The sequence below is a fragment of the Streptomyces sp. NPDC002776 genome (assembly GCF_053592195.1).
This window is the reverse complement of record NZ_JBSFVG010000004.1, coordinates 183747-269602: the sequence shown is the minus strand read 5'-3', so window position 1 is coordinate 269602 and position 85856 is coordinate 183747. Positions and strand designations below refer to the sequence as shown.

The window sequence follows — 85856 nt, the reverse complement described above, 5'->3', positions numbered from 1 at the left end:
CTGCGCCCCGGCCGGGGGCCAGCGCCTCCAGCAGCACGGCAAGCACGGCGTCACCCCCGGCATGCACCCCCGGTGGCGAGGCGGGGGCACGTGGTCGCCCGCGGCATGCGCCCTCGGCGAGGGGGCATGGCGGCGGTTGCCTGCGCCCCCAATCGGGGCCAGGCCGTCGGGCGCCGCCGGCGCCTCCGGCAGCGGGGCGAGCACGGCGTCGCCCGCGGGATGCACCCCGGGCGGCGGGGCGGGGGCACGTAGCCGCCCGCGGCATGCACACCGGCGAGGGGTGCGGCCTGCGCCCCCGGCCGGGGCCAGGCCGTCGTATGCCGCCAGCGCCTCCGGTAGCGGGGTGAGCACCGCCGTGCACTCCCGGCGGCGGGGCGGGGCGCCTGGTTGCTCCCGGCGAGGGGCTCGTCGGCGGCTGCGGTCTGTGGTGCCGGCGCGCTGCCACCTCTGCGGTCGCAGTCGTGGCTTCGGTCGCGGAGTTGCCGGGCATACCTGCGCGGACGTCCCCGGCTTCGGGTTCCACGGTGGCCGGGATGTGTTCAGTCCGTGGCCATGTCTTCCGGGGAGGAGTGGGCCAGGGACGCCAAGGTGGCCAGGGCTGAGGTGAGGGTTTCCAGGTGGGGCGTGGCCAGGCCCAGGCGGATGGCGTTCGGGGCGTGGGCGTCGCCCACCGTGAAGGCCGCGGCGGGCGGGACGCCGATGCCGTAGCGCGCGGCCGCCGCCACGAAGGTGTCGGCGCGCCAGGGGCGGGGCAGCCGCCACCAGCAGTGATAGGAGCGGGAATCCGTGCGCAGGGAGAACCCGGCCAGCTGCCGGGCCGCGAGTTCCTGGCGCGCCGCGGCGTCCTTCTGCTTGGCCCGCACGAGCCGCCGTACGACCCCCTCGCGCTGCCACCGGGCGGCAGCCTCCAGGTTGAAGTGCTGGGCGGTCCAGCCGCCGGAGCGCAGCGCCGCGGCGAGGTCGCCGAGCAGGGGCGCGGGGGCCACCGTGAAACCGAGCGAGAGGCCGGGAGCGATCCGTTTGGAGAGGCTGTCGACGAGGACCGTCCGCTCGGGCACCAGGGCGGCCAGCGGGGGCAGTTCGTCGCGCAGGAAGGCCCAGATGGTGTCCTCGATCAGCGGGAGGTCCAGCCGCCGGAGCAGCTCGGCAAGCTCTTCCGCGCGGGGGGCGGGCATGGTGAGGGACAGGGGGTTGTGGAGGACGGGCTGGGCGTACACGGCATGCAGGGGGCCCGCCCGGTGGGCCTCCGCCACCGCTTCCGGGATCAGCCCGTCGTCGTCCATGGCCAGCGGGACGAGCGTGATGCCGAGCCGGCCCGCGATGGCCTTGACCACGGGGTAGGTCAGCTCCTCGACGCCGAGACGCGCCCCGGGCGGGACCAGGGCCGCGAAGACCGCGCAGAGCGCCTGACGGCCGTTCCCGGCGAACAGCACCCGCGCGGGATCGGGGCGCCAGCCGCCCCGGGTGAGCAGATCGGCGGCCGCCTCGCGCACCGCGGGATCACCGGCCGGGCCCGCCGGGCGCAGGGCGTGGTGGAAGGCGTCGGTGCGCAGCAGGCCCTCCAGGCCGGCCGCGAGGAGAGCGGACTGCTCGGGTACGACCGGGTAGTTGAACTCCAGGTCGATCCGGCTGCCGGCGGGTTCCCCGAGGGCGGGCGGGTCGGTGGGCGCGGCGGCGCGGACGAAGGTGCCGCGGCCGACCTCGCCGACGGTCAGTCCACGCCGGCCGAGTTCCTGGTAGACGCGGGTGGCGGTGGAGTTGGCGATGCCGTACCGGCGGGCGAAGGCGCGCTGCGGGGGGAGCCGGTCGCCCGGCTTGAGGGCGCCGGACCTGATCTCGGCGGCCACCTGGTCGGCGACGCTCCGGTAGTCCCGCACGATCACTCATCCCCTGACGTCATGGGCCCACCCAACCACAGGATTGCACCGAGGGCAATATCGCCATTGCGCCGAAGCAATCCCGCTTCCTATGCTCGGTGCATTGCCTTTGCGGCCTGCGAACGGGGAGTTGTCATGGTCGATGCGAGCGGAGTCCTCGGCGTGTTCGTCGTGGCCCTCGGCATGGTGCTCACGCCGGGACCGAACATGCTCTACCTCGTCTCCCGCAGCATCACCCAGGGCAGACGGGCCGGAGTGATCTCCCTCGGCGGAGTCGCCGTCGGCTTCCTCGTCTATCTGACCGCCGCGAACCTCGGCCTCTCGGTCGTCTTCCTCGCGGTGCCCCAGCTGTACGTCGCCGTGAAGCTGGCCGGCGCCTGCTACCTCGGCTGGCTCGCCTGGAGCGCGCTGAAGCCGGGCGGAATCTCGGTGTTCGCACCGAAGGACATACCGCCGGACTCGCCGCGCCGGCTGTTCACGATGGGTCTGGTGACGAACCTGCTCAACCCGAAGATCGCCATCATGTACCTGTCCCTGATCCCCCAGTTCATCGACCTGGAGGCCGGTCATGTACTGCTCCAGGGCCTGCTGCTGGGCTCGGTGCAGATCGTGGTCGCCGTCACGGTCAACCTCTCCATCGTGCTGGCGGCCGGGACCATCGCCGTGTTCCTGGCCCGGCGCCCCGGCTGGCTGAGGGCGCAGCGCTATGTGATGGGCACGGTGCTCGGAGGACTCGCGGTGTCCCTCGCCGTCGACACCTCCGGCCCCGCGAAGGCGAGCTGACGGCGACACAGCGCCTCCGCCCACCCCCTAATACGGGAATGAGGGTCCGCCATCGGCGCTGTGGAGGGGGGCGCGCCGATGGCGGAGAGGCTGCCGGCCGCGGCGCGGCGGAAGGGTGGGTCAGCGTTCGCAGCCAGCAGCGAGGCCGACACCGCACCGTGGTGACTCTCCGACAGCTCGCGTGTTGGACGAGCGGGGGTCGGGGCGGGTTCCCGGCTGCGCCCGGATTCCGGGAAGTTGGGGTGGCGGAGCCGGACGGGGCGGATGCGGCGGCCGGGCGGGGCGGACGGCGGGCGGTGCCCGGGTTAATGTGCACTCCCTTGACTGGCAGAAACTTCCCGGATATTGGTGACTCCTCGGAAGTTTCTTTCAGCGGAACCCCGCTGAAACTGCTTCAGCGGATCACCTCCGGAAGGAGCGCACGTTGCCCTCCAGACGCACCGTCCTCGCCGCCACCGCGGGAGTCACCGCCACGCTCGCCCTGGGCGGGACGGCTCACGCGGACGACAAGAAGCTCCGCTCCCTCATCTCCCGTATGACCCTTGAGGAGAAGGTCGGCCAGCTCTTCGTGATGCGGGTCTACGGCCACTCCGCCACCGCCCCCGACCAGGCCGACATCGACGCCAACCTCAAGGAGATCGGCGTCCGCACGGCCGCCGAGCTGATCGCCAGGTACCGCGTCGGCGGCATCATCTACTTCGCCTGGGCGCACAACACCCGCGATCCGCACCAGATCGCCGACCTGTCCAACGGCATCCAGAAGGCGTCCCTGGAACTCCCGCGCGGGCTGCCCGTCCTGGTCTCCACCGACCAGGAGCACGGCATAGTCGCCCGCGTGGGCAAGCCCGCCACCCTCTTCCCGGGCGCGATGGCCATCGGCGCGAGCGGCTCGCGCGCCGACGCCCGCACCCTCGGCCGGATCGCCGGGAAGGAACTGCGCGCCCTGGGCATCCGGCAGGACTACGCGCCCGTCGCCGACGTGAACGTCAACCCGGCCAACCCGGTCATCGGCGTGCGCTCCTTCGGCTCGGACCCGGCCGCGGTGTCCCGGCTGGTCGCCGCCGAGGTCGCCGGGTTCCAGCGCTCCTCGGTCGCGGCGACCGCCAAGCACTTCCCCGGGCACGGCGACACCGCCGTCGACAGCCACTACGGCTTCCCGGTCATCACCCACACCCGCGCGCAGTGGGACGAGCTGGACGCGCCCCCGTTCCGCGCCGCGATCGAGGCGGGCATCGACTCGATCATGACCGCGCACATCATGGTCCCGGCGCTCGACGACTCCGGCGACCCGGCCACCCTCTCCCGCCCGATCCTCACCGGCATCCTGCGCGAGGAGCTGGGCTACGACGGGGTCGTGGTCACCGACTCGCTGGGCATGGAGGGCGTCCGCACGAAGTACGGCGACGACCGGGTCCCGGTGCTGGCGCTGAAGGCGGGCGTGGACCAGCTCCTCAACCCGCCGAATCTGGACGTCGCCTGGAACGCCGTACTGACGGCGGTGCGGGACGGGGAGCTGACCGAGGAGCGGCTGGACGAGTCGATCCTGCGGGTGCTGCGGCTGAAGGTGAAGCTGGGGCTCTTCGGCGACCCGTACGTCGGTCATCGTGCCGTGGACCGCACGGTCGGGATCCCGGCCCACCTGGCGACGGCCGACCGCATCGCCGACCGGACGACGACCCTGCTGGTGAACGAGGGCGGCCTGCTGCCGCTCTCCCCGGCCGACGTGCCGAAGCTGCTGGTGGTCGGCGCCGACCCGGCGTCCCCGTCCGGCACCACGGGCCCGCCGACGGGCGTCCTCGCCACCGCGCTGACCGAGCTGGGCTTCACGGCGACCCCGCTGTCCACCGGCACCGCCCCGTCGGCCACCACCATCGCGCGTGCGGTGGCGGCGGCCGGGGAGGCGGACGCGATCGTGGTGGGGACGTACAACGTGACGGCGACGAGCGCGCAGAAGACGCTGGTGGCCCAGTTGCTGGCGACGGGTAAGCCGGTGGTGGCGGTGGCGATCCGCAACCCGTACGACGTGGCGCACCTGCCCGCCGTGCGCGGGTACCTGGCCTCCTACTCCTGGACCGATGTCGAACTGCGGGCGGCCGCCCGGGTGATCGCGGGTGCGGTGGCGCCCAGTGGCCGCCTTCCGGTACCGGTGCAGCGAGCGGACGATCCGGCCCGGGTGCTGTATCCGGTAGGGCACGGGCTGTCGTATCCGGCGTAGCGCCGGTACGTCCGGGCCCCGGCGGCTGACCCCCAACGGGCCCAAAGCCACCCCTGCGTCTGGCGTGCGCCCGCTGCGGCGGGCCACGCTGGACCCGGGGGAACCGGGGGGAGCGCGATGCGTGGGAGACGTGCCGTGGGGGCCGCGTTGCTGGTGGCGGTGTGGGTGACGGGCTGCCAGTCGGAGGGAGGGCAGGCCCGGCTCGACGAACCGGCGACACCGTCACCGACGCAGACCCGCCCCTCGGGCTACGGCACGGTGTTCCTCGGGGCCGACGAGTGCAGTTCCTTCGGCACGACCAGCTTCACCGAGGTGCCGTGCGGCGGGGAGCGGGCGGCGGCCCGGGTGACGGCCCGCCACGACGGCACGGTGGGCGACGGCCCGCCGTGCCCCGCCACCACGGACTTCGTCCTGCACATCAGCGAGCAGAGCCCCTCGGACGAGGACGGCGACGGCGCGGTCCCCCAGGGCTACGCCTGCATGCGCAACCTCGCCCCACCGCACCCCGGCGACCCGGGCGGCGGAGGCGGCCCCCGCACGATCGTCGGCGACTGCGTCTACGACTCCGGCGGCCACCAGGTCCGCGAGACGTCCTGCGACGGCAAGGGCGGGGAAAAGCCCGGGTACAAGGTCGTGCAGGCGGCGGCGAAACGCACCGAGTGCCCGCCGTCGACGGCCCTGTACGTCCAGTTGGGCGGCGACCGTCGGGTGGGCTGCGCCCGGCCGCTGTGAGCGGGTGACACCGACGGCGGGCCGCCCAGGGGCAGCCCGCCGTCAGTGCGACGCCAGGAAGGGACCGTTACGGACGCAGTGTCCGCTCCACCCCCCGCTTGTCCAGCTTCGCGTCGAACTTCGCCAGCGGCTTCGCCGTCGACGGGTTCGACTGGACCGAGGCGGAGGCGACGCCCGCCCACTCCAGGATCTTCGCCGTCGCCAGGGCCTTCTCCGAGTCCACCAGGCCCGCTACCCGTGCGCCGTGGTTGGCGCCGGGGGCGGTGAAGACGTACGAGTCACGCGCGCCCTTGCCGAGGCGGAACGGCTCCGCGCCCCACGGGTCGTTCTCGCCGTAGACGAAGAGCATCTGCCGGGCGTTGGTGCGGACCCAGCTGTCCACGTCCCGCATGGCCCACGGCTGGAACCGCATCTCGATGTCCCGCGGCACGAAGTACCGGGGCGGCAGGTACCCGTAGCGGATGTACTTGCGCTCGATGTGCGGGAACCCGATCGTGGGGGCGCCGAGTTGGGTGCCCGCCTGGTAGTAGTACGGCGTGTAGGGCTCCAGGCCCTGGTCGGTGTAGAAGGAGAAGCCCGCGATGGTGTCGATGGAGGTCCAGATCTCCTCGTCCGTCGCGTTCTTCGCGTCCGCCGGGATCGTGTCGCAGTCCGAGAGCAGGCTGTACTGCCAGAAGCCCCAGACGTAGTCGAGGACGGTCGCCTCGTACGCCTTGTCCAGGCTGCCCACCGTGTTGAACGTGTAGCCGTTCTCGGCCGCGTACGCCGCGTACCGCTGCTCCAGCGGCTCCCGGCGCACCAGGGCCTCGCGCTGCACGCCGTTCAGGCGGTCCCGGCACTCCTCGGTGCCGACGTTCGCGAAGAACTCGTCGTAGGCCGAGTCCTCCCGGTTCACCACGTCGTTGGGGGCGACGTAGGCGACGACGGCGTCCATGTCACGCGGGTAGAAGCGCTCGTAGTACGTGGCGGTCATGCCGCCCTTCGAGCCGCCCGTCGACAGCCACTTCTTGGTGTAGAGCGGCTTCAGCGCCTTGAAGATGCGGTGCTGGTCGGTCGCCGCCTGCCAGATGTCCAGCTTCGTCCAGTCGGCCGGGGCCGGCCGGGACGGCGTGAAGTAGCGGTACTCCATGGAGATCTGGTTGCCGTCCACGATCTGCGTCGGCTCGCGCCGGCTCGGGGTCGTGGAGACGTTGTAGCCGCCGGTGTAGAAGACCGTCGGCCGGCTGACGTCCTTGTGCAGCACGGTGATCCGCTGCTGGAACGTGCCCTTGGACGGGTTCCGGTGGTCGACCGGCTGGGTGTAGTGGAGCACGAAGAAGCGGTAGCCGGTGTACGGCTTCTCCTCGACCAGACTCATGCCCGGAATCCCGAGCAGCCGGTCCTTGATGTCGGTGGCCTCCGGCTGGGCGGCGGTGGCCGACCCCGCCGTGCTCAACGTGCCTATGAGCACCGTGAGCGCCAGCAGCCATCTGAGCGCCTTGCGCATGCACCCTCCCCTGTGAGTCAGATGTGCGCCCGGAAGCTATCGGAGCAACTGACGATCACACCAGAGGAGTTACCGACAAACCCGGTTCCGGGATGCATCGGTTCAGCAAAGTATCCAGCCGGAACTGACCGATCCACCGCCCACCCGGCCGGTCACCTGCACACAGCGCTGGCCCGCGTAGACGGAGACCGTGCGCGTCTTGCGCCGGTGTTTGCCCTGGTACTTCACCGGGTTGTGGCCGCGCGCCCGCACACTGACCGCCATCGTCCGCTTCGGCCCGGGGTTCCTGGCGAGGGTGAAGGCGCACACCGTGCCGCCGCTTCGGTAGACCTGCACCGAACCCGTGGCGAACGGCACCGTCCGGACCTTGCGCCCCGGGCACGACGTCCCGGCGGCCTGCGCCTCGCCCGGCGCCGCGACGGCCAGCAGCCCGGACGCGGTCAGCACGGCCAGCGCGGCCCCCGCCCGTCGGCGTATCGCACCACTGTCCACAGTGTCGTCCTCCCCGTACCCCGGCGATGAGCGTACTGGTGTACGGACGCCGGGCGTACGCCGAACGGTTGCGCGACGACCGTCACGCGAGCTCCGCGCCGACCGGCTCACCGACGAAAGTGCGCCACAGTGCGGCGTACCGTCCGCCGAGCGCCAGCAGCTCGTCGTGGGTGCCGTCCTCCGCGACCCGGCCGTCGGCCATCACCACGACCCGGTCCGCGCGGGCGGCCGTAGTCAGCCGGTGGGCGACCACCAGGGTGGTACGGCGTCCCGCCAACCGGTCCGTCGCCTGGTTGACCTGGGCCTCGCTGGCCAGGTCCAGAGCGGCCGTCGCCTCGTCGAGGAGCAGGATGTCGGGGTCGACGAGTTCGGCGCGGGCGAGGGCGATCAGCTGGCGCTGGCCGGCCGAGAGGTTGCGGCCGCGCTCGGCGACCTCATGGAGGTACCCACCGTCCAGGGTGGCGATCATCTCGTGGGCGCCCACCGCCCGGGCCGCGGCCTCGACCTCGGCGTCGGTGGCGTCGGGGCGGCCGTAGGCGATGGCGTCGCGGACGGTGCCCTGGAAGAGGTACGCCTCCTGCGGGACCACGCCGAGCCGGTGCCGGTACGCCGTCATGTCCAGGGCGCGCAGATCCGTGCCGTCGACGGTGACCCGGCCGCCGGTCGGGTCGTAGAAGCGGGCGACCAGCTTGACCAGGGTGGACTTGCCGGCGCCGGTCTCGCCGACGAAGGCGACGGTCTGGCCGGCCGGGATGCGCAGGTCGACGTCGGACAGGGCCTGCGCGGCACCGTCGGAGGAGTCGTAGGCGAAGCACACGCCCTCGAAGGCGATCTCGCCGCGCAGGGAACGCACGTCGAGCGGTTCGCCGGCGGACTTCGTGGAGGTCGGCTCCCGCAGCAGCTCCTGGATGCGGCCCAGCGAGACGGTGGCCTGCTGGTAGCCGTCGAAGACCTGGGAGAGCTGCTGGACCGGGGCGAAGAACAGGTCGATGTAGAGCAGGTACGCCACCAGCGCCCCGGTCGTCAGCGTGGCGTCGTCGATCCGGCCCCCGCCCACGATCAGCACCGCCGCCACGGCCACCGACGACAGGAACTGCACGAAGGGGAAGTAGACCGAGATCAGCCACTGACCCCGGACACGGGCCTGCCGGTAGCTGTCGCTGCGCTCGGCGAACCGCGCGCCGCCGTCCCGCTCGCGCCGGAACGCCTGCACGATCCGGAGCCCGGACACCGACTCCTGGAGGTCTGCGTTGACCGCCGACACCCGCTCCCGGGCCAGTTCGTACGCCTTCACGCTCGCCCGGCGGAAGAAGAAGGTGGCGACGATCAGCGGCGGCAGCGTCGCGAAGACGAGCAGCGCCAGCTCCAGGTCGATCACCAGCAGGGCGACCATGATGCCGAAGAAGGTGACGACCGAGACGAACGCGGTGACCAGACCGGTCTGCAGGAACGTCGACAGGGCGTCGACGTCCGTCGTCATCCGGGTCATGATCCGGCCGGTCAGCTCGCGTTCGTAGTAGTCGAGTCCGAGCCGCTGCAGCTGGGCGAAGATCTTCAGGCGCAGGGCGTACAGCACCCGCTCACCGGTGCGCCCGGTCATCAGGGTCTCCCCCACCTGCGCCGTCCACTGCACGGTCACCGCGAGCAGCGCGAGCAGGGAGGCCACCCAGACCGCGCCGAGGGCGGCCTCGGAGACCCCGCTGTCGATGCCGTGCCGGATCAGGACCGGGAGCAGCAGCCCGCTGCCCGCGTCGACGGCGACCAGGGCGAGGCTGGCCAGCAGGGGCGGGCCGAAGCCGCGCAGCAGGCGCCGCAGGCCGTAGGACTCCTCCGGGGTGACCGCGCGGGCCTCGTCGATGTCCGGGACGTCCTTGGCCGGAGGCAGCGCCTCGACCTCGGCGAGGAGTTCCGGGGTGGCCGGGGCGCCGTCCGTCGCGTGGTCGCGCGGGGTGCGCTCGCCCGCCCACAGCCGGGGGGTGATGCCGCGCTCGGCGTCGAACTCGGCGTCCAGCTCGGCCCGGACGGAGGTGTCCTCCTCCTGGAGGCCGGCGGGCGGGGTGTGGCCCGGGGAGACGCCGCCCAGCTCGTCGGGGTCGGTGAGCAGGCGCCGGTACAGGGCCGAGCGCTCCTGGAGCTCCTCGTGGGTGCCGAGGTCGGCGAGCCGGCCGTCGTCGAGGACGGCGATGCGGTCGGCGAGGTTCAGGGTGGAGCGGCGGTGCGCGATCAGCAGGGTGGTGCGGCCCTCCATGACCTGGGCCAGCGCCTCGTGGATCTCGTGTTCCACGCGGGCGTCCACGGCGGAGGTGGCGTCGTCGAGGACCAGCAGGCGGGGGTCGGTGAGGATCGCGCGGGCGAGGGCGACGCGCTGGCGCTGGCCGCCGGAGAGGGTCAGGCCGTGCTCGCCGACCTTGGTGTCGTAGCCCTCGGGCAGCTCGGTGATGAAGCGGTCCGCCTGGGCGGCGCGGGCGGCCTGCTCGATCTGCTCCTGGGTGGCGTCGGGGCGGCCGTAGGCGATGTTGTCGCGGACGGTGTCGGAGAAGAGGAAGGAGTCCTCGGGGACCAGGCCGATCGCGGCCCGGAGCGAGTCCAGGGTGAGTTCGCGGACGTCGTGGCCGCCGATGAGGACGGCGCCGTGGGTGACGTCGTAGAAGCGCGGCAGGAGCAGCGAGACGGTGGACTTGCCGGAGCCGGAGGAGCCGACGACGGCGAGGGTCTCGCCGGGGCGGATCCGGAAGCTGAGGCCGTCGAGCACCCTGCGGCCGTCCTCGTAGCCGAAGGAGACGTCGTCGAACTCGACCGTCGCCGGGGCGTCGGCCGGTAGCTCCTTGGTGCCGTCCCGCATGGACGGCTCGGTGTCGATCAGTTCGAGCACCCGCTCGGTACCGGCGCGGGCCTGCTGGCCGAAGGTGAGGACCATGGCGAGCATGCGGACCGGGCCTACGAGCTGGGCGAGGTAGGCCGAGAAGGCGACGAACGTGCCGAGGGTGATGTGTCCGCGTACGGCGAGCCAGCCGCCGAGGGCGAGCATGGCGACCTGGCCGAGGGCGGGGACGGCCTGGAGCGCCGGGGTGTACTTCGCGTTGAACCGGATGGTGCGCAGCCGCCCGGCGAACAGCCGCCGGCTGACCTCCCGGAGCTTGCCGGTCTCCTGCTCCTCCTGCCCGAAGCCCTTGACCACGCGGACCCCGCTGACGGCGCCGTCGACGACGCCCGCGACGGCCGCCGCCTGGGCCTGGGCGTACCAGGTGGCGGGGTGCAGCTTGCTGCGGCTGCGCCGGGCGATCCACCACAGGGCGGGAGCCACGGCGAGCGCGACGGCGGTGAGCGGCAGGGACAGCCAGGCCATCACGATCAGCGAGACGAAGAACAGGGCGAAGTTCCCGATCGTCATCGGGAGCATGAAGAGCAGGCCCTGGATCAGCTGGAGGTCGCTGGTCGCCCGTCCGACGACCTGCCCGGTGGACAGCTCGTCCTGCCGCCGCCCGTCGAGGCGGGTGATGGTCCCGAACATCGCGGTGCGCAGATCGTGCTGGACGTCGAGGGCGAGGCGGCCGCCGTAGTAGCGGCGGATGTAGGTGAACACGTAGACGAGGACGGCCGCGCCGATCAGCAGCCCCGCCCACGTCGCCATGGAGCGGCTCTTGTCGCCGATCACGTCATCGATGATCACCTTGGTGATCAACGGCACGAGCGCCATGACGGCCATGCCGAGCAGGGAGGACCCGAGGGCGAGGACGACGTCCTTCGGATAGCGCCAGGCATACCCCCACAGTCTCCGCGCCCATCCCTGCCCCACTGTCACGCCCGGCTTCCCCGTCTGATCGTCCACGACAAGCCCCAACGTGTTCCGCCCCGGATTTCATCCCGGGATGAGCATCGGCACGCGGGCTCACCGCAGCAGGCGCTGTTCCTTCGCCACTGCCACCGCGCCCGCTCGGGTGTCCACGCCGAGTTTGTCGTAGATGCGGCCCAGGTGGGTCTTGACCGTGGCCTCGCTGATGAACAGGGCCTTGGCGATCTCGCGGTTGCCGAGGCCCTGGGAGAGCCTGCCGAGGATCTCGCGCTCGCGGTCGGTCAGGGTGGGGCGCGGGTTGCGGAGGTTGGCCATGACCCGGCCCGCGACCGGCGCGGAGAGCGTGGTGCGCCCTTGCGCGGCGGCGTGGATCGCGGCGAAGAGCTCGTCCGGCCGCTCGGCCTTCAGCAGGTAGCCGGTGGCGCCCGCCTCGATGGCGCGGGTGATGTCGGCGTCGGTGTCGTACGTGGTGAGCACCAGCACGTGCGGGCCGCCGCCCGGCGCCGAGGTGAGCCGGCGGGTGACCTCCACGCCGTCGATCCCGGCTCCGAGCTGGAGGTCCATCAGCACCACGTCCGGGTCGAGCCGCGCGGCCAGCGCCAGCGCCTCCTCGCCGGTACCGGCCTCCCCGACGACCTCGATGCCGGAGGCGCTGTCGAGGAGGGCGAGCAGTCCGGCGCGCACGACGGCGTGGTCGTCGCAGAGCAGGATGCGTACGGTCATCGGGGGTTCTCCAGGGGGATCGCGGCGGACAGGACCGTGCCCTCGCCGGGCGCCGACTCCACGGCCAGGGTGCCGCCGAGCCCGCGGACCCGGGCCCGGATCGCGGGCAGGCCGTGGCCGCGCCCGCCGGAGGGGGCGTCCGGGAGCGCCGCCGCGTCGAAGCCGTGGCCGTCGTCGGCGACGTCCAGGACGGCCTGGTCGTCGAGGAGGGTGAGGGTGAGCGCGGCGGCGGACGCCCCGGAGTGCTCCCGTACGTTCGCCAGGGCGCCCTGCGCGATCCGCAGCAGCGCCGACTGGATCCGGTCGGGCAGCTCCGGCGCGCGGCCCCCGTCGTCGACGTGGACGCGGACGGTGAGCCGGTCGCCGGACTCCCGGGCGGCCAGCGTCCGCAGCGCCTCGCCGAGTCCGCCGCCGCGCGCCAGGTCGGCGGGGGCGAGGTCGTGCACGAAGCGGCGGGCCTCGGCGAGGTTGTGCTCGGCGACGGACTCGGCGGTACGGACGTGCGCGCGGGCCTTCCCGGGGTCCGACTCCCAGACCCGGTCGGCGGCCTGCAGCAGCATCTGCTGGCTGGACAGGCCCTGGGCGAGGGTGTCGTGGATCTCCATGGCGAGCCGCTGGCGCTCGGCGAGGGTGCCCTCGCGGCGCTCGGTGGCGGCCAGTTCCCGGCGGGTGCGGACCAGGTCGTCGATCAGCGCGCGCTGCCGGGCCGCCTGCCGGCGCAGCTGCACGAAGATCGCGGTGGCGAAACCGGCGACGGCCGCCGGGCCGACCACCAGGTCGAGGTCGAAACGGGGGGCGAGCTGCAGCTGGGCGACGATCACGAACCCGGTGAGCACGGCGACCAGGACGTACGCGGCGCCGGGCGGAAGGTGGCGCAGGGCGACGTAGAAGAGGGGGACGGCGACCCAGGCGCAGCTCGGCGCGAGGGCGACCAGGACCATCCATACGGCGACCACGGCACCGAGCCACAGCAGGCGGGGCGGGGTGGGCCGGGCGACCACCCGGCCCGGCCGGTCGCCGAACCGCCCCATGACGTACAGCACCGCCAGCACCGCGGCCAGCGCGATCACCCAGGGGGCGCGGGGCTCGCCGCCGTGCCGCTGGAGGTAGCGGGCCATAGCGGTGCCCAGGAGGAGGAAGAAGGTGGCGTGCATGACGGCGGCGAGCCACTGGGCGTCGGGGTCGCCCGGGACCGCGCTCCCGTCCTCCTGCCGTGCTGGCCGCATGCCGCCGGACCGCCTTCCCGCTGTGCTCCCGCTGTGAACCGGACCTCGCGAACCGGACCTCGCGAACCGGACCTCGTGAACTGGACAAACACCTCCAGTGTCCCCCGCACCGCCGCACCCGGGGTCAACCGTTCGGATGACCCCGGCGTCAGCCGTCCCGCTCCCCGTGAGCAGCCGGAACGCCGACGGATGTGCCCCGGATCCGGGCCCAGGCTGGATACCGCAAGCACCCATCGCCCTCCCCGTCGATCCCAGGAGTTGCCGAGCCATGCAGAAGTTCTCCCGTCGTGCCCGTGTCGCCACCGGCGGCGCCGTCCTCGCCGCCATCGCCGTCGGTACCTTCGGTGCCGTCTCCGCCAACGCCTCCGCGCCCCAGGCCACGCAGGCCCGGCCCGCCACGGTGAAGTCCTCGGACACCTTCACCTCCACTCACCTGTCGGTCTCGGCGGCGACCGAAGCGGCCGAGGCCGTGCTGGACGCCGCGATGAAGGAGAACCAGCGGGTGTCCGTCGCGGTGGTCGACCGCAACGGCAACACCCTGGTCACCCTGCGCGGCGACGGCGCGGGCCCGCAGTCGTACGAGTCGGCGGTGAAGAAGGCGTTCACCTCGGTGTCCTGGAACGCGCCCACCTCCGAGCTGGCGAAGCGGCTGGAGACCACGCCCAACCTCAAGGACATCCCCGGCACCCTGTTCCTCGGCGGCGGTGTCCCGGTGACCGCGAACAACGCGCCGATCGCGGGTATCGGTGTCGCGGGCGCGCCCTCCGGCGACCTGGACGAGAAGTTCGCCCGCGCCGGCGTCGCCGCCCTGGACTGAGCGCCCCTTCCGGGTACCGCTGTGAAACGCCTGCTGCCGGCCGCGCTGGCCGCCGCCCTGCTCACCGGATGCGCGGCGGCGCGGGACGGTTCTCCGCCCACCGCCCCGACACATGCCGAGACCGCCGCGCCCGCCCCGACGCGTCCCGGGGCCGCCACCCCCGCCACCCTCGCCGCGGCCGGGCTCCTGGTAGCCGACTTCGGCGCCGACACCGTCACCTTCGTCGACCCGGACCGGGGCCCCACCGGCTCCGTGCGGGTGGGCACCGCCCCCTACGGACTGGCCGTGGGGGCGGACGGGCGGGCCTGGGTCGCCACGGCGGAAGGGGTCGCGGTCGTCGACACCCGGACCCGTGAGCGCCCGGCGCTGATCCGGTACGCGACGCGGGGCCTCGGCGCCCCGGCCCACGGCGAGTACCGCGGCGGCGGCATGGGCATCGCCCTGGCCCTCGACGGCGAGCACGTCTACGTCGGTGTCAACGTGCCGGACGGCGACGGGGTGCTGGAGGTCATCGACACCCGCACCCTGAAGGTCACCGGCACCGCGGACACCGGCCGCCGCCCCTTCGACGTCGACGTCTCCCCGGACGGACGGCACGTCTACGCCACCGGCCACGACTCCTTCGACGTCACCGTCGTCGACACGGCCACGCTGCACACGCGCCGCGTCGAGGTCGCGCCCTACGGCACGGAAGGCGGCCTCGGCTCCTGGCTCAAGCCGCACTACGCGGCCGTACGGCCGTCCGACGGCAGGCTGTTGCTGCCCTTCGAGGGCGAGAAGCTGGTCGTGCTCGACCCGGTCAGCGGCCGCTCGACGGTTCAGCGGATGACCGCCCGCACCCATCAGCACGGGGCCGCCGTCACCGCCGACGGGACGCTGCTCGTCGTGGGCACGGGCACGGTGGGCGGGGACGGCCGCGGGCCCTCCCTGACCGTCCGGCGGCCGGACGGCCGGGAGCAGGTCATCCCGCTCGACGGCCCCCACGAGGACGTCGTGGCCGACGGCCGCACGGCCTACGTCACCGGCGGCTTCACCCGCGACGGCTACTGGAACGGCCTCACCGTCATGGACCTCGACACGGGAGACACCCGCCGACTGGCCGCCGGGAACAGGCCGTTGGGGATCGCCGTACTGCCGGGCTAGACGCGCACCCGCAGGAAGTAGAACCGGGTCGTCTGGGCCGGGTTCTGGTTGTCGTCGCTGGCCAGCAGGACCTTCAGCGCGCCGCCCTTCGCGCGGCCCGTGACCGTCATGGCCTCGATGTTGTCGAGCAGCGGATTGGGCTGCGGCTGCTTCGCCGTGGCGCCGAGGTCGGGGCAGGCGGCGAGGTCGGCCAGCAGCGTCTTCCTGATCAGCCGTACGCCGTCCTGGCCGGTGAGGTTCTCGGTGCCGGAGGTGTCGCTGGCCCGGCGCGGGTCGGCGAGGTAGAGGCGGACGGTGTTGCCGACGCCGGCGGTGAAGCCGCGCTCCAGGACCAGGAGCCGGCCGTCGGACAGCGCGGTGACCTCCGGAACGCCGAGGCCGGTGTCGGCGCGGTAGCCGTACTGGGCGGCGAGCACGTAGGCGCCCTGGTGCCGGTCCCAGGTCTGGAAGCGGACGAGGCCGGCCGAGTCGCCGGACAGGGCGTACTCCATGGACGCGAGCAGGCCGCCACGGAACCGGGTCAGGCCCTCGAACGTGCCGTTGGGCACGGCCCGCCCGGCCGGGGCGACCCGGAGCGCGTCCGGCACCGGGAGCCGGTCCAGGATCGTTCCGTCGGCGGCGTGGCGCCGGACGGCCGGTTCCCCCTCGGTGCTGATCAGCCGCGTGCCGTCGCGGTCCACCACCAGGCCCTCGGAGTCCAGGGCGGCGCCGTTCTCGTCGGCGAGCGGGACGACCGAGCGCGGCGCGAGCGTCCTCGCGTCCAGGGAGAACAGCGCGGAACGGTCGGACACGGCCGCGAGCGAACCGTCCCGGTCCACCGCGAGCGCGGAGAAGTTGCCCACGTACGTGCCCTGGTACGCCGTCTTGTCGAGCGCGTCGGAGAAGCGGTCGACGGAGACGTACGGCGAACAGGCGTGGTGCTGCGGGCCGGCCGCGGAGGAGGGGCCGGCGGCGGTCAGACAAGTGGCCGCCGCCAGGGCCGCGGTGGCGGTGGAGAGTACGGTTCGCATGCGCATGGCCGTCACCGTAGGGCGGGCCGGTGAAGGGCGGGAGACCGCCAGGAGTCAACTCGCGGCCAGATCGCGGTGGATGACCTTGGCGACGCCCTGGATGGTGGTGATGCCGTAGTTCATCGTGCTGTTGCCGTGGGTCAGCACCGTGATCATGTAGTCGCGGCCGCCGCCCTTGAAGGTGCCGACGCTGTGCACCCGCCAGCCGTGCGTGGCCCGCTGGAGCCAGCCGTTCTTGACGTGCACGATGACGTCGGAGGGTGCTCCGTAGGGGGTGCCCCAGCGCTGGGACGCGATCACGTCGCCCATCAGCTTGCGGACGTACCAGCGGGAGTCGTCGGTGAGCACGGCGTTCTTCGCGGTGAGCAGCTTCATCAGCTTCTGCTCGTCGGTGACGGTGATCTGGGTCAGGCCCCAGTAGCCGTTGGCGCCTGGTTTGGTCTGGGTCATGCCCGCCGCGGCGAGGAAGTTCTTCACCTTGGTGACGCCGAGCTGCTTCCACAGGGTGGTGGTGGAGGCGTTGTCCGACTTGGTGATCATGGCGGTGGCGAGGGACTTCTCCCGGCTGGTGAGGGCCCGGCCGGTCTTCTGCGCGTCCCACAGCAGGGTGGTGAGGACGGTGACCTTGACGACGCTGGCGGAGTCGTAGGCCGTGCCGGCGCGCAGGGTGCAGGTGGTCTGGGTGGACCGGTCGTACAGCCCGACGGCGATGGTGCCCTTACGGGTCGCCAGCGCGGCGGTGATGTCCTTCTTCAGCTTCTCGGCGAGCCCGGCCTTGGCGGACGTGCAGCCGACGGCGGGCGGGGTCGCGGCGGTCGCGGGGGTGACGGCGGCCACACACGCGACGAGCGCCCCGCCCGCCACCCATCCGGCACGTCTGGATATGGGACGAGTCATGCCCTGGTGACTCACGAACCCGCGGGAATGGTTGTAGGCGTTGGGCAATGGTTGTACGAACCGTTACCTGCCCCTCGATTCCGCGCACCCGCAACCGCCGGGGCCCTGGGCGTCGTCCACCGGTTCGGGGGTGGACGACGGTGTTCAGGGAGCTGCCGGAACCGAGAGAGCTGATGGTGTCCCGCACGTTCTGGCTGCTGTGCGGCGTGGGGGCCCAACTGCTCTGCGCCCTCGGCGCGTTCTGGCACGCCTGGCAGCACGGCGCTCCCCTCGGGACCTGGCTCGTGGCCCTGGCCGCCTGCGGTGCCTGCCAGGCGGTCGCGGTGGCGGCGGTGCTGTGGCCCGGCGCGGAGGCGGGCTCGCGCGAGATCACCCAGGGGCACGAGAGCGTGACCGTGGCCGTCCTGTGCCTGATGTGGATCGTCGGCGTGTTCCCCGCCGGGGCGGTGCTGATGTGGACCGGCCACGACAGCGACGGCAACGAGGTCCAGGCCGTGTTCCTGGGCGGCACCGCCTTCATGCTGACGTCGATCGCGGGCCTGATCATCGCAACGGCCGTCGCGGACCGGGTGCGCCCGAGCGGTGCGGCCGACGACGCGCCCGGCGTGTCCGGCCTGCCCGACATCGGCGACGGCGGCGGGGACTGAGGGGCCGCGTCACCGGCCGGGGCGACCGCGCGGATTGACTCGCGTAGACACGCCCCGGTTTGCCGTTTCAGGTCACCTGATGGACACGCGACGTCCATTTACACCGCCGCATGTCCATGTCACTCTCCCAGTGCCGCCTCCGTTCAACCCGCGTAGATGGGACTCCCCCTCATGCTGGCGACACACATACGCCGCTGGAAGCCGTTGGCCCTCGCCATCGCTACCGTCCTGGTCGGACTCAGCGCCCCCGCCCTCACCGCGACCCCCGCCGCGGCCACGACCACCGCTTACGACAGCACGTACTACAAGAACGCCGTCGGCAAGTCGGGTACGAGCCTCAAGAGCGCGCTGCACACCATCATCAGCCCTCAGACGAAGCTGTCGTACTCCGCCGTCTGGGAGGCGCTGAAGGTCACCGACCAGGACCCGGGCAACAGCAACAACGTGAAGCTGCTGTACTCGGGCATCTCCCGCAGCAAGTCGCTCAACGGCGGCAGCACCGGCAACTGGAACCGCGAGCACGTGTGGGCGCAGTCCCACGGCGACTTCGGCACCTCCGCCGGCCCCGGCACCGACCTGCACCATCTGCGCCCCGAGGACGTGCAGGTCAACAGCATCCGCGGCAACAAGGACTTCGACAACGGCGGCAGCGGCTTCACCAACTCCGGCGGCAGCCTGACCGACTCCAACTCCTTCGAGCCCCGCGACGCCGTCAAGGGCGACGTGGCCCGCATGATCCTCTACATGGCCGTCCGCTACGAGGGCACCGACAGCTGGCCCGACCTGGAGCCCAACGACACCGTCACCAACGGCAGCGTGCCGTACCACGGCCGCCTCTCGGTCCTGAAGGCCTGGAACGACGAGGACCCGCCGGACGCCTTCGAGGAGCGCCGCAACCAGCTCATCTACACCAACTACCAGGGCAACCGGAACCCGTTCATCGACCACCCGGAGTGGGTCGAGGCGATCTGGTAGGTCACCCTCCGAGGTGCGTGGGCGCGAACATGCGCAGCACCGCCGGGAGTACGACCACCGAAGGACCGGGCGCGGAGAGCGCCTTGGCCAGGTCCGCCTCCAGCGTCTCCGGGGTGGTCCGCACCCCGGGGACGCCGAAGGACTCGGCCAGCGCCACATAGTCCGGGCGGGTCAGCTCGGTCGCCGTGGGCCGGCCGAACGCGTCCGTCATGTACTCGCGCAGGATGCCGTAACCGCCGTCGTCGACGATCAGCCAGGTGACGTTCAGGTCGTACTGGCGGGCCGTAGCCAGCTCCGCGATGGAGTACAGCGCCCCGCCGTCGCCCGAGACGGCGAGGACCGGGTGGGTCGGGTCGGCCGCCGCAGCGCCCAGCGCCGCCGGGAAGCCGTAGCCGAGGCCGCCGGCGCCCTGGGCGGAGTGCATCCGGTTCGGGCCCTTGGCGTCGAAGGCCGACCAGGCCCAGTACGCCAGGATCGTCATGTCCCAGAAGGACGGCGAGTCGGCGGGCAGGGCGTTGCGGACGGACGCCAGCACCTGCTGTTCCAGGGTGAGTTCCTGGGCGGCGATGCGCTCGCCGACCTTGGCGAGCAGCGCCCGCACCCGGTCCGGCGCCGAGGGGTCGGTGCGCTCCGACACCGTCTCCAGCAGCGCCTGCAGCGCGAGCCGGGCGTCGGCGTGGATGCCGAGCGCCGGATGGTTGGACTCCAGCTTGCCGAGGTCCGCCTCGATCTGGACGACCCGGCCCCGCGGCTTGAACGTGTGGTAGTTCGAGGAGAGTTCACCCAGTCCCGAGCCGACCACCAGCAGGACGTCCGCGTCCTCCAGGAAGTCCGTCGTGTACCGGTCCTCGATCCAGGACTGCAGGGACAGCGGATGCGTCCAGGGGAAGGCGCCCTTGCCGCCGGGCGTGGTGACCACTGGGGCCTGCAACACCTCCGCCAGCCGCCGCAGCTTGCCGCTCGCGTCCGCCCGTACCACTCCCCCGCCCGCGATGATCGCCGGCCGGGCCGCCTTCGACAGCAAGTCGGCCGCCACCGCCGTCAGTTCGGGCCGCGGCGGCAGCTCCTCGGGGAAGGCGTCGCCGCCCGTCACCACCGGGATCGCCGTCTCGGCGAGCAGCACGTCCTGCGGGATCTCCACCCATACCGGCCCGTGCGGGGCGGTCAGCGCCGACTTCCAGGCCGCCTCGACGGCGGACGCGATCTGCGACTGGGTGCGCACGGTGTGCACGGACTTCACGACGCCCCGGAACGAGGCCGCCTGGTCGGGGAGTTCGTGCAGATAGCCGTGGCGTCCGCCGCCCAGGCCCGCGGTGGGGACCTGGCTGCTGATCGCCAGCACCGGCGCCGAGGCGGCCGCCGCCTCCTGGAGAGCCGCCAGCGAGGTCAGCGCGCCGGGGCCGGTCGACAGCAGCAGCGGCGCCGCCTCCCCGGTGATCCGGCCGTAGGCGTCGGCCGCGAACCCGGCGTTGTTCTCCACGCGCAGGCCCACATAGCGCAGGTCCGAGCGGCTCAGCGCGTCGAACATGCCGAGCGCGTGCTGGCCGGGGAGGCCGAAGACGGTGGTCGCACCGAGCGCGGCCAGCGTCTCCACGACCAGGTCTCCGCCGTTGCGTCCGGGGGGAGGGTTCAGCGCGGCCTCCGTCTGGGCGGCGGTGGGGCGGAGCACCAGGTCGTGGTCGTGAGTCACTTCGCGCGGGCCTCTGCAATCTGGCGGGACATGATGGTGGTCAGTTCGTACGCCGTGTGGGACGCGGCCACCGACGTGATCTCGGCGTGATCGTACGCGGGCGCCACCTCGACGACGTCCGCCGAGACGAGGTGGCAGGAGGCGAGTCCGCGCAGGATCTCCAGCAGCTCGCGGGAGGTCATGCCGCCCGCCTCGGGGGTGCCGGTGCCGGGCGCGTGCGCCGGGTCCAGGCAGTCGATGTCGATGGAGATGTACAGCGGGCGGTCGCCGATGCGCTGGCGCAGCTGGTCGGCGATCTCGTCGGCGCCCCGGCGGTAGACGTCGGCGGAGGTGACGATGCCGAAGCCCATCTTCTCGTCGTCGGTGAGGTCCTGCTTGCCGTACAGCGGACCGCGGGTGCCGACGTGCGAGAGGGCCGAGGTGTCGAGGATGCCCTCCTCCACCGCGCGCCGGAACGGCGTGCCGTGCGTGTACTCGGCGCCGAAGTAGGTGTCCCAGGTGTCGAGGTGGGCGTCGAAGTGGAGCAGGGCGACGGGCCCGTGCTTCTTGGCGACGGACCGCAGCAGCGGCAGCGCGATGGTGTGGTCGCCGCCCAGGGTCATCAGCCGGGCGCCGGTGCCGAGCAGGTCGTCGGCGGCGGCCTCGACCGTCTCGACGGCCTCGTTGATGTTGAACGGGTTCACCGCGATGTCGCCGCCGTCGGCGACCTGGGCCAGCGCGAACGGGGACGCGTCCTGCGCGGGGTTGTAGGGCCGCAGCAGCCGGGACGCCTCGCGGATGGCGTTGCCGCCGAAGCGGGCGCCGGGCCGGTAGGAGACACCCGAGTCGAAGGGCACGCCGATCACGGCGACGTCGGCGGTGCCGACCTCGTCCAGGCGCGGCAGCCGCGCGAAGGTAGCGGGTCCGGCGTAGCGCGGGATGCGCGAGGAGTCGACGGGGCCGCGGGGCGTCTCGTTGCTGCTCATGGGGAACTGCCTTCTTTCCTACGCTTCGTCGCGTATGTGCATGTGTCTACGACTCTACTGGTGAGCCGGGACGGGTTCGGACACGAGTTCGGGATCCCGGCCGGCGAGGCGCTCGCGCCAGGCGGCGAGGACGGCCGCGTCGGTGGGCTTCGTCATCAAGGAGACGGCGAGGTAGGCCGCGAGGGAAGACAGCAGGCCGTAATAGACGGGTTCATTGGCCAGGATGCCGTGGGTCGCCATCAGGCCGACGACCGCGACTCCGCCGACGATCACCGAGGCGAGGGCGCCCTGTGCGGTGCCGCGCTTCCACAGCAGCCCGCCGAGGATCGGCACGAGCAGTCCGCCGACGAGGAGGTTGTAGGCGACGGTCAGCGCCTCGACGACGTTGTTCAGCACGATGGCCGTGGCGATCACCGCGACACCCATGATCAGGATGAAGGCGCGGTTGCCCCGGACCTCGTCGTGCTCCTCGGCGGATCCCTTCGCCAGGCCCCGCAGCCGGGACCAGATGTCGTTGTTGGCGACGGTGGCGCAGGCGATGAGGGCGCCGGAGGACGTGGACATCACGGCGGCCAGGGCGGCGGCCAGCACCAGGCCCCGTACGCCCATGGGCAGCTCGTCCTTGACGATGGTGGCGAAGGCGTCGTCGGCGTTGGCCAGGTTCGGGTAGAGCACCTTGGCGGCGGTGCCGATGACGGCGCCGGCGAGGGCGTAGACGAGGCAGTAGGTACCGGCGACCGTGCCGCCCCACCGGGCGGTCCGGTCGCTGCGGGCGGTGAAGACGCGCTGCCAGATGTCCTGCCCGATGAGCATGCCGAACGTGTAGATGAGCACGTACGTGAAGATCGTCTCGCCGCCGATGCCCAGCGGGTCGAAGTACTCGGTGGGCAGCTGGGCCTTCATCTCGGAGAACCCGCCCGCCTTGACGACGGCGATCGGGAGGAGCAACAGCAGGACACCGATGGTCTTGACGACGAACTGCACCATGTCGGTGAGGGTGATCGACCACATGCCGCCGAGCGTGGAGTAGGCGACGACGATCGAGCCGCCGAGGACGATCGCGAGGGTGCGGTTCATGTCGAAGAGCACGTCGAAGATCGTGGCGTAGGCGATCGTCGAGGTGACGGCGAGCATGAGGGTGTACGCCCACATGACGACACCGGAGATGACCCCGGCCCGGCCGCCGTAGCGCAGGTCGAGCATCTCGGAGACGGTGTAGACCTTCAGCCGGGCGATCCGGGCGGAGAAGAAGACGGAGAGGGCGAGCAGCCCGAGGCCGATGGTGAAGACCATCCAGGCGCCGGAGAGCCCGTACTGGTAGCCCAGGCCGACCCCGCCGATGGTGGACGCGCCGCCGAGGACGATGGCGGCCATGGTCCCGGAGTACATGGCCGGGCCGAGCCGGCGCCCGGCGACCAGGAACTCGCTCTTGGACTTGGCGCGGCGCATGCCCCACCAGCCCATGGCCAGCATGCCGGCCAGATAGACGACGATCACTGTGTAGTCGACGGCCATGGTGGGGCCTCCTTCGCACAATCCCGGTGGCGTGTCGTGCAGATACGTGGGGGTGGGGACGTCGGCAGCGGCTCGCGGGGACATCCGCCCGTACCCGCGGCTGCCGGTCGGGACCGACATTAGGTGGCCGGAAAGCGACTGCGAAGTGTACGTTTCATCCATTGCGGCCGTACGGAGTGGAGGGAACGCACACCATGCCGGACCCGTCCGTCCCTCCCACCCCGGCGGTGCCCCTGTCGGCGCTGCTGGCCCGCGAGGACCTGGGGCTGCGGCAGATCGCGGGGCCGACGGATCCGGACATCGTGATCCACTGGGCGCACACCTCGGAGATGGCGGACCCGTACCCGTATCTGCTGGGCGGGGAGCTGCTGCTCACGGCGGGCGTCCACATCCCCGAGGCGGCGGGCTCGGGCACGTACTTCGACGACTACGTCTCACGGATCGTGGCGGCGGGCGGCACCGCCCTCGGCTTCGGCCTGGCGCCGGTCCACGACACGGTGCCGCGCGCCCTGGTGGCGGCCTGCGAGTCCTACGGCCTGCCGCTCCTGGAGGTCCCGCCCCGGACGACGTTCTCCGGCGTGGCACGGGCGGTCTGGCAGCTCATGGCCCAGGCCCGGCTGGCCGAACTGCGCCGGGTGACGGAGGCGCAGCAGAGCCTGGCCGCGGCGGCGTCCCGCCCGGACCCGGTGCGCGCGGTACTGCGGCAGCTGGCCCAGCGGGTGGGGGGCTGGGCGGCCCTGTACGGCCCCGAGGGCACCCTGATCGCGTCGGCGGGCCGCGGTGCGGGGGCGGAGGCGGAAGGGGCGCTGGCGGATCTGGCGGAGGTGGTACGCCCCCGGAACCCGGCCCCGACGGACTCGGCCCCCGCTGCGGACGGCCGAGCCCCATCCGGCGCAGCCGCAGCCGGCCGAGCCGCAGGGGCCCCGCCCCACGAGCGCACCCAAGCGACACCCACGACCGCCGGTGCAGCCGCAGCAAGCCGCGCCCCGGGGACACCGCCCCGCGAGCACGGCCACCCGGCACCCACCTCCGCCACGCCTACCCGCAGCAGTGCCGCTCCTGCCGCCGCAACCCCGGGCGGTCGTGCCGCGGCCCCGCCCCGCGAGCGCGGCCAAGCGACCCCCACCCCCACCTCCACCGCAGCCCCGGTCAGCCCTGCCACCGGGACACCGCCCCGCGAGCACGGGCAAACCGCGCCCGCCCCCACCCCAGGCAGCCGCGCCCCCGGGGCGGCGCCCCGCGAGCACGGGCGAGCGGCCCCCACCTCCGCCACCCCCACCCACAGCGCTCCCACCCCCTCCGCCACAGCCCCAGGCAGCCGCACCCCCGGCGCAATCCCCCGCGAGCACGGGCAACCGGCGCCCACCTCCGCCACACCCACCCACAGCACTCCGGCCCCCTCCGCCGCAACCCCGCCCGGCCGTGCCACCGTCGCGGCGCCTGCCCCCACCTCCGCCACCGACACCGTCGCCGGAACCCGCCTCGCCGCCTACGCGCTGGCGCCCTCCCACGGCTTCGTCCTCGGTGTGGCCGCCCCCCGGAGGGACCCCGCCGACCACACCATCGCCTCCGTCGCCGCCGTCCTCCTCTCCCTGCTCACCGGGGAGCAGCAGAGCGGCACCGGAGCGGCCCGTACCTCCGCGCTCGTGCGGCTCCTCCTCGGCGCCGCCCCCGAGGCCGTCGCCCCCCTCCTGGGCACCGCCCCCTGGCTCGTGGTGCACGCCCGCCCGGACTCCCCCGCCGCTCCCGACCCGGTGGCCGCCTCCGCGCTCGGCGCCGCCCTCGGCTCGCCCCTCGTCGACCTCGCCGGGGATGTCGTACGCGTCCTCGTCCCCGCCGCTCGCGAACCGGCTCCCCAGCCCGGCTGGACCCTCGGCGTCAGCGACCCGGCCGCCCCCGCCGAGTGGCCCGCCGCGGACACCCGGGCCGCCCGCGCGCTCGCCCGCGCCCGCGCCACCCGCGCCCCGCTGGTCCGCCACGGCGCCCGCCCCGGTCTCGCCGATCTCGTGCCGCCCGACGAGGCCGCGGCCCACGCCCGTGCCCTCCTCGCACCGATCGCGCACCCGCCGGCGCTCGTCGACACGCTCCGCACCTGGCTCTCGCTGCACGGAAGTTGGGACCGGACCGCGGTCGCCCTCGCCGTGCACCGCAACACCGTCCGCCAGCGCATCGCCCGCTGCGCGGCCCTGCTCGGCACCGACCTCGACGACCCGGACGTGCGCATGGAGCTGTGGTTCGCGCTGCGGCAGTGACCCGCGTCCCAGCGTCCGGGACACCCGGCGCGTCCACAGGGGTCTGCCCCACAATGGGACACATGCCGATACCCGGGACACCCAGCCGCGCCGAGCTCGTCGAACACCTCGTCAGAACCCGTATCGCGGGCGACGTAGCCACTCCCCGCGAGAACAACCTCTCCCATTACCGCAAGCTCGCGAACGGCGACCGCAACTTCTGGCTCGGCCTGGAGCTGGGTGACCGCTGGACCGACGAGCAGGACGTGCTCGCGGTGATGGCGGAGCGGGTCGGGGTGAACGACGACCCCGAGTACCGGTACGGCCAGGACACCATCGACCCCGACCTGACGGTCGCCGGGCTGGAGCGGATGGCGGGCCGGCTGCGCAAGGCGGCCGACGGCGGCCAGCGGGTGCTGTTCGCCACCGGCCACCCCGGCGGCCTGCTCGACGTGCACCGCGCCACCGCCGCCGCCCTGCGCACGGCCGGCTGCGACATCGTGGTGATCCCCGACGGGCTCCGGACGGACGAGGGGTACGTCATGCAGTTCGCGGACGTGGCGATGCTGGAGCACGGCGCCACGCTGTGGCACACCCACTCCGGAGAGCCGATGAAGGCCATCCTCACGGCCCTGGAGCGGCACGGCAGCGCGCTGCCCGACCTGGTCGTCGCCGACCACGGCTGGGCGGGGTACGCGGGACAGCACGGCGTCGACTCGGTCGGTTACGCCGACTCCAACGACCCGGCCCTCTTCCTCGCCGAGTCGGAGGGCACCGTCCAGGTGACGGTGCCCCTCGACGACCATGTGGTCAGCCCCCGCTACTACGACCCGATGACGGCGTACCTGCTGGCGGAGGCAGGACTGGCGTAGGGCTCGGGTCCGGGAGGGGCGGTCAGGTCCGGGGGGCGCGGACCACGCCCTCCTGGATGACCGAGACGGCCAGGCGGCCGTCCTGGGTGTAGATACGGGCCTGACCCAGGCCGCGGCCGCCGGAGGCCGACGGGGAGTGCTGGTCGTACAGCAGCCACTCGTCGGCGCGGAACGGCCGGTGGAACCACATCGCGTGGTCCAGCGAGGCCCCGACCACATCGCCGACGGCCCAGCCGCCCCGGCCGTGCGCGAGCAGGACCGAGTCCAGCAGCGTCATGTCGGAGACGTACGTGGCGAGGACGACGTGCATCAGGGGGTCGTCGACCTCGCTGTCGAGCTTGCCGTTGGTGCGGAACCAGACCTGGGAGTGCGGTTCGCGCGGCTCGCCGAACCGCCCGAAGGGGGGCTCGTCGACGTAGCGCACGTCCACGGCGGCGCGGGCCTCCAGGAACTTCTCCAGGATCCCGCGGTCGAGATGGCCGTAGCCCCGCAGCCGCTCCTCGGAGGTGGGGAGCGTGGCGGGGTCGGGGGCGGCGGGCATCGGGGCCTGGTGCTCGAAGCCCTGCTCCGGGCGCTGGAAGGACGCGGACAGGGCGAAGATCGGCTGCCCGTGCTGGACGGCGACCACCCGGCGGGCCGTGAAGGACCGGCCGTCGTTCATGCGGTCGACGGTGTAGACGATGGGTGCGCCGGGGTCGCCGATGCGCAGGAAGTACGCGTGCAGGGAGTGGGCGAGCCGGTCCTCGGGGACCGTCCGCCCGGCGGCGACGAGCGCCTGGGCCGCGACCTGCCCGCCGAACACGCGCGGGACGACGGCGGACCGGGACTGGCCGCGGAAGATGTCCTCCTCGATCTGCTCCAGGTCGAGCAGATCGAGGAGATCCTGTAGTGCCTGGCTCATGTGAAGGTTGTACCGGCCGGTAATGTCCGGGACCTTACAGACCCATGTCCTTCGCGATGATCGTCTTCATGATCTCGCTGGTGCCGCCGTAGATCCGGTTGACCCGGTTGTCCGCGTACAGGCGGGCGATCGGGTACTCGTTCATGAAGCCGTAGCCGCCGTGCAGCTGGAGGCAGCGGTCGATGACGCGGTGCGCGACCTCGGTGCAGAACAGCTTGGCGCTGGCGGCCTCGGCCGCGGTCAGCTCACCGGCGTCCAGCGCCTCCAGGGCGCGGTCGGCGACGGCCTCGGCCGCGTCCACCTCGGCCTTGCAGGCGGCCAGCTCGAACTTGGTGTTCTGGAACGCGGCGACCGGCTTGCCGAAGACGGTGCGCTCGGTGACGTACTGCTGAGCGAACCGGACGGCGGCCTTGGCCTGCGCGTAGGCGCCGTAGGCGATGCCCCAGCGCTCGGAGGGGAGGTTGCTGCCGAGGTAGGAGAAGCCCCGGTTCTCCTCGCCCATCAGGTCCTCGGCCGGCACCTTCACGTCGACGAACGCCAGCTCGGCGGTGTCGGAGGTGCGCAGGCCCAGCTTGTCGAGCTTGCGGCCGATGGAGTAGCCCTCGGACTTGGTGTCCACGGCGAACAGGGAGATGCCGTAGCGGCGGTCCTCGGCGGTGGGCGCGGCGGTGCGGGCGCAGACGATCACGCGGTCGGCGTGGACGCCGCCGGTGATGAAGGTCTTGGAGCCGTTGAGGACGTAGTGGGTGCCGTCCTCGGAGAGCTTTGCGGTGGTCTTCATGCCCGCGAGGTCGGAGCCGGTGCCCGGCTCGGTCATCGCCAGCGCCCACATCTCCTCGCCGGAGACGAACTTGGGCAGGTAGCGCTTCTTCTGCTCGTCGGTGGCGAGCGACTTGATGTACGGCAGGGCGAGCAGTACGTGCACCCCGGAGCCGCCGAACTGGACGCCCGCGCGGGCGGTCTCCTCGTAGAGGACGGCCTCGAACTTGTGGGTGTCCAGACCCGCGCCGCCGAACTCCTCGGGCACGTTGATGCCGAAGACGCCCAGCTCGCCGAGCTGGTAGTAGAAGTCGCGGGGCGCCTGGCCCGCCGCGAACCACTCGTCGTACACCGGTACGACCTCGGCCTCGATGAAGGCGCGGATGGTCTCCCGGAACGCCTCGTGATCCTCGTTGAACACCGTACGGCGCACGGCCGCCACCTCCACCTGTGTCTAAGCGCTTGCTCACCTACCGTACCGGCGAGTATGAACACCCGTCCAGAGGAGCGGCCCCGTAACGCTCGTCACGCCTGTCCGCCCGCCGCGCCGAACGCCCCCCGCGCCATCCGGTGCAGCAGCCCGGCCGTCACCCCGCGCCCCGGCAGCGCGCCGGGCCGCCCCAGGTGCGGCGTGGAGTTCAGCAGGCCGAAGACCGAGTGGACGGCCGAGCGGGCGGTGGGCTCGGTGAGCGCCGGGTAGACCTTGCGGACCACGTCCACCCACAGCTCGACGTACTGGCGCTGGAGCTGGCGGACCAGCTTGCGGTCGCTGTCGCGCAGGCGGTCCAGCTCGCGGTCGTGCAGGGTGATCAGGGGACGGTCGTCGAGCGCGAAGTCGATGTGGCCCTCGATGAGGGAGTCCAGGATCTCGTCGGGACCCCCGCCGTCGGCCTCCGCCAGGCGCCGCCTGGCCCCGGTCAGCAGCTGACCGCTGATGCCCACCAGCAGCTCCGCGAGCATCGCGTCCTTGCCCGCGAAGTGCCGGTAGAGGCCGGGGCCGCTGATGCCGACGGCAGCGCCTATCTCGTCGACCCCCACGCCGTGGAAGCCGCGTTCGGCGAACAGCCGCGCGGCCTCCTTGAGGATCTGCTCACGCCGGGTGGGTGCGTCGGTTCTGGTGGCCATGCGCCAATTCTAGACAGGGAGGTTAGCGGTCGTTAACCTGAAGGAAATGCGTTAACGCTCATTAACAAGGTGAGGGGACCGCAGGATGCACGAGGCACCCGAGCTGACGAGTGCGGCAGATCCCGCGTCGGAGGCCTGGAAGGCCAATGAGGAGGCGCAGCTCGCGCTGGTGGAGGAGCTGCGCGCCAAGCTCGCCGCCGCCCGCCTGGGCGGTGGGGAGAAGGCGCGCGCCCGGCACACCGCGCGCGGCAAGCTGCTGCCCCGGGACCGGGTGGACACCCTGCTCGACCCGGGCTCGCCCTTCCTGGAGCTGGCGCCCCTCGCGGCCGACGGCATGTACGACGGACTAGCCCCGGCGGCGGGGGTGATCGCCGGGATCGGCCGGGTCAGCGGGCGCGAGTGCGTGATCGTCGCCAATGACGCCACCGTCAAGGGCGGCACCTACTACCCGATGACGGTGAAGAAGCATCTGCGGGCGCAGGAGGTGGCCCTGGAGAACCGGCTGCCCTGTCTGTATCTCGTCGACTCCGGCGGCGCCTTCCTGCCCATGCAGGACGAGGTCTTCCCCGACCGCGACCACTTCGGGCGGATCTTCTACAACCAGGCCCGGATGTCCGGCGCGGGCATCCCGCAGATCGCGGCCGTCCTCGGCTCCTGCACGGCGGGCGGGGCGTACGTCCCCGCGATGAGCGACGAGGCCGTCATCGTCCGCAACCAGGGCACGATCTTCCTCGGCGGCCCCCCGCTGGTGAAGGCCGCCACCGGTGAGGTCGTCACCGCCGAGGAGCTCGGCGGCGGCGAGGTGCACGCGCGGGTGTCGGGCGTGACCGACCATCTCGCGGAGGACGACGCGCACGCCCTGCGGATCGTCCGGAACATCGTCGGCACCCTCCCCGCGCGCGGGGCGCTCCCCTGGCAGGTGCGGCCGGCCGCCGAACCCAAGGTCGACCCCTACGGCCTGTACGGCGCGGTGCCCGCGGACCCCCGCACGCCCTACGACGTCCGCGAGATCATCGCGCGCGTGGTCGACGGCTCCCGGTTCGCGGAGTTCAAGTCCGAGTTCGGGCAGACCCTGGTCACCGGCTTCGCCCGGATCCACGGCCACCCGGTCGGCATCGTCGCCAACAACGGCATCCTGTTCTCCGAGTCCGCCCAGAAGGGCGCCCACTTCGTCGAGCTGTGCGACCAGCGCGGGATCCCGCTGGTGTTCCTGCAGAACATCTCCGGGTTCATGGTCGGCAGGGACTACGAGGCGGGCGGTATCGCCAAGCACGGCGCCAAGATGGTGACGGCGGTGGCGACGACCCGCGTGCCGAAGCTGACGGTCGTGGTGGGCGGTTCCTACGGCGCCGGGAACTACTCCATGTGCGGCCGGGCCTACTCGCCCCGCTTCCTGTGGATGTGGCCGGGCGCCAAGATCTCCGTCATGGGCGGCGAGCAGGCGTCCTCGGTCCTCGCCACCGTCAAGCGCGACCAGCTGGAGGGGCGCGGCGAGCAGTGGCCGGCCGAGGAGGAAGAGGCGTTCAAGGCGCCGATCCGCGCCCAGTACGAGCGTCAGGGCAACGCCTACTACGCCACGGCCCGCCTCTGGGACGACGGAGTGATCGACCCGCTGGAGACCCGGCAGGTGCTGGGCCTGGCACTGACGGCCTGCGCCAACGCGCCCCTGGGTGACCCCCAGTTCGGCGTCTTCCGGATGTGAGGGGCATTTACCGATGACCATGTTCGACACAGTCCTCGTGGCCAACCGGGGCGAGATCGCGGTCCGCGTCATCCGCACCCTGCGCACCCTGGGCGTCCGCTCGGTCGCCGTCTTCTCCGACGCCGACGCCGACGCGCGGCACGTCCGGGAGGCCGACACGGCGGTCCGCATCGGACCGGCCCCGGCGACCCGGAGCTATCTGTCCGCGGAGCGCATCCTCGACGCCGCCGCCCGCACCGGCGCCCAGGCCGTCCACCCCGGCTACGGCTTCCTCGCCGAGAACGCCGACTTCGCCCGCGCGTGCGCCGCGGCGGGCCTGGTCTTCATCGGGCCGCCGGCCGAGGCGATCGCCCTGATGGGCGACAAGATCCGCGCCAAGGAGACCGTGCAGGCGGCCGGGGTCCCCGTCGTCCCCGGCGGACGCGACCCCGAACTGGCGCGGGCCGCCCGGGAGCTGGGCGCTCCGGTGCTGCTGAAGCCGAGCGCGGGCGGCGGCGGCAAAGGCATGCGGCTGGTGCGGGACCTGTCGGTGCTGGAGGAGGAGATCGCGGCGGCCCGGCGCGAGGCCGCGGCCTCCTTCGGCGACGACACGCTCCTGGTCGAGCGGTGGATCGACCGGCCCCGGCACATCGAGATCCAGGTGCTGGCGGACGGCCACGGCCAGGTCGTCCACCTCGGCGAGCGCGAGTGCTCCCTCCAGCGGCGCCACCAGAAGATCATCGAGGAGGCGCCGAGCGTCCTGCTGGACGAGGAGACCCGGGCGGCGATGGGCGAGGCGGCCGTCCAGGCGGCCCGCTCCTGCGGCTACCGGGGCGCGGGCACGGTGGAGTTCATCGTCCCCGGCGGCGACCCCTCGGCGTACTGCTTCATGGAGATGAACACCCGCCTCCAGGTGGAGCACCCGGTCACCGAGCTGATCACCGGCATCGACCTGGTGGAGTGGCAGCTGCGGGTCGCGGCCGGGGAGAGGCTCGCCTTCACCCAGGACGACATCACGCTCACCGGCCATGCGGTCGAGGCCCGTCTCTGCGCCGAGGACCCCGCGCGCGGGTTCCTCCCCTCGGGCGGCACCGTGCTGCGCCTGCGCGAGCCGCAGGGCGACGGCGTGCGCACGGACTCCGGGCTCACCGAGGGCACCGAGGTCGGCAGCCTGTACGACCCGATGCTGTCCAAGGTCATCGCCTACGGCCCCGACCGCGCGACCGCGCTGCGCAAACTGCGGGCGGCTCTCGCGGAGACCGTGACGCTGGGCGTGCAGACCAACGCCGGGTTCCTGCGGCGGCTGCTGGCCCATCCGGCGGTGGTGGCCGGTGAGCTGGACACCGGTCTGGTCGAGCGGGAGGTCGACGGGCTGGTCCCGGCCGACGTGCCCGAGGAGGTGTACGAGGCGGCGGCCGCCGTACGCCTGGAGGCGCTGCGGCCCGGGGGCGAGGGGTGGACGGACCCCTTCTCGGTGCCGAGCGGCTGGCGCCTCGGCGGTACACCCAAGCCCCTCGCCTTCCCCCTGCGGATGGCCGGTGGCGACCCTGTCGAATACGTCCCGCGAGGCACCCACACCGTCACCGGCGACCGGGTCTCGGTCACCCTCGACGGCGTCCGGCACACCTTCCACCGCGCCGCCGACTGGATCGGCCGGGACGGCGACGCCTGGCACGTGCGCGACCACGACCCGGTCGCCGCGTCCCTGACCCGCGCCGCCCACTCCGGCGCCGACTCGCTCACCGCGCCCATGCCCGGCACGGTCACGGTGGTGAAGGTCGCCGTCGGGGACGAGGTGAGCGCCGGTCAGAGCCTGCTGGTGGTGGAGGCGATGAAGATGGAGCACGTCATCGCCGCCCCGCACGCCGGCACGGTCGCCGAGCTCGACGTCTCGCCCGGCACCACGGTCGCCATGGACCAGGTGCTGGCCGTGATCGCACCGCACGAGGAGGCGGCTGAGTGACCCTCCCCATGGCGGTCCCCGAACCCGGCCTGCCCACCCGGGTCCGCATCCACGAGGTCGGCGCCCGGGACGGACTGCAGAACGAGAAGGCGACCGTTCCCACCGACGTGAAGGCGGAGTTCATCCGGCGTCTCGCCGACGCGGGCCTCACCACCATCGAGGCCACCAGCTTCGTCCACCCCAAGTGGGTGCCCCAACTCGCCGACGCGGAGGACCTGTTCCCCCGGGTGAGCCACCTCCCGGTGGACCTCCCGGTCCTGGTCCCCAATGAGCACGGACTGGACCGCGCCCTGGCCCTCGGAGCCCGGCGCGTCGCCGTCTTCGCCAGCGCCACCGAGTCGTTCGCGAAGGCCAACCTCAACCGCACGGTCGACGAGGCCCTGGCGATGTTCGAGCCGGTCGTCGCGCGCGCGAAGGCCGAGGGCGTGCAGGTGCGCGGCTATCTCTCCATGTGCTTCGGCGACCCGTGGGAGGGCCCGGTCCCCGTCGCGCGGGTGGTCGAGGTCTGCCAGGCCCTCCTCGGCATGGGCTGCGACGAACTGAGCCTGGGCGACACGATCGGCGTGGCCACACCCGGTCACGTCCGGGCCCTGCTGACCGAACTCACCGGGCGCGGCACGCCCGTGGACCGGCTCGCCGTCCACTTCCACGACACCTACGGCCAGGCCCTCGCCAACACCTACGCCGCCCTCCAGCACGGCGTCACCACCGTCGACGCCTCCGCCGGTGGCCTCGGCGGCTGCCCCTACGCGAAGTCCGCCACCGGAAACCTCGCCACCGAAGACCTCGTGTGGATGCTGCACGGCCTCGGCATCGACACCGGGGTCGACCTCGGCCGTCTCGTCGCCACAAGCGAGTGGATGGCCGGCCGACTGGGCCGCCCCAGCCCGTCCCGCACCGTACGAGCCCTCTCCCACAAGGAGTGACCCCGATGGACCACAAGCTCTCCCCCGAGCTGGAAGAACTGCGGCGCACGGTCGCGGAGTTCGCGCACGACGTCGTGGCGCCGAAGATCGGCGACCTGTACGAACGCCATGAGTTCCCGTACGAGATCGTGCGCGAGATGGGCCGCATGGGCCTGTTCGGCCTGCCGTTCCCCGAGGAGTACGGCGGCATGGGCGGGGACTACCTCGCGCTGGGCATCGCCCTGGAGGAGCTGGCCCGCGTCGACTCCTCGGTGGCCATCACCCTGGAGGCGGGCGTCTCGCTGGGCGCGATGCCGATCCATCTGTTCGGCACCGAGGAGCAGAAGCGCCAGTGGCTGCCCCGGCTGTGCTCGGGCGAGATGCTCGGCGCCTTCGGGCTGACCGAGCCGGACGGCGGCACCGACGCGGGCGCGACCCGGACGACGGCCCAGCTGGACCCGGAGACGGACGAGTGGGTGATCAACGGCACGAAGTGCTTCATCACCAACTCCGGTACGGACATCACCGGTCTGGTCACCGTCACGGCGGTCACCGACCGCGGGCCGGCGGACGGCGCCCCGCTGATCTCGTCGATCATCGTCCCCTCGGGCACCCCGGGCTTCACGGTGGCCCCCGCGTACTCCAAGGTCGGCTGGAACGCCTCCGACACCCGTGAGCTGTCCTTCGCCGACGTCCGCGTCCCGCGGGCCAATCTGCTGGGCACCCAGGGCCGCGGCTACGCCCAGTTCCTGCGCATCCTCGACGAGGGCCGGGTGGCGATCGCGGCGCTGGCGACGGGCCTGGCCCAGGGCTGCGTGGACGAGTCGGTGCGGTACGCCAAGGAGCGGCACGCCTTCGGCCGTCCGATCGGCGCCAACCAGGCGATCCAGTTCAAGCTCGCGGACATGGAGATGCGGGCGCACACGGCCCGGCTGGCCTGGCGGGACGCGGCGAGCCGGCTGGTCGCGGGTGAGCCGTTCAAGAAGGAGGCGGCGCTGGCCAAGCTCTACTCCTCCACGATCGCGGTGGACAACGCCCGCGACGCCACCCAGATCCACGGCGGTTACGGCTTCATGAACGAGTACCCGGTGGCCCGGATGTGGCGCGACTCCAAGATCCTGGAGATCGGCGAGGGCACGAGTGAGGTCCAGCGGATGCTGATCGCCCGGGAACTGGGCCTGCCGAGCTGACAACGGCCTTCGCCGGCGCCCGAGTTGGGTCCCTGAGCGGCTCACCGGTGGGGCGCTGCGGGGGCCCACCTCTGGACAATTGATGAGGTTAGGCTAACCTACCTTCGAATTGTCCGGCGAAGATCGCCCCGTTCGAAAGCAGCGTACCCATGTCCCACGCCAGCGCCACCCACCTCACCCGCCGTGGCATCCTCGCCGCGGGCGGCGCCCTCGGCCTCGGTGCCGTGCTCGCGGCCTGCGGCGACGACGACACCAAAAGCGGTGGCTCTGACCAGGAGACGGCCGCCGCGAAGTCCGGCCCGTGGTCCTTCAAGGACGACCGCGGCACGACCGTCAAGCTCGACAAGGTGCCGGTGAACATGGTCGCGTTCACCGGTGTCGCCGCCGCCCTCTTCGACTACGGCATCCAGGTCAAGGGCGTCTTCGGCCCGACCACCACCTCGGACGGCAAGCCCGACGTCCAAGCCGGCGACCTCGACGTCAGCAAGGTCACCGTGCTCGGCAACGAGTGGGGCAAGCTCAACATCGAGAAGTACGCGGCCCTCTCCCCCGAGGTCCTCATCACCACGACGTTCGACGACGCCGGCACCCTGTGGTCGGTGCCCGTCGAGTCCGCGGACAAGATCGCCAAGCTCGCCCCGAGCGTCGCGATCTCCGTCTTCGACCGCCAGCTCACCGAGCCGCTGCAGCGCATGTGGGAGCTGGCCGAGTCGCTGGGCGCGGACATGAAGTCCACCGAGATCGCCGAGTCGAAGAAGAAGTTCGAGACCGCCGCGGCCCGGCTGCGCGCCGCCGCCAAGGCCAAGCCCGAGATCAAGGTGATGGCCGGCTCCGCCGCGGAGAGCATCTTCTACGTCTCCGGCACCAACTTCTCCATCGACCTGGAGTACTTCAAGTCCCTCGGCGTGAACTTCGTCGAGCCCTCGGAGAAGGCGAAGGCCGAGAGCGCCGGCTGGTACGAGGCGCTCAGCTGGGAGAACGTCGACAAGTACGACGCCGACATCATCCTGATGGACGACCGCACCTCCACCATCCAGCCCGCGGACATCACCGAGGCGACCTGGAAGAAGCTGCCCGCCGTCAAGGCCGGCCAGGTCATCCCGCGCTCGCCGGAGCCGATCCTGTCGTACGACAAGTGCACGCCGCTGCTCGACAACCTGGCCGAGGCCATCGAGAACGCGAAGAAGGTCAGCTGACCTCGCGGAAGGTCGCCCCCTGACGCTCACCCAGGAGCCTCCATGAGCACGGCCGTAGCCGTCGATTTCCGTTTCTTCTCCCTTCAGGTCGTACGGACTCGGCGGCTCGGTCCGTCTCTGGTCCGGGTGACGTTCGGCGGACCGGAGCTGAGCGACTTCCGCTCCGACGGCCGCGACCAGTCGCTGTCGCTGTTCCTGCCGCACCCGGGGCAGGAAGAGCCGGTCGTCCCCGTCGAGCTCGGCGACGGATGGTGGCAGGGCTGGCGCGACCTGCCGGACGACGTACGGGCCGTGATGCGCTCGTACACCCTGCGCGAGCTGCGGCGGGACCCGGACGAGATCGACATCGACTTCGTGCTGCACGAGCCCGCCGGGCCCGCCTCCCGGTGGGCCTCGCGGGCCGCCGCCGGGGACCGCGTCCTGCTCATCGGGCCCGCCGTCGCCGACAACCGGGCCATCCGGTTCCGGCCGCCCGCGGACACCGGCCTCATGGTGGTGTGGGGCGACGAGACCGCCGTACCGGCCGTCTGCGCCATCGTCGAGTCGCTGCCGGTCGGCACCCGGGCCCGGGTCTGGCTGGAGGTGCGGCACGCCGGGGACATCCAGGAGCTGGAGACCCAGGCGGACGCCGAGATCGTCTGGCTGGTCCGGCAGGACCGGGGCGCCGAGGGCTCCCCCATGGCCCTCGACGCCCTGCGCGGGACCGAACTCCCGGACGCCGAGCGCCCGTACGTCTGGATCGCGGGCGAGTCGGGGTGTGTGAAGGCGCTGCGCCGTCACTTCGTCCAGGAGCGCGGCATCGACCGGCGCCGGGTCACCTTCGTCGGCTACTGGCGGCACGGCCTGACGGAGGAGCAGCTGCGGGAGCTGGGCGAGTGATGCGACGGAAGTGACCACCGTCACGGAAGGGGTCGGGTTCCGGCCGCCTGACGCACGATGAAATTAGGTTAGGCTTACCTAAGTTGATCGACCTTCTCATCCCCTCCCCACTCCCCTTCGCCTCGTCCCGCACGGACTTCCCCTCGGAGGACCCCCCATGCGCTCGCACCTGCTCAATGACACGACCGCGGAGCAGTACCGCAGCTCCGTGACCGAAGGAATCGAGCGGGTGGCCGCCAAAATCGCCGCCACCGAACGTCCGTTCACCGGCGTCACGGTCGACGCCCTCGCCCCCACCATCGACGCGATCGACCTCGACAAGCCGCTGCTCGACACCGCGGCGGCCCTCGACGAGCTGGAGGACGTCTACCTCCGCGACGCGGTCTACTTCCACCACCCGCGCTATCTCGCCCACCTCAACTGCCCGGTCGTCATCCCGGCGGTGCTCGGCGAGGCGATCCTGTCCGCGGTCAACTCCTCCCTGGACACCTGGGACCAGTCGGCCGGCGGCACCCTGATCGAGCGCAAGCTCATCGACTGGACGACCGCCCGGATCGGCCTCGGCCCGGCCGCCGACGGCGTGTTCACCTCCGGCGGCACCCAGTCCAACCTCCAGGCGCTGCTGCTGGCCCGCGAGGAGGCCAAGGCCGAGTCCCTCGACACCCTGCGCATCTTCGCCTCCGAGGTCAGCCACTTCAGCGTCAAGAAGTCGGCCAAACTCCTCGGCCTCAGCGCTGACTCGGTGGTCTCCGTCCCCGTCGACCACGACAAGCGCATGCAGACCGTCGCCCTCGCCCGCGAGCTGGAGCGCTGCAAGCGGGACGGCCTGGTCCCGATGGCCGTCGTCGCCACCGCCGGCACCACCGACTTCGGCTCCATCGACCCGCTGCCCGAGATCGCCGAGCTGTGCGAGCAGTACGGCACCTGGATGCACGTGGACGCCGCCTACGGCTGCGGACTGCTCGCCTCCGTGAAGTACCGGGACCGGATCGACGGCATCGAGCGCGCCGACTCCGTCACCGTCGACTACCACAAGTCCTTCTTCCAGCCGGTGAGTTCGTCCGCCGTCCTGGTACGGGACGCGGCCACCCTGCGCCACGCCACCTACCACGCGGAGTACCTCAACCCGCGCCGGATGGTGCAGGAACGTATCCCCAACCAGGTCGACAAGTCCCTCCAGACCACCCGCCGCTTCGACGCGCTGAAGCTGTGGATGACCCTGCGCGTGATGGGCGCCGACGGCATCGGCCAGCTCTTCGACGAGGTCGTCGACCTGACCGCCGAGGGCTGGAAACTGCTGGCCGCCGACCCGCGCTTCGACGTCGTGGTCGAACCCAGCCTGTCCACCCTGGTGTTCCGGTACATCCCGGCCGCGGTGACCGACCCGGCCGAGATCGACCGCGCCAACCTCTACGCCCGCAAGGCCCTGTTCGCCTCCGGTGCCGCCGTCGTCGCGGGCACCAAGGTCGGCGGCCGCCACTACCTGAAGTTCACCCTGCTCAACCCCGAGACCACGACGGATGACATCGCCGCCGTCCTCGACCTGATCGCCGGCCACGCCGAGCAGTACCTGGGAGAGTCCCTTGACCGCGCTTCCTGAACCCACGCACACGACCTACGACTTCGTGGGCATCGGGCTCGGCCCCTTCAACCTCGGCCTGGCCTGTCTCACCGAGCCCATCGACGAACTCGACGGTGTCTTCCTGGAGTCCAAGCCCGACTTCGAGTGGCACGCGGGCATGTTCCTGGACGGCGCCCACCTGCAGACCCCGTTCATGTCGGACCTGGTCACCCTCGCCGACCCGACCTCGCCGTACTCCTTCCTCAACTACCTGAAGGAGAAAGGCCGGCTGTACTCGTTCTACATCCGGGAGAACTTCTACCCGCTGCGGGTCGAGTACGACGACTACTGCCGCTGGGCCGCGAACAAGCTGAGCAGCGTCCGCTTCTCCACGACGGTCGCCGAGGTGACGTACGAGGACGAGCTCTACGTCGTGCGGACCACCGCCGGGGACACCTACCGCGCCCGGCACCTCGTCCTGGGCACCGGCACCTCCCCGCACTACCCGGAGGCCGTGCGCGGCCTCGGCGGCGACTTCTTCCACAACTCCCGCTACGTGCAGAACAAGGCGGAGCTGCAGAAGAAGGAGTCGATCACGATCGTCGGCTCCGGCCAGTCCGCCGCCGAGATCTACTACGACCTCCTCACCGAGATCGACGTGCACGGCTACCGGCTGAACTGGGTGACCCGCTCCCCGCGCTTCTTCCCGCTGGAGTACACCAAGCTCACGCTGGAGATGACCTCGCCGGAGTACATCGACTACTACCGCGCGCTGCCGGAGGCCACCCGCTACCGCCTCACCGCCCAGCAGAAGGGCCTGTTCAAGGGCATCGACGGCGATCTCATCAACGAGATCTTCGATCTGCTGTACCAGAAGAACCTCGGCGGCCCGGTGCCCACCCGGCTGCTCACCAACTCCTCGCTGGAAGCGGCCCGTTACGAGAACGGCACCTACACGCTCTCCTTCCACCAGCAGGAGCAGGAGAAGGACTACGAGCTGCAGACGCAGGGCCTGGTGCTGGCCACCGGCTACGCGTACACCGAGCCGGAGTTCCTGAAGCCGGTGAGCGACCGCCTCGTGCGCGACGCGCGGGGCAACTTCGACGTCGCCCGCAACTACGCCATCGATGTGACGGGCCGGGGTGTGTTCCTCCAGAACGCCGGTGTGCACACCCACAGCATCACCAGCCCCGACCTGGGGATGGGCGCCTACCGCAACAGCTTCATCATCAGTGAGCTGCTCGGCAGCGAGTACTACCCGGTCGAGAAGACCATCGCGTTCCAGGAGTTTGCCGTATGACCTTCACCTTCCGCACGCTCGACCCCCTCAAGGACGCCGAGCTGCTGCACCGCTGGGTCACGCACCCCAAGGCCGCCTTCTGGATGATGCAGGACGCGAAACTGGAGGACGTCGAGCGCGCCTACATGGAGATCGCCGCCGACGAGCACCACCACGCCCTGCTGGGCCTGAAGGACGGCGAACCCGCCTTCCTGATGGAGAAGTACGACCCGGCCCACCGCGAACTGGTCGGCCTGTACGCGCCGTTGCCGGGCGACGTCGGCATGCACTTCCTGACGCCCCCCACCGACACCCCCGTGCACGGCTTCACCCGCTCCGTCATCACCGCCGTCATGGCGCACCTCTTCGAGGACCCGGCGGTCCAGCGGGTCGTGGTCGAGCCGGACATCGCCAACAAGGCCGTCCACGCGCTCAACGAGGCCGTCGGGTTCGTGCCCTCCCACGAGATCCAGAAGCCGGAGAAGAAGGCGCTGCTGAGCTTCTGCACCCGGGAGCAGTTCCTGCTCGCCACGGGGGTGGCCGCATGACCCTCGCCGACTCCGTGGCCCACCTCTCCCCCGAACGCTGGGAGCGGGCCAACCGCCTCCTCGTCCGCAAGGCACTCGCCGAGTTCGCGCACGAGCGGCTGATCACGCCCGAGGCCACCGCCGACGGCGGCTTCGAGGTCCGCAGCGACGACGGTCTGACCCGGTACCGGTTCACCGCCGTCCGCCGCGCCCTGGACCACTGGCAGGTCGACGCCGACTCGATCTCCCGGCACCGGGACGGCGCCGAACTGCCGCTGGCCGCGCTGGACTTCTTCATCGAACTGAAGCAGGCCCTCGGCCTGAGCGACGCCATCCTGCCGGTCTACCTGGAGGAGATCTCCTCCACCCTCTCCGGCATCTGCTTCAAGCTCACCAAGCCGCAGGTCCCGGCCGCCGAACTCGTCCGGAGCGGCTTCCAGGCCATCGAGACCGGGATGACCGAGGGCCACCCCTGCTTCGTCGCCAACAACGGCCGGCTCGGCTTCGGCATCCACGAGTACCTGTCGTACGCCCCCGAGACCGCGAGCCCGGTCCGGCTGGTCTGGCTGGCGGCGCACCGGTCGCGGGCCGCGTTCACGGCCGGCGTCGGCCTGGAGTACGAATCCTTCATCCGGGACGAGCTGGGCGAGCACACCGTCGAGCGGTTCCACGGCATCCTGCGCGAGCAGGACCTGGACCCCGCCGACTACTTCCTCATCCCCGTCCACCCCTGGCAGTGGTGGAACAAGCTGACGGTCACCTTCGCCGCCGAGGTCGCCCGGGGGCACCTGGTGTGCCTGGGCGAGGGCGACGACGAGTACCTGGCCCAGCAGTCCATCCGGACCTTCTTCAACACCTCCAGCCCCGAGAAGCACTATGTGAAGACGGCCCTGTCCGTCATCAACATGGGCTTCATGCGCGGCCTGTCGGCGGCGTACATGGAGGCGACCCCGGCCATCAACGACTGGCTCGCCCAGCTCATCGAGAACGACCCGGTGCTCAAGGAGACGGGCCTGACGATCATCCGCGAGCGCGCGGCGGTCGGCTACCGGCACCTGGAGTACGAGGCGGCGACGGACCGCTACTCGCCGTACCGCAAGATGCTGGCCGCGCTGTGGCGGGAGAGCCCGGTCCCCTCCCTCCGGGACGGCGAGACGCTGGCCACCATGGCCTCCCTCGTCCACGTCGACCACGAGGGCACGTCCTTCGCGACCGCCCTGATCGAGCAGTCCGGGCTGGCGCCGACGGAGTGGCTGCGCCGCTACCTGACGGCGTACTTCACCCCGCTGCTGCACAGCTTCTACGCCTACGACCTCGTCTTCATGCCGCACGGCGAGAACGTGATCCTGGTCCTGAAGGACGGTGTCGTCCAGCGCGCGATCTACAAGGACATCGCCGAGGAGATCGCGGTCATGGACCCGGACGCGGTGCTGCCGCCGACGGTGGAGCGGCTGCGCGTGGACGTCCCCGAGGACACGAAACTGCTGTCGATCTTCACGGACGTCTTCGACTGCTACTTCCGCTTCCTCGCCGCGAACCTCGCCACCGAGGGCGTCCTCACGGAGGACGACTTCTGGCGCACGGTCGCGGAGGTCACACGCGCGTACCAGGCGACGGTGCCGGAACTGGCGGACAAGTTCCGCCAGTACGACATGTTCGCCCCGGAGTTCGCCCTCTCCTGCCTCAACCGCCTCCAGCTCCGCAACAACCAGCAGATGGTGGACCTGTCGGACCCAGCAGGCGCCCTGCAACTGATCGGCACGCTACGGAACCCCCTGGCAGAGTTCTGACATAGCCAGACGGGGGCCCGGGAGACGGTCCTCCTGGGCCCCCGTCAAAACGAACTCCGCAAGGGGCGCGGGGCTGTATCAATTTGCGGCTCCGCCGCGTGGGCGCGATCAACCCCCACCGCCCCGCAGCCAACTCACAACCAAGGCACCTGAGGAGACCGGTAGAAGGAAATCCCCATCGCCTCCCACCGAGGAGCCTGCGCAGCAAGCCGAACCTTGTACGCGTCCCAGTCGTGCGATGCCACCGAAGACCACCCCAACTCGGCCACCCCGACGACCCGCGGGAACGCCATGTACTCGATGTCCTCGGACGTCCGCAGCGTCTCGCTCCACAACGGCGCCTCAACCCCCCGCACCGCCGACTCGGGCACCCCCGCCAGATAGGTCCCGGGATCCCAGTCGTAGGACCGCCGCACCTCGACGTACCCCGCCCAGGACAGCCCCAGCGGAGTCCTCTCGTCGTACTTCATGTCGAGGTAGATCCGGTCGGCCGGCGAGAGGATCAGCTCCGTCCCGCCCCGCGCCGCCGCGGCGACCTGCTCCTTCTCCTGCGCACTGGTGCCGTCGAGCCCCCAGTACTGAGCGAGCGCCCCCTTCGCGGGCGAGGCCCCGGTCAGCTGATGCCAGCCGATGACCGTCTTGCCGTACTTGGCGACGACGGGCTGCACCCGGTCCATGAACTTCACGTAGTCGGCGTGCGGCGTGGAGTGCGCCTCGTCCCCGCCGATGTGCAGATAGCGGCCCGGCGTGATCGCGGCGAGCTCCCGGATCACATCGTCCACGAAGTCGTACGTGAGCTCCTTGCCGACGCACAGCGAGCTGAAGCCGACCTCGATGCCGGTGTAGAGCGGGGGCGCGACCCCGTCGCAGTTCAGCTCGGCGTACGAGGCCAGCGCCGCGTTGGTGTGGCCCGGCATGTCGATCTCGGGGACCACCTCCAGGTGCCGGGAGGCGGCGTAGCGGACGATCTCCCGGTAGTCGTCCTGGGTGTAGTAGCCCCCGGGGCCCCCGCCGACCTGCGTGGAGCCGCCGTACGTCGCGAGCCGCGGCCAGGAGTCGATGGCGATCCGCCAGCCCTGGTCGTCGCTCAGGTGAAGGTGCAGCTTGTTGAACTTGTACAGCGCCAACTGGTCGACGTACCGCTTGACCTGGTCGACGGAGAAGAAGTGCCGGGAGACATCGAGCATCGCGCCGCGCCAGCCGTAGCGCGGGGTGTCCTTGATCGTGCCGCCCGCGACCAGCCAGGGGCCGGGCTGCGCGGAGTCCTTCTCCACGGCGGCCGGGAGGAGCTGGCGCAGGGTCTGGACGCCGTGGAAGAGCCCGGCGGGCCTGGCGGCCGTGATGACGACACCTCGGCGGTCGCTGTCGAGGCGGTAGCCCTCCGCGCCGAACGACCCCTTGGCGAGCCGCAGTCGGATGCCGCCGCCGTGGGTGGTGACCGGCAGGCGGTAGCCGGTGGAGGGCCGCAGGAGGTCCGCGAGGTACTCCCCGACCCGGCGCACCTCGCGCGAGTCGTCGACCCGGATCCGGGTGCCGTCGGTGATGCGGTACGGGGAACCGCCCGGCGCGACGGAGGCCGGGGCGGGCACGACCCGGTCGAGCGGGATCGCGGCCGGACCCGGCCCCGGGGGCACCGCGCCGGTGGCGGAGACGCCGGCCGCGGCGACGAGCAGCAGCGAGCCGAGAAGGCGGAGCGTTCTGTGGCGCTGTCTCACAGTCGGTCCCTTCGGTGAGCTCCGATAGGTACAGACCACTCTCTCGCGAGACCGGTGAAACAATCACCCCCATGGCGGAAATCATCCAGAAGGACGGCACCTGGGTCTTCGACGGGGACGCGCTGCGGCTGACGCCCGGCCGGGACAAGAACGTCAGCCTTTTCCGCAAGACCCTCGGCGAACTCGTCGTCCCGCTGGGGGCGTTGGCGGGCATCTCGTTCGAGCAGGGCAAGAAGGCGGGGCGGCTCCGACTGCGGCTGCGCGACGGCGCCGACCCGCTGCTGCTCGCCTCGGGCGGCCGGCTCACCGAGCCGCACGACCCCTATCAGCTGATCGTGGAGTCCGACCGCTACGGCGTCGCCGAGTACTTCACGGACGAGGTGCGCAACGCCCTGCTGCTGGACCAGGTGCCGCCCGACCCGGTGGACGCCTACCTGCTGCCGGGCCCGTCGGTGCCGCTCTCCGTCTCCGCCGGCGACGGCACCGCCAGCTTCGACGGCGAGCGGATCCGGCTGGAGTGGAACTGGAAGACGGAGGACGCCAAGGCCGCCGCGGGGGCCCGCGTCATCGGCCTCACCGACGTCACCGCCGTCGAGTGGCATCCCGCGGTGGGCCTGGAGAACGGCCACCTCCGCTTCACCGTGCGCAACGCCCCGACCAAGGCCCCGCCGAAGTACGACCCCAACGCCGTGGAGCTGTGGGGCTTCAAGAAGGACCCGCTGATGGCCCTGGTCGCGGCGGCCGTCCAGGCCCGGCTCCCGCACCCGGCGGCCGCGGACGTACGCCGGCCGGACCCGGAGGACACCCGCACCCCGCTGCCGGCCGCCGCCGAGGACGACCATGACGCGCTGCTGCGACGGCTGCGCGCACTCGGCGAGCTGCACCGCACGGGCGTCCTGACGGACGAGGAGTTCGCCCTGGCGAAACAGGCGATTCTGAAACGAATGTGACACCTTTCCACAGCCCACTGACATGCCCGTGCCCGAAATCGGGCAGGTTTCTTGCGAAAGGGCGATCGGTACCCCAGGATCTACCGGGTGCACGACGAACTTGTTGATCATCTGACGCGGTCCACGCCCCTCAGCCGGGGCGAGGCGCTGCGGGTGATCCAGGACGTGCTCGCCTACTTCGACGAGACGACCGAGGAGTACGTCCGTCGCCGCCACCGCGAACTCCAGGCCCAGGGCCTGGTGAACGCGACGATCTTCGAACGGATCGAGGCGGACCTGAAATACCGGGCGGTGGCACCGCCGGAGCTCACCCTCCGGCAGCTGCGCCGGATCGTCTACGGCTAGGAATACCCATACATGTGCGGAATCGTCGGTTACATCGGCAAGCGTGACGTGGCCCCGCTGCTGCTGGAGGGACTCCAGCGCCTGGAGTACCGCGGCTACGACTCGGCGGGCATCGCGGTGACCTCGCCCAAGAGCAGCGGCCTGAAGACGGTCAAGGCCAAGGGCCGGGTCCGTGACCTGGAGGCCAAGGTCCCGGCCCGCTTCAAGGGCACCACCGGTATCGCCCACACTCGCTGGGCCACCCACGGCGCCCCCTCCGACGTCAACGCCCACCCGCACCTGGACGCCGAGGGCAAGGTCGCCGTCGTCCACAACGGCATCATCGACAACGCCTCCGACCTGCGCCGCAAGCTGGAGGCGGACGGCGTCGAGTTCCTCTCCGAGACCGACACCGAGGTCCTCGTCCACCTCATCTCCCGCGCACAGGGCGAGAAGCTGGAGGACAAGGTCCGCGAGACCCTCCGGCTGATCGAGGGCACCTACGGCATCGCCGTCCTGCACGCCGACTTCCCGGACCGCATCGTCGTCGCCCGCAACGGCTCCCCGGTCGTCCTCGGCATCGGTGAGAAGGAGATGTTCGTCGCCTCGGACATCGCCGCGCTGGTCGCCCACACGCGGCAGATAGTGACCCTCGACGACGGCGAGATGGCCACCCTCAAGGCCGACGACTTCCGCACCTACACCACCGAGGGCACCCGCACGACGTCCGAGCCCACCACCGTCGAGTGGGAGGCCGCCTCCTACGACATGGGCGGCCACGACACGTACATGCACAAGGAGATCCACGAGCAGGCCGACGCCGTGGACCGCGTGCTGCGCGGCCGGATCGACGACCGCTTCTCCACCGTGCACCTCGGCGGCCTCAACCTGGACGCCCGCGAGGCCCGCCGGATCCGCCGCGTGAAGATCCTCGGCTGCGGCACCTCGTACCACGCGGGCATGATCGGCGCCCAGATGATCGAGGAGCTGGCCCGGATCCCCGCGGACGCCGAGCCCGCCTCGGAGTTCCGCTACCGCAACGCGGTCGTGGACCCCGACACCCTCTACATCGCGGTCTCCCAGTCCGGTGAGACCTACGACGTCCTCGCCGCCGTCCAGGAGCTCAAGCGCAAGGGCGCCCGGGTCCTCGGCATCGTCAACGTCGTCGGCTCGGCCATCGCCCGCGAGGCGGACGGCGGCATCTACGTGCACGCCGGCCCCGAGGTCTGCGTGGTGTCCACCAAGTGCTTCACCAACACCACGGTCGCCTTCGCCCTGCTCGCCCTGCACCTGGGCCGCACCCGCGACCTCTCGGTCCGCGACGGCAAGCGGATCATCGAGGGCCTGCGCAAGCTCCCCGCCCAGATCGCCGAGATGCTGGAGCAGGAGGACGAGATCAAGAAGCTGGCCGAGGAGTACGCCGAGGCCCGCTCGATGCTCTTCATCGGCCGGGTCCGCGGCTACCCGGTGGCCCGTGAGGCCTCGCTGAAGCTCAAGGAGGTCTCCTACATCCACGCGGAGGCCTACCCCGCCTCCGAGCTCAAGCACGGCCCGCTGGCCCTGATCGAGCCGGCCCTGCCCACGGTGGCGATCGTCCCCGACGACGACCTGCTGGAGAAGAACCGCGCGGCCATGGAGGAGATCAAGGCCCGCAGCGGCAAGATCCTGGCGGTGGCCCACCAGCCCCAGGAGAAGGCCGACCAGACGATCCTGGTCCCGAAGAACGAGGACGAGCTGGACCCGATCCTGATGGGCATCCCGCTCCAACTCCTCGCCTACCACACGGCCCTGGCCCTGGGCCGGGACATCGACAAGCCGCGGAACCTCGCGAAGTCGGTCACGGTCGAGTAGCCGGCACTCAGGAACGGCCCCCCGCGGTGTTGCCACCCACCACGCGGGGGGCCGTCCCCTTCGCCGGGGAGCCGCCCGCCCCCCGGCCTGCGCAGCTGGCCGGTGGCCGTCACAACCCCGGCCGGCGGCACGCGCATACTGGCCATATGCCCTTCACAAAGGCACAAACACCTTTGTGCGGCAGTGGATTCATGCATCCAGGAGGGGGAGGGGGCGCGCCGAGGACGCATCTCGTCCCGGGCGAGGGGGAGTTACGGGATGACGACGACGGGCCGCTGCGCCCGCTTGGCGAGCCGCCCCGCGACGGACCCGAAGATCCGCCCCACGATGCCGTGCGTGGAGCCCACCACGATCGCGTCCGCCTCGTACTCGCGGCCCACCTCTTCGAGTTCGTGGCAGATGTCACCGCCGCGCTCGACGAGGATCCACGGCACCTCGGCCAGATAGTCCGCGCAGGCCAGCTCCAGCCCCAGCACCTCGGTGCGGTGATCCGGGACGTCCACGAAGACCGGCGGCTCGCAGCCGGCCCACACCGTGGTGGGCAGCCGGTTGGCGACATGCACGATGATCAGGGCCGAGCCGGAGCGGTGGGCCATGCCGATGGCGTAGGCGAGGGCGCGCTCACTGGAGGTCGAGCCGTCGAAGCCGACCACGACGCCGTGCTTGAAGGCGGGGTCGCAGGAGTGACGTGACTCTTCCGCCGCCAGGGGCTCGGCCGCCGTGGGATCGGCGACGGGCCGCTTGCGGTCCGCGGGTTCGAAGAATTCGTGACCGGCCATGGCTGTCTCGGCGTTGTGATCCTTGTGTGGGTGGGATGACAGGGTGCGGCGGAGCTGTGTCCGGGAATCATCTTCCCAACCCCATACCCCCAAGGGTACGGCGGCACGCCTCCTTAGCCCAGATCCCGCGATGTGCTCCGCGGGGGTTCCAGGGAGCATGCACGAGGGTGTGCCCGTAACGCAATGGTTGCTGCGCTGTACAGGCGGTTTGCACAGGATGCCCGCGCGAGGCAGGTCACCCGCCTCCTGGCGGGCCGCACAGTGACCGACCGCCCGACCACGCGTTGATCTCCGTGAGCCACCGACACCGGGAGCACGCCATGGCCGGAGAGCAGCACCAGGACAGCACCACCGACGTGGTCCGCTGGGCGGCCTTCTCCTGCGTCCTCGTCCCCGTCGTCCTCCTCTGGTACGGCACCTCCCTGGCCGGCGCCACCGGCACCGCGCTGGGTCTGGCCGCCGTCACGGCGGTCTGCCGGGTCCTGCTGCGCCGGTCCGAGCGCGGCGCCGCCCGCTCGCTCGCCGAGGAGCGCGCCGCACTCGCCGAGGAACACGCCTCGCTCGCGCCCCGTCGCGGGCGCCACCACCGGAGCGGAACGGGCGCGCACCGGGGCGGACGTCACTCCGGGGGAAATACACCGGGCGGTTGACCGGTTTCTATGCCCTCGGGCGCTTCTTTTCAGCCAACTTCCGGCAACCGGGCATCCCTTGCCCGAACCACCCCCCAACCCCCGTTCGACCTGCACGAAAAGGGTGTCGGGGGTGCGGCGCACCCTACGTGGATTGGCCACTGCGACGAGGCGCACTTCCCTGCACGGCCCGCGAGTGCAACGCTTCGTGATCGAATGCTTCACGCCAAGTTGCCAAGTCGACAATGTGCCGAGTGGCGAACCGGCCACTCCGGCGCGAGGCGACACAGTAGATTCGATCTTGACTGTCTACGGCGGGGGACTCGTGCAGGACCGAGGGGAAACGTGCAGGAGCGACACAACCGAGGAGCCGCGACCACCGAGGGGGGCTTAGCAGTATGAGCCACGACTCCACTGCCGCGCCGGAAGCCGCGGCCCGGAAACTTTCCGGGCGACGCCGCAAGGAGATCGTCGCGGTGCTGCTGTTCAGCGGCGGCCCCATCTTCGAGAGTTCCATACCGCTGTCGGTGTTCGGAATCGACCGCCAGGACGCCGGCGTGCCGCGCTACCGACTGCTGGTCAGTGCCGGCGAAGAGGGTCCGCTGCGGACCACAGGGGGCCTGGAACTCAGCGCACCACATGGCCTGGAGGCGATCTCGCGGGCGGGCACGGTCGTCGTGCCCGCCTGGCGCTCGATCACCTCGCCGCCACCGGACGACGCGCTCGACGCGCTGCGCCGGGCCCACGAGGAGGGCGCCCGCATCGTAGGGCTGTGCACCGGCGCCTTCGTCCTCGCGGCGGCGGGCCTGCTGGACGGCCGCCCCGCGACCACCCACTGGATGTACGCACCGACGCTGGCCAAGCGCTATCCGTCGGTGCATGTGGATCCCAGAGAGCTGTTCGTCGACGACGGAGACGTACTGACCTCCGCCGGTACGGCGGCCGGAATCGATCTCTGTCTCCACATCGTGCGGACGGACCACGGCAACGAGGCGGCCGGTGCGCTGGCTCGCCGCCTGGTCGTCCCCCCGCGCCGGACGGGAGGCCAGGAACGCTACCTGGACCGCTCTTTACCGGAGGAGATCGGCGCCGACCCGCTCGCCGAGGTCGTCGCCTGGGCGCTGGAGCATCTCCACGAGCAGTTCGACGTGGAGACGCTGGCCGCGCGGGCGTACATGTCGCGCCGCACCTTCGACCGGCGCTTCCGCTCGCTGACCGGGTCGGCCCCGCTGCAGTGGCTGATCACCCAGCGGGTGCTCCAGGCCCAGCGTCTGCTGGAGACGTCCGACTACTCGGTGGACGAGGTCGCGGGCCGCTGCGGCTTCCGCTCACCGGTGGCGCTGCGCGGGCACTTCCGCCGCCAGCTGGGCTCGTCCCCGGCGGCGTACCGGGCGGCGTACCGGGCCCGTCGCCCGCAGGCCGAACGGCCGACGGCGGACCCCGACACCGCCCCCGGCCCGACGCCCACGCTCCATCCGGAGCCCGGCCCGGTCCCGCTCCAGGCCCGCCGCACCCCGAGCACGGTGGGCCAGGCGCTGGCGACGGCGTCCTCGGACAACGGCCGGGACGCCTACGCGGCGCGGGCGAGCCTGCCGGGGCAGCGCAGCGCGACCTGAGCCGACGTGACGGACAGCACGCCGGACGGGCCCACCGGCCCGTCCGGCGTGCGCGTGCGCGCTCCCGGCGGTGACTCGGGGTGCTGCAAAAGCCGACGTCAGCTTTAGGGTGGTCGCATGAACGATCGCATGGTGTGGATCGACTGCGAGATGACCGGCCTCTCGCTGTCCGACGACGCGCTCATCGAGGTTGCCGCCCTCGTCACCGACTCCGAGCTGAACATCCTCGGCGACGGTGTGGACATCGTCATCCGGCCGCCGGATGCGGCCCTGGAGACGATGCCGGAAGTGGTGCGTCAGATGCACACCGCGTCCGGACTCCTCGACGAACTCGCCGGCGGTACGACGCTGGCGGAGGCCGAGGCCCAGGTCCTGGCGTACGTGCGCGAGCACGTCAAGGAAGCGGGCAAGGCCCCGCTGTGCGGCAACTCCGTCGGCACCGACCGCGGGTTCCTGCTGCGGGACATGCCGACACTGGAGGACTACCTCCACTACCGGATCGTGGACGTCTCCAGCATCAAGGAACTCGCCCGCCGCTGGTACCCGCGCGCCTACTTCAACAGCCCACAGAAGAACGGCAACCACCGCGCCCTCGCCGACATCCGCGAGTCCATCGCGGAACTGCGCTACTACCGCGAGGCCGTCTTCGTGCCCCAGCCGGGCCCGGACTCCGAGACCGCCAGGGCGATCGCCGCGAAGCACGTTCTGCCTGCTCAGTAGCCCGGGACGGGCCCGCGCCAGGGCCCCCGGAAAAGCCGGGCGCGAGCACCCCTTCGGACCCTGTACACTTTTTCTCGGCCGGTCGGTGAACCACCAGGGAAACCGCCGGTCATGGTGGGTGTAGCTCAGCTGGTAGAGCACCTGGTTGTGGTCCAGGATGCCGCGGGTTCGAGTCCCGTCACTCACCCTGAGCGATCAGCCGGTGACCTGCAGAGGTCACCGGCTGATCGCGTTCCCGGGGGAGGCGTAGGGTCGGGTCATGAGCCGGTTCTGAGGCTTGGGAGGCTCGTCATGGGGTCGCAGCGGATTCATCGGTGGCGGCTGCTGACCTGGCTGGTCCTGACGTTCAACCTCGTCATGCTGCTGTGGCTCGTGGTCGCGCTGGACGCGGCCGAGGGCGAGGCCAACAACCCCGGCAGCCCCACCGGCACCTGGCTGGTCGCCTCCGCCTGGCTGACCGGCGCGGCTCTGCTCGGCGCCGCCTGGCTGGTCACCCACCACACGGAACGCCCGGGCCGCCGCCCCCGCCGGGGCCGGCACCGCTGAGACCGCTCAGGACGACGCCCGCTCCTCCAGCTCGGTGGCCAGCACCACCTGCCGTCGCTCCAGACCCCGGGAGACCGCCGGGCGCCGGTCGGCGATCTCCTCCAGCAGCAGGTCGATCATCCTGCGGCCCATCTCCTCGATCGGCTGGCGCACGCTGGTCAGCGGGGGCTCCATGTGCCGGGCGATGGCCGAGTCGTCGTAGCCGACCAGCGCCACGTCCTCGGGGATACGGCGGCCCTCCTCCCGCAGCACCTGCCGGGCGCCCGCCGCCATGACGTCCGAACCGGCGAAGACCGCGTCCAGGCCGGGCCGGCGCTCCAGCAGCGCGGCCATCGCCCGCCGGCCGCCGTCCTCGGTGAAGTCGCCCGGCTCGATCAGCCGCTCGTCCACTGTCTGGCCCGCATCCCGCAGGGCATCGCGGTAGCCGTCGACGCGGCGCTGGGCGCCGTACACGTCGAGGCGGCCGGTGATGTGGGCTATCTCGTGGCGCCCCCGGGAGATCAGATGCTCCACGGCCTGGCGGGCGCCGCCGTAGTTGTCGGAGTCCACCGAGGTGAGCGTCTCCGCCGCGGATCTCGGGCCGCTGATCACGGCCGGTATCTCCAGCTGGGCCAGCAGATCGGGCAGCGGGTCGTCGGCGTGCACCGAGACCAGCAGCACCCCGTCCACCCGGTGCGCGGCGAGGTACTGGGCGAGCCGCCGCCGCTCGCGGTCGCTGCCCGCGAAGATCAGCAGCAACTGCATCTCGGTGTCGGACAGTTCGGCACCGACGCCCTTGAGGATGTCGGAGAAGTACGGCTCCGCGAAGAAGCGGGTCTCCGGCTCGGGCACGACGAGGGCGATGGCGTCGGTGCGGTTGGCGGCGAGGGCACGGGCCGCGGTGTTCGGGACGTAACCGAGCTCGGCGACGGCCGCCTCCACGGCGGCGCGGGTGGCGTCACTGACCCGGGGCGAACCGTTGATCACCCGGGACACCGTCCCGCGCCCGACGCCGGCCCGCGCAGCGACCTCTTCGAGAGTAGGCCGCCCGCCACTCCGCCCCCGCGCACCGTGGCTTGCCATGGGCTCCGCCTTTCGCCGTCGTCTTGTCGCTGGCCTGGAATTTAACAGTCCCGTCCTCGGTCGTGACCGTGCACCGGACGGGCTGCCCCAAGCCGATCGGCGGCGGGAAGCCGGTGGCCGTGCTTCCCGTGCGGCGCCCACGTCCCTCAGTTAACGTCCCGATAACTGAACGCATCTCTCCGCCCCCACGCCCTTGACACCCCCGCCCGGACCGACGACTCTTCAACACATCACTTGTGGGAGCGCTCCCACAGTACCTGACACATACACATCCCGCACGTTCCCCGCCCGAGCCGCAGCGAGAACTAACGGGCCCAACAGTGCAGTTGGCCGGGGGGTCGGCACGTCAGGGCAACAGGAGGACGCAATGCGAGCATCTACCCGAATCCGCCGCAAGGCGGTAGTCCTCGCGGCGGTCGCGTCGCTGGGCACCGGGCTGCTGGCCGGCTGTGCCGACGACGGCAACGACGACGACAGCTCGTCGACCGAGGGCGGTGGCGGCAAGACCAAGATCACCCTTGGTCTGTTCGGCACCGCCGGATTCGAGGAGTCCGGGCTGTACAAGGAGTACGAGAAGCTCCACCCGGACATCGACATCCAGCAGACGGTCGTGGAGCGCAACGAGAACTACTACCCGTCGCTGCTCAACCACCTCACCACCAACAGCGGCCTCCAGGACATCCAGATGGTCGAGGTCGGCAATATCGCCGAGATCGTCCAGACCCAGTCGGACAAGCTGCTCGACCTGTCGAAGTACGGCAAGAAGAGCGACTATCTGGAATGGAAGTGGCAGCAGGCGACCACGCCCGAGGGCCAGACGATCGGGGTCGGCACCGACATCGGCCCGATGGCCATCTGCTACCGCAAGGACCTCTTCGAGAAGGCCGGTCTGCCCACCGACCGCGGGGAGGTCGGCAAGCTGTGGGAGGGCAGCTGGGAGAAGTTCGTCGACGTCGGCAAGCAGTACCAGGAGAAGGCCGGGAAGAGCACCACCTTCCTGGACTCCCCCGGCGGTCTGCTCCAGGCGATCCTCAGTGGTGAGAAGGAGCGCTTCTACGACACCTCCGGTGAGGTCATCTACAAGACGAACCCGGCCGTGAAGGACGCCTTCGACCTCACCGCCGAGGCGGCCGAGGCCGGACTGATCGGCAACCAGACGCAGTTCCAGCCCGCCTGGGACACCACGATCGCCAACAGCAAGTTCGCCGCGATGTCCTGCCCGCCGTGGATGCTCGGCTACATCAAGGGCAAGTCGAAGCCCGACGCGGCCGGCAAGTGGGACATCGCCCAGGCGCCGCAGTCCGGCAACTGGGGCGGTTCCTTCCTGACCGTGCCCAAGTCCGGCAAGAACGCGGAGGAGGCGGCGAAGCTGGCCGCCTGGCTGACCGCTCCCGAGCAGCAGGCCAAGCTCTTCGGTGTGCAGGGCAGCTTCCCGTCCACCCCGGCCGCGTACGAGTCGGCCGAGGTGACGAGCGCCAAGAACGACATGACCGGTGACGCGCCGATCGGCACGATCTTCGCGCAGGCCGCCGAGAACATCCCCGTCCAGACCATCGGCCCGAAGGACCAGATCATCCAGCAGGGCCTGACCGACAACGGTGTGGTTCTCGTGACCCAGGGCAAGTCGCCCAAGGAGGCCTGGGAGAACGCCGTCAAGACCATCGACAACGCCCTGGACCAGTGACCCGTATGACCACTGGGCACGACACCGCCGCCGCGTCCCCCCTCAAGGAGGGGGGCGCGGCCCCGGGCCGCCCGTCCGGCGGCGGTCCGGTGACCGAGCAGGAGCTGCGGCGCCGCAAGCGGCTGTCCCGCCGCTGGCAGCGGGACGTGCGGTGGAGCCCGTACGCCTTCGTCTCGCCGTTCTTCCTGCTGTTCCTCGCCTTCGGCCTGTTCCCGCTGCTGTACACGGGCTGGGCCTCGCTGCACCAGGTGGAGCTGACCGCGCCGACCGACATGAACTGGGTCGGCCTGCGCAACTACACCCGGATCTTCGACGACGACTTCTTCTGGAACGCCGCCCAGAACACGCTGACCATCGGCATCATCTCGACCGTTCCGCAGCTGCTGATGGCGATGGGTATCGCGCACATCCTCAACTACAAGCTGCGCGCCTCGACCTTCTACCGGGTCGCCATGCTGGCGCCGTACGCGACCTCGATCGCCGCCGCCTCGCTGGTCTTCGTGCTGCTCTTCGGCCGCGACTACGGCATGATCAACTGGGCGCTCGGTGCGGTCGGGATCGACAACATCGACTGGCAGAACGACAAGTGGGCCTCGCAGATCGCGGTCTCCACGATCGTCATCTGGCGCTGGACCGGCTACAACGCGCTGATCTACCTGGCCGCGATGCAGGCGATCCCGCAGGATCTGTACGAGTCGGCCGCGCTGGACGGGGCGAGCCGCTGGCAGCAGTTCCTCCATGTCACGCTGCCCTCGCTGCGCCCGACGATCCTGTTCACCGTCGTCGTGTCGACCATCGGTGCCTCCCAGGTCTTCGGCGAGCCGCTGCTGTTCGACGCGAACAAGGGCGCCTCGGGCGGATCCCAGCACCAGTTCCAGACGCTCGGCCTGTATCTGTACGAGCAGGGCTGGGTGAACCAGCATCTGGGCCGTGCCTCCGCCATCGCCTGGACGATGTTCCTGATCCTCATCCTGGTCGGGATCATCAACTACGTCATCTCGCGCCGGCTGCGCGCCAGTAGTTAGGAGACCGGCCGTGACGACGACCTTGACGAAACCCGAGGCTCCGCAGGAGCGCCGACGTGTGCGAGGGCCGAAGGCGGCACGGGCCGGCGGGACCCTGCACGCGGGACCGATCGCGTACGTGATCCTCGCGTTGTTCACCATCGGCTCGCTGTTCCCGCTGGTGTGGACGGCGATCGCCGCCTCCCGCGACAACCAGCGGCTGGCCGAGACGCCGCCGCCGTTCTGGTTCGGCGGGAACCTCTTCGACAACCTCGATCTCGCCTGGAACGACGCCAACCTGGGCGAGGCGTTCCTCAACACCACCTTCGTGGCCGGGGTGTCGTCGTTGACGATCGTGTTCCTGTCGACGATCGCCGGGTTCGCCTTCGCCAAACTGCGCTTCAAGGGCCGTGGCGCGATGATGCTGATCGTGATCGGCACGATGATGGTGCCGCCGCAGCTCAGTGTGATCCCGCTGTACATGATGGTCGCCGAACTCGACTGGTCCGACCAGCTGCAGGCGGTCATCCTGCCCTCCCTGGTGAGCGCGTTCGGTGTGTTCTTCATGCGGCAGTACCTGATCCAGGCGCTGCCCGACGAGATCATCGAGGCGGCACGGGTGGACGGCGCGAGCAGCTGGCGCGTGATCTGGCACGTGGTGTTCCCCGCGGCCCGGCCCGCGATGGCGGTGCTGGGGATGCTGATGTTCGTGCAGACCTGGAACGACTTCCTCTGGCCCTTCCTGGTGCTCACCCAGACCGGCAATCCGACCGTGCAGGTGGCGGTCGCGGGCCTGGGCCGCGGCTATACGCCGGACCAGTCCCTGATCATGGCGGGCGCACTGCTGGGCACGCTGCCGCTGCTGCTCGTCTTCGCGATCTTCGGCAAGCAGATCGTCGGCGGCATCATGCAGGGCGCGGTCAAGGGCTGACGCCGCCGCACCGCCCCCGCTGCCCCGGGGGCCGGGTCATCACCGCTCCGGCCCCTGCTGCCCGCCTCCTCCCCTCTTCCCCCTACCCGTAGGTCTCCACGGCCTTCGATGGGAGCGCTTTCATGTCTGAGTCCGCACAGCCGGTGACCCCGGTGACCTTTCCACCCGCCTTCCTCTGGGGGGCAGCCACCTCCGCGTACCAGATCGAGGGGGCGGTGCGGGAGGACGGCCGCACCCCTTCGATCTGGGACACCTTCAGCCATACGCCGGGCAAGACGGCGGGGGGTGAGACCGGTGACATCGCTGTCGACCACTACCACCGCTTCCGCGACGACGTGGCGCTGATGGCCGAGCTGGGCCTGACCGCGTACCGCTTCTCGGTCTCCTGGTCGCGGGTGCAGCCGACCGGCCGGGGCCCGGCCGTGCAGCGGGGTCTGGACTTCTACCGCAATCTGGTCGACGAGCTGCTGGCGCACGGCATCAAGCCGGCCGTCACGCTCTACCACTGGGATCTGCCGCAGGAGCTGGAGGACGCGGGCGGCTGGCCGGAGCGGGACACGGCCTACCGGTTCGCCGAGTACGCGCAGATCGTCGGTGAGGCGCTCGGCGACCGGGTCGAGCAGTGGATCACGCTCAACGAGCCCTGGTGCAGCGCGTTCCTCGGGTACGCCTCGGGCGTGCACGCGCCCGGCCGGACCGACCCGGCGGCCTCGCTGCGCGCCGCGCACCACCTGAACCTGGCGCACGGACTGGGGACTTCGGCCCTGCGCTCGGCGATGCCGGCCCGCAACTCGGTGGCGGTGAGCCTGAACTCCTCGGTGGTCCGGGCGGTTTCGGACGACCCGGCGGACCTGGCGGCCCGGCAGCGGATCGACGACCTGGCCAACGGCGTCTTCCACGGCCCGATGCTGCAGGGCGCCTACCCGCAGTCGCTGATGACCGCGACCCGGTCGCTGACGGACTGGTCGTTCGTCGAGGACGGCGATCTGGCGCTGATCCACCAGCCGCTGGACGCGCTGGGCCTCAACTACTACACGCCGACGCTGGTGTCGGCCGCCGCGTCGGCCCCCGCGGGCCCGCGGGCGGACGGTCACGGGGCGAGCCCGCACTCCCCCTGGCCGGCCGCGGAGGACGTCGCGTTCCACCAGACGCCGGGCGAGCGCACCGAGATGGGCTGGACGATCGACCCGACCGGCCTGCACGACCTGATCATGCGCTACACCCGGCTGGCCCCCGGTCTGCCGCTGTACGTCACGGAGAACGGCGCGGCCTACGACGACAAGCCCGAGCCCGACGGCACCGTCCACGACCCGGAGCGCATCGCCTACCTCCACGGCCACCTCTGCGCGGTCCGCCGCGCCATCGAGGACGGGGCGGACGTGCGCGGCTACTACCTGTGGTCCCTGATGGACAACTTCGAGTGGTCCTACGGCTACAGCAAGCGCTTCGGCGCGGTGTACGTCGACTACACGACCCTGGAGCGGACCCCGAAGTCGAGCGCCCTGTGGTACGGACAGGCGGCTCGGTCGGGGGCGCTGCCGGAGGTGGAGTCGGTCTGACGGGGGGCGGGGCGCGGCGCTTCACGGGGGGGCGCCGCGCCCCGGTCTTTCCGGCTGCTTGCCCGGCTGCTTGCCCGGCTACTTGTAGGCCGCGAACGCCTTGGCGAAGGCGTTCTTGTCCTGGTCGACGGAGCTGCAGGTCGGGTCGGCCGCCGGCTTCGGGCCGCCGGGGCAGGCCGTGTCGCGGGTCGCCGACCACATCGACAGCCAGCCGAGGCCCTTGGCCTTGGCGAAGTTCACCAGCTGGGTGGCGTCCTGGACCGTGAAGATCTCCGTGACGACGTCGTTGACGCCGATCATCGGGGTGACCGCGACGGTCTGCCAGGCGGCGCTGTCGGAGAGGCCGAGGACGCCCTTGATCTGCGCCTGGGTGGCGGTGGCGGCCTGCTCGGCGTAGGTGCCCATGTCGCCGCTGTAGGCGGGGCCGTAGTCCATCGCCATGATGTTGACGGCGTTGATGCCCACCCCGTTCTTCCTGGCGTCGGCCAGCAGGTCCACGCCGGGCTGGGTCAGGCCCTCCGGCATCACCGGGAGGGTGAAGGAGACGTCCAGGCCGGGGTGAGCCTTCTGGAGCTTGGCGATGGCCTGGGCGCGGCGGGTGTTGGCCGCGGTGTCGGGCAGCGCGCCGCCCTCGACGTCGAAGTCGACCTTGGTGAGGTCGTAGGCGTCCACGACCTTGCCGTACGCCGTCGCCAGCGCGTCCGCCGAGGAGCAGGTCGTCGCCAGTTCGCTGCCGGCCGCGCCGCCGAAGGAGACCCGGACGTCGCCGCCCTTGGCGCGCAGGGCGCCGATCTGCGCGGCCACCGCGTCGCTCGCCAGGTCGGTCACCCCGCCCCACTTGGGCGTGCAGCCGCCGCCGTCGGTGACGAAGGCGAGGTTGTAGTCCTTCACCCCGGTGGCCTCGGCGGTGGCGACCAGGTCGAAGGCCGGGTAGAGGGAGGTGTCGACGTACGGGGCGAATCCGGCGTCGGTCGTGGTGCCGGTGCCGGTCGACGCCGTGGGTTCGGCGGTGGGGGTGGGGGTGGCGGTCCGGGTCGGGGTCGGGGTGGGCGTCGGGGTCGGGGTGGGCGTCCCGGTCGGGCGGCCGGTGGGCTCCGGCGTCGCGCCCTGGTCGGCGGAGCACTTGACGCCGTCCACGAGGCAGCCGGTGGGGTCGCCGGTGCCGTTGACGACGAAACCGACGGTGACCGACTCCCCGGCCGCGAGGCCGTCCTTGTCCCAGGCCGCCGGCGTCACGGTGACGCGGGCACCGCTGACCCGGGACTCGGCGTTCCACAGCGAGCTCAGCTTCGCCCCCGGCGGCAGGTCGAAGGTGAGGGTCCATTCGGGCTTCGGCGAGCCGGTGTCGTTGGTGACGACGTACTGCGCGGTGTACCCGGTCGACCAGTCACTGGTCCTGGTGTACGCGGCGCCCACGCCGGCCGCCTGCGCGGTGCCGGTGAGGAAGACGGCGCCGCCACCGACCACCGCCGCGGCGACGACACCGCCTATCGCCTTGTTCCTGCCGCTGACCCTGCGTCGGTGGGTGCTCATCGCCTGCCTGCTTTCACTGCTCACGGGGGAGGGGGTGCGGCAGCACGCTAGCGATGCGGAATCGGGCAAACGCCCTGATCGGGGCGGGGCTTGCGGATCTTAGGGCGCGCTTAAGGAAGGGATCGGGGGCGGTTAATGGTCGAGACCAGTCGGCCGCTGCGGCGTCTGCGCACCCGGTGCCCGCGGCGCTCGGGCGCCCGCCCGTCGAGCTGGATCCAGATCCGCACCTCGGTCCCGCCGAGCACGGAGGACCCGATCCGCACGTCCCCGCCGGTCGACTCCGCGAGCCGGCGCACGATGTCCAGGCCGAGCCCGGTCGACCCGGCGCTGCCCGAGCCCCGCCCGCGGGCCATCGCCGCCTCTGGGTCGGGTATGCCGGGCCCGGCATCCGACACCAGCACGATCACCGCGTCCTCGCCGTTGTGCACGTCGACCGCGAAGGCCGTGCCCTCGGCGGTGTGCCGGAAGACATTGCCGAGCAGGGCGTCCAGCGCGGCGGCCAGGTCGGCCCGGGCCACCGGTATGCGCACCGGCCGGTCGATCCCGGCCACCCGGACCTTGCGGCCCTCGTCCTCCGCGAGCGCCGACCAGAACGCCATCCGCTCGCGGACCACCTCGGCCGCGTCGCACCCGGCGCCCGGGCCGGCCGCGGCCGTCTGCGGCTTGGCCTCCCGGGCGGTCCGGATGATGGTGTCGACCTCCCGCTCCAGCTGGGCGACGGCGGCCCGGGTCTGCTCGGCGGCGGGACCGTCCCCGAGCGAGGCCGTGTTCAGCCGCAGCACGGTCAGCGGGGTCCGCAGCCGGTGCGACAGATCGGCGGCCAGCTCCCGCTCGTTGGCGAGCAGCTGGACGACCTGGTCGGCCATGGAGTTGAACGCGGCGGCGGCCAGCCGCAGTTCGGTCGGCCCTTCCTCCGGCACCCTGGCCCCGAGCTTGCCCTCCCCCAGTTCGTGCGCGCCCTCGACCAGGCGCTGGGCGGGCTGCACCATCCGCACGCCGAGCCGGTCGGCGACGGCGACCGAGCCGACGATCAGCGCGACACCGACGGCGGCGAGGACCGCCCAGGCCGTCGAGACGCCATTGCTGACCTCGGCCTCGGGGACGTAGACCTCCACGACCGCGATCGCGCCGGAGCTCAGGGCGACGGGCTGCAGAAGGGTGGAGCCGCCGGGCACCTCGGTGGTGGAGGCGCGGCCGAGCCGCCGTACGGTCGCGATGTCGTCGTCCGCGGCGCGCTGCCGGCCGATGCCGACGGCCTGCGCACCGTCGGCCGCCGGTATGTGCACGGCCATCTCCGCCTCGGAGCCGGCCGAGGCCACGACGCGTTCGAGCTGGTCGCGGTCGGTGGTGATGGACAGCGCCGGGGCGACCGCGGCGGCCTCCCGCTCGGCGTTGGAGAAGGCGCGGTCGCGGGCCATCTCCTTGATGACGAGTCCGAGCGGCACGGCGAAGGCCAGCACGACCATGGTGGTGACCGCCAGCGAGACCTTGACCAGGGCCCACCTCACAGCGGTGGCTCCAGCTTCACGCCGACCCCGCGCAGGGTGTGCAGATAGCGCGGGCTCGCGGCGGTCTCGCCGAGCTTGCGGCGCAGCCACGACAGGTGGACGTCGATGGTCTGGTCGTCGCCGTAGGACTGCTGCCACACCTCGGCGAGCAGTTCCTTGCGGGGGACGACGACTCCCGGGCGGCCGGCCAGGAAGGCGAGCAGGTCGAACTCGCGGCGGGTGAGGTCGAGCCGGGCGCCGTCCAGTTCGGCCTGGCGGCGCAGCGGGTCGACGGTGAGGCCGCCGACGCGCAGCACGGAGGAGGGGGCGGCCTCGGCGCCGTGGGAGCGGGCCCGGCGCAGTACGGCGGCCATCCGGGCGGACAGGTGATCGACGGAGAACGGCTTGGTCAGATAGTCGTCGGCGCCCGCGTTCAGCAGCCGGACGACCTCCGTCTCGTCGTCGCGGGCCGTGGCGATGATCACAGGCACGTCGGTGATGCCGCGCAGCATCTTCAGCGCCTCGGACCCGTCCAGATCGGGCAGACCGAGGTCCAGGATGACCACGTCGAAACGGAAATGGGCGACCTCGCGCAGCGCCTCCAGGGCGGTGCCGACGCTGCGCACGGTGTGTGCGGCGTCGGTCAGATGCCGGATGAGGGCCGAGCGCACGAACTGGTCGTCCTCGACCACGAGCACACTTGCCATGCGCCGCACCGTACGCCATGCGGGCGAGCCCGGTCGGAGCCTGTGGACAACTCCCCCGCTGGGGACAACCGGGCGACACCTGTGGGACGCGTGAGGCAGTATGGCCCGCGATGCGCAGAGGACTCGTACACGTACTGGCTTGGTCGCTCGCCACGGGCGCGGCGGTCACGCTGTCGTGGTGGGGCGTGCACACGGTCATGGCGGGCACGGCCTACGACCCCCCGCGCGCCCTGCCCATCTCGGCCGGCGACGCGACGACGCAGGAGTCGAAGCCGCTGGCGTCCTCGACGCGGCGGGGGACACCGTCGCAGTCCGCCTCACCGAAGAGCCCCGCGCCGAAGCCGTCCCCCTCCGGCACGCTCCGCCCGTCCGGCACGCCCACCTCCGCCCCGGCCCCCTCGCCCACCTCCTCCGGCCACATCAAGAGCTACGACACCGAGGGCGGCCGGGCGGTGTTCGACCTCGGCAGGACCTCCGCGACACTGGTGTCGGCGACGCCCGGCACGGGGTGGTCGATGCAGGTGTGGAAGACGGAGTCGTGGATCCGGGTGGAGTTCGCGCGGGGAGCGGACCGGGTGTCGGTGTTCTGCACCTGGCACGACAGCGCGCCGCGGGTGGAGATCGGGAACTACTAGGCCCTTCCGGCCCGGCGGCTAACGGAAGACCGACGCCGGGGGTGCCGGGGAGGCCACCGCCGCGGCGTCCGTGACGGGGGTCGCGCCGCCGGTGAAGTCCGTGAGGTTCCGGCCGTGTTCGACTCGTCCCGGGTGCGGGTCCGAGGCGGCGCGCCGGGTCAGTTCGGCGACCGGGAGCGGCTGGTCGGCGGCGACCAGCACGGCGTTGCCGAAGCGCTTGCCGCGCAGGACCGTGGGGTCGGCGACCAGGGCGAGCTCGGGGAAGCGGGCGGCGGCGGTGGCGATCTGGCCGCGCAGATGCGCCAGCGGCGGTCCGTCGGCGAGGTTGGCGGCGTACCAGCCGCCGGGGCGCAGGGCGCGGCGCACCTCGTCGAGGAACTCGGTGGACGTCAGATGGGCCGGGGTGCGGGCGCCGCTGAACACATCGGCGATGACGAGGTCGGCCCAGCCGTCGGGCACCTTGGCGAGCCCTTCGCGGGCGTCCGTCGAGCGCACCCGGATCCGGGCGTTGCGGTCCAGCGGCAGTTCCCGGCGGACGAGTTGGACGAGTTGGGCGTCGCGCTCGACGACCTGCTGGGTGGAGCGGGGGCGGGTGGCGGCGACGTACCGGGCGAGGGTGAGGGCGCCGCCGCCGAGGTGCACGGCCTGGACGGGTCTGCCGGGCGGGGCGACGAGGTCGATGACGTGCCCGAGCCGCCGCTGGTACTCGAAGGAGAGGTAGGCCGGGTCGTCGAGGTCGACGTGCGACTGCGGCGCCCCGTCGATGAGCAGCGTCCAGGCGCGTGCCCGGTCCCGGTCGGGTATCAGCTCGGCAAGCCCTCCGTCGACGGCCTCGACGACGGCTTCGGTGGCCGCCTCGTGGCGCCTGGAGTTCTTGGACCTGCCCATTGGCCCATTATGCGGAGCGGCGGGCGGTCGTGCCCGTCACCGGCAGTTGTCCGCCGCCTCGATCAGCCGCGCAGCCTCCCCGAGCGCCGCCCGCAGCACCGCCGGATCCGTCGCGAGGTCCGCCTCGCCGGGCGGCAGCAGCCAGTCGGAGCCCGCCACCGGCGGCGCGGGAGCCAGGGTCAGCCCCCGGCCGTCGGTCTGCGTACAGGTGCTGCCCGGCACGTCCCAGGCCGCCGCCGTCCCGGCCGGCACCACGAACCCGAGGGTGTCGCAGCCGTCGTCGTGCAGGACGGGTCCCACCGCGTCCCCCGCACCGCGCCGGAGGATGTCGACCGCCTCCAGCCCTTGCCTCGCCGGCACCGTCACCAGGTCGCAGGCCGCTCCCGCGCACGACGGCGTGCAGGGATCGATGCTCTGTCCGGTCTCCATTCCGGCCTCCACCACGGAACCCCTCCTCGAAACGAGCGCGGGTCGGGAGTCGGGCGGCTCCCGGTCCGTGTGGTTCAACGTGTCACCGCGTCAACAGCTACGGCACAAGTGCGCCGCAAAGGATGGCAGTTCATGGCAGATGCGGGATGAGATATCCGGTTTGTAGCCAAACACTGCGTTGCGGGTCCGACACAGCAGGTACGTTCTTGCCCGCCGGACACCAGGGGCACTAAGCGAACAAACCGCCCAAGTGTCCACCGGTCCGGCATGGTTCGACGGTTCGCACGAGAGGACCCGGCCATGACGTCGTCGGAGCTGGACTCGACCCAGCCCTCAAGACCACCCCGACCGAACCTCGCGTTCCGGCAGTTGCGCGGTCGGCGCTCGCCGGCCGAGTTCGCCGCGGCGGTCCGCAGGGCCGCGCGCGAGATCGGGGAGCGCGTCAGCTGTGACGCGCGCTACGTCGGCAGGGTCGAGGCGGGCGAGATCCGGTGTCCCAACTACGCGTACGAACGGGTGTTCCTGCACATGTTCCCCGGTCGCACGCTCACCGACCTGGGCTTCGCGCCCCGTTCGTCCGTCCGCGGGCGCCGGACGCGTGAGGCCGAGGACGGGCCCCTCGCGCACCTCCCGAGCCCGGCACGTGCCGCGGGTGAGACGCGGGGGGCGTACGAGCCGTATGACACGCAAGACCCGTACGACCCGCACGAGAAAACCGAGGAGAGCGACGTGCTGCGTCGCGCATTCATGACCGGCGGAGGCGCCACGGTGGCCGCCGCCTCGCTCAGCCCCTTCGGGCTCGCCCTCGATGCCACGGCCGCGCAACGTCCCGCGCGGCGGCTCGGGACGAGCGAGGTGGAGGTGGTGGAGGAAGCGGTCCGCAGGATCCGGCTGCTGGACGACCGGCACGGCGCGGACGGCCTGTACCGGCGCGCGGCGGCTCCGTTGCGCGCCGCCTACGAGCTGCTGGACGCCGGTACCACGCGGCACGCGGCGGGTGAACGGCTCCACTCGGGCGCGGGCGAGCTGGCCATCTCGGTCGGCTGGCTGGCACACGACTCGGGCCGCTTCGACGACGCGCGGTCCCACTACGCGGAGGCGCTGGCGACCGCCCGGATGGCCGGCGACCCGGCGCTGGAGGCGCACGCCTTCTGCAACATGTCGTTCCTCGCGCGGGACGCGGGCCGCCCGCGCGAGGCGGTGCGCGCGGCGCAGGCCGCCCAGCGCGTCGCCCGCCCCCTCGGCTCCGCGCGCCTGCTGTCCCTGCTCGCGCTGCGCGAGGCGGGCGGCTGGGCGGGGCTCGCCGAACGCACGGGCTGCGCCCAGGCACTCGCGCGTGCCCAGGCCCTGTTCGACCGGGGCCGTTCGGACGCCGACCCCGAGTGGATGAGCTTCTACGGCGAGGCAGAACTGGAGGGCCTGGAGGCGCAGTGCTGGTCGACGCTGGGCGACTGGCACCGCGCGGCCCGGCACGCGGGGCGCGCGGCACACCTCCAGGACCCGCACTTCACCCGGAACACCGCTCTGTACACGGCGGAACTGGCGGACGACCTGGCGCGCGGCGGCCACCCCGACGAGGCCGCGGCGGCCGGCCTGCGCGTCCTGGAGCTCCTCAGCGAGGTCCAGTCGTCCCGGATCCAGACGATGCTGGCGGGCACGGCCCGGGTGCTCCTGCCGCACCGGCGCGCCTCGGGAGTGTCGGCGTTCCTGGAGAAGCACGCGAGCGTGCCGCGAGCGGTGTGAGCCGGGAGCCCGTCCGGTCAGCCCGCCAGATGGCCCGTGTCGTTCCAGCTCTCCAGCGCCGGTTCCCCGTACGCCCAGCCGAGGACCGAGAGCGAGGTCGGGTTCAGCCTGATCCGGGCGGCGAAGTCCAGCGGCAGTCCCAGCCAGCGGGCGCCGATGGACCGCAGGATGTGCCCATGGGCGAAGACCAGCACGTCCCGGTCCGCGGACCGTGCCCAGGACACCACCTCGTCCGCCCGCGCGGTGACCTCGGCCAGGGACTCGCCCCCGGGGACACCGTCACGCCAGATCAGCCAGCCGGGACGCACGGCCTGTATCTCCGCCGGGGTCATGCCCTCGTACGCGCCGTAGTCCCACTCCATCAGCGTGTCCCACTCGGCGGCGCGCTCCCCGAACCCGGCCAGCTCGCACGTGGCACGCGCGCGTGCCAGCGGACTGGTCCGCACCTCCACCCCGGGCAGCCCGTCCAGCGGTGCCCGGTGCAGCCGCTCCCCGAGCAGCTTCGCCCCCCGCTGTCCCTCCTCCAGCAGCGGCACATCGGTCCGCCCCGTGTGCTTGCCGGACAGCGACCACTCGGTCTGCCCGTGCCGGGCCAGCAGAATGCGCGGTGCCATGGGGTGCAGAGCCTTTCCAGGAAGATGCGAGGCGGAGCCCATCCATCATCCCGCACCCTGTGAGGGGGCAACCCAGCGGGCGATCTCTGCGTCTATCAGGGCCGGGGGCGCCCGACGGAGGCGTGCACGTACACCGTAAAGTGGCCTGTCCGGGCAACCGGCGCCACGACGAGAAGGGGGAGGCGATCGGATGCCGCACGCCGAGACACCGGGCATACAGGCGGCACCGCGAAGCCGTCTGCGCTGGTGGACCGAGCTGCCGCTGATCGCATTGGTGTACGCGTGCTACTCGGCGGGCCGCCTGCTCGCCCGCGGTGATGTCACCTCGGCCGTCGACCACGGCCTGGCCATCCTGCGCATCGAGAAGGTGCTGCACCTCAACGCCGAGCACCCGCTCAACCGCCTGTTCACCCGCGAACCGTGGCTGGGTGTGCCCGCCGACTTCTGGTACGCCTCGCTGCACTACCTGATCACCCCGGTGATCCTGGTCTGGATCTTCAGGTCCCGCGCCGTGCACTACCGCGCCGCCCGCACCTGGCTGATGACCTCCACCTTCATCGGCCTGATCGGCTTCACCCTGCTGCCGACCTGCCCGCCCCGGCTGCTGTCCCCGACGCACGGCTTCGTGGACACGATGGCCCAGTACAGCTCGTACGGCTGGTGGGCGGGCGACGCCAGCGCCCCGAAGGGCCTGGGCGGTCTGACCAACCAGTACGCGGCGATGCCGAGCCTGCACTGCGGCTGGGCGCTGTGGTGCGGCGTCATGCTGTGGCGGTACGGCGGGACCCGGCTCGCCAAGATCGCCGCTGTGGTCTACCCGCTGGTGACGGTGATCGTCGTCATGGGCACCGCCAACCACTACTTCCTGGACGCGGTCGCGGGCGCCGCGGTGATGGGCGCCGGCCTGCTGCTGACGCCGTACGTCCTGCGCTGCGCGGAACGGGTCCGGGCGCGCTTCGAGGGCCGCGGCAGTCTGATCGCGGCCGGCTCGGCCCGGGCCGCCGCAGGGGCCTCTCCCGTCGCAGAGACCTCGATTGTCAGTGGCGGATGCCAGACTTCCGCGGGTGAGCGATTTCCACGGCAGCGCGAGTCACGGTTCGAGTCCGGAGCCGAGCCGGGTGCCTCCCCCACGGACGCGGGGGACGGCGCTGCGGCACCGGCTCGCTGAGCTGCGCGGTCCCGAGGTACCGGCCAAGGCGCTGGACGCCCGCGCCCTGGCCGCCCTCGCCGCCAACCCCGGGTGCAGACGGCGCGCCATCCTGGACGGCGCGGGGGTGGACAAGACGGCACTGGCGAGCGCGCTGGGCACGCCCTCGGCCTTCGGTCAGTCGCAGTTCGCCCTCACCCGGGGCAACGCCTTCGAGGCGAAGGTCAAGGCGGACGGCGGCGCCGAGCTGCTGCGTCTCGTGCACGAGAAGCTGGACCGCTCCGCCGAACCGCCCGCGCGGGCGCAGGTGCCGGACCTCTCCGCGACCGGCCCCGAGGGCCGCGCGGCCCGCACGGCGCTGGCGCTGCGCGAGGCGGCCGGGGCGCCGGGCGCCTGGACCCTGCTGGACCACCCGATGCTCGCGCTCGACGTGGCCGGCTCCCCCGCCTTCCTGGAGCCCGACGCTGTGGTGGCGCACCCCGACGGCAGCTGGACGGTCGTGGAGATCAAGTCCTTCCCGATGCTGGACGGCTCCGCGGACCCGTCCAAGGTCGGCGCCGCGGCCCGGCAGGCGGCGGTGTACGTCCTGGCCCTGGAGCAGGTCGCCGCCCGCATCTCCCCGCCCCCGCGCGTGCGGCACCGGATCCTGCTGGTGTGCCCCAAGGACTTCTCCAACCTCCCCACCGCCTCCGCCGTCGACATCCGCAAGCAGCGCGCGGTGACCGCCCGTCAGCTGGCCCGGCTCACCCGGATCGAGGAGATCGCCGACGCCCTCCCCGAGGGCACCTGCTTCGACCCGGAGCTGCCCGCCGCCGAGCTGACGGCCGCGGTGGAGGCCGTTCCGGCGGCGTACGCGCCCGAGTGCCTGTCCGCCTGCGAGCTGGCCTTCCACTGCCGTGACCGCGCCCGCTCGGCCGGCGCGGTCACCTCGCTGGGCCGTTCGGTCCGGGCCGAACTGGGCGGTCTGACCACCGTCGAGGACGTCCTGGCGGCGGCCCACGGCACCGCCGGGGACCCGGCCGACCCGGCGGTGGCGGCCCTGCGCAGGGCGGCCCGGCTGCGGGCCGAGGCGCTCGGCGCCCGGGAGGCGGCCCCGTGTCCCTGATCGCCACCCTCGCCCGCCTGGAAGCGGTCAGCACCGGCCGCGCCCAGCCCTCGGCCACCGTCCGCCACCGCCGGCTCTCCGAGCGCCCGCTGGTCTTCGTGCCGCTCACCACCGCCGGTGAGGCCGGCGCCCCGCTCGGCGCCCTGGTCGGCACCGACCGGGACGCGCCCCGGCTGCTGGTCGTGCCGCAACCGCGCGACCGGGACCTGCGGTTCGCGTTCCTGGCGCAGCTGGCCGATGTGGTCCTGCCGCACATCGAGGCGTACACCGAGGCCGTCGAGACCGCCGAGCGCACCGACACCGACCCGGAGACCGGCAAGCGCGTCAAGGTCGAGGTCGACCTGTGCGCGGACGCACCCCAGCTGATCGTCCCGAGCCGCGCGGGCCTGGACTTCGTACGCCTGCTCGGCCGGTCCATGCGCTTTCGCCGTACGGCGGAGCAGGACCCGGAGACGCCCTACCCGGCGCCGCCCCGGGTGCCGCTGCTCGGCCGGTGGCTGACGCACTACGGCGAGCGGTCGCGGGTGCCGGGCTCCTCTCTGCTGCTGGCGATGACCGATCTGCTGGCCCGGCACTGGGCGACCGGGCAGTCCACCCTGGAGGACCAGCACCTGGGCGCGCTGCTCGCCTGGATCGACCCGCCGGACGGCGAGTCGGGCGCCGAGGCCGCCCTGCGCGCGGAGCTCGCCCGGGACGAGCGGGGCCAGCTGTGGTGGCCGCCCGCGGGCCCGGCCACCGACCCGGCGTTCGACAACAAGCTGCTCGCCCCCGCCATCGAGCGCTACGACCGCGCCCGCACCGCGCTCGCCGCGGCGGAGGACGGTCTGCAGGCAGACACCCGGCTCGGGGTGCTGACCGACGCCGAGCGGGAGATCCGCGCCCTGGTCGAGGGCGTCCTCCGGCCCACCTGGGACGCGGTGTGGCAGGGCCTGGACCTGCTGCGCACCCGGCTGCCCGAGGCCGGGCTCCACGTCGAGGAGCGGTGGACGCGCGACCGCTGGTCGTTCACCGCCCACCGGGACCGGATCACGGCCGGTGAGCCCCCGCAGCCGCGCCGCGACGACGCGGTGACGGCGGCGAACAAGCTCGCCGCGCGCGAGCGCGAGCAGGCCCGCCTGGAGGCGCAGGAGGCACTCGACGACCCGCTGGTGATGGCGGGGCGGCGGCTGGCCGGGGAGGCGTTCGCGGGCGAGGTCGTCGAGGTCGTCATGGCGTACAGCGAGGGCAAGCGGCCGAGCCCGCGCCCGCTGGTCACGGTGCGCACGGACGACCGGCCGCAGCTCGGCGAGCGGATGAAGGTGTACCGCTCGCTGGGCGGGAAGCCGCAGTCGGCGGAGTTCGTGAGCGGCGACGGCGATCTGCTGGTGCTGCGGGTCCTGGACAAGATGGGGCGCGGCAAGGAGCCCGAGGCGGGGTCCGTGCCGGAGAAGGGCGACCGGCTCTGCTTCACCCTGTTCGAGCACGAGCAGCGGGGCGGGGCGAAGCTGCCCGACCCGGAGCAGACGCCGTGGACGCACGGCGGGCCGCCCGGCGAGGCCGTACCGGAGCCCGCCGATCAGCCGACCGAGGAGGACGTCCTGTGACCGCCGTGTTCGACCCGGGTGCGGCGGCCGCGCAGGCCACCGACGCGATCCTCGCCGACACCCTGCACGGCACGCACCGCGGGGTGGTCGTCGACTCCCCGCCCGGTGCCGGCAAGTCCACGCTGGTGGTGCGGGCGGCACTGGAACTGGCCGACGCGGGCCGCCCGCTGATGGTCGTGGCGCAGACCAACGCCCAGGTCGACGACCTGGTCCTCCGGCTCGCCGAGAAGAACCCCGGCCTGCCGGTGGGCCGGCTGCACAGCAGCGACGCCGACCCCTACGACAAGGCGCTGGACGACCTGCCGCACGTACGCAAGTCGGCGAAGGCGGCGGAGTTGACCGGGCTGCCGGTGACCGTGTCCACGGCCGCGAAGTGGGCGCATGTGAAGGTCGACGAGCCGTGGCGGCACGCGATCGTGGACGAGGCGTACCAGATGCGGTCGGACGCGCTGCTGGCCGTGGCCGGGCTGTTCGAGCGGGCGCTGTTCGTGGGCGACCCGGGACAGCTGGACCCGTTCGCGATCGTCGGCAGCGAGCAGTGGGCGGGGCTGTCGTACGACCCGTCGGCGTCCGCGGTGACCACGCTGCTCGCGCACAATCCCGAGCTGCCCCAGCACCGGCTGCCGGTGTCCTGGCGGCTGCCGGCGTCGGCGGCGCCGCTGGTCTCGGACGCCTTCTACCCGTACACGCCGTTCCGCAGCGGCACCGGCCATGACGACCGCCGCCTCGCCTTCGCCGTGCCCTCCGACGGGTCGGGCCCCGACAGGGTGATCGACGAGGCGGCCGAGGCGGGCTGGGGCCTGCTGGAACTGCCCGCGCGGCACACCCCGCGCACGGACCCGGAGGCGGTGCGGGCGGTGGCGGCGGTCGTACGGCGGCTGCTGGACCGCGGTGGCGCGGCCACCTCGGAGCGGTCCCCGGACCCGGCGCCGCTGACCGCGGAGCGGATCGCCGTCGGCACCGCGCACCGCGACCAGGCGGCCGCGGTGCGGGCGGCGCTGGCGGAACTCGGGGTGAGTGACGTCACCGTCGACACGGCGAACCGTCTTCAGGGCCGGGAGTACGACGTGACGGTGGTCCTGCATCCCCTGTCCGGGCGGCCCGACGCCACCGCGTTCCATCTGGAGACGGGCCGCCTGTGCGTCCTCGCCTCCCGCCACCGGCACGCCTGCATCGTGGTCTGCCGAGCGGGCGTGACCGACCTCCTCGACGACTACCCGTCCACGGAACCGGTGCAGCTGGGAACACTCGTGAAGTTCCCGGACGGCTGGGAGGCGAACCACGCGGTCCTGGCCCGGCTGTCGGAACACCAGGTCCCATGGCGCCCCTGACCGACCCGCCCGGGACGACCCACCGACCCACCGTCCCGCCGGACGGAGTCCGGCACGCCGCCGCAGGCGGCCGACGAATACAGCCCGGACGGCTGGGAGGCGAACCACGCGGTCCTGGCCCGGCTGTCGGAACACCAGGTCCCGGGCGCCCTTGACCGACCCGCCCCGGCGCCGTGCGGACCGGGAAAGCGCCGGAGGCGACCCGCCCCCTTGCGCGGGCGCGGGACAATGGACGGTGGCCCGCTCCCTGGGGGTCATCCGTGACGTACGAGGAGGAGAAGACATGGCGGAGCCCACGCCGCGTCGGAACGAACCGCGGCTACGCCCCGCGCCCCTGCTCTTCGAGCCCACGCAGGCGGCGGCCGACCCGGAGCACTTCTTCGACCTGGAGTCGATAGAGGACCCCCGGGCCCTGCTCGCGCGCGCGACGGAGCTGACGGTCGCCTTCCGGGCGGCGGCCGACCGTGCCGTGGAGTTCCAGGCCATCGCGGCGGCCCAGCTCGCCGACCCGCGGCGCTTCGACCGGCTGACGACCGCGGACATCGCGGAGCGGGCCGAATGGACCGAGGACTACGCCAAGAAGATGGTCGAGTTCGGCAGAGACCTGCTGCGGGGGGCGGTCGAGGGCCGGGAGCAGATCGACCCCGTCTGAGCCTGCCTGGCATATGCCGAGCGGGCAAGATCCGGGCAAGATACCCCTTCCCTCCCCTTCCTGTCCCGATTTCCGGCAACCCTCCGGAACGGGACGCTCACGGCCGGTAGATGTAGTCGCCATGAGCAGTTGCCTCGGCGCCTCGGGCGTCACCCCGGACGGAGCGGCCTGGCTGGCCTCGGCAGGAACGTATCCGCGTACCACGCTGGCGTTCTGGGAGGAGCGGCCCGACGCTCCGGTCGTGCTGCCCTGCGGTTCGGTCTTCGACGTGGTCAGCGTCCCCGCGATGTTCGGGCGCCGGATGCTGGACCGGCTCTGGGACGACGGCCCCGGTTCCGGCCCGGTGGCCGTGTTCCGGGGCCGGACCCTGCTGTTCGCCGCACCGGGCACGGCCCAGCGGCTGCCGTCGCTGTTGCGCTGGGAGGAGTTCGGGCGGTCGGCGGCCGTCCCGCCCCTGCTGTGCCACGGCACCGGCGACGCGGTGACCGTCCCCGCGCCGGTCGGCACCCCCGCGCAGACCTCCCGCTGGCTGGTGGCCCCGGACACCCGCCACCCCTGGCTTCCCGGCCCTGAGATCCTGCTCTGGGCGGCCGTCCGAGCGGCACGTGCGGCGGTGCGCATATCGATTTTTCCTCCCCCCGACCAGGATGCTAAGGTCTACGACGTCAGCAGGCGCCGCTAGCTCAGTTGGTTAGAGCAGCTGACTCTTAATCAGCGGGTCCGGGGTTCGAGTCCCTGGCGGCGCACAGACGGTGAAAGCCCCTCGCGGAAGCGGGGGGCCTTCGCATTTCCCCACGACGCCGCGGGGGCGGCTGGGGGTCCGGGGGTTACCCCCGGGGGACGCAGCATCAGCGGGTCCGGGGTTCGAGTCCCTGGCGGCGCACAGACGGTGAAAGCCCCTCGCGGAAGCGGGGGGCCTTCGCATTTCCGGCACCGGCTTCCACGGCACCGCACGGGTGTCCGCGAGTCCCGGGGTTACCCGCGGGCAGAACCCCCGCGGCGCCGCCGGGCCGGACGCGGGCCCCGGCGTTCCAGAGCTCGTCGGCGCACCCGCCGTACCCCCGCGCGCCCGCTACCGCGTCGCGATCCGTACCGTCCAAGCCCCCGAGGTCGTGCGGCCCTCCACCTCCACCCGTACGCCCTCGTCCGGCACCGTGAAGCTTTCGCCCTCGGCGATGGGGGCGTCTGCCAGGGGTGGGTAGACCGAGTTCTCCCAGCAGGCCTCCGTGTGGGGGTGGGCGTCGATCACCTCGACCGGGCCCCGGCCGGACTCCGCGCCGCTGCGGACGCGGTAGACCAGGACCCCGTCCCGGCAGGCCCCCGCGTCGTTGCCGATCCGGCCGCGCGCCTCGAAGGCGAGCGCGCTGTCCGCGCCGGTGCGTACCACCGCGAGCTTGGTGCCGCCCCCGAGCCCGAAGGCGGGAGCCCCCGCGGCGCCCGCCACCGCCACCCCCGGCCCGGCCCCGAGCGGCTCCAGGGTGAGCCGGGTGCCGGCCGGGTCCCGTACGCAGGTCACCTGGCGCGGATCCAGCCAGCCGAGCTTCCACTTGTGCCAGCCGAACAGGTCGGGGGCCAGCCCGAACTGGCTGCCCATCAGGTCCCAGTCGCCGACGTAGGTGTCCCAGTCGCCCTCGCCGTCCACCGGCCGGTGGTAGAGATCCGGAAGATCGAAGACATGGCCCGTCTCGTGGGCGAGAACCAGCCGGTCCGGTGGATGCTGCTCGAAGATCGTGACGACGCGCCGGATCTCCGTCCCGTCCGCGCGCAGCGGGGTGTCCAGGTTCACCACCTTCGTGGCGTCGGAGTCCACCCCGGGCGCGTCCGGGTCGGCGACGAAGTAGACGACGTCGTAGCGGGAGAAGTCCACCCGGCTGTCGGCGGCGGCCAGCGCGTCGCGCAGATAGGCGCCCCGGGGCACGGGCTGCCAGTCGCGCTGTATGGCGTACGCCGTCGAGGGGCGCGGCATCCGGACCCAGTCCCCGAGCGGATGCGGACGCAGCGCGAACCTGCCGTAGGAGGCCCGCTCGAAGAACCGGCTGGTGGCCGGGAAGTGGTCGGCGGTCAGCTCGGCGGGGCTGGTCAGCGGGGTGGAGTCCGGGAAGGACAGGAACACCATGACCGCGTCCAGCGAGCGGGCCGGCCGCGGATAGGCGGCGTTCCAGGTGTCCAGGCCCTCCGAGTGGTGGGCGTCGGTGCGTTTCAGGGCGCAGGGCTCCGCCGAGTACGGCTCGGCGACCGAGGGGGCGGAGAGGATCGACGTCGCGGCGAGCGCCGACATCGTGGTGAACACGGCGGCGGTGGTGCGCAGTCGGGGCCATGCGCGCACCCGGCCCCCGAGTTCTCGGAACGTCGCACGGGTGAGTTCCCTGAGCGGGAGCTGACGCGGCACGTGGACCTCCGGGAGCGGTTCGCGGGACACCGCACCCAGCCTGTGGGAATTTGTCGTACAACGCCCTGTTTGTCTGCACCGGACGAGTGAGAGGCGCGGCGGAAAGCCGACGCCGACACCCCCGAAACGCTCACGGACCGTCACATGTGGTCGGGAGGCTGCTGAACCTGTCCAGGTGCGGGCAGAAACGAATTGTCAGATCGGCGGCTCGGTCCGGGACACTGGACAGTGGCTGGAAGGGCCCCGACCCAGCCTCTATGATCGGCACACTTTCCTGACCCTTTTCTGTACTGTCCTGATCCTTTTCCTGCACGGATCCGGCCCGGCGGCCGCCAGGTCGGTCGGCATCCCGACGAGACCCATCCGAAGACCGAGTGCACTGCGGGAGCGAGCGGTGAGCGGAACGTCCGAAGGGCCGGCGCCCGCGGCAGATCTCATCGGGCCGGCCGTCACAGAGAGTAGTCAAGGGTCCCCTTCGCGTACCGGTCCGCACGAGCGGCCGGACACCACGCCCTTCCGGTCCGCCTTCCACGCCGCCCCCCTGGCGATGGCCGTCGTCGACCGTGAGGGCCTGGTCACCGGCGCCAACCCGGCCCTCGGCGAGCTGCTCGGCAGGACCCCGCAGGCGCTGGCCGGAGCGGTCGCCGCCGATCTGGTGGACCTGACGTCCGACGCGCGCACCTGGTACGCGTACCGCGAGGTGCTGCGCGGCCGGCAGGCCCGGCTGCGCTGCACGCGCCGGCTGAAGCACCCCGACGGGCACTGCCTGTGGGTGCAGGTCGCCATCGCGCCGCTGCCCGCCGAGGAGCGCGGCGGAGTCCTGCTGTCGGTCGCCGACATCAGCACCCGGCGTGAACTCCAGGCCCGGCTGCGGCACTTGCAGAACCACGACCCGGTGACCCGGCTGCCCAACCGCACCCTGTTCTTCGAGCGTCTGTCGGCCGCGCTGGAGGCGGAGGCGTACGAGGAGGGCACCGGGCGGATCGGGCTGTGCTATCTCGACCTGGACGGCTTCAAGGCGGTCAACGACACCCTCGGCCACCGGGTGGGCGACCGGCTGCTGGCGGCCGTGGCCGAGCGGCTGACCCGGTGCGCGGACGAGGCGGCGTACGCCAGGGCGAGCACCCCGCTGGTGGCGCGGCTCGGCGGCGACGAATTCGCCCTGCTGGTCGAGGACTCCACGGGCACCGAGCAACTCGCCGAGCTCGCCGAGTCGGTGCTCACGGCGCTGCAGGACCCCTTCGACATCTCGGGCCGGCGGCTGTCGGTGTCGGCCTCGATCGGGGTGGTGGAGCGGCATGCCGCCGGGACCAGCCCCACCGCGCTGATGCAGGCCGCCGACACCACGCTGTACTGGGCGAAGGCCGACGGCAAGGACCGCTGGACACTGTTCGACCCCGAGCGCAACGCCCACCGCATGACCCGCCAGGCCCTCGCCTCCACGCTCCGGCCCGCCATCGAGCGCGGCGAGTTCGTGCTGGAGTACCAGCCGCTGGTGTGCATGGAGGACGGCCGGCTGCGCGGGGTGGAGGCGCTCGTGCGGTGGGATCATCCGCAGTTCGGACTGCTGACGCCGAATCGGTTCATCGGACTGGCCGAGGAGGACGGCTCGATCGTGCCGCTCGGCCGCTGGGTGCTGGCCACCGCCTGCCGCCAGGCCCGGCAGTGGCAGCTGGACCGCCCGGACGAGCCGCCGATCTTCGTCAGCGTGAATGTGGCGGTCCGTCAGGTCTGGGACTCCGACCTGGTCGCCGACGTGGCCGAGATCCTCGCGGAGACCGGCCTGGCGCCGCACCTGCTCCAGCTGGAGCTGACCGAGTCCGCGGTGATGGGCTCCGGCGGCCGGCCGCAGCAGGCGCTCCAGGCGCTCAGCGACATGGGCGTGCACATCGCGATCGACGACTTCGGCACCGGCTACTCGAACCTGGCCTATCTGAGCCGGCTTCCGGTGTCGGTGCTGAAGCTGGACGGTTCCTTCGTCAAGGGCTTCCAGTACGACGGTGAGGGCATCGCGCCGAACCCGGCCGACGAGGTCGTGGTGGAGGCGATGATCCAGCTCGCCCACCGGCTGGGGCTCACCGTGACGGCGGAGTGCGTGGAGACGTCGGCGCAGGCGTCCCGGCTACGGCGGATCGGCTGCGACACCGGCCAGGGATGGCTGTACTCGCGGCCGGTGACGCCGGATCGTATCTCCGAGCTGCTGCGCTCGCCGGAGGTTCAGGCGGCCGCTCGTAGGTCGTAGGCGTCCGCGAGGAGTTCGTAGGACCGCAGCCGCAGTTCCCCGCGGTGGGCGTGGGACGTGATCATCAACTCGTCGGCGCCGGTGCGCTTGTGGAGGTCGTCCAGGCCCGAGCGGACCTCGTCGGCGGTGCCGTGCACGATGTTGGCGCCCCAGGACGCGATGAACTCCTCCTCCATGGCGCTGAACGAGTGCGCCTCGGCCTCCTCGGGGCTGGGGAAGAGGCCGGGGCGCCCGGTCCGCAGCCGCACCATGCTGAGCCCGGTGGCCCGCACCTGCCGCCGGGCCTCCCGCGGGTCGTCGGTGGCGAGCGCGGAGACGCCGATCAGGGCGTACGGCGCGTCCAGCACCTCGGACGGCCGGAAGGACTCCCGGTAGAGATCGAGCGCCGGGATCGTGTTGTGCGCGGAGAAGTGGTGCGCGAAGGCGAAGGGAAGGCCGAGGGTGCCGGCCAGCCGGGCGCTGAAGCCGGACGAGCCGAGGAGCCAGACGGGCGGCCGGTGCGGGCTCTGCACCCCGCCGGGGGCGGTGGCCTGGACCGGGCCCGGGACGGCGTGGATGCGGCGGTAGGGGTGGCCATCGGGGAAGTCGTCGTCGAGGAAGCGGGTCAGCTCGGCGAGCTGCTGGGGGAAGTCGTCGGCGGCTTCGTTCAGCCGGTCGGTGCGGCGCAGGGCGGCGGCCGTGGCGCCGTCCGTGCCGGGCGCCCGGCCGAGGCCGAGGTCGACCCGGCCGGGGGCGAGCGCCTCCAGGGTGCCGAACTGCTCGGCGATGACCAGGGGGGCGTGGTTGGGGAGCATGACGCCGCCGGAGCCGAGGCGGATGCGGTCGGTGTGGGCGGCGAGGTGGGCGAGGATCACGGCGGGCGAGGAGGAGGCCACGCCGGGCATGGAGTGGTGCTCGGCGATCCAGTAGCGGTGGAACCCGCGGGACTCCGTGAGGCGGGCGAGGTCGACGCTGGTGCGCAGCGCGTCGGTGGCGGTGCTGCCCGCGCCGACGGTGACCAGGTCGAGTACGGACAGGGGGACGGGGGCGGTGCCCTGTGCCGTGCCCCGGATCTCGTCTGCCGCCATCGGTGAGTGCCTCCTGAAATCGCGCCGGCGTGGTTCCTCGGGCGATAACAGGAGGCAGACTCCGCTTTATTCCCGGCTGTCCCCCGTGCTTGTTCCTACACCTGGACGATCGGCTCCCTCGTGAACAGGGAGCCCAGTGTCGGGGCGTTCACCCTGCGGTCGGTCAGGCGCAGGGCCTCCCAGACCGTGACCTGGTTGGCCGTCAGGACCGGCTTGGACAGTTCCTTCTCCAGCGCCGGGATGAGCGCCACGGTGTGCAGTGCCGTGTCCGGGAGCAGGACCGCCTCCGCCGCCTCGTGGTCGGCCCGGCGGGCGAGGGCCAGGACCTCCTCCTCGCCCCACCGGCCCACCTCGGCCGCCGTGACGATGCCGGAACCCCGCACCGACACCACCTCCGCGCCGCCCGCCCGCAGGAACCCGGCGAACAGGTCCGCCACGTCGTCGGGGTACGTCGCCCCCACCGCCACCCGGCGCAGCCCCAGCTCCGCCAGCGCGTGCACGAAGGCGAAGGAGGTCGAGGAGGCCGGCATGCCCGCGGCCAGGGCGAGGGCGCGCACCTGCTCGTGGGCGCCCTCCCAGCCGTGCACGAAGCTGCCGCTCGTGCAGGCCCAGACCACCGCCTCCGCGCCGGTCAGCCGCAGTTGCTCCACGCCCGCCGCCAGGCGGTCCGCGGAGCCCATCTCCCTGAGGGCGTCCACCCGGTGCGCGTCCTCGCCGATGTCCGTGTGCACCAGGTCCACCCGGATGTCGCTGCCCAGGAGCTGCTCGATGCGTGGATAGTCGTCCTCGGCGGAGTGGCCCGGGTAGAGGAATCCGAGTGCCGTCATGTCGAACCTTCCTGCTGCTGTTCCACGTCCGGAAGTGCGGGGCCGCTGCGGGCCGCCGGATCGATCAGCGTCTGGTACGGCCCCACGGCTCGGGTACCCAGCCGACGCAGGGCCGCCCACATCGTGACCTGGTTGGCCGAGATCACCGGTATGCGCAGTTCCGCCTCCAGTTGCGGGATCACGTCGTAGGTCGGCAGGTTGGTGCAGCTGATGAACAGGCAGTCCGTGCCGCGCCGCACCGCCCCGCGTGCCATGTCCACCACATCGCGGTAGGGCACCTTCCATATGTGCCGCGTCAGGCCCATGAACGCACACCCCGTCACCCTGACGCCCGCCTCGGCCACGTACTCCTCCAGCGACCGGGTCACCGACACCGTGTACGGCGTCACCAGCGCCACCCGTCGCGCGCCGAGGTCGGCCAGCGCCTCCAGCAGCGCCCCCGAGGTGGTCACCGAGGGCACCGCGCCCGCCCTGGTCATCGCCTCGCACATCGCCCGCTCGCCCGCGATCCCGCCGACGAAGCTGCCCGAGGCGCAGGCGTAGGCCACCACCTCGGGGGCGATGGCGATCAGGGTGCGGACCCCCTCGGAGAGCGTCTCGTGCTCGCTCACCAGCCGCGCCAGGTCCAGGCTCACCTCGACCGGCACGTACGGCGTGCGGGTCAGATGCAGGGACACCTCGTCCGGGATCCAGCGCCACAGTTCGCGGTCGAGGGCGAAGTCGAACGGCGCGACCACACCGACACCGCGCTGCGGCCGGGGACCACCGAGGAAGGACACGTCCATCGCAGGCACCGCCCTCGCGAGGAGACAGGGGACCGGCGGACGGTGCGGGCGTCCGTGTTGACGAAGGTAGATTCGGGTGCGAGCGTGGTCAATCCGCGCATGTCAGACGTCCGGTTCTCAGCGAAGGAACGGCATGACCACGCCCACGCTGCTCGTCCTGGACGCCGACCCGCTCCCCCGGCTCGGACGGCTCACCGGGCGGGCGCGGATCGAGCACGCGGACCCCGCCACCCTCGCCGACCGGCTGCCGCACGCCGATGTGCTGCTGGTCTGGGACTTCACCTCGCACGCCGTACGGCACGCCTGGCCCGGTGACGGCCCCCGGCCCCGCTGGGTCCATACGGCGAGCGCGGGCGTCGACCACCTGATGTGTCCGGAACTCGCCGTCTCCGACACCGTGGTCACCAACGCCCGCGGCATCTTCGACGAGCCCATCGCCGAGTACGTCGCCGCCCTCGTGCTGGCGATGGCCAAGGACCTGCCGCGCACCCTGGAGCTGCAGGGGCAGCGGACCTGGCAGCACCGCGAGTCGCGGCGGCTGAGGGGCACCCGCGCCTGTGTCGTCGGCTCCGGGCCCATCGGGCAGGCCGTCGTCCGCACGCTCAAGGCGCTCGGCGTCGTCCCCGCGCTGGTCGGCCGGGTCCCGCGCACCGGCATCCACGGCCCCGAGGACCTGGACCGGCTGATCGCCCGCGCCGACTGGATCATCGCCGCCGCACCGCTCACCGAGCAGACCCACGGCATGTTCGACGCGCGCCGGTTCGGCGTGATGCAGCCCTCCGCGCGGTTCATCAACGTCGGCCGGGGACAGCTCGTCGTGGAGGAGGCGCTCGTCGAGGCGCTGTCCAAGCGGTGGATCGCGGGCGCCGCGCTGGACGTCTTCGCGCACGAACCCCTCGGCGCCGACAGCCCGTTGTGGGGCTTGCCGGGACTGATCGTCTCCCCGCACATGAGCGGGGACACCGTCGGCTGGCGCGACGAACTCGCCGCTCAGTTCGTGGAGTTGTACGCGCGCTGGGAGGCGGGCAGAACCCTGCCGAACGTCGTCGACAAGCAGCGCGGATACGTACCGGGACGCTGAACTTCCCCCCGCTGGAGGGCGTATGACCGACCTGACCGGACTCACGGCCGGACAACTCCTCGACGGTTACCGCGCGGGCGCGTTCAGCCCGGTGGACGCCACGCGGGCGGTGCTGGAGCGGGCCGAGCTGATCCAGCCGGAGGTGAACGCGTTCGTGCGGATCACCGCCGAGCAGGCGCTGGCACAGGCCCGCGCGTCGACCGAGCGGTGGCGGCGCGGGGAGCCCGCAGGGCTGCTGGACGGGGTGCCGGTCACGGTGAAGGACATCCTGCTGATGCGGGGCGCGCCCACCCTGAAAGGCTCCAAAACCATTTCGGAGCAAGGGACTTGGGACGAGGACGCGCCGTCCGTCGCCCGCCTGCGCGCGCACGGTGCCGTCTTCGTCGGCAAGACCACCACCCCCGAGTTCGGCTGGAAGGCCGTCACCGACTCGCCCCTGACCGGGGTCACCCGGCATCCGCTGGACCCGACGCGCACGGCGGGCGGGTCCAGCGGCGGCGCCGCGGCGGCCGTGGCGCTCGGCGCGGGCCCGCTGGCGCTCGGCACCGACGGCGGCGGAAGCGTCCGTATCCCGGCGTCCTTCTGCGGGATCTTCGCGCTGAAGCCGACCTACGGCCGGGTGCCGCTGTATCCCGCGAGCGCGTTCGGGACGCTCGCGCACGTGGGCCCGATGACCCGGGACGTCGCCGACGCGGCGCTGCTGCTCGACGTCATCGGGGCGCCGGACTCCCGGGACTGGTCGGCGCTGGGCCCCGCGCCCGGATCGTTCCTGGACGGGCTGACCGGGGGCGTGCGCGGGCTGCGGGTGGCGTACTCGCCCACGCTCGGCGGCCAGGTGGCGGTGCGTCCGGCGGTGGCCTCGGCGGTGCGGGGGGCGGTGGAGCGGCTCGCGGGGCTCGGCGCGTACGTCGAGGAGGCCGACCCCGATGTCACCGATCCGGTGGACGCCTTCCACACCCTGTGGTTCTGCGGCGCCGCCCGGGTCACCCAGCGTCTCGGCCCGGACCAGCGGGAGCTGCTCGACCCCGGTCTGCGCGAGATCGCCGCACTCGGCGCCCGCCGCAACGCCCTGGACTATCTGGCCGCCGTCGACGTCCGGGCGGAACTCGGCCGACGGATGGGCCGCTTCCACGACTCCTACGACCTGCTGGTCACCCCCACCCTGCCGATCACCGCGTTCGAGGCCGGCGCCGAGGTGCCCAAGGGCTCCGGGCACCGCCGCTGGACGGGGTGGACGCCCTTCACGTACCCCTTCAACATGACCCAGCAGCCGGCCGCCACCGTCCCCGTCGGCACCGACGGGGACGGACTGCCGGTCGGTCTCCAGCTGGTGGCCGCCCGGCACCGGGACGATCTGGTGCTGCGGGCGGCGCACGCGCTCATGTCCGGCGGAAGCTGAGCGTCTCCCCCGCCGCGCCCGAGCGCCAGAGGTCGTTGCAGGCGTCCGCCATCTGGGGCAGACCCGCCACGATCTGGCCCCAGACGATGCCGGGCACCCAGCCCACATCGCCGTTGAGCAGCAGGTTGTTGCGTTCGTAGAACAGGGCGAGGTCGACCAGGGTGGTGCCGGGGCGGACCTCGCGGTCGTAGCCGTAGGCCTTGGTGCCCAGCTCCGCGCCCGCGAAGGCGAAGTAGCACAGGTCGCCGGGGATGGGGGTGACGGTCGGGTTCTCCAGGGGCGGCTCGGTGTCCGCGAAGGGCGGGAAGAGGGCGTAGATCTCGTTGCGGGCGTATTTGGCGTGGTAGACGTCCCCGCTGAGCGGGAGGGCGTCCCAGACGGCCGCGCAGGTGATCGGTGCGCGGTCGTCCAGGAGTTTCGCCGTGCAGTGGATGTCCCGCTTCAGGAGCGAGACCTCGATGAACCGATCAGTCATACGAACAGGGTGCATACATCGCATGCGCTCGGGTAGCCGCGCCGCCATGGCTCCACCACTCGAACATGGCGAACACACATCTGGACCCACCCGCCGAACGCTGCTCGCGGGGGTGGCGGCGCTCGGTGCGCTGGGCGCGGCAGGCTGCTCACGGGTCGCCACGGCGTCCACGGAGGACGGCGGTGACCTGCTGGAACGGCTGCGCGCCGCGGGTGTCGTGCGGCTGGGCATCGCAGGTGAGATTCCGTTCGGCTACATCGACCGCGACGGTGAGCTGACCGGCGAGGCGCCCGAACTGGCCAAGGTGATCTTCAAGCGGCTCGGGGTGGACCGGGTGCAGCCCGTGCCGACCGAGTTCGGCTCGCTGATCCCCGGGCTCAACTCGCAGCAGTTCGATGTGGTCGCGGCCGGGATGTACGTCAATCCCGAGCGCTGCGAGCAGGTCATCTTCTCCGATCCCGACTACCAGATGCTCGACTCCTTCATCGTCCGCAAGGGCAATCCGAAGGGTCTGCACACCTACCGGGACGTGGTGGAGAAGAAGGCGAAGTTCGCCACCGGAACCGGTTACGCGGAGATCCAGTACGCGGTCGAGGCCGGGTACGAGGAGAGCGACATCCTCATCGTCCCGGACCAGGTCGCCGGGCTGAACGCCGTGGAGGCGGGGCGGGTCGACGTGTTCGCCGGGACCGCGCTGACCACCCGCGAGGTGGTGAAGAAGTCGAGCAAGGCGGAGGCGACCAAGGCCTTCAAGCCCATCGTCGGCGGCAAACCCCATGTGGACGGCGGCGCGTTCGCCTTCCGGCCCACCGAGACCAGGCTGCGGGACGCCTTCAACGTGGAGCTGCACAAGCTGAAGAAGAGCGGCGAACTGCTGCGCATCCTCAGGCCGTTCGGCTTCACCGAGGCGGAGATGACCGACCTGACCGCGAAGGAGCTGTGCGGCGGATGACGTCGGGACTCTGGGAACTCGTACTCAAGGGCGTCTGGGTCACCGTCCAGCTGCTGTTCCTCAGCGCGCTGCTGGCCACGGCCGTCTCGTTCGTGGTCGGCATCGCCCGCACCCACCGGCTGTGGATCGTCCGTTTCCTCGCGGGCTTCTACACCGAGGTGTTCCGCGGGACCTCCGCGCTGGTGATGATCTTCTGGGTGTTCTTCGTGCTGCCCACGGCCTTCGGCTGGCAGCTGGTGCCGATGTGGGCCGGCACGCTGGCGCTCGGCCTGACGTACGGCGCGTACGGCTCGGAGATCGTGCGCGGCGCCCTGACCGCGGTGGATCCGGCGCAGCAGGAGGGCGGTATCGCCCTCAGCTTCACGCCCTGGCAGCGGATGCGGCTGATCCTGCTGCCGCAGGCGGTGCCGGAGATGATCCCGCCCTTCTCCAACCTGCTGATCGAGCTGCTCAAGGGCACCGCACTGGTGTCGGTCATGGGCATGGGCGATCTGGCGTTCAGCGGCAACCTGGTACGGCTCGCGCTCCAGGAGAGCGCCGAGATCTACACGTACCTGCTGTTCATCTACTTCGTGATCGCCTTCCTGCTCACCCGGGTGATGCGGGGTCTGGAGAAGCAGCTGAAGGCCGGTGTCGGCAAGCAGCCGGAGAAGCGGGTCGTCGTGCCCGAGCCGGTCGGGGGTGGTCTGTGATGACCTGGGACTGGAACGCCGTGAGCGACTTCATGCCGCACTTCTGGGACGGGCTGTGGGTCACCCTCCAGGCCCTCGCCCTCGGTTCGCTGATCTCCTTCGCCCTCGGGCTGGTGTGGGCGCTGCTGATGCGCGCGCCCAGCCGCTGGGTGCGCTGGCCGGTCGGGGCGGTCACCGAGTTCATCCGCAACACCCCGCTGCTGGTGCAGCTGTTCTTCCTCTTCTACGTGCTGCCCGAGTGGGGCCTGACCTTCTCGGCGCTGATCACCGGTGTGGTCGGCATCGGGCTGCACTACTCCACGTACACGATGCAGGTCTACCGGGCCGGCATCGAGGCGGTGCCGGTCGGCCAGTGGGAGGCCGCGACGGCGCTGAACCTGCCGCTCACCCGGACGTGGACCGCGGTGATCCTGCCGCAGGCGATCCGGCGGGTCGTGCCGGCGCTCGGCAACTACGTGATCTCCATGCTCAAGGACACGCCGCTGCTGATGGCGATCACCGTCCTCGACATGCTCGGCCAGGCGCGGCTGTTCGCCCAGGAGCAGTTCCAGTTCACCGAGCCGCTGACGGTGATCGGTGTGGCCTTCATCGTCATTTCCTATCTGGCCTCCCTTCTTCTGCGAGCCCTGGAGCGACGCCTTGTCCACTGACATCCAGCCCGGCCCCGACATGAACCCCGCCGACCGGCGCGCGAACGGCGAGCTGATCCGGCTGGAGCAGGTCACCAAGCGGTTCGGCGACAACACCGTCCTCGACCACCTCGACTTCTCCGTCCAGGCGGGCAAGCACGTCACGCTGATCGGCCCCTCCGGCTCGGGCAAGACCACGATCCTGCGGCTGCTGATGACGCTGACCAAGCCCGACGAGGGCACGATCACCGTGGACGGGCAGCGGCTGTTCCCGGCGCCCGAGAAGCAGGTGCGCGAGGTCCGCAAGAAGATCGGGATGGTGTTCCAGCAGTTCAACCTGTTCCCGAACATGACGGTCCTCAGGAACATCACCGAGGCCCCGGTGACCGTGCTCGGCATGTCCAAGGACGCGGCCGAGGAGCGGGCCCGGGACCTGCTGGAGCTGGTCGGCCTCACCGAGCACCTGGACAAGCGCCCCGGGCAGCTCTCCGGCGGCCAGCAGCAGCGGGTGGCGATCGCCCGGGCGCTGGCGATGCGTCCGCGGGTGCTGCTGCTGGACGAGGTGACCTCGGCGCTGGACCCGGAGCTGGTCGCGGGCGTCCTCGATGTGCTCAGGGACATCGCCCGGTCCACCGACATCACGATGCTCTGTGTGACCCATGAGATGAACTTCGCCCGGGACATCTCGGACCAGGTGCTGATGTTCGACTCCGGGCGGGTCATCGAGGCCGGCGCCCCGGAGAAGATCTTCAGCGACCCCGAGCACGACCGGACCCGGGAGTTTCTCGGCGCGGTGCTGTGACGCGGCGGGCCAGGTGATGGCGGTGTCATATGCCAGGGGGTTATCGCCGCAGTTGAGGGCGTCGGATTCTCGTCAACAAGCGCTCACTACAGGCCCCTTGGCGGCTATCGTGGAGATTGCCTGACCGGAATCCGGCCTCACACAGCTAGCGCAGGGGGAAACACCGTGGCGCTGAAGCACGAGCCGACCGCGCCGTACCACTCGGCCCAGGACGCGTTGCGCGTCCTGGAGACCGTGGCACGGCACACCACCGGAATCACCGACACCGAACTCGCCCGGCACACCACCCTCAGCCCCGAGCGCCTGCCCAGCCTCCTGAGGATGCTGCGCCGCGAGGGGTACGTCGAGCAGACCACGGACGGCGCCTATGTCACCGGCGAGGCGCTGGCCCGGCTGGGCTCGGCGCACGACCGGGAGGCGGCCCTGCGCGAGAAGCTCCAGCGGACGCTGGACCGGCTGCGTGACTCGGTCGGCGCGGCGGTGTACATCAGCCGGTACGTCGACGGTGAGGTGAAGGTCACCCAGTACGCCGAGAGCCCGGCCGCTCCCGCGGTGAACGAGTGGGTGGACTTCCGCTTCTCCGCCCACGCGACGGCGGTCGGCAAGAGCCTGCTGACCCAGCTCGACCACAACGGCCGGCGGGACCATCTCTCGCGGCACAAGATGGCCCGGCTCACCTCGCGCACGATCACCAGTGACAAGCTCCTGCTGTCTCGGCTCGCGGCCCAGCCGCCGACGGTTCCCGTGCTGGATCTGCAGGAGTACGCGGTGGGCACGGTGTGCGCCGCGGTGCCGATCACGGCGGGGGCGTCGGTGGGGTGCCTGGCGGTGTCGCTGCCGCTGGAGCACGCGCACCGGCTGCGGCAGGCGGCGGACGCGCTGAACCGGAACGCGGCGCCGGTGCTGTTGTCTTTGGCGATCTAGCTCGTCTCTCGTCCGCGGGCCGTGGGGGCGGTGGGCCGGCCTGCCCGTGGTTCGAAGCACCCCCTCGGACCAGGTACTATTTTCTTCGTCGCCAGCCGCGAGACACCAAAACAAGCGGTTGGCGTGAGTCATGCGCCGCTAGCTCAGTTGGTTAGAGCAGCTGACTCTTAATCAGCGGGTCCGGGGTTCGAGTCCCTGGCGGCGCACAGACGGTGAAGGCTTCTCGCGAGCAGCGGGGGGCCTTCATCCATTGGCCCCGGACCACCTCGGTGCCGCCAGGGCGGCTGGGGGTCCGGGGGTCACCCCCCGGAAGATGCAGCATCAGCGGGTCCGGGGTTCGAGTCCCTGGCGGCGCACAGACGGTGAAGGCCTCTCGCAAGCAGCGAGGGGCCTTCATCCATTGGCCCCGGACCACCGCGGTGCCGCGAGGGCGGCTGGGGGTCCGGGGGTCACCCCCCGGAAGATGCAGCATCAGCGGGTCCGGGGTTCGAGTCCCTGGCGGCGCACAGACGGTGAAGGCCTC

The 85856-nt window shown here is 71.9% G+C and carries 74 protein-coding genes and 3 tRNA genes; 49 read left to right on the top strand and 28 right to left on the bottom strand.

Annotated elements, in window-relative coordinates; genetic code table 11:
- Nucleotides 1-539: 539 nt before the first annotated feature.
- Nucleotides 540-1877: an aminotransferase-like domain-containing protein gene (locus ACWD11_RS11100; RefSeq protein ID WP_451282563.1), complete on the bottom strand. Its 1338-nt coding sequence runs from the start codon at nucleotides 1875-1877 to the stop codon at nucleotides 540-542.
- Nucleotides 1878-2012: 135 nt separating this feature from the next.
- Between ACWD11_RS11100 and ACWD11_RS11095 the strand changes: the two genes are divergently transcribed.
- From ACWD11_RS11095 to ACWD11_RS11085, 3 genes are all read left to right on the top strand, one after another.
- On the top strand, nucleotides 2013-2660 hold the full coding sequence (locus tag ACWD11_RS11095; RefSeq protein WP_389415888.1) for a LysE family translocator: 648 nt from the start codon (nucleotides 2013-2015) through the stop codon (nucleotides 2658-2660).
- A 424-nt stretch (nucleotides 2661-3084) separates the two neighbouring features.
- Nucleotides 3085-4875, top strand: coding sequence for a glycoside hydrolase family 3 protein (locus tag ACWD11_RS11090; RefSeq protein ID WP_451282561.1), 1791 nt, complete (start codon nucleotides 3085-3087; stop codon nucleotides 4873-4875).
- Nucleotides 4876-4992: 117 nt separating this feature from the next.
- Nucleotides 4993-5607 (top strand): hypothetical protein, encoded by a 615-nt coding sequence (locus ACWD11_RS11085; RefSeq protein WP_451282559.1) that lies wholly within the window; start codon nucleotides 4993-4995, stop codon nucleotides 5605-5607.
- A 67-nt stretch (nucleotides 5608-5674) separates the two neighbouring features.
- On the opposite strand, the gene ACWD11_RS11080 is transcribed toward ACWD11_RS11085, so the two are convergent.
- The 5 genes from ACWD11_RS11080 to ACWD11_RS11060 all read right to left on the bottom strand — a co-directional run bounded on the left by ACWD11_RS11080 (nucleotide 5675) and on the right by ACWD11_RS11060 (nucleotide 13327).
- Entirely contained in the window at nucleotides 5675-7093 is a 1419-nt protein-coding gene (locus ACWD11_RS11080; RefSeq protein ID WP_389415885.1) for a S28 family serine protease, read from the bottom strand.
- 102 nt (nucleotides 7094-7195) lie between these two features.
- Entirely contained in the window at nucleotides 7196-7585 is a 390-nt protein-coding gene (locus ACWD11_RS11075) for a hypothetical protein (RefSeq protein WP_451282557.1), read from the bottom strand.
- Between the two features lie 82 nt (nucleotides 7586-7667).
- Nucleotides 7668-11387 (bottom strand): ABC transporter ATP-binding protein, encoded by a 3720-nt coding sequence (locus ACWD11_RS11070; RefSeq protein ID WP_451282555.1) that lies wholly within the window; start codon nucleotides 11385-11387, stop codon nucleotides 7668-7670.
- A gap of 87 nt (nucleotides 11388-11474) precedes the next feature.
- Entirely contained in the window at nucleotides 11475-12101 is a 627-nt protein-coding gene (locus tag ACWD11_RS11065) for a response regulator (protein ID WP_389415881.1), read from the bottom strand.
- On the bottom strand, nucleotides 12098-13327 hold the full coding sequence (locus tag ACWD11_RS11060; RefSeq protein WP_451282553.1) for a sensor histidine kinase: 1230 nt from the start codon (nucleotides 13325-13327) through the stop codon (nucleotides 12098-12100). Before ACWD11_RS11060 ends, ACWD11_RS11065 begins: the two co-directional genes overlap by 4 nt.
- A gap of 268 nt (nucleotides 13328-13595) precedes the next feature.
- On the opposite strand from ACWD11_RS11060, the gene ACWD11_RS11055 reads away from it, so the two are divergent.
- Both ACWD11_RS11055 and ACWD11_RS11050 read left to right on the top strand, forming a co-directional pair.
- Nucleotides 13596-14144 carry a GlcG/HbpS family heme-binding protein gene (locus tag ACWD11_RS11055; protein ID WP_451282551.1) on the top strand — a complete coding sequence of 183 codons (549 nt, stop codon included), beginning with the start codon at nucleotides 13596-13598 and terminating at the stop codon, nucleotides 14142-14144.
- 21 nt (nucleotides 14145-14165) lie between these two features.
- Nucleotides 14166-15287, top strand: a complete 1122-nt coding sequence (locus tag ACWD11_RS11050; RefSeq protein ID WP_451282549.1) for a YncE family protein — start codon at nucleotides 14166-14168, stop codon at nucleotides 15285-15287.
- Here ACWD11_RS11050 and ACWD11_RS11045 read toward each other — a convergent pair.
- Entirely contained in the window at nucleotides 15284-16303 is a 1020-nt protein-coding gene (locus ACWD11_RS11045) for an esterase-like activity of phytase family protein (RefSeq protein WP_451282547.1), read from the bottom strand. The genes ACWD11_RS11050 and ACWD11_RS11045 overlap by 4 nt on opposite strands.
- 48 nt (nucleotides 16304-16351) lie before the next feature.
- The gene (locus ACWD11_RS11040) at nucleotides 16352-17194 is read right to left on the bottom strand and encodes a serine hydrolase (protein WP_389415876.1); all 843 of its coding nucleotides are present in this window, start codon (nucleotides 17192-17194) and stop codon (nucleotides 16352-16354) included.
- A gap of 140 nt (nucleotides 17195-17334) precedes the next feature.
- On the opposite strand from ACWD11_RS11040, the gene ACWD11_RS11035 reads away from it, so the two are divergent.
- Together ACWD11_RS11035 and ACWD11_RS11030 are read left to right on the top strand one after the other, a co-directional pair.
- A complete protein-coding gene (locus tag ACWD11_RS11035) occupies nucleotides 17335-17841 on the top strand; it encodes a hypothetical protein (RefSeq protein ID WP_451282545.1) in 507 nt (168 codons plus the stop codon).
- Between the two features lie 171 nt (nucleotides 17842-18012).
- The gene (locus ACWD11_RS11030; RefSeq protein WP_451282543.1) at nucleotides 18013-18816 is read left to right on the top strand and encodes an endonuclease I family protein; all 804 of its coding nucleotides are present in this window, start codon (nucleotides 18013-18015) and stop codon (nucleotides 18814-18816) included.
- 1 nt (nucleotide 18817) lies between these two features.
- On the opposite strand, the gene ACWD11_RS11025 is transcribed toward ACWD11_RS11030, so the two are convergent.
- From ACWD11_RS11025 to ACWD11_RS11015, 3 genes are read right to left on the bottom strand one after another with little or no spacing between them, the layout of a single operon-like run.
- Complete coding sequence (locus ACWD11_RS11025) at nucleotides 18818-20506, bottom strand: thiamine pyrophosphate-binding protein (RefSeq protein ID WP_451282541.1); 1689 nt, start codon at nucleotides 20504-20506, stop codon at nucleotides 18818-18820.
- Nucleotides 20503-21471 (bottom strand): agmatinase, encoded by a 969-nt coding sequence (speB, locus tag ACWD11_RS11020; protein WP_389415872.1) that lies wholly within the window; start codon nucleotides 21469-21471, stop codon nucleotides 20503-20505. Before speB ends, ACWD11_RS11025 begins: the two co-directional genes overlap by 4 nt.
- Nucleotides 21472-21525: 54 nt before the next feature.
- On the bottom strand, nucleotides 21526-22986 hold the full coding sequence (locus ACWD11_RS11015; RefSeq protein ID WP_389415870.1) for a sodium:solute symporter: 1461 nt from the start codon (nucleotides 22984-22986) through the stop codon (nucleotides 21526-21528).
- 194 nt (nucleotides 22987-23180) lie between these two features.
- Here ACWD11_RS11015 and ACWD11_RS11010 point away from each other — a divergent pair, with 194 nt between their 5' ends.
- Together ACWD11_RS11010 and ACWD11_RS11005 are read left to right on the top strand one after the other, a co-directional pair.
- Nucleotides 23181-25238: a helix-turn-helix domain-containing protein gene (locus ACWD11_RS11010; RefSeq protein WP_451282539.1), complete on the top strand. Its 2058-nt coding sequence runs from the start codon at nucleotides 23181-23183 to the stop codon at nucleotides 25236-25238.
- Between the two features lie 62 nt (nucleotides 25239-25300).
- Nucleotides 25301-26089, top strand: coding sequence for a phosphatase (locus ACWD11_RS11005; RefSeq protein WP_451282537.1), 789 nt, complete (start codon nucleotides 25301-25303; stop codon nucleotides 26087-26089).
- Between the two features lie 22 nt (nucleotides 26090-26111).
- Here the strand turns inward: ACWD11_RS11005 and ACWD11_RS11000 are convergent, their stop codons facing one another.
- The 3 genes from ACWD11_RS11000 to ACWD11_RS10990 form a co-directional block, all read right to left on the bottom strand.
- A complete protein-coding gene (locus ACWD11_RS11000) occupies nucleotides 26112-26990 on the bottom strand; it encodes an acyl-CoA thioesterase (RefSeq protein WP_451282535.1) in 879 nt (292 codons plus the stop codon).
- A gap of 34 nt (nucleotides 26991-27024) precedes the next feature.
- A complete protein-coding gene (locus tag ACWD11_RS10995) occupies nucleotides 27025-28182 on the bottom strand; it encodes an acyl-CoA dehydrogenase family protein (RefSeq protein WP_389415866.1) in 1158 nt (385 codons plus the stop codon).
- Between the two features lie 92 nt (nucleotides 28183-28274).
- Nucleotides 28275-28874 carry an SACE_7040 family transcriptional regulator gene (locus tag ACWD11_RS10990; RefSeq protein WP_389415865.1) on the bottom strand — a complete coding sequence of 200 codons (600 nt, stop codon included), beginning with the start codon at nucleotides 28872-28874 and terminating at the stop codon, nucleotides 28275-28277.
- An 85-nt stretch (nucleotides 28875-28959) separates the two neighbouring features.
- Between ACWD11_RS10990 and ACWD11_RS10985 the strand changes: the two genes are divergently transcribed.
- From ACWD11_RS10985 to ACWD11_RS10940, 10 genes are all read left to right on the top strand, one after another.
- On the top strand, nucleotides 28960-30576 hold the full coding sequence (locus ACWD11_RS10985; protein WP_451282533.1) for a carboxyl transferase domain-containing protein: 1617 nt from the start codon (nucleotides 28960-28962) through the stop codon (nucleotides 30574-30576).
- A 19-nt stretch (nucleotides 30577-30595) separates the two neighbouring features.
- Complete coding sequence (locus tag ACWD11_RS10980; RefSeq protein ID WP_451282748.1) at nucleotides 30596-32518, top strand: ATP-binding protein; 1923 nt, start codon at nucleotides 30596-30598, stop codon at nucleotides 32516-32518.
- Complete coding sequence (locus ACWD11_RS10975; protein ID WP_451282531.1) at nucleotides 32515-33444, top strand: hydroxymethylglutaryl-CoA lyase; 930 nt, start codon at nucleotides 32515-32517, stop codon at nucleotides 33442-33444. The genes ACWD11_RS10980 and ACWD11_RS10975 overlap by 4 nt, the downstream gene beginning before the upstream one ends.
- Before the next feature lie 5 nt (nucleotides 33445-33449).
- Nucleotides 33450-34613 carry an acyl-CoA dehydrogenase family protein gene (locus tag ACWD11_RS10970; RefSeq protein ID WP_389415861.1) on the top strand — a complete coding sequence of 388 codons (1164 nt, stop codon included), beginning with the start codon at nucleotides 33450-33452 and terminating at the stop codon, nucleotides 34611-34613.
- Between the two features lie 149 nt (nucleotides 34614-34762).
- Entirely contained in the window at nucleotides 34763-35809 is a 1047-nt protein-coding gene (locus ACWD11_RS10965) for an ABC transporter substrate-binding protein (RefSeq protein WP_451282529.1), read from the top strand.
- Between the two features lie 42 nt (nucleotides 35810-35851).
- The gene (locus ACWD11_RS10960; RefSeq protein ID WP_451282527.1) at nucleotides 35852-36688 is read left to right on the top strand and encodes a siderophore-interacting protein; all 837 of its coding nucleotides are present in this window, start codon (nucleotides 35852-35854) and stop codon (nucleotides 36686-36688) included.
- A gap of 157 nt (nucleotides 36689-36845) precedes the next feature.
- The gene (gene desA / locus ACWD11_RS10955) at nucleotides 36846-38288 is read left to right on the top strand and encodes a lysine decarboxylase DesA (RefSeq protein ID WP_389415858.1); all 1443 of its coding nucleotides are present in this window, start codon (nucleotides 36846-36848) and stop codon (nucleotides 38286-38288) included.
- Complete coding sequence (locus tag ACWD11_RS10950) at nucleotides 38272-39549, top strand: lysine N(6)-hydroxylase/L-ornithine N(5)-oxygenase family protein (protein WP_389415857.1); 1278 nt, start codon at nucleotides 38272-38274, stop codon at nucleotides 39547-39549. Before desA ends, ACWD11_RS10950 begins: the two co-directional genes overlap by 17 nt.
- Nucleotides 39546-40076 (top strand): GNAT family N-acetyltransferase, encoded by a 531-nt coding sequence (locus ACWD11_RS10945; RefSeq protein WP_451282524.1) that lies wholly within the window; start codon nucleotides 39546-39548, stop codon nucleotides 40074-40076. Before ACWD11_RS10950 ends, ACWD11_RS10945 begins: the two co-directional genes overlap by 4 nt.
- Complete coding sequence (locus ACWD11_RS10940) at nucleotides 40073-41845, top strand: IucA/IucC family protein (RefSeq protein ID WP_389415855.1); 1773 nt, start codon at nucleotides 40073-40075, stop codon at nucleotides 41843-41845. The genes ACWD11_RS10945 and ACWD11_RS10940 overlap by 4 nt, the downstream gene beginning before the upstream one ends.
- 134 nt (nucleotides 41846-41979) lie before the next feature.
- Here the strand turns inward: ACWD11_RS10940 and ACWD11_RS10935 are convergent, their stop codons facing one another.
- The gene (locus ACWD11_RS10935) at nucleotides 41980-43560 is read right to left on the bottom strand and encodes a beta-N-acetylhexosaminidase (protein ID WP_451282522.1); all 1581 of its coding nucleotides are present in this window, start codon (nucleotides 43558-43560) and stop codon (nucleotides 41980-41982) included.
- 71 nt (nucleotides 43561-43631) lie between these two features.
- On the opposite strand from ACWD11_RS10935, the gene ACWD11_RS10930 reads away from it, so the two are divergent.
- From ACWD11_RS10930 to glmS, 3 genes are all read left to right on the top strand, one after another.
- Complete coding sequence (locus ACWD11_RS10930) at nucleotides 43632-44510, top strand: DUF4429 domain-containing protein (RefSeq protein WP_451282520.1); 879 nt, start codon at nucleotides 43632-43634, stop codon at nucleotides 44508-44510.
- Nucleotides 44511-44597: 87 nt separating this feature from the next.
- Complete coding sequence (locus tag ACWD11_RS10925; RefSeq protein WP_266924384.1) at nucleotides 44598-44855, top strand: hypothetical protein; 258 nt, start codon at nucleotides 44598-44600, stop codon at nucleotides 44853-44855.
- Between the two features lie 12 nt (nucleotides 44856-44867).
- On the top strand, nucleotides 44868-46685 hold the full coding sequence (gene glmS, locus ACWD11_RS10920; protein ID WP_451282518.1) for a glutamine--fructose-6-phosphate transaminase (isomerizing): 1818 nt from the start codon (nucleotides 44868-44870) through the stop codon (nucleotides 46683-46685).
- Between the two features lie 251 nt (nucleotides 46686-46936).
- Here the strand turns inward: glmS and ACWD11_RS10915 are convergent, their stop codons facing one another.
- Nucleotides 46937-47464: a universal stress protein gene (locus tag ACWD11_RS10915; RefSeq protein ID WP_389415850.1), complete on the bottom strand. Its 528-nt coding sequence runs from the start codon at nucleotides 47462-47464 to the stop codon at nucleotides 46937-46939.
- Nucleotides 47465-47784: 320 nt separating this feature from the next.
- Between ACWD11_RS10915 and ACWD11_RS10910 the strand changes: the two genes are divergently transcribed.
- From ACWD11_RS10910 to ACWD11_RS10890, 5 genes are all read left to right on the top strand, one after another.
- On the top strand, nucleotides 47785-48114 hold the full coding sequence (locus ACWD11_RS10910; RefSeq protein WP_451282516.1) for a hypothetical protein: 330 nt from the start codon (nucleotides 47785-47787) through the stop codon (nucleotides 48112-48114).
- A 377-nt stretch (nucleotides 48115-48491) separates the two neighbouring features.
- Nucleotides 48492-49709 (top strand): helix-turn-helix domain-containing protein, encoded by a 1218-nt coding sequence (locus tag ACWD11_RS10905; RefSeq protein ID WP_389415848.1) that lies wholly within the window; start codon nucleotides 48492-48494, stop codon nucleotides 49707-49709.
- A 117-nt stretch (nucleotides 49710-49826) separates the two neighbouring features.
- Complete coding sequence (gene orn, locus ACWD11_RS10900) at nucleotides 49827-50429, top strand: oligoribonuclease (protein ID WP_389415846.1); 603 nt, start codon at nucleotides 49827-49829, stop codon at nucleotides 50427-50429.
- 114 nt (nucleotides 50430-50543) lie between these two features.
- A tRNA-His gene (locus ACWD11_RS10895) sits at nucleotides 50544-50616 on the top strand.
- Nucleotides 50617-50720: 104 nt separating this feature from the next.
- Nucleotides 50721-50975: a hypothetical protein gene (locus tag ACWD11_RS10890; RefSeq protein ID WP_389415845.1), complete on the top strand. Its 255-nt coding sequence runs from the start codon at nucleotides 50721-50723 to the stop codon at nucleotides 50973-50975.
- Nucleotides 50976-50981: 6 nt separating this feature from the next.
- On the opposite strand, the gene ACWD11_RS10885 is transcribed toward ACWD11_RS10890, so the two are convergent.
- Entirely contained in the window at nucleotides 50982-52037 is a 1056-nt protein-coding gene (locus ACWD11_RS10885) for a LacI family DNA-binding transcriptional regulator (RefSeq protein ID WP_389415843.1), read from the bottom strand.
- Between the two features lie 367 nt (nucleotides 52038-52404).
- Here ACWD11_RS10885 and ACWD11_RS10880 point away from each other — a divergent pair, with 367 nt between their 5' ends.
- The 4 genes from ACWD11_RS10880 to ACWD11_RS10865 all read left to right on the top strand — a co-directional run bounded on the left by ACWD11_RS10880 (nucleotide 52405) and on the right by ACWD11_RS10865 (nucleotide 57215).
- Entirely contained in the window at nucleotides 52405-53721 is a 1317-nt protein-coding gene (locus tag ACWD11_RS10880; RefSeq protein WP_451282514.1) for an ABC transporter substrate-binding protein, read from the top strand.
- Nucleotides 53722-53726: 5 nt separating this feature from the next.
- On the top strand, nucleotides 53727-54746 hold the full coding sequence (locus ACWD11_RS10875) for a carbohydrate ABC transporter permease (RefSeq protein WP_389415841.1): 1020 nt from the start codon (nucleotides 53727-53729) through the stop codon (nucleotides 54744-54746).
- A gap of 10 nt (nucleotides 54747-54756) precedes the next feature.
- On the top strand, nucleotides 54757-55656 hold the full coding sequence (locus ACWD11_RS10870; RefSeq protein ID WP_389415840.1) for a carbohydrate ABC transporter permease: 900 nt from the start codon (nucleotides 54757-54759) through the stop codon (nucleotides 55654-55656).
- Nucleotides 55657-55778: 122 nt separating this feature from the next.
- Complete coding sequence (locus ACWD11_RS10865) at nucleotides 55779-57215, top strand: GH1 family beta-glucosidase (protein ID WP_451282511.1); 1437 nt, start codon at nucleotides 55779-55781, stop codon at nucleotides 57213-57215.
- Nucleotides 57216-57293: 78 nt separating this feature from the next.
- Here ACWD11_RS10865 and ACWD11_RS10860 read toward each other — a convergent pair whose 3' ends face one another.
- The 3 genes from ACWD11_RS10860 to ACWD11_RS10850 all read right to left on the bottom strand — a co-directional run bounded on the left by ACWD11_RS10860 (nucleotide 57294) and on the right by ACWD11_RS10850 (nucleotide 60942).
- Nucleotides 57294-58748: a glycoside hydrolase family 18 protein gene (locus ACWD11_RS10860; RefSeq protein WP_451282509.1), complete on the bottom strand. Its 1455-nt coding sequence runs from the start codon at nucleotides 58746-58748 to the stop codon at nucleotides 57294-57296.
- Between the two features lie 110 nt (nucleotides 58749-58858).
- Nucleotides 58859-60256, bottom strand: a complete 1398-nt coding sequence (locus ACWD11_RS10855; RefSeq protein WP_389415837.1) for a sensor histidine kinase — start codon at nucleotides 60254-60256, stop codon at nucleotides 58859-58861.
- Nucleotides 60253-60942 (bottom strand): response regulator transcription factor, encoded by a 690-nt coding sequence (locus ACWD11_RS10850; RefSeq protein WP_389415836.1) that lies wholly within the window; start codon nucleotides 60940-60942, stop codon nucleotides 60253-60255. The genes ACWD11_RS10855 and ACWD11_RS10850 overlap by 4 nt, the downstream gene beginning before the upstream one ends.
- A 110-nt stretch (nucleotides 60943-61052) precedes the next feature.
- Here ACWD11_RS10850 and ACWD11_RS10845 point away from each other — a divergent pair, with 110 nt between their 5' ends.
- Entirely contained in the window at nucleotides 61053-61577 is a 525-nt protein-coding gene (locus tag ACWD11_RS10845) for a hypothetical protein (RefSeq protein WP_451282507.1), read from the top strand.
- Nucleotides 61578-61595: 18 nt separating this feature from the next.
- On the opposite strand, the gene ACWD11_RS10840 is transcribed toward ACWD11_RS10845, so the two are convergent.
- Nucleotides 61596-62465: a spermidine synthase gene (locus ACWD11_RS10840; RefSeq protein WP_389415834.1), complete on the bottom strand. Its 870-nt coding sequence runs from the start codon at nucleotides 62463-62465 to the stop codon at nucleotides 61596-61598.
- 36 nt (nucleotides 62466-62501) lie between these two features.
- Nucleotides 62502-62909 carry a hypothetical protein gene (locus tag ACWD11_RS10835; RefSeq protein WP_389415833.1) on the bottom strand — a complete coding sequence of 136 codons (408 nt, stop codon included), beginning with the start codon at nucleotides 62907-62909 and terminating at the stop codon, nucleotides 62502-62504.
- 285 nt (nucleotides 62910-63194) lie between these two features.
- On the opposite strand from ACWD11_RS10835, the gene ACWD11_RS10830 reads away from it, so the two are divergent.
- Nucleotides 63195-64637: a hypothetical protein gene (locus tag ACWD11_RS10830; RefSeq protein WP_451282505.1), complete on the top strand. Its 1443-nt coding sequence runs from the start codon at nucleotides 63195-63197 to the stop codon at nucleotides 64635-64637.
- A gap of 17 nt (nucleotides 64638-64654) precedes the next feature.
- Here the strand turns inward: ACWD11_RS10830 and ACWD11_RS10825 are convergent, their stop codons facing one another.
- Entirely contained in the window at nucleotides 64655-65251 is a 597-nt protein-coding gene (locus ACWD11_RS10825) for a histidine phosphatase family protein (protein ID WP_389415831.1), read from the bottom strand.
- 190 nt (nucleotides 65252-65441) lie between these two features.
- On the opposite strand from ACWD11_RS10825, the gene ACWD11_RS10820 reads away from it, so the two are divergent.
- From ACWD11_RS10820 to ACWD11_RS10790, 7 genes are all read left to right on the top strand, one after another.
- The gene (locus tag ACWD11_RS10820; protein ID WP_389415830.1) at nucleotides 65442-66419 is read left to right on the top strand and encodes a phosphatase PAP2 family protein; all 978 of its coding nucleotides are present in this window, start codon (nucleotides 65442-65444) and stop codon (nucleotides 66417-66419) included.
- Entirely contained in the window at nucleotides 66370-67503 is a 1134-nt protein-coding gene (locus ACWD11_RS10815; RefSeq protein WP_451282502.1) for a hypothetical protein, read from the top strand. Before ACWD11_RS10820 ends, ACWD11_RS10815 begins: the two co-directional genes overlap by 50 nt.
- Complete coding sequence (locus ACWD11_RS10810; protein WP_451282501.1) at nucleotides 67494-69086, top strand: hypothetical protein; 1593 nt, start codon at nucleotides 67494-67496, stop codon at nucleotides 69084-69086. Before ACWD11_RS10815 ends, ACWD11_RS10810 begins: the two co-directional genes overlap by 10 nt.
- The gene (locus ACWD11_RS10805) at nucleotides 69083-70417 is read left to right on the top strand and encodes an AAA domain-containing protein (protein WP_389415827.1); all 1335 of its coding nucleotides are present in this window, start codon (nucleotides 69083-69085) and stop codon (nucleotides 70415-70417) included. The genes ACWD11_RS10810 and ACWD11_RS10805 overlap by 4 nt, the downstream gene beginning before the upstream one ends.
- A gap of 283 nt (nucleotides 70418-70700) precedes the next feature.
- A complete protein-coding gene (locus tag ACWD11_RS10800) occupies nucleotides 70701-71069 on the top strand; it encodes a hypothetical protein (RefSeq protein ID WP_389415826.1) in 369 nt (122 codons plus the stop codon).
- A 121-nt stretch (nucleotides 71070-71190) separates the two neighbouring features.
- Nucleotides 71191-71751, top strand: a complete 561-nt coding sequence (locus ACWD11_RS10795; RefSeq protein ID WP_451282498.1) for a bifunctional DNA primase/polymerase — start codon at nucleotides 71191-71193, stop codon at nucleotides 71749-71751.
- Nucleotides 71742-71815, top strand: a tRNA-Lys gene (locus ACWD11_RS10790). Before ACWD11_RS10795 ends, ACWD11_RS10790 begins: the two co-directional genes overlap by 10 nt.
- Nucleotides 71816-72141: 326 nt before the next feature.
- On the opposite strand, the gene ACWD11_RS10785 is transcribed toward ACWD11_RS10790, so the two are convergent.
- Nucleotides 72142-73488 carry a M6 family metalloprotease domain-containing protein gene (locus tag ACWD11_RS10785; RefSeq protein WP_389415823.1) on the bottom strand — a complete coding sequence of 449 codons (1347 nt, stop codon included), beginning with the start codon at nucleotides 73486-73488 and terminating at the stop codon, nucleotides 72142-72144.
- Nucleotides 73489-73852: 364 nt separating this feature from the next.
- On the opposite strand from ACWD11_RS10785, the gene ACWD11_RS10780 reads away from it, so the two are divergent.
- Nucleotides 73853-75700, top strand: coding sequence for a putative bifunctional diguanylate cyclase/phosphodiesterase (locus tag ACWD11_RS10780; RefSeq protein ID WP_451282496.1), 1848 nt, complete (start codon nucleotides 73853-73855; stop codon nucleotides 75698-75700).
- On the opposite strand, the gene ACWD11_RS10775 is transcribed toward ACWD11_RS10780, so the two are convergent.
- From ACWD11_RS10775 to ACWD11_RS10765, 3 genes are all read right to left on the bottom strand, one after another.
- Nucleotides 75676-76767, bottom strand: a complete 1092-nt coding sequence (locus tag ACWD11_RS10775) for an LLM class flavin-dependent oxidoreductase (protein ID WP_389415821.1) — start codon at nucleotides 76765-76767, stop codon at nucleotides 75676-75678. The genes ACWD11_RS10780 and ACWD11_RS10775 overlap by 25 nt on opposite strands.
- Before the next feature lie 95 nt (nucleotides 76768-76862).
- Nucleotides 76863-77594 (bottom strand): maleate cis-trans isomerase family protein, encoded by a 732-nt coding sequence (locus ACWD11_RS10770; protein WP_451282494.1) that lies wholly within the window; start codon nucleotides 77592-77594, stop codon nucleotides 76863-76865.
- Nucleotides 77591-78379: a maleate cis-trans isomerase family protein gene (locus ACWD11_RS10765; RefSeq protein ID WP_451282492.1), complete on the bottom strand. Its 789-nt coding sequence runs from the start codon at nucleotides 78377-78379 to the stop codon at nucleotides 77591-77593. Before ACWD11_RS10765 ends, ACWD11_RS10770 begins: the two co-directional genes overlap by 4 nt.
- 133 nt (nucleotides 78380-78512) lie before the next feature.
- Here ACWD11_RS10765 and ACWD11_RS10760 point away from each other — a divergent pair, with 133 nt between their 5' ends.
- Both ACWD11_RS10760 and ACWD11_RS10755 read left to right on the top strand, forming a co-directional pair.
- Complete coding sequence (locus ACWD11_RS10760) at nucleotides 78513-79460, top strand: D-2-hydroxyacid dehydrogenase (RefSeq protein WP_451282490.1); 948 nt, start codon at nucleotides 78513-78515, stop codon at nucleotides 79458-79460.
- Between the two features lie 22 nt (nucleotides 79461-79482).
- Nucleotides 79483-80859 carry an amidase gene (locus ACWD11_RS10755; RefSeq protein WP_451282488.1) on the top strand — a complete coding sequence of 459 codons (1377 nt, stop codon included), beginning with the start codon at nucleotides 79483-79485 and terminating at the stop codon, nucleotides 80857-80859.
- Here ACWD11_RS10755 and ACWD11_RS10750 read toward each other — a convergent pair.
- Nucleotides 80840-81334 (bottom strand): DUF3830 family protein, encoded by a 495-nt coding sequence (locus tag ACWD11_RS10750; protein WP_389415816.1) that lies wholly within the window; start codon nucleotides 81332-81334, stop codon nucleotides 80840-80842. The two genes, ACWD11_RS10755 and ACWD11_RS10750, sit on opposite strands and share 20 nt — an antisense overlap.
- A gap of 46 nt (nucleotides 81335-81380) precedes the next feature.
- Here ACWD11_RS10750 and ehuB point away from each other — a divergent pair, with 46 nt between their 5' ends.
- The 6 genes from ehuB to ACWD11_RS10720 all read left to right on the top strand — a co-directional run bounded on the left by ehuB (nucleotide 81381) and on the right by ACWD11_RS10720 (nucleotide 85539).
- Nucleotides 81381-82286 carry an ectoine/hydroxyectoine ABC transporter substrate-binding protein EhuB gene (gene ehuB / locus ACWD11_RS10745; protein WP_389415815.1) on the top strand — a complete coding sequence of 302 codons (906 nt, stop codon included), beginning with the start codon at nucleotides 81381-81383 and terminating at the stop codon, nucleotides 82284-82286.
- Nucleotides 82283-82978 carry an ectoine/hydroxyectoine ABC transporter permease subunit EhuC gene (gene ehuC, locus ACWD11_RS10740; protein ID WP_389415813.1) on the top strand — a complete coding sequence of 232 codons (696 nt, stop codon included), beginning with the start codon at nucleotides 82283-82285 and terminating at the stop codon, nucleotides 82976-82978. The genes ehuB and ehuC overlap by 4 nt, the downstream gene beginning before the upstream one ends.
- Nucleotides 82978-83628 (top strand): ectoine/hydroxyectoine ABC transporter permease subunit EhuD, encoded by a 651-nt coding sequence (gene ehuD / locus ACWD11_RS10735; protein WP_389415812.1) that lies wholly within the window; start codon nucleotides 82978-82980, stop codon nucleotides 83626-83628. The genes ehuC and ehuD overlap by 1 nt, the downstream gene beginning before the upstream one ends.
- A gap of 19 nt (nucleotides 83629-83647) precedes the next feature.
- On the top strand, nucleotides 83648-84409 hold the full coding sequence (ehuA, locus tag ACWD11_RS10730; RefSeq protein WP_389416422.1) for an ectoine/hydroxyectoine ABC transporter ATP-binding protein EhuA: 762 nt from the start codon (nucleotides 83648-83650) through the stop codon (nucleotides 84407-84409).
- A 165-nt stretch (nucleotides 84410-84574) separates the two neighbouring features.
- Entirely contained in the window at nucleotides 84575-85333 is a 759-nt protein-coding gene (locus ACWD11_RS10725) for an IclR family transcriptional regulator (RefSeq protein WP_389415811.1), read from the top strand.
- Between the two features lie 132 nt (nucleotides 85334-85465).
- Nucleotides 85466-85539 (top strand) — tRNA-Lys (locus ACWD11_RS10720).
- Nucleotides 85540-85856 lie beyond the last annotated feature (317 nt).

Excerpts from the sequence above, each read along its gene's own strand:
- ACWD11_RS10965 (WP_451282529.1), top strand. The coding sequence starts at position 34,763 with ATGTCCCACGCCAGCGCCACCCACCTCACCCGCCGTGGCATCCTCGCC.
- ACWD11_RS10915 (WP_389415850.1), bottom strand. The coding sequence starts at position 47,464 with ATGGCCGGTCACGAATTCTTCGAACCCGCGGACCGCAAGCGGCCCGTC.
- speB (WP_389415872.1), bottom strand. The coding sequence starts at position 21,471 with ATGAGCAGCAACGAGACGCCCCGCGGCCCCGTCGACTCCTCGCGCATC.
- ACWD11_RS10970 (WP_389415861.1), top strand. The coding sequence starts at position 33,450 with ATGGACCACAAGCTCTCCCCCGAGCTGGAAGAACTGCGGCGCACGGTC.
- ACWD11_RS10760 (WP_451282490.1), top strand. The coding sequence starts at position 78,513 with ATGACCACGCCCACGCTGCTCGTCCTGGACGCCGACCCGCTCCCCCGG.
- ACWD11_RS11055 (WP_451282551.1), top strand. The coding sequence starts at position 13,596 with ATGCAGAAGTTCTCCCGTCGTGCCCGTGTCGCCACCGGCGGCGCCGTC.
- ACWD11_RS10945 (WP_451282524.1), top strand. The coding sequence starts at position 39,546 with ATGACCTTCACCTTCCGCACGCTCGACCCCCTCAAGGACGCCGAGCTG.
- ACWD11_RS11040 (WP_389415876.1), bottom strand. The coding sequence starts at position 17,194 with ATGACTCGTCCCATATCCAGACGTGCCGGATGGGTGGCGGGCGGGGCG.
- ACWD11_RS11000 (WP_451282535.1), bottom strand. The coding sequence starts at position 26,990 with ATGAGCCAGGCACTACAGGATCTCCTCGATCTGCTCGACCTGGAGCAG.
- ACWD11_RS10985 (WP_451282533.1), top strand. The coding sequence starts at position 28,960 with ATGCACGAGGCACCCGAGCTGACGAGTGCGGCAGATCCCGCGTCGGAG.
- ACWD11_RS10910 (WP_451282516.1), top strand. The coding sequence starts at position 47,785 with ATGGCCGGAGAGCAGCACCAGGACAGCACCACCGACGTGGTCCGCTGG.
- ACWD11_RS10800 (WP_389415826.1), top strand. The coding sequence starts at position 70,701 with ATGGCGGAGCCCACGCCGCGTCGGAACGAACCGCGGCTACGCCCCGCG.
- ACWD11_RS10930 (WP_451282520.1), top strand. The coding sequence starts at position 43,632 with ATGGCGGAAATCATCCAGAAGGACGGCACCTGGGTCTTCGACGGGGAC.
- ACWD11_RS10890 (WP_389415845.1), top strand. The coding sequence starts at position 50,721 with ATGGGGTCGCAGCGGATTCATCGGTGGCGGCTGCTGACCTGGCTGGTC.
- ACWD11_RS10940 (WP_389415855.1), top strand. The coding sequence starts at position 40,073 with ATGACCCTCGCCGACTCCGTGGCCCACCTCTCCCCCGAACGCTGGGAG.
- ACWD11_RS10990 (WP_389415865.1), bottom strand. The coding sequence starts at position 28,874 with ATGGCCACCAGAACCGACGCACCCACCCGGCGTGAGCAGATCCTCAAG.
- ACWD11_RS11010 (WP_451282539.1), top strand. The coding sequence starts at position 23,181 with ATGCCGGACCCGTCCGTCCCTCCCACCCCGGCGGTGCCCCTGTCGGCG.
- ACWD11_RS10755 (WP_451282488.1), top strand. The coding sequence starts at position 79,483 with ATGACCGACCTGACCGGACTCACGGCCGGACAACTCCTCGACGGTTAC.
- ACWD11_RS10905 (WP_389415848.1), top strand. The coding sequence starts at position 48,492 with ATGAGCCACGACTCCACTGCCGCGCCGGAAGCCGCGGCCCGGAAACTT.
- ACWD11_RS11080 (WP_389415885.1), bottom strand. The coding sequence starts at position 7,093 with ATGCGCAAGGCGCTCAGATGGCTGCTGGCGCTCACGGTGCTCATAGGC.
- ACWD11_RS11085 (WP_451282559.1), top strand. The coding sequence starts at position 4,993 with ATGCGTGGGAGACGTGCCGTGGGGGCCGCGTTGCTGGTGGCGGTGTGG.
- ACWD11_RS11065 (WP_389415881.1), bottom strand. The coding sequence starts at position 12,101 with ATGACCGTACGCATCCTGCTCTGCGACGACCACGCCGTCGTGCGCGCC.
- ACWD11_RS11005 (WP_451282537.1), top strand. The coding sequence starts at position 25,301 with ATGCCGATACCCGGGACACCCAGCCGCGCCGAGCTCGTCGAACACCTC.
- ACWD11_RS10880 (WP_451282514.1), top strand. The coding sequence starts at position 52,405 with ATGCGAGCATCTACCCGAATCCGCCGCAAGGCGGTAGTCCTCGCGGCG.
- ACWD11_RS11030 (WP_451282543.1), top strand. The coding sequence starts at position 18,013 with ATGCTGGCGACACACATACGCCGCTGGAAGCCGTTGGCCCTCGCCATC.
- ACWD11_RS10750 (WP_389415816.1), bottom strand. The coding sequence starts at position 81,334 with ATGACTGATCGGTTCATCGAGGTCTCGCTCCTGAAGCGGGACATCCAC.
- ACWD11_RS11060 (WP_451282553.1), bottom strand. The coding sequence starts at position 13,327 with ATGCGGCCAGCACGGCAGGAGGACGGGAGCGCGGTCCCGGGCGACCCC.
- ACWD11_RS10775 (WP_389415821.1), bottom strand. The coding sequence starts at position 76,767 with ATGGCGGCAGACGAGATCCGGGGCACGGCACAGGGCACCGCCCCCGTC.
- ACWD11_RS10875 (WP_389415841.1), top strand. The coding sequence starts at position 53,727 with ATGACCACTGGGCACGACACCGCCGCCGCGTCCCCCCTCAAGGAGGGG.
- ACWD11_RS10825 (WP_389415831.1), bottom strand. The coding sequence starts at position 65,251 with ATGGCACCGCGCATTCTGCTGGCCCGGCACGGGCAGACCGAGTGGTCG.
- ACWD11_RS10845 (WP_451282507.1), top strand. The coding sequence starts at position 61,053 with ATGCGCAGAGGACTCGTACACGTACTGGCTTGGTCGCTCGCCACGGGC.
- ACWD11_RS10795 (WP_451282498.1), top strand. The coding sequence starts at position 71,191 with ATGAGCAGTTGCCTCGGCGCCTCGGGCGTCACCCCGGACGGAGCGGCC.
- ACWD11_RS10830 (WP_451282505.1), top strand. The coding sequence starts at position 63,195 with ATGACGTCGTCGGAGCTGGACTCGACCCAGCCCTCAAGACCACCCCGA.
- ehuB (WP_389415815.1), top strand. The coding sequence starts at position 81,381 with ATGGCTCCACCACTCGAACATGGCGAACACACATCTGGACCCACCCGC.
- ACWD11_RS11015 (WP_389415870.1), bottom strand. The coding sequence starts at position 22,986 with ATGGCCGTCGACTACACAGTGATCGTCGTCTATCTGGCCGGCATGCTG.
- orn (WP_389415846.1), top strand. The coding sequence starts at position 49,827 with ATGAACGATCGCATGGTGTGGATCGACTGCGAGATGACCGGCCTCTCG.
- ACWD11_RS10960 (WP_451282527.1), top strand. The coding sequence starts at position 35,852 with ATGAGCACGGCCGTAGCCGTCGATTTCCGTTTCTTCTCCCTTCAGGTC.
- ehuA (WP_389416422.1), top strand. The coding sequence starts at position 83,648 with ATGAACCCCGCCGACCGGCGCGCGAACGGCGAGCTGATCCGGCTGGAG.
- desA (WP_389415858.1), top strand. The coding sequence starts at position 36,846 with ATGCGCTCGCACCTGCTCAATGACACGACCGCGGAGCAGTACCGCAGC.
- ehuD (WP_389415812.1), top strand. The coding sequence starts at position 82,978 with ATGACCTGGGACTGGAACGCCGTGAGCGACTTCATGCCGCACTTCTGG.
- glmS (WP_451282518.1), top strand. The coding sequence starts at position 44,868 with ATGTGCGGAATCGTCGGTTACATCGGCAAGCGTGACGTGGCCCCGCTG.
- ACWD11_RS10860 (WP_451282509.1), bottom strand. The coding sequence starts at position 58,748 with ATGAGCACCCACCGACGCAGGGTCAGCGGCAGGAACAAGGCGATAGGC.
- ACWD11_RS10765 (WP_451282492.1), bottom strand. The coding sequence starts at position 78,379 with ATGGACGTGTCCTTCCTCGGTGGTCCCCGGCCGCAGCGCGGTGTCGGT.
- ACWD11_RS10850 (WP_389415836.1), bottom strand. The coding sequence starts at position 60,942 with ATGGCAAGTGTGCTCGTGGTCGAGGACGACCAGTTCGTGCGCTCGGCC.
- ACWD11_RS10840 (WP_389415834.1), bottom strand. The coding sequence starts at position 62,465 with ATGGGCAGGTCCAAGAACTCCAGGCGCCACGAGGCGGCCACCGAAGCC.
- ACWD11_RS10885 (WP_389415843.1), bottom strand. The coding sequence starts at position 52,037 with ATGGCAAGCCACGGTGCGCGGGGGCGGAGTGGCGGGCGGCCTACTCTC.
- ACWD11_RS11095 (WP_389415888.1), top strand. The coding sequence starts at position 2,013 with ATGGTCGATGCGAGCGGAGTCCTCGGCGTGTTCGTCGTGGCCCTCGGC.
- ACWD11_RS10770 (WP_451282494.1), bottom strand. The coding sequence starts at position 77,594 with ATGACGGCACTCGGATTCCTCTACCCGGGCCACTCCGCCGAGGACGAC.
- ACWD11_RS10980 (WP_451282748.1), top strand. The coding sequence starts at position 30,596 with ATGTTCGACACAGTCCTCGTGGCCAACCGGGGCGAGATCGCGGTCCGC.
- ehuC (WP_389415813.1), top strand. The coding sequence starts at position 82,283 with ATGACGTCGGGACTCTGGGAACTCGTACTCAAGGGCGTCTGGGTCACC.
- ACWD11_RS11045 (WP_451282547.1), bottom strand. The coding sequence starts at position 16,303 with ATGCGCATGCGAACCGTACTCTCCACCGCCACCGCGGCCCTGGCGGCG.
- ACWD11_RS10865 (WP_451282511.1), top strand. The coding sequence starts at position 55,779 with ATGTCTGAGTCCGCACAGCCGGTGACCCCGGTGACCTTTCCACCCGCC.
- ACWD11_RS10820 (WP_389415830.1), top strand. The coding sequence starts at position 65,442 with ATGCCGCACGCCGAGACACCGGGCATACAGGCGGCACCGCGAAGCCGT.